This is a genomic window from Dinghuibacter silviterrae (assembly GCF_004366355.1).
GTDB classification, from domain to species: Bacteria; Bacteroidota; Bacteroidia; order Chitinophagales; family Chitinophagaceae; genus Dinghuibacter; species Dinghuibacter silviterrae.
In genome coordinates this window covers 1,434,942-1,549,893 of the sequence record NZ_SODV01000001.1, presented here as the reverse complement: position 1 = coordinate 1,549,893, position 114,952 = coordinate 1,434,942, and the positions used below count along the sequence as shown (strand labels likewise).

100 protein-coding genes, 1 tRNA gene and 1 pseudogene (1 of these 102 running past the window's edge) are annotated in these 114,952 nt (G+C 56.7%); 47 read left to right on the top strand and 55 right to left on the bottom strand.

What is annotated here, in order from left to right; all coding sequences use genetic code 11:
- Positions 1 to 1,936: the 5' portion of a DNA/RNA non-specific endonuclease gene (locus tag EDB95_RS06900; RefSeq protein ID WP_162852500.1), read on the bottom strand. 245 nt of this gene lie to the left of the window's left edge; only the first 1,936 of its 2,181 coding nucleotides appear in the window; the start codon lies at positions 1,934 to 1,936; its stop codon lies off the left edge, out of view.
- Positions 1,937 to 2,039: 103 nt separating this feature from the next.
- On the opposite strand from EDB95_RS06900, the gene EDB95_RS06895 reads away from it, so the two are divergent.
- The 5 genes from EDB95_RS06895 (at position 2,040) to EDB95_RS06875 (ending at position 5,905) form a co-directional block, all read left to right on the top strand.
- Positions 2,040 to 2,846 (top strand): class I SAM-dependent methyltransferase, encoded by an 807-nt coding sequence (locus EDB95_RS06895; protein ID WP_133991942.1) that lies wholly within the window; start codon positions 2,040 to 2,042, stop codon positions 2,844 to 2,846.
- An 8-nt stretch (positions 2,847 to 2,854) separates the two neighbouring features.
- A complete protein-coding gene (locus EDB95_RS06890; protein ID WP_133991939.1) occupies positions 2,855 to 3,451 on the top strand; it encodes a Crp/Fnr family transcriptional regulator in 597 nt (198 codons plus the stop codon).
- A gap of 51 nt (positions 3,452 to 3,502) precedes the next feature.
- A complete protein-coding gene (locus tag EDB95_RS06885; protein WP_133991937.1) occupies positions 3,503 to 4,270 on the top strand; it encodes an AraC family transcriptional regulator in 768 nt (255 codons plus the stop codon).
- 30 nt (positions 4,271 to 4,300) lie between these two features.
- Positions 4,301 to 5,242 (top strand): nitrilase family protein, encoded by a 942-nt coding sequence (locus tag EDB95_RS06880; RefSeq protein WP_133991935.1) that lies wholly within the window; start codon positions 4,301 to 4,303, stop codon positions 5,240 to 5,242.
- Between the two features lie 75 nt (positions 5,243 to 5,317).
- Positions 5,318 to 5,905 (top strand): porin family protein, encoded by a 588-nt coding sequence (locus EDB95_RS06875; protein WP_133991933.1) that lies wholly within the window; start codon positions 5,318 to 5,320, stop codon positions 5,903 to 5,905.
- Here the strand turns inward: EDB95_RS06875 and EDB95_RS06870 are convergent.
- Positions 5,902 to 6,324: an acyl-CoA thioesterase gene (locus tag EDB95_RS06870; RefSeq protein ID WP_133991931.1), complete on the bottom strand. Its 423-nt coding sequence runs from the start codon at positions 6,322 to 6,324 to the stop codon at positions 5,902 to 5,904. The two genes, EDB95_RS06875 and EDB95_RS06870, sit on opposite strands and share 4 nt — an antisense overlap.
- Before the next feature lie 65 nt (positions 6,325 to 6,389).
- Here EDB95_RS06870 and EDB95_RS06865 point away from each other — a divergent pair, with 65 nt between their 5' ends.
- Together EDB95_RS06865 and EDB95_RS06860 are read left to right on the top strand one after the other, a co-directional pair.
- Positions 6,390 to 6,683, top strand: a complete 294-nt coding sequence (locus tag EDB95_RS06865) for a nucleotide exchange factor GrpE (RefSeq protein ID WP_133991929.1) — start codon at positions 6,390 to 6,392, stop codon at positions 6,681 to 6,683.
- Positions 6,684 to 6,686: 3 nt separating this feature from the next.
- A complete protein-coding gene (locus tag EDB95_RS06860; RefSeq protein WP_133991923.1) occupies positions 6,687 to 9,173 on the top strand; it encodes an Hsp70 family protein in 2,487 nt (828 codons plus the stop codon).
- 2 nt (positions 9,174 to 9,175) lie between these two features.
- Here the strand turns inward: EDB95_RS06860 and EDB95_RS06855 are convergent, their stop codons facing one another.
- Positions 9,176 to 10,198 carry a hypothetical protein gene (locus EDB95_RS06855; RefSeq protein ID WP_133991920.1) on the bottom strand — a complete coding sequence of 341 codons (1,023 nt, stop codon included), beginning with the start codon at positions 10,196 to 10,198 and terminating at the stop codon, positions 9,176 to 9,178.
- Between the two features lie 80 nt (positions 10,199 to 10,278).
- Between EDB95_RS06855 and EDB95_RS06850 the strand changes: the two genes are divergently transcribed.
- Positions 10,279 to 10,710, top strand: a complete 432-nt coding sequence (locus EDB95_RS06850; protein WP_133991917.1) for a hypothetical protein — start codon at positions 10,279 to 10,281, stop codon at positions 10,708 to 10,710.
- Between the two features lie 6 nt (positions 10,711 to 10,716).
- On the opposite strand, the gene EDB95_RS06845 is transcribed toward EDB95_RS06850, so the two are convergent.
- Positions 10,717 to 13,884, bottom strand: a complete 3,168-nt coding sequence (locus EDB95_RS06845) for a TonB-dependent receptor (RefSeq protein ID WP_133991915.1) — start codon at positions 13,882 to 13,884, stop codon at positions 10,717 to 10,719.
- Positions 13,885 to 14,030: 146 nt separating this feature from the next.
- Here EDB95_RS06845 and EDB95_RS06840 point away from each other — a divergent pair, with 146 nt between their 5' ends.
- The 3 genes from EDB95_RS06840 to EDB95_RS06830 are packed head-to-tail and all read left to right on the top strand — an operon-like array spanning position 14,031 to position 17,003.
- Positions 14,031 to 14,480, top strand: coding sequence for a hypothetical protein (locus EDB95_RS06840; RefSeq protein WP_133991913.1), 450 nt, complete (start codon positions 14,031 to 14,033; stop codon positions 14,478 to 14,480).
- A 10-nt stretch (positions 14,481 to 14,490) separates the two neighbouring features.
- The gene (locus tag EDB95_RS06835; RefSeq protein WP_133991910.1) at positions 14,491 to 16,062 is read left to right on the top strand and encodes a glycoside hydrolase family 43 protein; all 1,572 of its coding nucleotides are present in this window, start codon (positions 14,491 to 14,493) and stop codon (positions 16,060 to 16,062) included.
- The gene (locus EDB95_RS06830) at positions 16,059 to 17,003 is read left to right on the top strand and encodes a hypothetical protein (RefSeq protein ID WP_133991907.1); all 945 of its coding nucleotides are present in this window, start codon (positions 16,059 to 16,061) and stop codon (positions 17,001 to 17,003) included. The genes EDB95_RS06835 and EDB95_RS06830 overlap by 4 nt, the downstream gene beginning before the upstream one ends.
- Here EDB95_RS06830 and EDB95_RS06825 read toward each other — a convergent pair.
- Complete coding sequence (locus tag EDB95_RS06825) at positions 17,000 to 17,398, bottom strand: winged helix-turn-helix transcriptional regulator (RefSeq protein ID WP_133991904.1); 399 nt, start codon at positions 17,396 to 17,398, stop codon at positions 17,000 to 17,002. The genes EDB95_RS06830 and EDB95_RS06825 overlap by 4 nt on opposite strands.
- A 76-nt stretch (positions 17,399 to 17,474) precedes the next feature.
- Between EDB95_RS06825 and EDB95_RS06820 the strand changes: the two genes are divergently transcribed.
- Positions 17,475 to 18,368, top strand: a complete 894-nt coding sequence (locus tag EDB95_RS06820) for an NAD(P)H-binding protein (RefSeq protein ID WP_162852499.1) — start codon at positions 17,475 to 17,477, stop codon at positions 18,366 to 18,368.
- Between the two features lie 135 nt (positions 18,369 to 18,503).
- Here EDB95_RS06820 and EDB95_RS06815 read toward each other — a convergent pair whose 3' ends face one another.
- A complete protein-coding gene (locus EDB95_RS06815; protein WP_133991899.1) occupies positions 18,504 to 18,701 on the bottom strand; it encodes a hypothetical protein in 198 nt (65 codons plus the stop codon).
- Between the two features lie 44 nt (positions 18,702 to 18,745).
- On the opposite strand from EDB95_RS06815, the gene EDB95_RS06810 reads away from it, so the two are divergent.
- Complete coding sequence (locus tag EDB95_RS06810) at positions 18,746 to 19,084, top strand: c-type cytochrome (RefSeq protein ID WP_133991896.1); 339 nt, start codon at positions 18,746 to 18,748, stop codon at positions 19,082 to 19,084.
- Between the two features lie 99 nt (positions 19,085 to 19,183).
- Positions 19,184 to 20,719 (top strand): S10 family peptidase, encoded by a 1,536-nt coding sequence (locus tag EDB95_RS06805; RefSeq protein WP_133991893.1) that lies wholly within the window; start codon positions 19,184 to 19,186, stop codon positions 20,717 to 20,719.
- Positions 20,720 to 20,728: 9 nt separating this feature from the next.
- On the opposite strand, the gene EDB95_RS06800 is transcribed toward EDB95_RS06805, so the two are convergent.
- Entirely contained in the window at positions 20,729 to 21,154 is a 426-nt protein-coding gene (locus EDB95_RS06800; RefSeq protein WP_133991890.1) for a VOC family protein, read from the bottom strand.
- Between the two features lie 39 nt (positions 21,155 to 21,193).
- Complete coding sequence (locus EDB95_RS06795) at positions 21,194 to 22,027, bottom strand: helix-turn-helix domain-containing protein (RefSeq protein WP_162852498.1); 834 nt, start codon at positions 22,025 to 22,027, stop codon at positions 21,194 to 21,196.
- Between the two features lie 43 nt (positions 22,028 to 22,070).
- Between EDB95_RS06795 and EDB95_RS06790 the strand changes: the two are divergent.
- The 5 genes and pseudogenes from EDB95_RS06790 to EDB95_RS06770 form a co-directional block, all read left to right on the top strand.
- A pseudogene (locus EDB95_RS06790) lies at positions 22,071 to 22,550 on the top strand (MFS transporter); the annotation flags it as partial.
- Positions 22,551 to 22,738: 188 nt separating this feature from the next.
- Positions 22,739 to 22,936, top strand: a complete 198-nt coding sequence (locus EDB95_RS06785) for a hypothetical protein (RefSeq protein ID WP_133991881.1) — start codon at positions 22,739 to 22,741, stop codon at positions 22,934 to 22,936.
- Positions 22,933 to 23,799 (top strand): creatininase family protein, encoded by an 867-nt coding sequence (locus EDB95_RS06780; protein WP_133991878.1) that lies wholly within the window; start codon positions 22,933 to 22,935, stop codon positions 23,797 to 23,799. Before EDB95_RS06785 ends, EDB95_RS06780 begins: the two co-directional genes overlap by 4 nt.
- 21 nt (positions 23,800 to 23,820) lie before the next feature.
- A complete protein-coding gene (locus tag EDB95_RS06775) occupies positions 23,821 to 24,588 on the top strand; it encodes a 3-keto-disaccharide hydrolase (protein ID WP_133991875.1) in 768 nt (255 codons plus the stop codon).
- Positions 24,570 to 26,150 carry a M1 family metallopeptidase gene (locus tag EDB95_RS06770; RefSeq protein WP_133991872.1) on the top strand — a complete coding sequence of 527 codons (1,581 nt, stop codon included), beginning with the start codon at positions 24,570 to 24,572 and terminating at the stop codon, positions 26,148 to 26,150. The genes EDB95_RS06775 and EDB95_RS06770 overlap by 19 nt, the downstream gene beginning before the upstream one ends.
- Here EDB95_RS06770 and EDB95_RS06765 read toward each other — a convergent pair.
- Entirely contained in the window at positions 26,137 to 26,745 is a 609-nt protein-coding gene (locus EDB95_RS06765; RefSeq protein ID WP_133991869.1) for a TMEM175 family protein, read from the bottom strand. The genes EDB95_RS06770 and EDB95_RS06765 overlap by 14 nt on opposite strands.
- Positions 26,742 to 27,803 carry a Gfo/Idh/MocA family protein gene (locus EDB95_RS06760; RefSeq protein WP_133991866.1) on the bottom strand — a complete coding sequence of 354 codons (1,062 nt, stop codon included), beginning with the start codon at positions 27,801 to 27,803 and terminating at the stop codon, positions 26,742 to 26,744. Before EDB95_RS06760 ends, EDB95_RS06765 begins: the two co-directional genes overlap by 4 nt.
- A gap of 93 nt (positions 27,804 to 27,896) precedes the next feature.
- Here EDB95_RS06760 and EDB95_RS06755 point away from each other — a divergent pair, with 93 nt between their 5' ends.
- Both EDB95_RS06755 and EDB95_RS06750 read left to right on the top strand, forming a co-directional pair.
- Positions 27,897 to 29,384 (top strand): TolB family protein, encoded by a 1,488-nt coding sequence (locus EDB95_RS06755; protein ID WP_133991863.1) that lies wholly within the window; start codon positions 27,897 to 27,899, stop codon positions 29,382 to 29,384.
- An 86-nt stretch (positions 29,385 to 29,470) separates the two neighbouring features.
- Positions 29,471 to 29,545: transfer RNA gene (locus EDB95_RS06750), tRNA-Pro, on the top strand.
- Positions 29,546 to 29,639: 94 nt separating this feature from the next.
- Here EDB95_RS06750 and EDB95_RS06745 read toward each other — a convergent pair.
- The 4 genes from EDB95_RS06745 to EDB95_RS06730 all read right to left on the bottom strand — a co-directional run bounded on the left by EDB95_RS06745 (position 29,640) and on the right by EDB95_RS06730 (position 32,395).
- The gene (locus EDB95_RS06745) at positions 29,640 to 30,323 is read right to left on the bottom strand and encodes a hypothetical protein (RefSeq protein ID WP_133991860.1); all 684 of its coding nucleotides are present in this window, start codon (positions 30,321 to 30,323) and stop codon (positions 29,640 to 29,642) included.
- A 3-nt stretch (positions 30,324 to 30,326) separates the two neighbouring features.
- Complete coding sequence (locus EDB95_RS06740) at positions 30,327 to 30,686, bottom strand: helix-turn-helix domain-containing protein (RefSeq protein ID WP_133991858.1); 360 nt, start codon at positions 30,684 to 30,686, stop codon at positions 30,327 to 30,329.
- Positions 30,664 to 30,981: a type II toxin-antitoxin system HigB family toxin gene (locus tag EDB95_RS06735; RefSeq protein ID WP_133991856.1), complete on the bottom strand. Its 318-nt coding sequence runs from the start codon at positions 30,979 to 30,981 to the stop codon at positions 30,664 to 30,666. Before EDB95_RS06735 ends, EDB95_RS06740 begins: the two co-directional genes overlap by 23 nt.
- Positions 30,982 to 31,177: 196 nt before the next feature.
- On the bottom strand, positions 31,178 to 32,395 hold the full coding sequence (locus EDB95_RS06730; RefSeq protein WP_133991853.1) for a putative glycoside hydrolase: 1,218 nt from the start codon (positions 32,393 to 32,395) through the stop codon (positions 31,178 to 31,180).
- 147 nt (positions 32,396 to 32,542) lie between these two features.
- Between EDB95_RS06730 and EDB95_RS06725 the strand changes: the two genes are divergently transcribed.
- Positions 32,543 to 33,430 carry a hypothetical protein gene (locus EDB95_RS06725; protein WP_133991850.1) on the top strand — a complete coding sequence of 296 codons (888 nt, stop codon included), beginning with the start codon at positions 32,543 to 32,545 and terminating at the stop codon, positions 33,428 to 33,430.
- A gap of 23 nt (positions 33,431 to 33,453) precedes the next feature.
- Here the strand turns inward: EDB95_RS06725 and EDB95_RS06720 are convergent, their stop codons facing one another.
- Both EDB95_RS06720 and EDB95_RS06710 read right to left on the bottom strand, forming a co-directional pair.
- On the bottom strand, positions 33,454 to 33,819 hold the full coding sequence (locus EDB95_RS06720; RefSeq protein WP_133991847.1) for a helix-turn-helix domain-containing protein: 366 nt from the start codon (positions 33,817 to 33,819) through the stop codon (positions 33,454 to 33,456).
- Positions 33,820 to 34,127: 308 nt separating this feature from the next.
- Positions 34,128 to 35,888 carry a hypothetical protein gene (locus EDB95_RS06710; protein ID WP_133991841.1) on the bottom strand — a complete coding sequence of 587 codons (1,761 nt, stop codon included), beginning with the start codon at positions 35,886 to 35,888 and terminating at the stop codon, positions 34,128 to 34,130.
- Positions 35,889 to 35,990: 102 nt separating this feature from the next.
- Between EDB95_RS06710 and EDB95_RS06705 the strand changes: the two genes are divergently transcribed.
- Complete coding sequence (locus EDB95_RS06705) at positions 35,991 to 37,790, top strand: alginate lyase family protein (protein ID WP_133991838.1); 1,800 nt, start codon at positions 35,991 to 35,993, stop codon at positions 37,788 to 37,790.
- Here EDB95_RS06705 and EDB95_RS06700 read toward each other — a convergent pair.
- Both EDB95_RS06700 and EDB95_RS06695 read right to left on the bottom strand, forming a co-directional pair.
- Positions 37,759 to 38,364: a short chain dehydrogenase gene (locus EDB95_RS06700; protein ID WP_133991835.1), complete on the bottom strand. Its 606-nt coding sequence runs from the start codon at positions 38,362 to 38,364 to the stop codon at positions 37,759 to 37,761. The two genes, EDB95_RS06705 and EDB95_RS06700, sit on opposite strands and share 32 nt — an antisense overlap.
- A gap of 47 nt (positions 38,365 to 38,411) precedes the next feature.
- The gene (locus EDB95_RS06695) at positions 38,412 to 39,266 is read right to left on the bottom strand and encodes a helix-turn-helix transcriptional regulator (RefSeq protein WP_133991832.1); all 855 of its coding nucleotides are present in this window, start codon (positions 39,264 to 39,266) and stop codon (positions 38,412 to 38,414) included.
- Positions 39,267 to 39,295: 29 nt separating this feature from the next.
- Here EDB95_RS06695 and EDB95_RS06690 point away from each other — a divergent pair, with 29 nt between their 5' ends.
- The 3 genes from EDB95_RS06690 to EDB95_RS06675 are packed head-to-tail and all read left to right on the top strand — an operon-like array spanning position 39,296 to position 43,104.
- A complete protein-coding gene (locus EDB95_RS06690; protein WP_133991829.1) occupies positions 39,296 to 39,871 on the top strand; it encodes a Crp/Fnr family transcriptional regulator in 576 nt (191 codons plus the stop codon).
- Positions 39,872 to 39,928: 57 nt separating this feature from the next.
- Complete coding sequence (locus EDB95_RS27700; protein ID WP_246073550.1) at positions 39,929 to 40,792, top strand: DoxX family protein; 864 nt, start codon at positions 39,929 to 39,931, stop codon at positions 40,790 to 40,792.
- A gap of 23 nt (positions 40,793 to 40,815) precedes the next feature.
- Positions 40,816 to 43,104 (top strand): right-handed parallel beta-helix repeat-containing protein, encoded by a 2,289-nt coding sequence (locus EDB95_RS06675; RefSeq protein WP_133991826.1) that lies wholly within the window; start codon positions 40,816 to 40,818, stop codon positions 43,102 to 43,104.
- A 42-nt stretch (positions 43,105 to 43,146) separates the two neighbouring features.
- Here the strand turns inward: EDB95_RS06675 and EDB95_RS06670 are convergent, their stop codons facing one another.
- The 8 genes from EDB95_RS06670 to EDB95_RS06635 all read right to left on the bottom strand — a co-directional run bounded on the left by EDB95_RS06670 (position 43,147) and on the right by EDB95_RS06635 (position 55,547).
- Positions 43,147 to 45,267: a hypothetical protein gene (locus EDB95_RS06670; protein WP_133991823.1), complete on the bottom strand. Its 2,121-nt coding sequence runs from the start codon at positions 45,265 to 45,267 to the stop codon at positions 43,147 to 43,149.
- A gap of 11 nt (positions 45,268 to 45,278) precedes the next feature.
- Positions 45,279 to 46,019, bottom strand: coding sequence for a DUF3823 domain-containing protein (locus EDB95_RS06665; RefSeq protein ID WP_133991820.1), 741 nt, complete (start codon positions 46,017 to 46,019; stop codon positions 45,279 to 45,281).
- 11 nt (positions 46,020 to 46,030) lie between these two features.
- Positions 46,031 to 47,950: a RagB/SusD family nutrient uptake outer membrane protein gene (locus EDB95_RS06660; RefSeq protein WP_211352055.1), complete on the bottom strand. Its 1,920-nt coding sequence runs from the start codon at positions 47,948 to 47,950 to the stop codon at positions 46,031 to 46,033.
- A gap of 4 nt (positions 47,951 to 47,954) precedes the next feature.
- Positions 47,955 to 51,116 carry a SusC/RagA family TonB-linked outer membrane protein gene (locus EDB95_RS06655; protein ID WP_133991814.1) on the bottom strand — a complete coding sequence of 1,054 codons (3,162 nt, stop codon included), beginning with the start codon at positions 51,114 to 51,116 and terminating at the stop codon, positions 47,955 to 47,957.
- An 86-nt stretch (positions 51,117 to 51,202) separates the two neighbouring features.
- On the bottom strand, positions 51,203 to 53,656 hold the full coding sequence (locus tag EDB95_RS06650) for a hypothetical protein (RefSeq protein ID WP_133991812.1): 2,454 nt from the start codon (positions 53,654 to 53,656) through the stop codon (positions 51,203 to 51,205).
- Between the two features lie 83 nt (positions 53,657 to 53,739).
- Complete coding sequence (locus EDB95_RS06645; RefSeq protein ID WP_133991809.1) at positions 53,740 to 54,306, bottom strand: pentapeptide repeat-containing protein; 567 nt, start codon at positions 54,304 to 54,306, stop codon at positions 53,740 to 53,742.
- Positions 54,307 to 54,310: 4 nt separating this feature from the next.
- Entirely contained in the window at positions 54,311 to 54,754 is a 444-nt protein-coding gene (locus EDB95_RS06640) for a hypothetical protein (protein ID WP_133991806.1), read from the bottom strand.
- 13 nt (positions 54,755 to 54,767) lie between these two features.
- Complete coding sequence (locus EDB95_RS06635; protein ID WP_133991802.1) at positions 54,768 to 55,547, bottom strand: helix-turn-helix transcriptional regulator; 780 nt, start codon at positions 55,545 to 55,547, stop codon at positions 54,768 to 54,770.
- Between the two features lie 282 nt (positions 55,548 to 55,829).
- Here EDB95_RS06635 and EDB95_RS06630 point away from each other — a divergent pair, with 282 nt between their 5' ends.
- Positions 55,830 to 56,732 (top strand): lysophospholipid acyltransferase family protein, encoded by a 903-nt coding sequence (locus EDB95_RS06630; RefSeq protein ID WP_133991800.1) that lies wholly within the window; start codon positions 55,830 to 55,832, stop codon positions 56,730 to 56,732.
- 34 nt (positions 56,733 to 56,766) lie between these two features.
- Complete coding sequence (locus EDB95_RS06625; RefSeq protein ID WP_133991797.1) at positions 56,767 to 57,783, top strand: fatty acid desaturase family protein; 1,017 nt, start codon at positions 56,767 to 56,769, stop codon at positions 57,781 to 57,783.
- On the opposite strand, the gene EDB95_RS06620 is transcribed toward EDB95_RS06625, so the two are convergent.
- A complete protein-coding gene (locus tag EDB95_RS06620) occupies positions 57,780 to 58,163 on the bottom strand; it encodes a VOC family protein (protein WP_133991794.1) in 384 nt (127 codons plus the stop codon). The genes EDB95_RS06625 and EDB95_RS06620 overlap by 4 nt on opposite strands.
- A 33-nt stretch (positions 58,164 to 58,196) precedes the next feature.
- Here EDB95_RS06620 and EDB95_RS06615 point away from each other — a divergent pair, with 33 nt between their 5' ends.
- The 8 genes from EDB95_RS06615 to EDB95_RS06580 all read left to right on the top strand — a co-directional run bounded on the left by EDB95_RS06615 (position 58,197) and on the right by EDB95_RS06580 (position 69,383).
- Positions 58,197 to 59,000, top strand: a complete 804-nt coding sequence (locus EDB95_RS06615) for a M23 family metallopeptidase (RefSeq protein WP_133991791.1) — start codon at positions 58,197 to 58,199, stop codon at positions 58,998 to 59,000.
- Positions 58,997 to 59,812: a DUF4846 domain-containing protein gene (locus tag EDB95_RS06610; protein WP_133991788.1), complete on the top strand. Its 816-nt coding sequence runs from the start codon at positions 58,997 to 58,999 to the stop codon at positions 59,810 to 59,812. The genes EDB95_RS06615 and EDB95_RS06610 overlap by 4 nt, the downstream gene beginning before the upstream one ends.
- 70 nt (positions 59,813 to 59,882) lie before the next feature.
- The gene (locus EDB95_RS06605; protein ID WP_133991785.1) at positions 59,883 to 60,908 is read left to right on the top strand and encodes a hypothetical protein; all 1,026 of its coding nucleotides are present in this window, start codon (positions 59,883 to 59,885) and stop codon (positions 60,906 to 60,908) included.
- Between the two features lie 100 nt (positions 60,909 to 61,008).
- A complete protein-coding gene (locus EDB95_RS06600) occupies positions 61,009 to 61,725 on the top strand; it encodes a hypothetical protein (protein ID WP_133991782.1) in 717 nt (238 codons plus the stop codon).
- Positions 61,715 to 64,516: a TonB-dependent receptor gene (locus EDB95_RS06595; protein ID WP_133991779.1), complete on the top strand. Its 2,802-nt coding sequence runs from the start codon at positions 61,715 to 61,717 to the stop codon at positions 64,514 to 64,516. The genes EDB95_RS06600 and EDB95_RS06595 overlap by 11 nt, the downstream gene beginning before the upstream one ends.
- Positions 64,517 to 64,518: 2 nt before the next feature.
- Positions 64,519 to 65,688 carry a DUF4249 domain-containing protein gene (locus tag EDB95_RS06590; protein ID WP_133991776.1) on the top strand — a complete coding sequence of 390 codons (1,170 nt, stop codon included), beginning with the start codon at positions 64,519 to 64,521 and terminating at the stop codon, positions 65,686 to 65,688.
- A 12-nt stretch (positions 65,689 to 65,700) separates the two neighbouring features.
- Positions 65,701 to 68,046, top strand: coding sequence for a hypothetical protein (locus EDB95_RS06585; protein WP_133991773.1), 2,346 nt, complete (start codon positions 65,701 to 65,703; stop codon positions 68,044 to 68,046).
- A 38-nt stretch (positions 68,047 to 68,084) separates the two neighbouring features.
- Positions 68,085 to 69,383 carry a hypothetical protein gene (locus tag EDB95_RS06580; protein WP_133991770.1) on the top strand — a complete coding sequence of 433 codons (1,299 nt, stop codon included), beginning with the start codon at positions 68,085 to 68,087 and terminating at the stop codon, positions 69,381 to 69,383.
- A 27-nt stretch (positions 69,384 to 69,410) separates the two neighbouring features.
- On the opposite strand, the gene EDB95_RS06575 is transcribed toward EDB95_RS06580, so the two are convergent.
- The 6 genes from EDB95_RS06575 to EDB95_RS06550 form a co-directional block, all read right to left on the bottom strand.
- On the bottom strand, positions 69,411 to 69,992 hold the full coding sequence (locus tag EDB95_RS06575; RefSeq protein WP_133991767.1) for a thioredoxin domain-containing protein: 582 nt from the start codon (positions 69,990 to 69,992) through the stop codon (positions 69,411 to 69,413).
- The gene (locus EDB95_RS06570; RefSeq protein WP_133991764.1) at positions 69,989 to 71,281 is read right to left on the bottom strand and encodes a cytochrome c; all 1,293 of its coding nucleotides are present in this window, start codon (positions 71,279 to 71,281) and stop codon (positions 69,989 to 69,991) included. Before EDB95_RS06570 ends, EDB95_RS06575 begins: the two co-directional genes overlap by 4 nt.
- Before the next feature lie 11 nt (positions 71,282 to 71,292).
- Complete coding sequence (locus EDB95_RS06565) at positions 71,293 to 72,975, bottom strand: SusD/RagB family nutrient-binding outer membrane lipoprotein (protein ID WP_162852496.1); 1,683 nt, start codon at positions 72,973 to 72,975, stop codon at positions 71,293 to 71,295.
- 12 nt (positions 72,976 to 72,987) lie between these two features.
- Positions 72,988 to 76,635, bottom strand: coding sequence for a SusC/RagA family TonB-linked outer membrane protein (locus EDB95_RS06560; protein WP_162852495.1), 3,648 nt, complete (start codon positions 76,633 to 76,635; stop codon positions 72,988 to 72,990).
- A 181-nt stretch (positions 76,636 to 76,816) separates the two neighbouring features.
- Positions 76,817 to 77,890 (bottom strand): FecR family protein, encoded by a 1,074-nt coding sequence (locus EDB95_RS06555; protein WP_133991757.1) that lies wholly within the window; start codon positions 77,888 to 77,890, stop codon positions 76,817 to 76,819.
- Positions 77,891 to 77,962: 72 nt separating this feature from the next.
- Positions 77,963 to 78,580, bottom strand: a complete 618-nt coding sequence (locus EDB95_RS06550; RefSeq protein WP_133991754.1) for an RNA polymerase sigma factor — start codon at positions 78,578 to 78,580, stop codon at positions 77,963 to 77,965.
- Between the two features lie 77 nt (positions 78,581 to 78,657).
- Between EDB95_RS06550 and EDB95_RS06545 the strand changes: the two genes are divergently transcribed.
- The 3 genes from EDB95_RS06545 to EDB95_RS06535 all read left to right on the top strand — a co-directional run bounded on the left by EDB95_RS06545 (position 78,658) and on the right by EDB95_RS06535 (position 80,465).
- Positions 78,658 to 79,473: an alpha/beta hydrolase gene (locus EDB95_RS06545; RefSeq protein WP_133991751.1), complete on the top strand. Its 816-nt coding sequence runs from the start codon at positions 78,658 to 78,660 to the stop codon at positions 79,471 to 79,473.
- Positions 79,466 to 80,005 (top strand): Crp/Fnr family transcriptional regulator, encoded by a 540-nt coding sequence (locus EDB95_RS06540; protein ID WP_133991749.1) that lies wholly within the window; start codon positions 79,466 to 79,468, stop codon positions 80,003 to 80,005. Before EDB95_RS06545 ends, EDB95_RS06540 begins: the two co-directional genes overlap by 8 nt.
- Positions 80,006 to 80,066: 61 nt before the next feature.
- The gene (locus EDB95_RS06535) at positions 80,067 to 80,465 is read left to right on the top strand and encodes an ester cyclase (RefSeq protein WP_133991746.1); all 399 of its coding nucleotides are present in this window, start codon (positions 80,067 to 80,069) and stop codon (positions 80,463 to 80,465) included.
- Positions 80,466 to 80,495: 30 nt separating this feature from the next.
- On the opposite strand, the gene EDB95_RS06530 is transcribed toward EDB95_RS06535, so the two are convergent.
- The 5 genes from EDB95_RS06530 to EDB95_RS06510 all read right to left on the bottom strand — a co-directional run bounded on the left by EDB95_RS06530 (position 80,496) and on the right by EDB95_RS06510 (position 85,446).
- Positions 80,496 to 80,927: a GNAT family N-acetyltransferase gene (locus EDB95_RS06530; RefSeq protein WP_133991744.1), complete on the bottom strand. Its 432-nt coding sequence runs from the start codon at positions 80,925 to 80,927 to the stop codon at positions 80,496 to 80,498.
- 28 nt (positions 80,928 to 80,955) lie between these two features.
- Complete coding sequence (locus tag EDB95_RS06525; protein ID WP_133991742.1) at positions 80,956 to 81,657, bottom strand: 2OG-Fe(II) oxygenase; 702 nt, start codon at positions 81,655 to 81,657, stop codon at positions 80,956 to 80,958.
- Positions 81,658 to 81,664: 7 nt separating this feature from the next.
- Entirely contained in the window at positions 81,665 to 82,522 is an 858-nt protein-coding gene (locus tag EDB95_RS06520) for a methylated-DNA--[protein]-cysteine S-methyltransferase (RefSeq protein ID WP_133991740.1), read from the bottom strand.
- A gap of 72 nt (positions 82,523 to 82,594) precedes the next feature.
- Positions 82,595 to 83,665, bottom strand: coding sequence for a winged helix DNA-binding domain-containing protein (locus EDB95_RS06515; RefSeq protein WP_133991737.1), 1,071 nt, complete (start codon positions 83,663 to 83,665; stop codon positions 82,595 to 82,597).
- Between the two features lie 47 nt (positions 83,666 to 83,712).
- Positions 83,713 to 85,446: an alpha-L-arabinofuranosidase gene (locus tag EDB95_RS06510; RefSeq protein ID WP_133991735.1), complete on the bottom strand. Its 1,734-nt coding sequence runs from the start codon at positions 85,444 to 85,446 to the stop codon at positions 83,713 to 83,715.
- A gap of 153 nt (positions 85,447 to 85,599) precedes the next feature.
- Between EDB95_RS06510 and EDB95_RS06505 the strand changes: the two genes are divergently transcribed.
- Positions 85,600 to 85,806 carry a hypothetical protein gene (locus EDB95_RS06505; protein WP_133991733.1) on the top strand — a complete coding sequence of 69 codons (207 nt, stop codon included), beginning with the start codon at positions 85,600 to 85,602 and terminating at the stop codon, positions 85,804 to 85,806.
- On the opposite strand, the gene EDB95_RS06500 is transcribed toward EDB95_RS06505, so the two are convergent.
- Complete coding sequence (locus EDB95_RS06500; protein WP_133991730.1) at positions 85,807 to 87,285, bottom strand: hypothetical protein; 1,479 nt, start codon at positions 87,283 to 87,285, stop codon at positions 85,807 to 85,809.
- Between the two features lie 56 nt (positions 87,286 to 87,341).
- Here EDB95_RS06500 and EDB95_RS06495 point away from each other — a divergent pair, with 56 nt between their 5' ends.
- A complete protein-coding gene (locus EDB95_RS06495; RefSeq protein ID WP_133991728.1) occupies positions 87,342 to 87,791 on the top strand; it encodes a DoxX family membrane protein in 450 nt (149 codons plus the stop codon).
- On the opposite strand, the gene EDB95_RS06490 is transcribed toward EDB95_RS06495, so the two are convergent.
- From EDB95_RS06490 to dnaA, 12 genes are all read right to left on the bottom strand, one after another.
- Positions 87,677 to 88,738 (bottom strand): RNA polymerase sigma factor, encoded by a 1,062-nt coding sequence (locus EDB95_RS06490; RefSeq protein WP_246073548.1) that lies wholly within the window; start codon positions 88,736 to 88,738, stop codon positions 87,677 to 87,679. The genes EDB95_RS06495 and EDB95_RS06490 overlap by 115 nt on opposite strands.
- Positions 88,735 to 88,953: a YciI family protein gene (locus EDB95_RS06485; protein WP_133991725.1), complete on the bottom strand. Its 219-nt coding sequence runs from the start codon at positions 88,951 to 88,953 to the stop codon at positions 88,735 to 88,737. The genes EDB95_RS06490 and EDB95_RS06485 overlap by 4 nt, the downstream gene beginning before the upstream one ends.
- Positions 88,954 to 89,011: 58 nt before the next feature.
- Positions 89,012 to 90,562: a M1 family metallopeptidase gene (locus EDB95_RS06480; RefSeq protein ID WP_133991723.1), complete on the bottom strand. Its 1,551-nt coding sequence runs from the start codon at positions 90,560 to 90,562 to the stop codon at positions 89,012 to 89,014.
- Positions 90,563 to 90,583: 21 nt separating this feature from the next.
- Complete coding sequence (locus EDB95_RS06475; protein ID WP_133991721.1) at positions 90,584 to 91,216, bottom strand: hypothetical protein; 633 nt, start codon at positions 91,214 to 91,216, stop codon at positions 90,584 to 90,586.
- 9 nt (positions 91,217 to 91,225) lie between these two features.
- Positions 91,226 to 91,732 (bottom strand): peroxiredoxin, encoded by a 507-nt coding sequence (locus tag EDB95_RS06470; protein ID WP_246073546.1) that lies wholly within the window; start codon positions 91,730 to 91,732, stop codon positions 91,226 to 91,228.
- A gap of 92 nt (positions 91,733 to 91,824) precedes the next feature.
- On the bottom strand, positions 91,825 to 92,757 hold the full coding sequence (locus tag EDB95_RS06465) for an endo-beta-N-acetylglucosaminidase H (RefSeq protein WP_133991719.1): 933 nt from the start codon (positions 92,755 to 92,757) through the stop codon (positions 91,825 to 91,827).
- 51 nt (positions 92,758 to 92,808) lie between these two features.
- Positions 92,809 to 94,251, bottom strand: a complete 1,443-nt coding sequence (locus tag EDB95_RS06460; protein ID WP_211352054.1) for an RICIN domain-containing protein — start codon at positions 94,249 to 94,251, stop codon at positions 92,809 to 92,811.
- 76 nt (positions 94,252 to 94,327) lie between these two features.
- Positions 94,328 to 95,947: a RagB/SusD family nutrient uptake outer membrane protein gene (locus tag EDB95_RS06455; RefSeq protein ID WP_133991717.1), complete on the bottom strand. Its 1,620-nt coding sequence runs from the start codon at positions 95,945 to 95,947 to the stop codon at positions 94,328 to 94,330.
- An 11-nt stretch (positions 95,948 to 95,958) separates the two neighbouring features.
- Positions 95,959 to 99,264, bottom strand: coding sequence for a SusC/RagA family TonB-linked outer membrane protein (locus EDB95_RS06450; RefSeq protein ID WP_162852494.1), 3,306 nt, complete (start codon positions 99,262 to 99,264; stop codon positions 95,959 to 95,961).
- A gap of 205 nt (positions 99,265 to 99,469) precedes the next feature.
- The gene (locus EDB95_RS06445; RefSeq protein WP_133991711.1) at positions 99,470 to 100,621 is read right to left on the bottom strand and encodes a FecR family protein; all 1,152 of its coding nucleotides are present in this window, start codon (positions 100,619 to 100,621) and stop codon (positions 99,470 to 99,472) included.
- A 51-nt stretch (positions 100,622 to 100,672) separates the two neighbouring features.
- On the bottom strand, positions 100,673 to 101,260 hold the full coding sequence (locus tag EDB95_RS06440; protein ID WP_133991709.1) for an RNA polymerase sigma factor: 588 nt from the start codon (positions 101,258 to 101,260) through the stop codon (positions 100,673 to 100,675).
- Between the two features lie 33 nt (positions 101,261 to 101,293).
- Entirely contained in the window at positions 101,294 to 102,727 is a 1,434-nt protein-coding gene (gene dnaA / locus EDB95_RS06435; RefSeq protein WP_133991707.1) for a chromosomal replication initiator protein DnaA, read from the bottom strand.
- A 578-nt stretch (positions 102,728 to 103,305) separates the two neighbouring features.
- Between dnaA and EDB95_RS06430 the strand changes: the two genes are divergently transcribed.
- Genes EDB95_RS06430 through EDB95_RS06415 form a run of 4 tightly spaced genes read left to right on the top strand, consistent with a single transcriptional unit; the run spans position 103,306 to position 107,538 of the window.
- Positions 103,306 to 103,698 (top strand): DUF3127 domain-containing protein, encoded by a 393-nt coding sequence (locus EDB95_RS06430; RefSeq protein WP_133991705.1) that lies wholly within the window; start codon positions 103,306 to 103,308, stop codon positions 103,696 to 103,698.
- A 2-nt stretch (positions 103,699 to 103,700) separates the two neighbouring features.
- Complete coding sequence (locus EDB95_RS06425) at positions 103,701 to 105,266, top strand: NAD(P)/FAD-dependent oxidoreductase (protein WP_133991704.1); 1,566 nt, start codon at positions 103,701 to 103,703, stop codon at positions 105,264 to 105,266.
- Between the two features lie 56 nt (positions 105,267 to 105,322).
- The gene (locus EDB95_RS06420) at positions 105,323 to 106,261 is read left to right on the top strand and encodes an ABC transporter ATP-binding protein (RefSeq protein WP_133991703.1); all 939 of its coding nucleotides are present in this window, start codon (positions 105,323 to 105,325) and stop codon (positions 106,259 to 106,261) included.
- On the top strand, positions 106,258 to 107,538 hold the full coding sequence (locus tag EDB95_RS06415) for an ABC transporter permease (protein ID WP_133991702.1): 1,281 nt from the start codon (positions 106,258 to 106,260) through the stop codon (positions 107,536 to 107,538). The genes EDB95_RS06420 and EDB95_RS06415 overlap by 4 nt, the downstream gene beginning before the upstream one ends.
- 75 nt (positions 107,539 to 107,613) lie before the next feature.
- Here the strand turns inward: EDB95_RS06415 and EDB95_RS06410 are convergent, their stop codons facing one another.
- From EDB95_RS06410 to EDB95_RS06400, 3 genes are read right to left on the bottom strand one after another with little or no spacing between them, the layout of a single operon-like run.
- Complete coding sequence (locus EDB95_RS06410; RefSeq protein WP_133991701.1) at positions 107,614 to 108,024, bottom strand: carboxypeptidase-like regulatory domain-containing protein; 411 nt, start codon at positions 108,022 to 108,024, stop codon at positions 107,614 to 107,616.
- Between the two features lie 23 nt (positions 108,025 to 108,047).
- Entirely contained in the window at positions 108,048 to 108,989 is a 942-nt protein-coding gene (locus EDB95_RS06405; RefSeq protein ID WP_133991700.1) for an NAD(P)H-dependent flavin oxidoreductase, read from the bottom strand.
- Positions 108,986 to 109,981 carry a sugar phosphate nucleotidyltransferase gene (locus tag EDB95_RS06400; protein WP_133991698.1) on the bottom strand — a complete coding sequence of 332 codons (996 nt, stop codon included), beginning with the start codon at positions 109,979 to 109,981 and terminating at the stop codon, positions 108,986 to 108,988. Before EDB95_RS06400 ends, EDB95_RS06405 begins: the two co-directional genes overlap by 4 nt.
- 100 nt (positions 109,982 to 110,081) lie before the next feature.
- Between EDB95_RS06400 and EDB95_RS06395 the strand changes: the two genes are divergently transcribed.
- Complete coding sequence (locus EDB95_RS06395) at positions 110,082 to 111,362, top strand: serine hydroxymethyltransferase (protein WP_133991697.1); 1,281 nt, start codon at positions 110,082 to 110,084, stop codon at positions 111,360 to 111,362.
- Between the two features lie 104 nt (positions 111,363 to 111,466).
- Complete coding sequence (locus tag EDB95_RS06390) at positions 111,467 to 111,895, top strand: DUF4293 domain-containing protein (RefSeq protein ID WP_133991696.1); 429 nt, start codon at positions 111,467 to 111,469, stop codon at positions 111,893 to 111,895.
- Positions 111,896 to 112,096: 201 nt separating this feature from the next.
- Here EDB95_RS06390 and uvrA read toward each other — a convergent pair whose 3' ends face one another.
- Entirely contained in the window at positions 112,097 to 114,880 is a 2,784-nt protein-coding gene (gene uvrA, locus EDB95_RS06385) for an excinuclease ABC subunit UvrA (RefSeq protein WP_133991695.1), read from the bottom strand.
- Between the last annotated feature and the right edge of the window lie 72 nt (positions 114,881 to 114,952).

Sequence of the window (114,952 nt, the reverse complement as noted above, 5' to 3'; positions counted from 1 at the left end):
CCCGATCGTAAGCGCCGGTCAATAGTTCTATTTTCGACCAGAATCCACTACGGTAGCCATCCGAGGCTCTCGGGGGGATGAAGAACGAGATGTCACCGGACACGCTTCGGGGGTACTTGCCGGTTTTGTAACCCGTGGACCATCCGAGCTGATAGACCCTGTCGGCGGATTCGATGGCATCCAGTTTGCCTTGAAGGAAGTCCTTCTCCCTTCGGGTCTGTTCCAATTCTTTTTGTATCCTTTGGTGTTCCGACAGGCTGACGGTCGGCTGGTAGCTTGATTCACCCTTCTCATAGCCGCGGTTCCACTGTTCCTCGCTGTTGGGTGACAAGGGGGGGAAGTCGTACGGCCGCTGCTGTTTGAACCGGCCCGATTGGAGCCCGTGCTGGTAGGACAGTTGCCGGGCTTTTTCTTTGTACACGTCCCGCTCCTTTTTCGCCTCTTCCAGCGCCGCTCCTGTTTGCTTGAACAATTCTATAACGCGGCTGAGTTGTTGTTCGAGTTCGGCGTCCACGATACCCGACTTTTCTTTGTCGGTATCGTTCTCCCGGATGATCGCTATCAGGTTCTCCCTCAGCTTTTGGTGCATCTGTTCGTTGGCCTCAATTAACAATTCCAGCCTGTTGATCTCACCGACACCCTGATTCAGCAGCGAATCTTTGGACGTCGACTCTTCTTTAAGCCGGGCCAGCTCGTCCCTCATATCTTTGATCGGCATGGACAGCAATGCAAAAGACACGTATTCCAGCTTTATCTGCTTGGCATCCCCCAGGGTGATATCGTATACTGGATCAACCGCGGTCTTGGCCTTTTCCCCAAGCGTCGTATTGGTCACGGCCTTGGACTGCGGCTCACGGGGCGTGGTGTCGCTGTAAAGCACGTCGGAAGTAGGGTGAACCACATACCCGGTACCCGATGAATAGGCGGTAGGACTGTTGATCGGCAGGTCGTGGGTAAAATGGTCCTTCAGGTGGGCGGTCGAGACGGGCTTGCTGAAGTCCGTGTCGCTCCGGTATGTGCCGTATTCGGAATGCAGACTGCTGGCGTACCATTGATCTTCTGGCCTTAACTTATTGCCCGTCACGTTGGTATCTTGCGAATAAGTAACCTCCACCTCGTAAAAGACGATCTCGTGGTCTGAGTTTACCCTTTTTTTAACCTCCTGCTCTATCTTGTTCGACTGCTCCGAATTGACATCCTTGGGCAGCGCCGTTATATTCCGCAGCTCGTCGCCGGGGCCACCCAGGTGATCATTGAGGAGGTGACCTGCGATGTATTCATTATCAGTGAAGGTAGTCAGCCTGCCGGACTTCACGTTGGCGGCCCCGGAGGGCGTCGACCCCAGCAGGTGATCCGGTGCCAGGATGTGCGCCGTCATTTTCTTCCCTTCCTTGGCATTGCCATCGATCGGGGCCCAGCTGACGGACGTCTTTACATTCGTATTCGTCGTGGTTTTCGCGCCGTCTCCGACAGTGGTCCCGGCCTGGGTATCACCTCCTGATACCTGGGGCCGGTAGAGCTCCCAGGAGGCCTTGTTCTCCAGCAGGTCGATGGCGGACATAAACAATCCGGTACGATAAAGGTTGTCCAGGGTGATGTTATTAAAACCCGTCGACAGTTGCTCGTTGTAAAAGGTGGTTTGGTTCTGGCTGCTCGTAGCGGCCCCTTCGAGGGCGCCTTGATTCAGCATCCCCACGGCGTTTGCGTTCGTCAGGAATTTAATATGGTCGGAGATGTCCGATTTGGCTTTTGAACGCCCGGACGTTCTCCAGATGGCAACGACCATCTGCCACTTTACCTGGTCGACCAGGACGCTCTCCTTGGTTCGAACCCTTTGTACGACCCTTGCAGACTTGCTGAAGGAGGACGACGAACGGTGCGCGGCCGCCCGGGATAAGGTGCTGGCGTCGGCAGAGGCGCTTTTCGACTTTTGCATATTGAAATTTAAGCAAAAAAGACGCCTTGCCCAAAACTTGTCATAGGACAACCCCCATCCGCCCATTTCTTGCTTTTTTTGCGTATAATTTCAATCTTTCATCATGGAACGCAATCCAATGAAATTTGATGGTTCTATTGCAAAAAGCTATGACCACCACCTGGGCGCCTTTCTTTTTGAGCCCTACGCAACAGATTTGGTCGGCAGGATCGGTGTTACCGGCGTCTCCAATATATTGGAGCTCGCCTGCGGCACGGGCATTGTCACCCGACACCTGATCGATCGCTTGTTCTTGACAGTCGAACTAACCGCCACTGATATTAATGAGGAGATGCTCGCTATAGCCCAGGGCAAAATATTAGCCCCCAATATTTCCTGGGACGCGATCGATATGTCTGCCATTCCTTATGACGACGACCTGTTCGACGTCGTCGTTTGCCAATTCGGGCTGATGTTCGTGCCGGATAAAATTAAAGCCGTCAAGGAAATGCACAGGGTGCTGAAAAAGGGAGGAAAGTTGCTTTTCAATGTCTGGGGAAATATCGCAGACAACCCCATTTGGAGGATATATAGCACGGTCATAAAAGATTTCTTCCCCAACGCAGCACAACTGACTGGGCCCGGTCCTTTTTCGATGTCGGACGAAAAAAAGGTTTTGGCATTGCTAAACGAAGCGGGATTTACCGACCATACAGTTGACGCTGTGCAAAAAACAGGGGTTTGCGAGACCGCGGCCGGCGCCGCGGAAGGGTTTGTCCTGGGCACTCCCCTCTACCATTTCATTATAAAGACCGATCCTTTGTTGCTGGAAAAGTTTCAGAATACTTTGGAAAAGGCGATCATTTCCGAATTAGGCGACCTCCCTGCTCGCTCCCCACTTCATGCATGGGTGTTCAGCGCCAAAAAATAACCACTGCCATGAGCAAGGATGCAATCAAAACTTTTATCCGGGACACACTCTCGATTTCCCGTCTCTCCATTTCGGGGGAAAGGCTGGATGAAATTGTCAGCCTGTATGAACCCCACAGCTTCGCCCGGAATGACCTCTTCATAAAGGAGGGAAAGATTGCAACGCATCATTACTTTTTGACAAACGGATTTATGCGGGCGTTTACCCACAACCTCGATGGAGAGGAGGTAACCACTGATTTTTTCCATAGTAATATACCTGTCGGCGAACCTACTTCTTTGTTTACCGGCGCAAAGGCCATGGAAAATATACAGGCGCTGACCGACTGTGAGGGCTTCCTGATCTCTTTTGAGCACTCGAACAGGCTTTTTCATACGATACCGGAGTTTCGCGAGTTCGGGCGTACGATGCTGGTAAAGGACTTCGCTGCTTTTAAGAAAAGGACCTTGTCCCTGATCAATCAAACCGCCGAGGAGAGATACGCGGACCTCATCAATACCAATAAGGAGGTCTTTCAATACGCGCAGTTGAAATACATCGCGTCTTATCTCGGGATTACGGATTCATCCCTTAGCCGGATCCGGAAGGAATATTCAAAAAAATAACTACCCGACTTCAATATTATTTGAGAAATTTTCTTTCGTACATTGCCTTACATGCAAGTCCTGCCAGCTCCCATATTAAGGCGCTTCATACGGCACTATTTGTTCCTCGACTGCCCTGAGGCATGGGGAAGCCCCCTATGCTTTTTCCCCGATGGGCACCCGGCGGTCGTCTTTTCAATGGAGAGCCCTCTCTACCAGGACCAGGCAAAAATGCATCCCTTCCCACGGACTTTTGCTTATGGCGCCATCACTACCCCTAGGTATATATATGCCGGAGAACGATTGACCCTGGCGATCGCCGTATTCCATCCTCACGGCCTAAGCGCCTTTTTCAACATCCCCGCCAGCGACCTGGTGGACCAGTTTGCCCCGTGGCCGGAAGTAAAAGGCAACCCGTTCGATGTAAATACGCTGAATGCGTATTTTATCAGCCGGATGCGCGGTAATGTCAATAGCCTCGTTGAACAGGCAGTCGACTTTATCGCCAACAACAAGGGTACGAACAGCGTAGCGCAACTGATGCGCCACACCGGCCTCTCCCAAAGACAAATCGAGCGTCAATTCCACGAAACCATCGGGCTTGGCCCCAAACGACTGGGGAACATCGTACGGGTGAGTGCGTTTCTGAAAAACCTAAAGCAGGCGCCAAATGACACGCTGACCTCCCTCGCCCTTGACAGCGGCTTCTTCGACCAGGCCCACCTGATCAGGGAGTTTAAAAAAACCACCGGGATAACCCCTTTGCACTATAAGCGGGATGCCAGGCCGTTGGCGCTAAACCTGATCAGGCTGTCGGGTTCGTACAATTTCCCCGCCTGAAAGCGTTCTAGTTTTACGCTCAAAAACAACATGGACGATATTAAAGTGGCGACCGCCCAGTTCGAGCACAAAAGCGCCGATAAGGCGTATAACCTGTCTGTCATCGATGCGTTGTCGCACAAGGCCGCAAAAAATGGGGCAAAAATGGTTGTCTTCCACGAATGCTCCATCACAGGGTACACCTTTGCCAGAAAGCTTTCCAGGGAACAAATGTTGGACCTTGCGGAACACATTCCGGAAGGACCGTCGATACGGAAGCTCACACAGATCGCCTCCGGAAGAAACATCATCGTTTGCGCGGGACTTTTCGAAAAAGATGATGCCGGAAATCTGTACAAGGCTTACGTATGCGTGGACCACACGGGAGTGCTCGCCAACTACAGGAAATTACACCCCTTTATCAACCCCTATCTGACACCGGGTGATGCCTATTGTGTATTCGATGTACATGGCTGGAAAATCGGGATCCTGATCTGCTACGACAACAACATTATCGAAAATGTGCGGGCGACAAAACTGCTGGGCGCCGATATATTGCTCATGCCGCATGTCACCATGTGCACGCCATCCCCCCGGCCGGGGGCGGGTTTTGTCGATCCGGAGCTGTGGTACAATAAGGATAAAAACAAGTTACAAGAAGAATTCAATGGCCTCAAAGGCAGGCAGTGGCTAATGAAATGGTTGCCCGCACGGGCTTACGACAACGCGCTTTATTGTATTTTTTCCAACCCTATCGGGATGGATGACGACCAGCTAAGGAATGGCTGTTCCATGATATTGGATCCTTTTGGCGATGTCCTGGCCGAATGTACCGAGTTGGGGAACGATGTTGTCACAGCGACATTGACGGGGGAAAAATTGCAACAGGCCGGGGGTACCCGTTATTTAAAAGCAAGAAGACCAAGCTTATACAAAGACATCATCGGGGCGGATCACGCCTCAGTACAGGCGGTGTCGTGGATGTCGCTTTAACCCGCTCTTTGTCCGTCTCGCCGCAAAACCGCTTCCGATGCCCGTTGCCGCGCATCAACTTTGTCATAAAAAATTATGAGAACGTGCATCCTTGCGGCATTACTGCTTGTATCCGCCAACGGCTTCAGCCAAAGCTTCGTCAAACAAATCGCCAGCCACCTGGAATTCGGCCTGAAAGCCGGCGGCAATTACAGCAATTTCTACAACGCTAATTTCTCCACCGATCCGATCTACGGTTTTCATGCGGGCGCAACGATGGCCTTTAAAATCACGAAAAACTTCCTGATACAAGAGGACATCCTGTTCTCGACCGAGGGCGCAAAGGGCACGAGCGGCACGAATGGCACGAGCGGAAACATTAACCTCTACTATATGTCCGTCCCCATCCTTTTAAAAGTACGCACCAATACGGGTTTCTATATCGAGGCGGGCGCGCAATCCAACTATAAGGTAAAGGAAGACGTACCGGGCTGGGACAAAAGCGCCGGGGACTACGCCCAAAAGCTGGACTTTGGCGCAGTGGGCGGTATCGGTTACCAGTCCCCGATGGGCCTGGGCATAGGGGTCCGGTATGTCTATGGGCTGTCAAATGTCAGCAATAATACCGTCAACGGCAGTTTCAAAAACCAGGTCGCCCAGGCCAGTATCTTCTACGTCTTTTAAAGCTCCCCGTCCCATTCCGGGGCATCGGCCAGTTTCAAAACAAGCTCCTCCGGCAGGAATGGCCGCCCACCGGTCGCCCGCACACACGTCCCCGAAAAAACCGCCTTCACCACTACCTTGTTGTTGAGGAGGATGGTTTGCCTGAAGTGGAGAACGGCCTTGTTGGTCTTGTCCCGAAGGGGGCTGCAGGTGACCTGGAAGGTATCCCCGGACCTCAAAGACCGGACGAAACGGATCCGGTATTCGGACAACACCATATTGTTACCGGCGCGTGCCTCGGCTTCAAAATCAAAGCCGAGGGCTTCGCGTATATAGTCATGGCGGCAGTATTCGAGGTAGAATGGATAATAGAGGCCGTCCATGATGTTTTGGACATCGATGTGTTCTTCCTTTACGGTGTAGGTCTTTACGTATTCCATAGAGCGTAAATTTCCCTATTATTGTTGAACAAACCCTCCCGATGTCACAAAACCTTTGGGCCCGCATGGCCACCCTTGTCTTCGAACTCGAAAAAAAACTGGCGGCTGCGGAGTCTCCGGGCATAAAACGGCACCTTGACCGGATGAAGTCCGTACTGGACGAGGCGGGCATCCTGATGCTCAACCCGCTGGGGGAGCCTTACCAGGAAACCCGGACGGACCTGGAAGCAAGCATCCTGCCGGACGCCCGGGGGTCGCTCGCGGTCGTGGATGTAATCAAACCTGTCTTGTACGCGCAGGAAGAGGGTAAACGGACGCTTTTGCAAAGGGGCGTTGTCATTGTGGGTAGTAAGGCATAAGACATGGCAAGGACGATCGATTTTGCAATAGACCTGGGCACGACGAATTCTTTGATTGCTAAGAGCAACAAGGGGGTGATCGACATTTTCAAGAATCCGGCAGGGATGAAGACGACGCTGCCGAGCGTGGTGGCGTTTCGGAAGGATCGCATACTGGTGGGGGATAAGGCCCGGGAATACATCGAAAAGGACCCGTCGAACGTGTTTGGCGCGTTCAAAAGGAAAATGGGGACGAGTGAGACCTTCCTGGTGCCGAATACGGGGGGCTTCAAAACGCCGATCGAGCTGAGTACGATCATCCTGCAGGAGCTGAAGCACTTTATTTTCACGGGAGAAACGCCGGAGAGCGTGGTGATCACGATCCCGGCGAGCTTTGACACCATCCAGAGCAACGCGACGAAGGAAGCGGGGTATGCGGCGGGTTTTAAGGAAGTTTTGCTGTTGCAGGAGCCGATCGCCGCCAGCCTGGCGTTTGCCAACCGGGACGGGAAGGAGGGCATGAAGGGGTCGTGGCTGGTATATGACCTGGGGGGCGGTACGTTTGACGTGGCGTTGGTCCGGATCGAGGAGGAGGAGATGAAGGTGGTCGACCACGAGGGGGACAATTATTTTGGCGGCGTCGACTTCGACAACCTGTTGTTGTCGGACGTGGTGGTACCCTACCTGGAACAGAAGTACCAAATCGAAGGGCTGAGCACGAAGATGCGCAGCTCGGGCGGGCGGTACAACAAATTATACTATCAACTCCTGTACAAGGCGGAGGAGGCAAAGATCGCGCTGAGCGCCTACCCCTCGGCGGTGCTCGAATTTGACTTCACGGACGAAAAGGACGAAACCCACGAAGAATACCTGGAGATCACCCGGGAACAATTCGAAAAAAGCATCCGGAGCCGTGTGAAGGCGTCCATCGACTTTATCCGGCTATTGCTCGAAAGAAACAGGCTGGCGCCTTCGAACATCACCGAGGTTGTATTGGTGGGGGGTAGCACATATATTCCGCTGGTCCGGAACCTCCTGGCCCGGGAGTTGGGGATCGCGGTCAATACCGCCATCGATCCGACCACCGCGGTGGTCGAGGGGGCGGCGTATTATGCAGGCAGCAGGGCCAGCCGGTGGGAACCGGCGGAAACAAAAACCACCCGGAAAACCGAGGTGGACATCAAGATGGCCTACGCCCGTAACAGCAGGAGCGATGAAGAATATTTTGCCGCCATCGTCCGGCAAGCCCCCGCGGGCAGTCAATACCGCATCCGGCGTTCGGACGGTGGTTTTGACAGCGGGTTGAAGCCGCTGGGCGAGCGCATATCCGAAATGCTGGTGTTGTTGCCCGGGTCGCTGAACGTCTTCCGGCTGCAGTTTTTTGACGCCAGCGGGGCGCTGATAGAAACGGACGTGCCGGAGATCAGCATCGTGCAGGGGAAATTTTCCATCCATGGACAACCCCTCCCGCATGACATCTGTCTGGAAGTGGACGACACGTATGACCGGTCTACCCACCTGGAGGTGATCTTTGAACGGGGTGGCATCCTTCCCCTCAAAAAAACAATTACCAAGACGCTGAGCCGGTCTATTCTCAAAGGCAGCAACGACCAGTTGCTCATCAATGTTCTGGAAGGCAGCCGCTACGGTTCTCCGCAAACGAACCTGCCCATCGGCGTGGTGGGGATTGAAGGCCGGAACCTGAGCGCGGACCTCATCAAGGGATGCGACATAGACCTGACCTTCGAGATCAGCGAAAGCCGCGACATTACGGTGACCGCCTTTATCAGCATGATCGATGCGGAATACCGGGAAGTGTTTAGTCCCTCCACCCGGGCCATCAACCTGGCCCGGCTTGGACAGGAGATCGATTATTTGAAGCGTACCGCCGCCGGCCAGCTGAAAAAGTTCCTGGCCCAGGAATTGTACAAGGAGGGCGCGATCCTCCAGGGGTGTATACAGGAACTGGAGGACATGCAAAAACCGCTTCGGAACCTGACGGACAAAGATGTCACGGATACCAAGTTTCAGTTGGACGACCAGAAACGGAAGATTGCGCAGACGCTGGAATCCGTATCCAGGGAAGAGACGCACCTCCAGCTCCGGGAACAATACTTTGACAAAAAAGAATACTACCTGGAACTGATCACCCACGCCAACCGGCCGGACCTGCTCCGGAAATTCGAGCAGATGGGCAAGGAGGAGGCCGAGTGGATCAATACGGCCAGTACCCAGTTCATCCGTTCGAAGATGCGCGAAATGGACCGCCTGGCCTGGGACGTCCGCCGGAACAACCTCGACCACGTGATCGGCATTTACACCAGTTACGCCCTAAGGCCACCCGAGGCCTACAGCAACCCCAAGGAATTCAAACAGCTCCGGGCCAGGGGTGACGAGGCGTTGGGCCGCAAAAACATCGAAGAGATCTGGAGCATCATCCAGCGTATGTACGACCTGCTCATTGACAAAAACAGAAACGAAGAGATCAAGGGCACCGGTTTGAGGGAATAACCTTAGCGGGGGGTGTGTGCCTTGTACAGAAGGGTATCCGGAGGCGTCGAATCGTGTTTCACGATAAAGGGTGGCTTCTTCAGGACAGCGTTCATCACCGCGGTGTCCACGTGAATTTCCTCCGATGGCGCGTATTTCGGAGACGTATCCGTACCCGTCGTATACGCCAACGCACGGATGATCACAATCACCACCCATAACGCGAAAAAGGACAAACGATACGTTCTTTTCCGTTGAAGTTTTTGAAGTTCCGCGAGTTTGGCCGCCACCTGCGCACGGATATGCGACGAAACGGCAAGTTCGTGGGCGTCCTGTACCCATGCCTCCGCAACGGACCGGTTGGACGTCTGTTGGTTGAACATGGCGATGGCGGGGTGCTGCATGGCAAACGCATACTCGTCCTTGACCTGTGCGAAATGGTCGTCGGGCAGCGCCCGGATGACCTGGACGTAGGCGTGCCCTAAAAAAGGCGTCACCTGGTCAAAAGGAAGACGCGGCCCGGTGCTTTTGCCGGCGTTGCCGTGGTATCGCCTGAACAGTTCGATGTTCTTGTACAAGCCGGCCGCGATACGGCGGTAGGCGCGGTCCTGGTCCTCCCTGGTCATCAGGGGCGGGGTCGCCATCAGGGTATACATCCCATACTCGTTCCAGTGTTGAAAACAATCCGCCGCAAAATCGATGAAACTGGTAAAGTAAAAGGGGCTAAGCCAGGCCACAAACGCCGGATCGTCATACAAAGGGTTGGACGCAAAGCGGATCTCCAACCCCTCCCCCTGCAAAAACGCCAGTAACGGCGGGTCCGCCTCCACCGCGGCGTGATAGTCCGCCACGGCCGGGTTTTCCAACTCGTCGAAATACGCCAGTATGTCGTTCCGGGAAAAATGCCGCCCTTTGATCGTAAGTCCTTCCTCTTCCGACAACTCCAATTCCGCAAGAAGCTTCTTCTTTTCCCGTTGCAGTACCTTTCGGTCGTAGGGAGCGGATAAGGCTTCTTGGGTGAGTTGGGATGGGCTTATATAGCGCATACGGCAAAATAGCCAAAGATTTTCACGCAACCTCGTTTCCCGGCCCCCCGTTTTTACAATAAGCAATCAACCCCACCGCCATGAACACTAGATATCTTTGGATCCCGCTCATCCTTGCCGCCTGTCATAAAGGGCCAGGCACACCCCCACACGGCTTCGTCGGAAAATGGAACCTCATTGCTGTCCATGTCGCCGCCTACGACTCGACCGGCGTCGAGACCTCCAGCTATACCTATACGACGCCCCCCGGCAGCTATTTCGAGTTCGACGCGCAGGGCAGATGGGTGGAATCCTTGTATCCCGTGGCAGATACATCCCTCGGGCTCAGCGGGACCTGGTCGAAGGTTACCGACAGCACCTTCGTGTTGACCAACCCCATGGCATCCAGTTCGGTCGTGTGTTCCATCGATACCCTGAACTCGTCGACGTTTGCTTTCAGCGAGACCCGTCCGGCGCTTTTCAACGGGACCAGGCACGGGTACATCGGGTATACTTTCGAGCTGATTCAATAAAAACCTTTAGAACGAATACCTTGCCCCAAACTGCACCGAATAATAATTCGCCGTCTTTTGGATGGTCCCCGCGTTCTGGTTCACGCTGTAGGTAAAAGACTGGCTCGGCTGGTCGAAGCCGGTCACGTTATACAGGTTGGTGTTGATGATTTGTTTGTAGCCACCCCAACGGTAGTTCACGAGGTTCAGAACGTTGAAGATGTCCGCCCGGAGCGTGAGCTTGTGGGTCCCCGTCAGCTTGAAGTCGTAAGCGGCACTGAGGTTCCACTGGGTGCGCCAGGGCATGATCCCCCCGTTGTAGGGCGCAAACTTCCCATAGTTGTTTTGGAGGAATTTCCGGAATTGGGGGCTGGTCTTGGCCAGCAGGGTGTTCATCCCGGTGCGGATGCCCGCCGGGGTGTTCGGGTTGTTGGGATCGTAAACATACGCCAGGTCCGTTCCGTCGTTGCCTTCCCCGATGATGTCCCGGTTGACATACACGGAGTAGCGGGCGTTCTGATAAGCCTGGAAGGAAGAGCTGACGCTAAACCCATGGAAGGTGGGGCTCAGGAAAAGCGCAACAAGCTTGTTGGGCTGGTCGCCATCGCTTCTCCAGTTTTTGCCATAAGAGGAATAGGTCCAGTAGGAGGAACCTACGCTAAAGTTTGCGTTCCGCGGGTCGCCGTTATCGTAGGGCGGTGTGCCGGTGGCCTTGCCTTTGGCGTAGCTCACGCTAAACGTCCCGTCCTTACCGATCTGGACAGCGGCCTCCACCATGGCGCCCCAGTATTTGGAGGACCAGGAAGTATTCGTAAAGTAACGGACCTGGTTAAAGTCGGGTGCGATCCGCGAGTTGGCCAGGACCGGCAGGTAACTCGTCGACGACGTATTGCTGAGGGTGCTCGCCGGGACATAGATCTGGCGGCCTTCGTTGGTCACGAATTCCGGTGTGCGTTTCAGGTTCAGGTCATAGAGGTAAAAGTTATCCCACGTATTGTCGAAATAGACGTTGGCGCCCATCCGGAACCAGGTATTGAAATAATGATAGTAGCTGGCGCTTGTCTTAAAGGTAAGCGGGTTCTTGAGGTGTTTGTCCAGCGCCAGGACCGTCGCCGGCTGCTTGGTGGTGAGACTGTTGTAATACGCCCCCCCCGGGACGGCGTTGAAATCCTTTTGGTACAGGGCCCACTGCGCGGGGGGCACGTTCTGCAGGATGTTCACCTGGCGGAAATCGACCCCGTTGTCGATGTGGGCAAAGGTTATCGGCTGTGTCGTCAGCTCCGATGCGAAAAGACCGGCCCCGACCTTGACAATGTCCCGGCCGTTCCCGTGGACGTCCCAGATCAGGTTGGCCCGGGGCTGTATATTCTTGGCGTCAAAGGGTACGACATGGGTATTGACCCCCAGTTCCTGCTCCAGGAGCGGGTTGTACGTAGGAGGGCTGCCGATGATCTGGCCGTCCCAGCGAATACCGACGGTCAGGTTCAGGTTGGGTTTCAGGTTGGTCTCCATTTGCGCAAACAGGCCCAGCTCGATCAGGGGTATGCTGACCATCGGGTTGGTGCCGTTCAGCGGAATCTTCCGGTTAAACCGGTACGGGTTGTTGTTTTGGAGGTCGGTGATGCTCGCATAATAAAACTGACCCTGCTGGTCATGCGACAACCGGTCCGTGATGTGGTTGATGTTGTTGTCCGTACCAAAAACAAAATGGAGGTTCCCCGTATTGTAGCGGAGGTTGTCGATGATCTGGACCACGTCGGAGGCGTCCCGCTCCGGTACCCAGTTCTGGTCCCCAAAGGCAACGGTGATGTTTCCCGTGCTGCCGTCGCTAAAGGTCGAGGTCACGTTGACAAAACCTTCCGGTACGTGGTTGTTGAGAAAAGTAAGGAATTTCCGGTACGTGCTGAAGTTGAGCTTCAGGTCGTTCGTCAACCGGGGATTGAATTCCGTGCGGAGCCCCAGCATGGCCGCGTTGTCGATTTCAATACCGGTATACTCGGTGGTCAGCAGCCCCGCGGACTTGAGCTTGTTCGGGTCCACAAAGTGGAGGTAGTTGTACTTAAACGTCAGCAGGTTTTTCTTGTTGATGTTCCAGTCGATCTTGGCAAAAGCATTTTGCGTCCTTTGCGTGATGCTGATGGTGCCAAACTGCTGGCTGGCAGGAAAACCAAAGGTCGGGCTCTCCAGGATATTGACGATCTGCTGCAGGTTGGCCTCCGTGATACCCAGGTTCTTTTCCGCCTGGGCCTGGGTAGGGCCGGAAAAATTAAAATCGTAGGCCCGGAACGGAATGGTATTGTTGTACTGGTCGTAGGCGACCAGGAAGTGCACCTTGTCCTTGACCAGGGGCCCGCTAAACAACCCGCCAAACTGGCCGGTCTTGTAGTTGTTGGTCAGGTGGTTCCCATAGACGTCCTTGTCCGCCGCCAGCGAGCTCGCCCCGTAGTAACCCCAGGCTGCACCGGACAGCTTGTTGGTCCCCGACTTGGTGATCGCTTTGACCACCCCGCCCGAACCCCGGCCGTTGGTGACGTCATACGCATTCGTAGATACTTCAAATTCACGGATCGTCTCGGAAGAAATGGAGAAAGCCGCGTCCGAGATCCCCCCGAAGTCCGCGCGCCGGTTACTCACGCCGTCCAGCATGTACCCCGTACCACCCGCCTTGGCACCCGCCAGGGATGCCCCGTTGGCCAGGGGAGACAAGACCATGAGGTCGGTATAGTTGCGCGAAACCAACGGTATCTTCTGGATGGCGCGCCCTGTAACTGCCGTACCCGTACCCAAACGGTCGACGCTGTTGTTAAAGCTGTTCGAGTGAATGGTCACTTCCGACAGCTCCTTGGCGCTACGGCTTAGTGTGATTTTATGAAGGACAAGCCGGTCCCCCAGGTTGAGCACGTTGCCCTTGAAAAGGGTCGTCTGTGTTCCGACGGCCGACACTTCGATATCGTAGGTCCCCACCGGGAGATCCCTCAGTTCAAAGTACCCTTTTTTGTCGGTCACGGTTGTCGTCGAAAAACCCGTCGTCGTATTCCGGGTAGCGATCGTCGCCCCCTCTATCGGCTTACTGCCGTCATCATACACAAAGCCGCTGATGGTCGAGCCGGCGGACTGGGCATACATCGCCCGGGGAAGGATAAGGCATAGGAAAGCAGCCACCAGTAATCTGGCCGCAAGGTTGAAGCAGTTCATCTAATTCGATTTTGCTGCTGCAAATCTATCGGGTAATCGATTGCACGCCGATCGAAAACGATGAACTTAACCTTAAGGTAAAAGAATGTTTACATAAAAAAAATGGGGTGGAGCAGGGGGGTAATTTATTTGTACTTTAGGAAACAATGTATAAAACCCTCCTTTTGCCGTTATTGTTCGGTATCCTCGGGTGCTCGGCACAGCCGCCGTTAGTAAAACACAAGATCCCCGGCACCTCCTTCACGATTTCCATACCGGCCGGTTATCGATTATTACAAAACAATGGACCCGATTTTACGGTGTATTATTTTGCGCCCGGCGATACCACGGCGCCGTTTTCCTTTTCGGGCGGGTTCTACTTTGGGAACTTCCCTCACAGGTTTGGTCCTGACAGCGGTTGTACCACCCGGACGCTGCACAGGCCTCTTCTGGGCACCCCGGCGGAGTGGACCGTTTACGACTGCGATAGCATCCATTCCCTGCAAACGATCATCTACAATCCCCACAGCAATGTTTTCCGCATATACGAGACACTCGCGTGGACCCCGAAAATCGCGCAACCGGTTGTCCACGGAAAGCCGCGGCAAAAGCCTTAAGTTGGCGCTTATGAAACGATATGCGCTGCTGATGTTGCTGACATTCCCCTGCGTTGCGCTTTTTGCACAACACGTCTATACCCCGGACAACGGGGACGGCACCTTTACGAATCCCCTGTTGTGGGGTGACTGGCCTGACCCGGATGTCATCCGGGTGGGGGACGACTTCTATTTGATCTCCACGAGCATGCACTATGTGCCGGGAAGCCCCGTCCTCCATTCAAAGGACCTGGTGAATTGGGAAATGGCAGGGTATGCCGTGGCGCGCTATGACGAGGATCCCCGCTATGATATGAAGGGTGGAACGATGTATCTGAACGGCTCCTGGGCGAATACGATCCGTTACCACAACGGTAAATTCTACGTCGGTTTTTGTACGCCTTCCGGGATAGGCGCCCAGGGACATTTCTCGATGTGCGTGGCCGATAGCGTTCAGGGACCCTGGAAACGCACCATTTTCCCGGAATACCTCTATGATCCGGGGCTTTTTTTCGACGACGACGGCAAGGTGTATGTTGTCCATGGCCAGGGGACCCTATACCTGACGGAGCTCAACAGCGATGCGCTGTCCGTAAAATCGCCCCGCGTGAAGATCTGGAGCACGGGCTTTGATAGGGACGGTGTACCCGGTCATCATTTTGGCCTGGAGGGATCGCACGTATACAAAATCAATGGCCTGTACTACATCACCTGCCCCGCGGGTGGCACCGAAGGCTGGCAAGTCTGTCTGCGCAGCAAAAACATATACGGTCCTTATGAATACCGGACCATCGTCCATGACGACGGTTCCTATCCACCCAACGGCCTGCACCAGGGTGGTCTCGTGCAATTAAAGAACGGCGACTGGTGGTTTATCATTATGCAGGACAGGGGCCCCCTCGGTCGCGTACCCCACCTGGAACCCGTCGTCTGGAAAGACGGGTGGCCGATGATCGGCCGGGAAGCGAAGGGCGTGGTTACCTGGACAAAACCGGACGTCGGCAGCACCTACCCCGTGTGCGTCCCCACCACCTCCGATGCGTTTGACAACCCCGTGTTGGGTTTGCAGTGGCAGTGGAACCACAACCCCGACAACAGCAAATGGTCCCTGACCGAACACCCCGGGTACCTGCGGCTACACGGCGCTTTTGCAACGGGGCTTATGGAAGCGCGTAATTCCCTGACCCAACGGGTACAGGGGCCACAATCGACCGGCGTGGCCGAAGTCGACTTGGAAGGTATGGCTGATGGTGACCTGACCGGCCTTGCCGTATTCCAAAAACCTTACGCGTTTATTGGCGTGGAACAAAGAAACGGGTACCGGCGCCTGGTAATGGCCGACGACGGTAAAATCATCGATAGCACCGGTCTGGGTGGGCAATCGACCGTTTGGTTCAGGGCCTCCGCCACGGATAAAGGTTTTGTAGTTACCTTTTCCTATAGCTTGGACGGCGTGCACTTTCAACCCCTGGGCAGCCGGTTTGTCATGCAGTTGGGGCTTGACTGGACGGCCAACCGGTTTATGCTGTTTGATTTCAACGATATTCCGGGAGCGGCGCCGGGCTTTGCGGACTTTAATAATTTTTACATATTGGGGGAATGAAAGCGCTTGCCCCCCTCCTGTTCGTTGGGTTGCTCTCCGCAGGCAACCCTCACCCCCTCTTTTCTTTTCACAGCGGGTTTTGGATTAACCTGCACCATTTCCTGTATGAACAGGCCTTTTTGCAAAAACCGGGCAGGCGCCCGAGGGGCATACCGGAGCGGGACTCCGCCTTGCTGGCCGGTTTGAGCGGTAAGGACAAAGACGACTGGACGGCGGCCGTTGCCTACTATGCGCAGCATTTTTCCGGGAAGGACCTGTTGTTTGACACCGGGATGGTCCGGATCAAAAATATCCTCGAAGACCAGGACTCCACTGCGCAGCTACACGACCTGTTCCTTCCTGCCGGCATGGCATCCGTGGTCAATGCCGTAGCTCAAAGTTATCGTGAACGCTTCTGGCCGGCCGAAGACGCCGCCAACCATCGCTGGATCGACAGGACTTCCCACTTAGTGGCGACCGATGGCGAGCGCGTCGCCGGGGACCTGGCGCAACTTTACAAGACCCCCTGGCCCGGGGAACCGATCCGCGTGGACGTGACCAATTACGCCAGTTGGAGCGGGGCTTATACCACGATCGACCCCACGCGGATCACGGTCTCTTCCACGGACACGGCCAACCAGCAACTGGCCGGCCTTGAGGTCGTTTTTCACGAGGCCTCCCACGCGTTGATCGATTCCATTGCAGCGGCCATCGATGAAGCCTGTCACCGGCAACAAAAGACCCTGCCCAATCCTTCCCTTTGGCACGCGGTCTTGTTTTTTACCACGGGAGAGGTCATACGCCGGTATCATCCCGGGTACGTTCCCTATGCTTACAAAAATGGGCTGTGGAAAAGGGCGTGGCCCATGTATGTCGGGCCGCTGGAGAGGGAATGGCTGCCGTATATCAACGGCGAAACGTCCCTGGACACCGCCGTGGCGCGGCTGGTGCGGGCGGTTTAGCGCCCCGGAAATTCCTTCAGGTTCCTCCGGAACACCCGCCCGTTCTCCTTGCTGTCCCCCGCTGCCCAGACCGCCATCGCGTACAACACCGGTTCCAGCTTGCGCCCGGAAGGCGTGAGGCTATACGTGACGTGGGGTGGAACCACGGGCATGGCCTTGCGAACAAGCAAACCATCGGTTTCGAGCTGCTTCAATTGCTGGATCAGCACTTTCTCCGTAATGGCAGGGATGGATTTCCGGAGGTCGCTGTATCGCTTGGTTCCGGCGAGCAGGTTGAACAGGATGACGGGTTTCCAATAGCCGCCGATCTTTTCCATCACGTGTGTGATCGGGCATTCGGCGAAGGCCGCCTTTTTGTTGGCCTGGATGGTGGAGCTTTCTTTTACCTGGGACATAGACACATACTTTTGGGTAAGTACTTGTACAAAAGTAAGTACTCTTCTAGTTTTGTGTGCACAAAAAACAAGAACGATGCACATGACTATTACAGGCTCGCTGGGCAACATTGGCAGGGAGCTCGCCGCCCGATTGATCGCAAAAGGACACCAGGTGACCGTCATCAGCCACGACCCCAACCGGGCCGAAGCCATCCGCACCATAGGCGCACAGCCCGCCATCGGTTCCGTAGAAGACGCGGATTTCCTGACCCGGGCGTTCACCGGGGCCGATGCGGTGTACCTCATGATCCCGCCCCGCTTTGATGCTACGAACACGCGCGTATATATGACCACCGTAGCGGGCGCATACGCAAATGCCCTCACACAGGCGGGCGTGCGGTACGCCGTCAACCTGAGCAGCGTCGGCGCGCATTTACCCGACGGCCCCGGACCCACCGGCACGAATTACCACATCGAAGCAATGCTCGACGCACTCGCAGACGTCCATGTCCTCCACTTGCGCCCGGGGTTGTTTTATACCAATTTTTACGGGAGTATTCCGGTGATCCGGCACCAGCATGTCCTCGGGAACAATTTTGACGCCGCAGTCCCCATGCTGCTCACGGATCCCCGGGACATCGCGGAGGAGGCGGCCCGGGCAATGGACATACTCGACTTCAAGGGCAAGAGCGCCCGTTACGTAGTGAGCGATGAGAAAGACGGGGGCGAGGTGGCCGCCCTGTTGGGTCAGGCCATCGGGCAGACCGGCCTGCCGTGGATCCAACTGTCCGACAAGGACCTGCTGGGCGGCCTGGTTGCGGGAGGATTCAGCCCCGACGCGGCGTCCGTATACGTGGTGGGCATCGGCGCGGGTCTCCGGGAAGGGGTCCTTTTTGAGGACTACCGGCGCCAACCGAAAACGACGACGGACAGGATCCGTTTCGAGGCGTTCGCCCGCGAATTCGGTGAGGTGTACAGGAACAGTTAATCCAGCGTAGCCTTGCCCCTGAAGTCGATGTCCGTCCTTTTATCGAACACGAAATCGACGAACCGGGCCGTATTGGCCTTACCCTTTACGTGTACAGTGATGCGTCCGTACTCAAGACCGTCTGCTGTAAAGACTTTATGCGTTGGACACAACCAATTGGTTGCTGAACGTCTTTTGTACCCCCTTGGCGACGCCGGAGGCAAATTCCGACCCGGCCTGGCCAACGGCCTCACCGGTGCCATGTACGGCGTCTTTGGAACGTTCCTTTACCCAATGGCAGGAGGCGGTAAGTAAAGACAGGGTTAGAATCCAGAGGAAATGATTAACTTTCATAACTGATACGCCGCCCGTGTAAAACCGGTGCGTATCGTAAATGTATGAAAAAGATCTACATCCTCGTATCGCTCACGCTACTCGCCGCCTGTAGCGCGAAGCTGATCCAGCCTACCCAGTCAGACGTCGACCGGGTGTCCCCTACGTACCCGGGCTATACCCTGGCGGACCTGAACCAGGGCAAGGTCCTTTTCGGACAAACCTGTAACCGTTGTCATCCCCTGAAAAACCCCACCGGTCATACGGCTGATCAGTGGAAGGATATCGTGCCGAAGATGATCGGCCGTCTCAAAAAGAAAAAAGGGGAGGACGTGATCAGCGACCAACAGCAGGAGCTGATTTTACGGTACCTGGTTACGATGAGCGGCGCGTCGAAACACTGAGCCGATGCGGCCGTCATGCGTAAAATTACGGTGGGACGGGACTTTCGGGCTACGGGTATTGTTTTTTGCCTATCTTAAGGGGACTTTTACAAAAGACACATGAGAACGAGAACCTTTCTGACAGGAGCCCTGACCTCCTTGCTTTGCGCTGCGCTGAACCCCGCTTTTGCTCAAAGGGGTGACCAACCCGTTCATGACACGACCGGGACGGACCGGCGGGATACTGCCGTGGCCCGGCCGGTGGTGACCCATCACCAGATCACCGTGGAGGGCAAAACCATCGACTATACGGCGACCACCGGGTATATGCTGATGCATGACGAAACCGGGGAGAAACCCCTGGCCAAAATCTTTTATGTTGCCTACACGGCGGAAGGAGCCCCCAGGGCCAAACGGCCGGTCACCTTTGTCTTCAACGGGGGACCGGGTTCGGCCTCGATCTGGCTGCACATGGGATCGTTTAGTCCCGTGCGCGTCAAATTCGCCAACGACAAGGGGGACGCGCCCGCTCCACCTTATGAGTACGAGGACAATCCGTATACCTGGCTGGGTTTTACCGACCTGGTATTCATAGACCCCGTGTCCACGGGTTACAGCCGCCCGGCTAAAGGGGTTCAGGCCGGCGACTTCCACGGCTACAGCGAAGACCTGGCGTCGGTCGGGGACTTTATCCGGTTGTATGTGACCCAGAACCAGCGTTGGGGCAGCCCCAAATTCATCGCGGGCGAGAGTTATGGCACGACCCGCGCAGCGGGGTTATCAGGGTACCTCATGAGCCGGTATGGCATGAATATGAACGGCATCACCCTTATTTCGTCGGTCCTGAACTTCCAGCTCATCGACTTTAGCCATGGGAACGAGATGCCCTATATATTTTTCCTCCCTACTTATGCCGCCACCGCCCGGTATCACCACAAGCTCTCGCCGGAGCTGGAGAGCCTGAGCCCGGAGGAGCTGACACAAAAGGCGGAGGCTTTTGCAGGAGGGCCGTATGCGTCTTTCCTGATGGAAGGGGATAACGCCTCCGCGGGCGAGACCGACCGGATGGTGGATTCCCTTCACTACTATACGGGTTTGTCGGCCACCTATATCCGGCAGACGCGGGAGCGCGTCAATGCGTTCCGCTTTTTCAAGGAAGTATTGCGGGACGAAGGCAAGACGGTGGGCCGCTACGACAGCCGGTTTACCGGGGAAGACATGGACGACGCGGGTGAGCGCTCGACTTATGACGCGAGCGACAACAACCTCACCGGCCTTTTTGTCGCCACCTTTAACAATTACGTCCGTAAGGACCTTGGTTTTAAAAGCGACCTGCCTTACGAGTCCACGGCCAACGTGCGTCCGTGGGACTACAAACCCGCCGAGAACGAATACCTGGACGTCTCCGAGACACTGAGGGCCGCCATGACGCAGAACCCGCACCTGCACGTGGACGTGGTCTGCGGATACTACGACCTGGCGACCCCGGTCTACAACGCGGAGTATATGGTCAGCCACATGGGGCTTCGCCCGGATGTACGGAAGAACATCATCCTGACCTATTACGAGGCGGGGCACATGGTCTACGTGTCCAAGGACACGGACGCCAAGCTGCTGAAGGATGAAAAGGCGTTTTACGAAAGCGCGCTCAAGTAGCGCGCCGCCTCAGCGCGGTTCCTCGAAATTGACGTTCCAGTGCATGCCATACCGGTCGGTGAGCCCGCCATGCCAGTCGCCCCAGAATTGTTTGGCGAAGGCCATGCCGGCTTTGCCGCCCGTGGCCAGGAGGTCATAGGCCTTTTTGGCTTTTTCCAGGTCACCCGTAAAGACCACGGATATGGAAATGTCGCCGCTGGTCTTGTGCACGGGTTTCCCCGGAAAGGCGTCGCTGCCGTACAGGACGATCACCCCGTCTATCAACAGGCGGGCGTGCAGGACCTTGTTCTTATAATTTTCGGGCGCGTTCATATTCGGGTTGTCGTAACGGCTTTGGACCACCACTTCGCCGCCCAGGGCGGTCTGGTAGAAATGAAGCGCCTCTTCGCAATCGCCCTCGAACATGAAATAGGGAATGACCTTGACGGTGTGCATACGCGTGTATTTTGACGTGAAGTTCCGATAACGGCGCAGTCAAAAATTGTACAGTTTGGACAACCGCTCCGCCAGGGCCGGCTGGATCACCTGTACGATGGTAAATTGTTCCTTCAGAAAGGCCAGGGGCGCATACCCGGTCAGGTACCTGAAGTCCCGGATAAAGTGGGCCTGGTCGTAGTATCCGCAGGCATGCCCCACGCTCGTCAGGGAGGCGTGACGCCCCGAATACATCGCGTGTACGGCGTTGTTGAACCGGTGGATCCGGACCAGCTCGGTGGGGGAAAGCCCCAGCACCCGGTGAAACCGCCGCTCCAGCGTTTTATACGTGACACCCGCGTCGGAAAGGACCCGGGCGACACCACCGCCTTTCAAAAGACCGGACACACACCGGCGGACAAACGTGTGCTCTTCCATGCCTGTCCCCAGCCGTTCCAGCAGGTACCGGTCCGTGATCCGGACGCGGTCGTCGTTGTCCACCGCCTCGAATAGCTTTTCCTCCAATTCCCCTACCCAGGTCCCCACCACATCCCGCATATCGTAAAACCCATGGGCGAACAAATGGGCGGGGACGCCAAACAAAGCAAAGGGCCCGCCGGCCCGGAAGCGGATGCAAAAAAAGTCCTGCCGCGTCGTCTGGGAAATGATCAGGGACCGTTTGCGGATACCGATGATGTGGGCCCCCTTTACCGTGGCCGGTACGTCGCCTTGTAGCTGGTGATAGGGATCACCGAAGTTGAACATGAATTCCGTGGTGCCGTCCGGGATGAGGCTTTCCCTTTCCCGGAATGGGGGGCTGTCTGCCAGGGCCGACCAATAGCAAACAATGTAGGCATCCAGCAGGGGATGCGGTTTGTATTCCCGGTATTCCATCGACACTGTCAATGTAGTGCTTTTATCGCATAAGTTTGTACCCATGACGACTACCCCCGCCCTGGCCGGCCGCCGGGAATGGGTAGGCCTGGCGATCCTGGCGCTGCCCACCCTGCTCATTTCCATGGACACGACGGTGTTGTTCCTGGCCATCCCGGCCATCAGCGCCAGCCTGGAGCCGAACAGCACGCAGTTGTTGTGGATCTCGGACATCTATGGCTTTATGCAGGCGGGTCTGCTGATCATCATGGGGACGATCGGGGACCGGATCGGGCAGCGGAAATTGCTCCTTATGGGCGCTTCGGCCTTCACCGGGGCGTCTGTCATGGCGGCCTTTTCCCCGAACGCGCCCCTGCTGATCCTGTCCAGGGGTTTGCTGGGGGTAGCGGGGGCGACCTTGTTACCCACGGTGGTGTCGCTGATCCGGAATATGTTTTACGATGAGCAGCAACGCACTTTTGCGCTGGGGTGCTGGACAACCTGTTTTTCGGCCGGCACCATGTTGGGGCCCCTGGTGGGCGGCGGCGGCCTGTATCACGGCGCCCGTCCTGAGAAGGCATTTCAGGTAGTTATACGCTTGTTCCGCTAGTTAAAACCCGCCAACTTTGTTTTTAGCCCCTTTTGGTGACAGGCAATCTATGAGGAACACCTATATTCCTCTCGAAGGTCCGGCCTGAAGTTTGTATCTTATAGCGTAAACAACCCTCCGCTATGGGAAACCGGGATAAAAGCATCATTTACGCTTTACTGGGTATCTACGCCCTGATGGTCAGCTGGTATTACAACCACAACATCATATTGCTCATCATCCATTGGATATTCTGGCCGATCTACCTGGTCTATGAACTACTGATCGGGCACCTGTCCCACGACATGTGGAAGATAATACCGCAATCCTATTTCAAATGAGGCTGTTCCTCTGTCTGCTGCTGAGCACCTGGACCTTGCTGGCCACGGCCCAGACCCTCCCTGCACGCTGGGACGAACTCACCGCCAGCGACTGGCCTTTGGCGCTGGCAAAGTCGTCCCGGACCTGTATCCTGCCTATCGGGATCCTGGAAAAACACGGGCCCCACGTACCCATTGGTTCCGACCTGATCCATGCCCGGGAATGGGCGGCAAGGGCGGTCAGGCAGGAATACGCGGTGGTTTTCCCGGATTATTTTTACGGCCAGATCAACGAGGCCCGGCACCAATACGGCACCTTTGCCCTCCCCAGCCACCTGGTCCTCGAATTGCTGGACTCCACGTGCAGCGAGATCGCCCGGAACGGCTTCGACAAAATCGTCATCATCAACGGGCACGGCGGTAACGTCGCCCTGCTTCAATATTTTGTCCAGACACAGCTGGAGCGGCGGCGGAACTATGCGGTTTATTTTTTCCAACCCCAACAGGATTCTGCTTACCGGGCCGCCTACAACAAACTGCATAAGTCCGATAATGCCGGGGACCTCCACGCAGGGGAGCGGGAGACGTCGGTGTTGATGTACCTGCGCCCCGACCTGGTGCACGTCGACCGGGCCACCCGGGAATCCGGGCGTAAACAGGACCGGTTAATGGTGCCCCCTGCCGCCTACACCGCCATCTGGTGGTACGCCGGTTTTCCCAACCACTATGCCGGGGAGGGAGACAAAGCCACGCCGGAGCTGGGCAGGCTGGTGGTGGATTTCGAAGTGTCGAACCTGGTGAAGGCGCTCAAGATCATCAAGACGGATACCACGACGCTGCGGTTGCAGAATGAATTTTTTGACCGGGTGGATTCCCTTAAATAAATTGCGCGGAAAGCGTTCCATATGAATAAATCCTTTTGCCTGGTCCTGGCGATGGCTTTGCCCGCCACCCAGTTGTTTGCGCAAGCCAAACCCGAAGACACCGAGTACTATACCCCCGTTCCCGCCGTGGTGACGCCCGGGGCAACCAATAGCATGCCGCCCTCCGACGCCGTCGTCCTTTTCGACGGTTCGAACCTCGATCAGTGGGAATCCGCAAACGATACGACCCAGGCCGCGGGGTGGAACGTCCACGACGGCATCATGACCGTCAGCAAGACCGCCGGTAACATCCGGACGAAGCAATCCTTTTCCAACTATCAATTGCACATCGAATACCGAATCCCGGCGGACATCACCGGCTCCGGGCAGGCCCGCGGAAACAGCGGCGTTTTCCTCGCGTCCACCGGCTCAGGGGATTCCGGCTACGAGCTCCAGGTCCTCGACAACTACAACAACAAGACGTATGTCAACGGTCAGGCCGGCAGCATTTACAAACAATCCCCTCCCCTTGTCAATGCGTGCAAAAAACCCGGCGAGTGGCAGAGCTACGACGTGATCTGGACCGCGCCCCTTTTTAACGCAGACGGCAGCCTGCAATCGCCCGCACGGGTCACCGTACTCCATAACGGGGTATTGGTTCAAAATAATTTCGCCCTCCTCGGCCCCACGCTGTATATCGGGAAACCAGCGTACACCCACGCACACGGCCCCAGCCCCATCAAGCTCCAGGCCCACGGGGATAAGAGCGAACCCATCAGCTATAGAAATATATGGGTAAGGCCGTTATAAGGCGTTTTTGGTTCCTGCTGTTCGCAGTGACCGGCGTCCACGCCCAGCAGCACCTGACGTCCGGGGGCAAGCTCAAACCGGAGCAGGCCATCATGGACATACGGCACTACACGATTGCCCTCAAGGTCGACATCGCCGGGCGGAGCATCGACGGGTATACCGACGTGGACATGATCCTGTCGCAAACCACGCCGGTTCTTCTGCTCGACTTGCTGGACTCCTTTCAGGTGCGTTCGGTTGCGGTGGACGGCTTTCCCGCCCCCTTTGTTTACGCAGCCAATTTGATCCGCATCACGCCCGCTGCCCTGGTGCGCCCCGGCCGTCATACGGTCCGCGTCGTCTATGGCGGGAAGCCTCACGTGGCCGTACACCCGCCCTGGGACGATGGTTTTACCTGGACAAAGGACTCCTCGGGCAATCCCTGGGTGGCCATCACCGCGGAGGGTACGGGAGGAAAACTCTATTTTCCTTGCAAAGATCATCCCAGCGACGAACCCGATGAAGGGGTCGATATGTATATAACGGTGCCGGACAGCCTCGTGGTCGCCGGCCCCGGGTTGCTGCAATCTTCGAAAGGCGGCACTTATCACTGGAAGACAAACTATACCATCAACAACTACAGCATCGTCTTCAACGTCGGCCAATACCGCGTTGTTCAAAAAGACTATACAACGGTGGCCGGTCACCACGTCCCCATGGTTTTCTACGTCCTGGAAGAACACGCCGCCAAGGCCCCGCACCACCTGGAGGTCCTGGAGCGCATCGTCCACGAACAGGAAAAATATTTTGGAGAGTATCCATGGGTGAAGGAAAAAATAGGCATTGTCGAAACACCCCACCTGGGTATGGAACACCAAACGATGAATGCCTACGGGAACCATTTCCGCTACACCAAGGTCGGCGGGGAAGACTATGACGACCTCATGCACCACGAATTCGGCCACGAATGGTGGGGGAACAGGGTCACCGCCAAAGACTGGGCGGACTACTGGATCCACGAAGGGATCAACACATACGGAGACGGGCTCTACGTCCTGGATAAGGAAGGCGAAAAAGCTTATGATCAATTTTTCCGCCGGATGGCCGCCGGTATCTCCAACCAGGCGCCCATCGTCCTGGGCAAAGACATAGACGAAGAAGCCGCCTACCAGGGCGACATCTATCCCAAGGGGGCGTTCTTTATGCACACGCTAAGGTGGGTGTTGGGCGACAGTACATTTTTCCCTATCCTGAAGAGTCTTGCGTCGGCCGACACGCTCGTCGATTCCGACGATGTAGAAGCCTATTTCAGCAGCCGGGTAGGGGCCGACCTGAAACCGTTGTTTGATCTGTACCTGCGGACCACCAATAAGCTCGATATCCGCGTTCGGGCCCTCGGCGGCGGACGTTATGGGATCCATCTGGAAAACATGCGTCCAACGTTTACGATTCCGCTGGAGGTCGTCACCGACAAGGGCACCATCGTGCTCCCATTACAACCGGATGAGGTCACGTTCTCCAGCGCGACCAAGCCGGGGGTCGATCCAAGGATGTGCTACCTGGCAACGGTCACTTTTCAGTAGGCCTTCTCTTCGTCAGGAAGTAAACCACGACGATGTAAAAGAAAAGCGCGACCACGATAAAGCAAAAGCTCGCCAACGGACAAAACCCGCTGCAAATCGCCGCCAGGAGGTAACAAAGCGGCCCTACCCCGGCAACGGCAAGGGTCCAGCGGTTTTCCCCCGGGTTATAGGAGGGTTCCCGCAGCCATGCATGGCGGTGTATGTATAGTAGGAAAATATAGTGCTCCGACGCGCACAGGAAAAGTACCCCGCAATACAGGACGATCGCCGAGGGGAACAACGGATGCATCGCCAGGACGGCCGCCGGGAACGGCATGATGGCGATCGACATCAGGTAGAAGATGTTCGCCCACAGGATAAAATGATTGACATACCGGAGGTAGGCGAAAATGCGCTGGTGGGCGACCCAGAAGACGCCTACGACAAGAAACGAAAAAATGTAGGTCAGTTCGTTGGGCCAGGAATTCCGGATCGCTTTTACCAGATCCGCGTTGGTTTTCGCTTCCGTACCCGGTATATGAATATTCAACACCAGGAGCGTCACGGAAATCGCGAACACCCCGTCAGAAAATGATTCCAGCCTGGCTTTGGTCATAGTTCGATTCGTTTGCCCTCCTTCGCCGAGCGCTTCGCCGCCTCCAGGATCCGGACGACGATGAGGTTGTTCGGCAACCCGGAGAGGTCGTTATCCGGGTTGATCTTTCCGCTCAGGACGTCCGCAAGATAGGTCAGGTTGTCGACCGTATACGCCGGTACGTCCTGGTCTTTATAGCCCCCATCCCCTTTCCGCTCCTGAAGTTCGTGGTTGTTCATCGCGTGCAGATACCCCTTGTCCCCAAACACCTCCCAATCCTTGATGCTAAACGGCCAGTTCCAAGACCCTTCGATCAGCCCCACGGCCCCCGGCCATTCCACCATGATCGTCGCGTCGTCGTCCACCTTCGGGTATACGTCCGGTTTATAGTGTTTGAGCACCGCCGTGACCGCCAGCGGTTTTTGATTCCCCATCATCCACGTCATCAGGTTCGCCCCATAGCAGCCAAAGTCCACGACCGCTCCGCCCCCGTTCTTGACAGGGTCCGTCAGCCACTTCAGAAAATCCTGGCTGCAACCAATTTCTTTCGGCCCCTGGTGCCCGTCATGCGCCACCATCTTTCGCACCTGCCCGACTTCCCCGTTTTTGGCCAGGGTATACACCTGCTGGTTCGTCGGGTACCACGTCGTTTCATAATTCACCAACACATGAATATGATATTGTTTGACGAGCGACTCTATTTTGTCCGCCTGGGCCACGCTGACCGCCAACGGTTTTTCCACCATGACCGACACCCCCTGCGGTGCACACGCTTCCACCACCGACAGGTGTTCTTCTATCGGGTTGTAGGCCAATACCGCATCCGGTTTGACGTTCGCCAGCATCGTTGCCACACTGGGGTAGAACAAGTTATCCGCCAATCCATACCGCCGTTTCCATTTGCCGGCCAGGGCGGTATCCGGCTCCGCAATCCCCACGATGATGACCTTTCCCTTTTTGTACTGTTCCATCAACCCGTACACATGGTCGTGGTTGAGGCCGGCGACGCCGACCCTTAACTGGGCATGCGCTGTTGTTATGAACAACGCCACAAGGAGAAATGCTACGGTATGCTTCATAACCCGAATGTAAGATACCTCGTCAATATTGTACTTTGCTCATTTTTTGGTTAGCGTTTTTATTTGGCTGTGCGTTTTGCTAAATTCAGGTTTATGAAAACATTGCTTGTCGTCCTGCTGTCGCTTTTGTACGGCGCTGTCTGCGCCCAGTCTATCGGTTTATTCCCGTCTAATGGAGACGTGGGCCCCGTACTACACCCCGGAAGCGCCGTCTACGATTCCTCCGCCCAAACCTACCTCGTCAGCGGCTCCGGGTCCAACATCTGGTTCACCCGCGACGAGTTTCAGTACGTATATACCCGGCTCAAAGGTGACTTCATCCTCCAGGCCCGCGGACGCTTCGTCAGCAAAGGCGCGACCGCCCACCGCAAATTCGGCTGGATGGTCCGCACCGGTCTCGACACCGGCTCCGCCATGGTCACCGCCGCCGTCCACGCCGACGGCCTCACCTCCCTCCAATACCGCAAACAGACCGGCGCCAACGTCGAGGAAAACCGCTCCACCCTCACCGCCGCCGACGTCATCCAACTCGAACGGCAGGGCAATCGCTATATCATGTCCGTCGCCCGGGACGGCGGCCCCTTCGTCATCAACGACGTCACCGACCTCCCCCTCGGCGACGAAGTCTACGTCGGTCTTTTTGTCTGCTCCCACAACAAAGACGTCACCGAACGCGTCCTTTTCGACAACGTCCGCCTCATCAAACCCGCGCCCGCCGGGTGGGTGCCGTATAAGGATTATCTCGGCAGCCATATCGAGGTGCTCGACCTCGGTTCGGGCCGGCGCTCCGTCGTCTATTCGGCGCCTGTTTCCCTCCAGGCGCCCAACTGGACGCTTGACGGGCGGGCGCTGTTATATAATTCTTCCGGCTTTATTTATCGGCTCGATCTTTCTTCGCGTACTGCTTCGGTTTTGAACACCGGCTCCGTCCACTCCAACAACAACGACCACGTCCTGTCCTTCGACGGCAAGATGCTTGTCCTCTCCAGTGCCGGTGCGGGCGGCGCCTCTGTCGTATATAAAGTCCCCTCTACCGGCGGAGACCCCGTCCAGCTCACCCCCACCGGGCCTTCCTACGGTCACGGGTGGTCTCCCGACGGCCGCTATATAGTCTTCACCGGGCAGCGCAACGGCGACTTCGACATCTACCGTATCCCCGCCACCGGGGGGGCGGAAGTCCGGCTCACCACTACCCCCGGTCTCGACGATGGGCCCGAATACAGTCCCGACGGGCAGTATATCTACTTCAACTCCGTTCGTTCCGGCTCCATGCAGATCTGGCGCATGCGGCCTGACGGGAGTCAGCCCGAGCAACTTACGGCTGACACCTGCAATAACTGGTTTCCCCATGTGTCTCCTGACGGGAAGTGGGTTGTTTTTATCTCCTTTTGGCCTTCTGAGACGAGGCCTGATGACCATCCTTTTTACCGGCATGTGTACCTGCGGGTGATGCCGGCTTCTGGGGGCAAGCCCCGCGTGATTGCTTATGTTTATGGGGGGCAGGGGACGATCAATACGCCGTCTTGGGCGCCCGACAGCAAGCGGATTGCTTTCGTATCCAATTCTGGGGCGATTCCATAGATCCCGCTTTCACAGAAAGAATTCCCGCTTTTTCTGCGGTACATTCGCTATATTTGCACCCTTCCGGCGCGCTTTTGTGCGCCCTTCGGGATGTAGCGTAGTCCGGTCATCGCGCCTGGTTTGGGACCAGGAGGTCGCAAGTTCGAATCTTGCCATCCCGACAGAGCAAATAGCTCATTGCTTAAAGCCCTTGCGCATGCGAGGGCTTTTTATATGCCGGAGCGGCAACGGCCGAGCTTGCACGGATGTCAAAGATTATCGACTAATTACATGGTCCACCCATTGCCTTGCGAGTGCCTCCACATAGTCTGTAAAATTTTCAACCCCATTGATATAGTGGAATGTATACCTCGGTTGGTTGGGAACAAAAGTGACGTAGTCAAAGCTATGGTCATGTGAGAACAGATAGACCTGCTTCGTGTCAAGGTCGTAGAGGGTTTCAGCCCCATTAGCTTCACTTACAAAGGATACCATATTATCCACAGGCATTGGAATACTCTTCAAATCTTCACACATATCAAGATAGTAATCTGTCCAGTAACCATGCCCTCTTTTGCACCCGGATTTAAGGAACAGGAAATTTTGATTATTGGTAAAAGCCCCTTGAGGCTGATTAAAGCTTTCTATTATTCCACCGGTATTTTCAAGCAATAAATGATGTTCGGGCAACAATGTAATGTTTGATATGTTCCAAGGCTCAAATTTGCAAAGCCAGCCACAAGAAGAGCCATCTTTTGATGTCCAAGATATTAATTTAAATGGCTTATCATTAATTGTCACATTCAGCACACGGGCGGACAGTATCAGTCTATTTAATACGGGGAAAGCTGCGGAAAATTCATCATTTGTTTGGGTTTCTCCCTCCACTACATCCACCTTATCGGTCTGTTTTAAAAACCAACTTATACGAAGCCTAAACTGTTCAAAGTCATTATACATTTGTTAGTATGCCTGTATAAGTATGTCAGCGGGAATGTGAAGGACCTCGTTCAACTTCCGAATCATAGCAAGACTAAGCTTACGCCTTCCGGAAAAAATCTCGGACTTACGCGATCGATAACCGAGAATATTTGACAGTTCAGCTTCTGACATGCCCATCTGTTCCAACCTGAATTTGATGGCGTCCAACGGAGACGGCTTCGGAACAGGATAGTGGTCTATTTCATACTCTTTAACCAGAATAGAAAGCACTTCCAGTTCATCAGATTCCTTAGACTCGGGCTTAAGCTCAGTTTGCATCAGTTCATATACCCTGGCGAGAGCATCCTCGTATTGAACATCATTTTTTATCGGCTTTAACATAACTTACCTTATTAGCGTCTATTTTGTCATACTGCTTGTGGGTGCCAAACCAAACGACAAAAACAATTTTTAAGCGGTATTCTATATCTACTATTAACCTAAAAGTATTACCATGAATATTGAAGACCACTCGCTTGTCCGTCAGGATTGAAGCATTTCGATATTGTAGTTTCAACTCCTGGGGGTTGTTCCATTGAGCGTTCTCCGCTTCCTCATACCAAGCTAATAAGGACTGTTCTGCCTGGGGGTATGCAATCCATTGCTCCCTTAACGTTTTTACGGCAATAACCCTCATATGCAAAATTAGGAAAAATGTTACCAATTTGGTAACGTTTATTGCGGACATCCGAAGTCCACAGGTCTGCTATCAACAAATAATTGATTAATAATTAATTACATCGACTTTGGCCCGCCAAAAGTGTCACATCGAAGGATTATAACTGGCGGTAACCCTATTAAAAATGGTACTTAGCGCTAAATATAAACCTACGCTAAGGCGTCAACACGAGAAATATATCCCCATCCCCCGCCGCCACCGTAAACTCCTTCCCCACCGTTTGCGTCGCCACACTCTTCCGCTCTTCGGAGAACCGAACCACCACCGCCCTATTATCAGCAGGATTAAAAACAACCTCCCCCTTCTCATAATTCCGCGTATACGCCCCATGCAGATCCGGACGACGGACGTTGCCCAACGGCCCCACCGGCTTCCCCAACGACCGATCCCAAAACGGATACCAGTAATGGAGGTGATCCGGCGTCGGCAGGGAATTAGGATCCGAAAAAAGACAATACCCATTGGAAAACACAAGGGACAAGGTCGTAACATTGCGCATCAATGCCACATCATTCCGCCCCGTCGTACTCCACCATTCTTCCAGCGCAGTGATCGCCGGCTTGCGCAGGTGGCTTTCTCCCCAAAGGAGGTTCTCCGCGGCAGTCCGCCAGTCGGGGAAAAAATTTGAGTTTAACCCTTCCATATACATCCCGTTCAGATAAGGCGCTGTCAGCGAGGGCAGTTTGCCGTTGACGTTCCCGATGATGATGGCCTTTTCACCGATGGCGGCCCGGATCTTCCGGATCAGGTCCATCCGGGCAGGGGTCCGGTCTGTGTCGTGCCACCAGTCGAGCATGATGCCGTCGTACACACCGGTCCGGACGAGGGCGCCGCAAAGCTGGGCGATCCTATCCTGGAATTCCGGGTTGGTAAAATCGATCATGGACGATTTGTATTCGGTGTTGTTCTGTTCAAATTGAGCGCCCCGGGCGTTGTGCAGCCACCAGGGGGAATCGGGTGGCAGGTAGCTTGCCTGCGCGGAAAAATAATTCACGCTGACCAGGATGATGACGTGGGGATTCATAGCGAGGAGGGCGGCGCGGTTTCGCAAGGCGGTGGCGATACTTTCGGGGGTAAACTCGGGCGTGAGCACCGCGTATTTTTGGCCGGCGGCCAGCCGGAGTCCCATTCTTTGCCATACGTTGAAAAACAGGTCGTGGCGGGCCACGGTGGCAAACGGCGGCTCCAGCGTTGACAAAGGGACCGGGTTATCCTTGTACAGGGCATCCGCCGAAGTCCAGGCAATAAAAATCGAGGGGTAGTCGCGGTCGTGGATGCGGCTTTCGATCGACGCCGCGACGCTGTCCGGAATGCCTTGTCCAAAGGCTACTACAGGGGCGGCCAGGAGGGCCAGGCCAAAGATCAATTTCATGCAATACGGGTTATGAAGGGTCGCATCAAAATATCTTATTTTTCTAAACAAAAGTAGCGTCTTGGTACCCCCGGTTGAATCTTCTGACCGGCGGCAGGTATTTTAACGCTTTCCACAGTCCCCCAAAATGGTTATATTAACAGTACCATGCGCGAATACGCTTCAAAAAATGCTGACCGTTCTCCGGCGGCCGAGGTCGAAGGACGGAAGGGAAAAGCCGTCGCACCTGGTAATGTCGTACAACGGAAGATTCTGTATAAAGGCACTCAGTACAATAGGGCGGAGCTGTTCGACAAAACTAACGCTAAGATATTCGACGAGATATTGGCCTTAGGCAAAATCGCCGGCTACAATATGGGCGGTGTGAGCAAAATGGCAAACGACGGCAAAGTGTACGACGCGGAAAATAACTTTGTCGAAGCAGACGTCGCCCTTGAAAAGACGCCGCAGGAGCGCCGGATAGAGGCCAGCCTGCCACACGCAAAAGAAGTCACGCTGGAAAAAAGAACCAGAGACTATCCGGATGTCAAGACGCTTTTTGCGCCGATCGATAAGGCGATCATCGTCATCAACGACGGTCATTACCAGTTTGTAGGCACCAGCGGGCTCATCAACTGTGTGGAGGTCATGATCGAATACCATACGGAAACCGACAAGGGGTACCTGGTGGCGCACGTCAACGGGGGAATCGAGGACGACGAAGCCGAGATCAGGCGTCAGCTTACCCTCATGCTGGAGACCCTTGGCCAACACCTGCGCAAGGAGATCAACTGGGCCGAATTCGAGGAGGATTCTCCGACAAAAAAGATCACCCTGGTCCGCAGCGCCAAGCTAAAAGAGCAGAACATGATCGTCAATATGCGCAACATCCTGGCGGAAAGCGGGGCGCACATGCAACTGGTCAACAGCAATTCGGCGTCGATGGAGATCACGGCGGACGGCGCCCGTTATTACGACAATATGCCGGATAAGCCGAACGTAAGTCCACCTGAGACGGATTTTCGCAAAACGGAGGGCTATCCGTTTAAAGAATAGGAAGGTCATAGACCATAGTCCGCTCATGCTTTTTCCAAAATAAAATTCCCGTCAATCCCCAATTTTTCATGCACCGCTTTCAAAAAGGAAACGTCAGGCTTCCTTTTCCCACTGAGTATTTGTGAAAGCTTTGACGTGGCAATACCAAACATGGCCGCCAGCTGTACCTGCGTGATATTCAGCTCCTCAATCTTATCCTGCACGATGGTTGCCACTGTTACGGGCAAGGGCATTATTTTCAACACATGATCTTCATAGTATTCAATAGCCTTCGACAATAATTCTATTTCCGCAGCTTCAGCTTCAGAAATATGTACATCCCCTTTATTCATGAGACTATATACCTTGTGGACAGCTTCTTTGTACGCTTTGTTACTCTTTATTTCCATCTTCTATAATTTGTTGTAGGTGACATTGGCCGCACCAGTGCGCCTATTTAGCTTATCGTATTCGGCGTGATTGAACGTCTTTTTCATATCCGAAATGCTGGCCCATTCCTCACTTTTTGTAATCAAATACCAAGTGTTAAGGGGCTCAGCGACAATAGGATGTTTCCGGGCAAATCTTTCAATCGTCGATTTCGCAATAATCACCACATTGCAAAAATACAAATAATTTCTATTTTAGAAACATTTCACTATTTGAAATAAAAAAGCCGGGGTCTCCCCCGGCTGTACAATGATGTAGAATCAAGCGCTCAATAATGCCTCATCCCCGTATTCTTCCCCGGTGCCGGCACAGGCAACGGCTGCAATTTCCTAAACACGTGGCTCAACCTGCTGGGATCCAGCGATTGGTGACAGGTAAAACAGGTCGTGGTATCCGACTGGAAATAGGTCTCCATGGTGCTGTTTGCAATCAGGCTGGTCCCGATGGCGCCCCCGGAAGTGGAATCGGCGGGATAGATGGCGCCGTTGGGGGGCGTTCCGCCGAAGGTCCAGGTGGCGCCGATGAGCAGGTAATTTTTCCGGACGTCACCGACGGGAATCATATCGCGGATCGAATTGTTGATGGAAATGATTTCCGTATTGGACGCGGAGGCGCTGGTGTCTTGCTGGTTGGGTACGGTATGCATGGCAGTGCCCCATGGATATTCCTGCAGGGTATTGCTGGGGCTGATGGTTTGACCGGCGTTTGCTATTATGGTATCACCGTTCGCGATCATGTGAGAGATGTTGAACGTCGACGCCGGTGCGGAAGCATTCCCGTTAAACAGCCAGCCGGTACCGGTATCCGCGGGGACCGTCTGTACCTGACTATTTTTGTCGATGTATTGATAAGCGGCGTTGGGGGTATTGCTTTCGTGCTCAAAGGTCGCCCAGATCATTTCGGGGTGGCCGGCCACACTGCCCACCACGTGTATGCCCGTCAACGCCAGCCTGACCTTCTTTTCGCTCTTTGGTACCCAGAGGGTGCTGGACACCTTATCGTAGGTGGGGACGATGGCATCGATGATGACATACCGGCTCGTATCGGTAAGACTGTCGGCGATGACCCAGGAGGTTTTTATTTCCATGGCGAGTGCGTTCGTGTCGGCCGTTATGGGATATCCGTTTATACGGGCAAAAGCAATGATGCTGTCCATCTCGGGTATGGTCGTGGGGAACTGGTTGCCCGCCATGTAATGATATTTCTTGTTGACGGCAGTCAGGAAATACGCGTACATATTATTGACCATGGTGATGTAATAGACCAGCGACCCATTTTGCGACATCAACACATCGCCGGTGGCCTGTCCTGCTTCCGAATCTACCTGGCGGCCGTTGGCGTCTACAAAAACAGGGCCGTTGGCCGTTTGGAATTCCTGGAGCACTTCCGCGGGGTTCCTGAGGCCGAGGAGGGGCTTGGGTTGTTCGACCGGCTTACCCGTCTTGTCCCTAAACAAAACGATGCCGTTTGCCCCTTTCTCCACGGAACCGAGTTCCACGGCTTTGCCCAGTTGATTTTTCACCATGACCTTTTCACCGGGTTTGTGAACGACCACCTCGTACAGCCGGCCATTTTTGGCTCTAAACAAAGGCAGCCTGTCGGGACCATCTTTTTGGAGGTTGCTGGTCGCACGGAGAAGCTGACCGGGCTCGTGCTTGATCAGATGCCTGGCCCCGGTGCTATCGGGTGGTGACACGGTATAAAACACCGGCGATTGCATCACCGTACCGCTGGTTCCGGAATCCGGCGAGGTGATCCAAAGGAACATCCGCTCCGACCATTGGTAGAACTCGCAGTTGTCGAGGTGACCAAAGGTGTCGCTGCCCGCCGGGGTGACGAAGCCGTTTTTTGCGACTTTGCCGTCCCTGAACCAGGTTTTAAAGGAATCCAAAGGAACGGTACAGGTGGGCAAGGCGTCCGCCGGCAGGTGGACATAAGAATAGGCCGCGGAAGGGGCCGATGGCGGGTTGCTACAGGCATACAGTAGCAGGACGACGCCAGCAATCGTGAGGTGGTTATGGGCTTTCATGGCGCTAAACTAATCGCCGGCCGGAGCCGCACAAGCGTGAAAACACGTGATTCCTAATAATATTCCCGTTGGGAATGCGAAAGATCGTTTGTACCTTGATTTATGCGCAAATGCTTATCGCTCATCCTATTTTTGGCCGCCGTCTGCCCGGTGGCCGCACAAGACAGGATCGCCCGGACATACAAAAAAGGGGACGCCTACCGTTATAAGCTGACCTGTACCAGCTGGCAAAACAAAAATTGGACGTCGACCACCGTTTCCATCTGTTTGCTGACCGTTGTGTATGACAGCCTTGGCACGCCCTACGACGAGGTCCGGTGGGAGTCATCCGTCAGCACCACGCAAAAGGACACCGTCACCCACGCGGTGGACCGGGTACAGCCTTACCGCATCTCCCTGGCACCCGGTGGCAGCATCCCCCTACCCCCTTTGACGGTACCCGATATGACGGAACCGATCACGGATTTTAATACTTTTTTTGTGGCCATATCACCCCAGGCAGGTGTGAACCACCTTTCCAGGGTCGGCGACAGTTTTGCCATGCCGTCCCCGGTCATCGGCCGTTTTGGCAACGGGGTGAACATCCTGAAAGGGGAGGACTGCATACAGACGACCCTGTATTTGTCCGGCAGCGACAAGGACAAAAATTCCGTGCTGGCCACCTTCATGCCCCCGGCAAAACCTGGTTTGACCTACTTCACCAGCGACATGAATACGCCCGTGGTCAAGGATACCCCAAATAATTTCCAGATGGTCATGCCGGCCGGTGGGGGCAAGTTCCACCTTCAATACGGGCGGGAATATTTCGTCATACAATCGGTCATCCGGAAAACGGACGGCAAGCTGCTCGGCGGCGATATGTACAACGCCCTGACGCTTTCGCTACACGTAAACTGCGACAGTGCGTACCAACACTGCCAGGCGACGCTCCCCATGGCCATCGAGCGGAAGCTGACGGTGGAATTGCTGCAAGCACCCCAGGCCTGCCCGGTCTTTACACCCATGATGTACCTTTCCCAGGCGCCCATTTATTCGGACGCGCGCTCGTCCATCCCCGACACCGCTGCCGAAAGGAAAAACAGGGAGGAAATGGCGGACCTGGGGCATTTCCTGACGTCCATAGAAAAAGCGCTGGACGGGCAAAGTGATACTGCTGCCATAACCTGCGCCTGGTCGGCCTTCCAGTCATGGGCCGACGCCGGTGCGCTGACACAGCAACCACAGCACTACAACCTTCAGGGCACAGTCGCCGTGGGAGAAAACCTGATCGGTATAAATATGCTGGCCCTCAAATTCAAAGCACAGGGATACACGCTGCCTGGCGGTGTGCTCCGCTGGCTGCATACCCTCAATGACCAAAACATGGATTACTACCAACGCGCTACCAACCGGGGGAACCTCTATGTCTGGTCCGGAGCAGCAGCGGCCTTGATGGCCCTCATCGATCGGTACCCCAAGGCGCTCCAATACCAGGATCTGGTATGGCGGGACGCCATGTCCAAGATCAAGGACGACGGTACGATCGACGGGGAGATGGTCCGCGAGCAGCGGGCGCTGATCTACCACCTATTTTCCTTTTCAGCAACTTTAATCCTCCGGTCGGCCCGGGAAGCGCTGGGCTATGCCCCCGAAGACACCCGGGTAAGGTTGCTGGCGGACATGATCGGGAAAACCCTATGCGACCCCGGTACCATGGCGATCACCGCCAAGGCTACCCAGGAGACTCCGGGGGATTGGGCATACAGGGTGCCTATCGGTTTCGGGCAGGGCCTGTTGAGTCAGGACTGGACCCGTTGCGGTATTGCGGCTAAAAACCTGGTCGATCCGGGAACAGGTGGGGACACGCGGCGCAGCGCGGCGACCCTTCAAGCTATTCATACACCTTCAGGATCTTCCCATTAACCGCCCCCTCCACACTCAGGATATAGGCATTCACCAATTTGTCCATCGGCACCAGGTTATATCCCGGAAAAAAAGCCCCATAACGCTCCGCGCTGTCTTCCACCAACCCCGGGCTGACGGCGTTGACCCTTCTGCCATCGGTCATTTCCTGGGCGGCCCCGAGTACAAAACTATTGAGCGCGCCGTTGATCAGCGCGACACAAGTGCCGTTGCGTGCGGGAAGCTCAGCCGCAATACCCGTGGTGAGCGTGAAAGACCCCCCGGGCCGGACAAAAGGTTTGCCCGCGACCACGAGGTTCACCTGCCCCAGCAGTTTGCCTTGTATACCCGGCAGCATCAGCGCGGGCGTCATGTCGTCAAACGGCCCATAGTACCCCGTCCCTGCCGCACAAATGACCGCGTCCAGGACACCCGCTTGCCGGTACATAGCATCAATGGATTCCGGCGATGCGATGTCCACCTGGATCGAGCCGCTGTTCCTGCCGGCAATGATGATGTCGTGACCGCGTGTCTGAAAGGCGGCGGTGATGCACCGCCCGATGGTTCCGTTCCCCCCTACCAATAATATTTTCATTGCGCAAAGATCGCGCGCAGACCCGCGGGCTTGTTAGCCTAAACGGCTCAAACAATAGTCGCTTTGATTCTTCCGGCGGCAGGCGTGTACCCGTATTCCTTTTTAAACAACCGGATAAAGTGAGAGGTGCTTTCGAAACCGCATTCCAGCGCCACCGCTCCCACTTGTTGATTCGTATGCTGCAACAGCATGGAAGCGTGCGACAGCCGCTGGGTCGTGATCCAGGCGTGGGGCGAACATTGATGGCGTTGTTGAAAATCCCGTTTGAATTTCGCCAGGCTACAGTTCGCCAGCCCGGCAAGATCCGCTATGGTGACCGGCTGGAACAAATAGCTGCGGACGATAAAGTCGATGTCCGACGGTTCCGATCCCACCGCTGAACGTATAAACCGCCTCACCTTGTCCCGCTCGCTCCCGGAAAGCAACAACAAAAGTATTTCCTGCTGTTTCAGCGGCAGCAAACTTTCTACCTCGGAAGGCCGGTCTTCAAAGTATCGCCGGAAGCCTTCTTTAAAACCATTGATGGCTGGTGGTGAAGGGAAAACAAGAAATTGCTCGTGGCTGGCTCCTTTCTCCCCATGCACCGCCATCGACTGCAACAGCCTCCCGGGCAAGAACAACATCAGTGCCTCAAAGTCCAGGCCGTCCTCCACATACTCCGCCATGACATAGATACCCTTCCGCAGCAAGACGACCGACCCTGGCGTCGCCTTGACCGTTTCCTCCGGGAAGTGAAGCAGCTTCGTCCCCTTCAGCACAAAAATCAACGTATGCTCCGTCATCAGCACCGTGCGCTGCCCCATCTTCGATTCGATCTTTAGTTTGGCAAAGGTTTCCTTCTTTCCTGTAAGAAAAGACGCATCCGTAGCCTCCGCGGGCGCGGGTGGAAAGCGTGATAACATGCACGCAAGGTACGTATCTTTAACGGCAAATGGACGCCCCCACCGCCATACGCGAAGCCTTCGCCCGCATCCTCCCCCTCCCCGACGACGAGTGGCAGGCGTTCGTTCCACTGCTCGACGTCCGGCACCATCGCAAGGGCGACTTCCTCATCCGCGAGGGACAGGTCGCGGGCCACATCTATTTTTTATACAATGGCGCTACCCGGAACTATTTCTTAAAGGATGGAAAAGAATACACGGTGGATTTTCATTTCAAGGGCGACTTCGTTGCCGCCTACCTGTCGTTTATTACAAGGGAACCCAGCCCGGTCTTTATCGAGTGCCTGGAAGACACCGAAACCGTCGCCATCGCTTATGACCCCCTGCAGGAATTTTATCGCCACTCCCACCAGGGCGAACGGATCGGGCGACTCATGGCCGAACACCAATATGTGCGGCGCCTGAGACGCGAAATGGACATCCTCGCCCTCACGGCCGAGGAACGCTACAAACAGCTCCTCGACAAACACCCAGGTCTCATCAGCGCACTCTCCGTCAAGCACTTATCCTCCTATCTCGGTATCCAGCCCGAAAGCCTCAGCCGTATCCGCAAGACCCGAAACTAACATACATCATTCCGGACACCGGTACGCAACAGGATATTTGAGGAAAAATAAGTGTTTATGAAGCCACTCTTCATATTAGTACTCACCTTCCTGCTGTCGCTCACGTTCCGCAGTGTGACGACGGCCGGCAACATCGCGATGTGCGTCATGCTCTGCTTCACCGCGCTGGGTCACTTCAAATTCACAAAAGGAATGACCCTGATGGTGCCCGGTTTTATCCCCTTCAAAAAGGAAATGGTCTACGCCACCGGCGTCGCCGAGGTCCTCCTCGGCTTCGGGTTGCTCGTCCCTTCTCTCCGGTTATCTTTGGGTCTCGTCCTGATCGCGCTTTTTGTGCTGATGCTACCCGCCAACATCCGCGCCGCGGTGCACCACATCAATTACGAGACCGGGACCACCGACGGGAAGGGCGTCGGGTATTTGTGGTTCCGCGTACCGTTGCAGGCGTTCTTTATCGTGTGGGTGGTGTACTTTTGCCTCATGTCCACCCCCACGGAAAAACTCGCCTTCAAAACCGCCGCCAAGGCGCATGCCGAAAGTGTATTGCGCGAGCGCATGGCCGCGGCCCAGCAGGCCATGGATATGGCCCAGGAGTCGGCCAATAGTGAGGAAAAAAGCTCCGCGGGAGACAAATATGAAACCGGGCGGGCGATGGGGCATCTGCAAAAGGATATGCATGCCCGTCAGCTCGCGGAGTCGGTGAAGGAGCTGGCGGCGTTGCACGCGGTCGCCGGGACGATGGTGGTAACGGAGGCAATGGCCTTTTTTATCGGGGCCGGGCTGGGCAGGCAAACGTTGGAAGGCTGGGAGGTTATTTTCCTTTCCCCCCAGGCACCCCTCGCCCAGGTGTTGCAGGGCAAAAAGATAGGAGACCCTATCGTTTTTAATAAAATAACGACGGTAATCCGGGATATTTTTTGATATTTAGGGCAAACCCCGACGCCATGAAAGCCCACCTGATCGCCGCCCTGGCGCTGCTGCCGGTCGTACATGTCCGTGCGCAAAACAATCCCGTCTGGCAACTCCGGAAAGATCCGCCCAACTGCCAGACGGCATTCACGATCCCTTTTACAACGCCGAAAGGCGACCGCGTGTTGAGCGCCGATAGCCGCAAAAGCACCGCCGAGTGGAATTCCTGCCTGATCATACCGGCGGGGCTGATGAAGGCGGGCAAGGAATATACGATCACGATCGACTACGAGGTGGTGGATCGAAGCGGACCGGACAACTACTTCTACGTCTTTGTGCGCTGCGACCGGCTGGGCATCGGCGCGGATCAATGGCGCCGCTGGAATGACGACCCGGGGACCGTGGGTACGACAAAGCTCCGGGTGTCCGCCCTACAGACCTCGGACTTTTACATCGTGATGGGAATCCACCGGCAGGCGGCCGTCCGGATCAGGGATATGCGGGTGGAGCAGGGGAATGGGTGGGTCTCCGTGCCCCTAACGGGGGCTTCGCCCAGCGCGGGCGCGGCACCGCCGCCGCTGCCCACGGGCGCCCAAGACTTCAAAGTCGACCCGCCCAAAAATCCAACGGGCCCGGTCCTGAACCTCGCCGACTTTGGCGCCGTGGCCGACGGCAATGCCCCGCCGGCAGCGGGCCCCGACCGGAACCTGGCCGCCTTCAAGGCGGCGCTGCAAAAGTGCCGCGAAGTAAAGGCCTCCAAACTGATCGTGCCCAAGGGCGTGTACCGGATCACGTCGGGGCAGACCATCCACTTTGACTCCTTACAGGATTTTGTGTTTGACGGGGGTGGGGCTACTTTTCTTTTCCATCTGATCAAAGGGGGGCATGGGATGGTAATCAACCATTGCCACCGGGTAGTGATGAGCCATTTCAATATGGACTGGGACTGGTCGATCGATCCGCTGGCATCGGTGGGGCGGGTGACGAAGGTGGACAGTAAGGGCGCTTTTTTCGAGATGCGGTTTGACAGCGCGGCGCCGCTGGATCCGAAACGCTGGCTGTCGATGAATCCACTGGATGAAAAATTGCGCGTTCCGGGACCGGGGCAGGAGTTTGGGGATTTCGGACCCAAAAAGATCGACAAGCTGGACGACCGGACGGTCCGCGTCTGGCCGAACTGGCCGGTGCCGGCAAAGGCGGGGCAACTGTACCTGCTGCGGCATTACAACTATGACAAGATGGCGATCATCCTGGGGAGCAATACGCAATTGTCGCTGCAGGGCGTGAACATATTTTCTTTTCCGGGCGAAGGGTTTGTGGGTGGGGGTGATATGGACCACGTGGAGCTCTTGCGGTGCAACATTACTTTTCCCCCGGGTCAAAGAAGGCCCATTACAACGACGGCGGATGGGTTTCACATCGACCAGTCGCAGGGGTTTATCCGGCTGGAGGGGTGCGACTTTGGGTATATGGGGGACGACTGTGTGAATATCCACGACAACGTGCATTCGGGGGTGCAGCGCGTGGACGCGCATACGCTGATCGCGGTGAACCTGGTACCCTGGCGGTGTCCGTTTACGCCGGGGGACCGGGTCGAGATCCGGAATGCGGATTACTCGCCGACGGGTTTTACGGGGAAGCTGACGGCCGTGACGCCGGACTATAAAAAAAGCACCGTGACCCTTGTCTTTAGCGATCCGCTGCCGGCGCACATCGTGTCGGACGCGATCCTGTTCAACCACCGGTATGGGTCGAACAATGTCATCATCCGGAACTGTTACTTTCACGAAAACCGCGCCCGGGGCGTCCTTTGCAATACGGCGGACTGGCTGGTGGAGGGGAACCGTTTTTACCATAACCAGCACTCGGCCATGCTGCTGATTGCGGACGTGGGATCGAGCTGGAGCGAGGGCTTTGGTGCGAGGAACGTCATCATCCGCAACAACCGCTTCGACTCGTCGAATTGCATCGGCGCGGGCGACGGGGCGGCAGTATCGATCGGCGCGGATTGTAACGGGAGCCCGACCTATTATCCGTTCCTCAGCGGCATCCTTTTCGACAACAATATTTTCCAGGAAATGACGGGGCCGGCGGTCGAGGCAGCGGCGTTTACCAACCTTGTCTTCCGTGGGAACCAGGTCATCAACAAAGAAAAGGCGCCCACCATCGAAAAGATGAGGGGCGCCATCAAAGTGGAACACGGTAACGGGGTATGGATCAACAACAATGTGTGGACAACCCAGCGAGGGATCGAAGCGCCGGGGCTTTATGTGGACCCGGGGACCACGCAGCTGATTGTCAGCGGGGGGAACCGGCTGCAATAGCGGCGGGCAATGCCGCGCCGCACTGCGCTCGGGGCACGCCGCTCACCAGCGCAGGCGCACCTGCACGCCCTCCGGGCTATTCCCAAATCCCAGGAACAACGTATGCGACACCTCATTCCAGGAGGACGACACATCGGGCACCGGCGCCCCATTCACGTCGGTCACCGAGACCGAAACCGGCCGGGACGGTAACCACACCCTGCTGGCATCGATCGTTGCGGCCGGACTTTTAGCGACAAAAGCAAAACTGCGGCCGGAGACCCGCGCGGAATATATCCGCGACGCCGAAGCCAGCACGGACGGCCCCGCCGGCGCACGGCGAAGGTCATACAGCAACGCTTGTTCCCCGGGCAGAACGGTCTTCGAGGCCAGCACCGGAAGCATAGGATCGAACAGGTCGATCACCGGTCCGTGCACCACATAAGCCGCGGTATCGGGATTTTCGTCGAGGACCGAAACGATGTCATACGGCCCGCGTTCGAGGTAGAAATTGTTTTTAACGGAGAGGGCGCCGTAGGCCTGGCGAACGGTCCGGACATACGCGGTGTCGCCGGAAGCCTGTAGAACAAACTCTTTCGGGTCTTGCCGGATCACATAGACCACACCTTTACCGACGGGAAAGCGACCGGCCCCTTCTACCCCAAGCAGTTTGAACAGGTGCTGGGAGGGAGCAGTAAAAGAATTCCCTTTCGTATCCCACCACTCCATCACGTTCTGATAAGGATCGTCGTCACGGCCGCAATAGATCAGCGTCCCGCCCTTCCGGACCCAGTCCGCGATATACCGGTGTACGGAAGGGGACATGGGTTTCATGTTGGAATAGCTCATCACAAGGACCTTGATGTGGCTGAGGGTGGCGGGATACTGCAAGTTCTCCATATGTACGGTTTGTACGGGAATCCCCCGTTTGATGAGGGGCAGGGTTTGGCCGTAAAAATTGGAGAATTGGGGATCGTCGTACCCGTTGTGGGTCGGGAAACGCTGAAACATCAGCGAATTGCCCATCAACACGCCGATGCCGGAAGAGCCGGAAATGCGCCGGACAGACCGCGGCATCGCATTCAGCACATTGATCATAACCTGCATCTGGGTGGAGTAGTACTTCGGGATCAGCACCGCGGAGTCGCTATTCGCCAGCTTGTAGGGACGGGTGTAGATGCGCTCGGGCCAGGGCATGACTTCGTAGTTGTCAACGCCGGGATACAGGATTTCGGCGGTAAAGGTCGCCTGGTAGTTCTTTTTGTAATCGGCCCAGTCTCTCGGCCGGTCTTCGATGGGATCGGTTAAAAAGAAAAGCTTCCGGCCGGTGGGGGCGGTCATCGATACCATCGACCCGTATTCCAGGTAGGCGTTTTCAAACACCCGCTCCTTTCTCAACCCGTCGAAATAGGTCGGTTCCCGGGAAGTTCCCGTCCATACCTGGGCAATGTAGCCGTCTATACCGGGCAGCGAGGCGAGGCTGGCTTCGGGGCTGACGATTTGCCAGGAGGAATAATTAACAAGAGAGTGGGTGGCGATGTACACCTTTACGGTTGCACCTTTCGACAAAGCATAGGCCTTTGCATAGTCCGACACTTCTTTGATCGCATGATAGTACAAATGGTACTTGAGCTTGTTGGACAAGTAGGTGTTTTCGGGGGAAGCGTCCTGCGGCCTCCAAGGGAAGCCATAATACTTTTGCCACTCCTCCTTAAACGGCTGGCTATACCCCGCGCGCGCCCAGAACTCGGGCTCCTCCAGAAAAACCGTGTGGATACCGGCGTCGATCACGCGTTTGACCACCGCGGTTTTCATATAGTCGATAAACGATTGGACGGGGACGACGTATGGCATGTTGTGGCCGTGCCAGATGGTATCCCCATTTTGCTGGACCTGTCCTACGCCCAGGTGGTTTTTTCCATCCCAGGCACCAAGAAAATAATCAAAATACCCGCCCCAGGCGATCCCGGTCATAAACGCGAGCTGGTAGCCGCGGTCGCGCCAGGACCGCACCCTTTGTTCAAACGTGAGGTGTAGCCGGTCGCTGACGCCATACACGATGGCCATGTCGGAACGGACGTCGATCTGGGGGATCCAGGGGCTGCTCGTCTGGAACGCGGTTTTCTGCTGCGCAAAGCCTGTCAATGAAAAGCCCAAAGCAAGACAAAGAAGGGAATATTTCATGTACACTAAAATTACGGATACGTCACCGACACCGGCGCATTATAGTTATACTCATCAAGCCCCGCATTGATGCGCGCCCCCACCCGGAAGTACACATCCTGCGCGGGCAGCGCCCCGCCGATGGTCGTGAGGGTGATGACCTGCCCCAGGAGGGCGGTGCCGGTGGAACCGGAATAGGAGTTGAGCTTGGAGTAGCGGGGATCGTAGTTGTAGTTACCGTCGTACTGGGTGTTGCTGACATACAGGTTGATGTCGGTGATGTCCTGTTGGTAGTTGGGGTTGTTGGTTCCCCGGGTGACGATGAACTGTACGGTTACCGTGGTATCGGGGTTGAGGACCGGTTGTCCCACCCAGGTGATCCGCAGGTAGGGCTGGACGCGGAAGTGAAGGCTGTCAATGCTCTTCAGGACGATGTTCTGGCTGGAATCGGAGGTCACGTTGCCATTGGCATCGGTTTGGACGAGGGGCACGAAGGGGCCTTCGACCGATACATTATAGGTCGCCGCAAAAATCTTGGTATCGTTAAAGACGCCGCTTTGCATGGACTGGAAGTATTGGGGGACCGGGTTGCTGCTGTAGCTGGTCTCCAGGAGCTTTACCCGGGTGCCGCCCCCGCCGGCTTCGGTTTGTACGGTTTGGCCGGTGACCTCGTCGATAGTGCTCCCGGCGATGGTGCAGGAGGGCGCGGGATAGTTGTCGATCTTGTTGCAGGCGGCACAAAAGAGCAGAGCAACGATATAGTAGCGTTTCATTGTCAGAAGTTTTAATAACCTGGATTTTGAATAACATTCGTACTCTTCGAAATAGCCCCCCCGGGCAATTGCTCATAGTACCACCGGGGATCGTAGGTGTAGACGTCGTTCCGTTCATCGGTACGGGCGTCGAAAAAGTACTTACCCGCGGTGGAGGAATAAAAGGGCATCAGGATCCGGTAGATGGTCCCGTTTTGCTCTTTGGCGAAAATCCGCCAGCGTTTGAGGTCCCAGTAGGTCTTGTTCTCAAAGGCAAGTTCCTTGCGGCGTTCGTAACGGACGGTGTCCATGGGAGTGGTCCCCACCGTGGTCCAGGTAGTGGCCCCGGCGCGGGCGCGGATGAGGTTGACGTCGTTCATGGCGTCAGTGAGGTAGTTCGCACCGCCCTGGGCGTTGTACAGTTCCATCGCGGCCTCGGCGCGGTTGAGCAGTACCTCTGCATACCGCATTTCAATCCAGGTCTGGGTCTCGTTGTTTTCGAGGACCTGGGCAGTGGGCAGGTTGGGGTTGAGCCATTTCCGGACGGAAAAACCGGAAATCGCGCACGTCTGGTCGCCGGTGAAAATACCGCTTAACCCGGCGGGGTTCATGAGCGTGCTGTTGGGCAATGAATAGGGCGTCTGGGTGGCCGTGGACGAGGTGACGAGCTGGGCGGTGGGGTATTGCGCCCTTGACCCGGCGGGCAGGAGCGGGGGGATACCCCCGGCCGACGAACCGGTATAGATCCCGCGGCGGATCTCGATGTTTTGGCCTTTGAACTGGTCTCCTGGAAGGATAACGGTGCCCCTTAACCGGGGTTCGGCGGTGGCGAAGAGGTCCATCGTGTTGTTGTAAAGCAGGTAGTGCCCCGAGGCATCCAGGGTTTGCAGGGTTCCGTCCGGGTTTTTGGGAAGCCCGCCGAACATCTCCACGAAGTTCAGGGTGGGGTTGACTTCGGCCGAGTACCCGTTGGGGCCGATGAGTTGCCGGGGAACGTTATACGCGTCATAGCCATGGACGGAATTGGGGTACTGGTATTCCCGGACAAAAATATTTTCCTTGCTGGTGGCGTCGGAAAAAAGATTGACGAAGTTCTGGTACTGGGCGTTGGGGTCGGTGGCGGACCAGGACGTCAGGTAGAGGCTGTAGACCCCGTCGAGCGTTTGGGCGGCGGCGTAGGCTTTTTGAAAATACGGCGCCGCGTCGGTGGCGGGCATGCCGCAGAGCTGGTTGTGGGCATTGTCAAAAAGCGTGACCGTATTGTATTCCGCGGTGGAACCGGCGTACAGCATGGCCCTGGATTCGAAGGCTTCGGCTACGTATTTGTTCGCCCGGCTGCCGTCGGCGTCGTCGCTGTTGACGGCGGGCAGGTTGTTGATGGCATACGTAAAGTCCGCGTCAACCTGGTCCCAGCAGGCTTTTTCGGAGGACCGGGGGATTTGCAGGCTGTCGGTGCTTTCACCCGGTACGTAGCTGAGCACCTTGTTGACCAGGGGTATGCCGCCAAAACGCTTGACCAGCCCGAAATACGTCATCCCCCGGATAAAGTACGCCTCGCCCAGCCACTGGCTGACCTGGGCGGAGGAAAAGTTACTGGCATAAGTGGGCAGGGTCTGGATGAAATAGTCACAATCCCGGATGGTGGTATAGGAGCCGCCCCAGATGTCCCAGTTCCAGCCCCCGAAATTTTCCTGCATGGCACCCGTCTGGTCACGGCTCAGGGCCTCACCCGTGGTGGCCGGCGTAGGGCTGATGATCCAAAAGAAGTTGATCCCCCGGGCGGGCGAATAGCGAAAGTCCTCCATGGGGAGCTCGCTGTACAAACGGGCCATATAGGCCTGGATGCCCTGGCTGGAGGTAAAGATGTCGCTGTCCTGGATGATGTTGATGGGAGGGATATCCAGTTTCCGGCAGGCGGTTAAAAGAAAAACGACTATAAGAATTTTTTTCATTGCGTTAGAATTTGACATTAAGACCGACGTTGTACAGTTTGTCCAGCGGGTAGAGATACCCGTAAGTGCCCGAGGGATGCTCGGGATCGACATACTTGACCTTGGTGATGGTCAGCAGGTTGTATCCGCTCAGGAAGACCCGTACGCCCTTGATCCCTACGTGTTGCAACAGCTTTGGCGACAGGGAATACCCCAGCTCTGCGCTTTTGAGTCGCAGGTAGGCCGCATTTTGAAAGTTGGCGGTGGAGTTGGTCGCGGCGGTGGTGCCGGTATACGGATACTGACCCGATACCCAAACCGTGTTGGGGTTGTAGGGGTTGGCCGTCGGATCTGCGGGGTGCCAGTCGTTCATAAACTGGGAAAGGGCGCTGCCGCCTCCCCAGAGGGGTATGTTGAGTTGTTCGATGTACGAGACATTGTAGATCCCGCTCCCCTGGAACAGGAGGGACACGTCGAATCCGTCGTATGAACCGCCCAGTGTAAAGCCGTAGGTGATCAGCGGGAGGATGGGCGTACCGTTGGGATTGCCGCCATAGGCGATCGGGTGGACCTGGTTGCCGTCGATCACCCCGGTGCCATTCCAGTCCTGGTATTCGTAATCGCCCACGACCGTGCCCCGGCTGACAAAGATCGGGCTGTTGAGGATCTGGCCGTAGTTCTGGTACTGCCCGCTTACGCCGTAGCCCCACTGGATCCCCTGGTTCCGGTAGGCCTGATTGTACAACCAGTCCAGGTATGAGTTCCCTTGTTTGGCTTCGGCGTAGGTGGTGTTCATCGTCCGGGCATAAGAGAACGTCGCTTTGACGAAGTAGTTGAATTTGCCGACATGATTCCGGTGGGTGACCTCGAAGTCAAAGCCCCGGGTCCTGTCCCCGTTGAGGTTTTGTTCCGGCAGCGATGCCCCCAGCACCTCGGGGACCTGGAGGATGGACGTAGCCAGGAGACCCGAACGGTTGCGCACAAAATAATCCACAGACACGCCCAGCATGCCGTCCCAGGCGTCAAAATCCAACCCGGCGTCCAGGGTATGCGCGGTGGCCCACGTCACTTTGGGGTTGGGGATACCGGTGCTTTGGACGGCATTGATAAACGAACCGTTAAACACCGACCCGCTGGGAAGCTGGTTGTTGTTGCCCGAAGCGGGATAGTTGTACCCCGACAGGAACTGGTAGTAGAGCTGCCCGTCGTCCCCCAGCACCCCGTAGGTGGCGCGAAGTTTTAGGTTGTTGATGAAGGAGAGGGCCGACATTTTTTTCCAAAAATTTTCTTCCGATACCCTCCAGCCCAACTGACCGGATGGGAAAAAACCCCATCCCTGCCCGGGGGCGAACTTCGAGGACTTATCGTCCCTGAAGCTGAATTCCGCCAGGTACCGGTTTTTGAAATTATACGTCACCCGGCCCACAAGGGAGTTGGTGGCATAGTTGTACAGGGCCGTATTTCCTCCGTCCTGGGTGGCGTTTTGCAGGGCGCTGTTCCCGGCGACGATCTGGTCGACCGGTATAGACAACTGGCGGTAGGCGGCGAAGTTGTCCGCGCTTTGGGCATTGCCTTCCAGCAGGAGCAGCGCCCCCACGTTGTGCGCCCCGGCAAAAGTGCGGTTGTACGAGAGCGACAACTGATCCGTATTTTGCGGATACTCGTAAAACTGCCGCTGGACATAGTTGGGCGAATTGTTCAGGGTGGCGTTGTAGGTGCTGTTCGCCGCGTTGTAGGTATACAGGTTAAAGGATTTTTGGAAAAGTTTGTTGTCCTGTACCTGGTAGTTGTAGCTGAAAAATCCGCGAAAGGTCAGGCCGTCGATGTAGGGGATGCGGTAGTCGAGGCTGATGGCCCCGTTGAAAAACTTGTTGTTCAGCGTGCTGTACCCGTTGACCGAAGAATTCATAAAGGCCACGGGGTTGCCCCCGTCGACGATCCCGTTGGTCAGGTATTGCGGGTTATTGTTGGCATAGATGGTCTGGACCGGCAACTCCCGCCAGGTTTCCCGGACCGTCCACCAAAAGGACTCTGCCGGCGCGTCCTTCTGGTCCATAATAGCACTCAGGTTCAGGTTGACCGTGATCCTTTTGCCGATTTTGCTGGTGATGTTCGAACGGACGTTGTAGCGTTTGTAGCTCAGGTCGTTGCTTTGCAAAAAGCCGTCCTGGTCCATGTACCCGGCGCTCAACAGGTAGGTCATGTTCTCCGAGCCCCCCGTGGCGGTCAGGTTGTGCTGTTGCTGGGCCGCCGACTTTTTGAACACCGCGTCGTACCAGTCGGTGCTTTTATCGGTCCCGTTTTCATAAGCGGCAAAATCGGCCGCGGTATAGACGGGGATCCCCCCGTTCGCATTGTGCAACGCCAGTTGGTTGACCAGGGTCATGTATTGAATCGCGTTCACCGGTTTGGGCAGACCGGAGGGCACCTGAAGACCGTAGGTCCCGGAATAACTCAGTTGCAGGGTCCCCGCGTGCCCCCTTTTGGTGGTAATCAGGATGACCCCGTTGGCGGCCTTGACCCCGTACACGGAAGCGCTGGCGTCCTTGAGCACTGACACGCTTTCGATGTCGTTCGGGTCTAGCCGTGTCAGGATGTTGCTGGAACCCACGCTGTTGTCCCCGTTGTTACCGGTCACCGTAAAATCCGGCATTTCGACCCCGTCGACGACGATCAGTGGATTCCCCATCCCCCGGATCGAAATATTGTTGGCAAAATCACCGGGCTCCGCCGTGTTCTGGACCACCTGCAACCCGGCGACCTTACCGGTGAGCATGTTTTCCACGTTTTCGTTTTTGGTGGTCACGATGTCCGCGGCATTGATCGAGGACACCGCCCCGGTGAGGGACCCCTTCCGCTGGGTGCCATACCCCACCACGACGACGTCATTAAGGCTGGCACCCACCGGCGACAGGCTCAGGTCGATCGTTTTCCCGTCGCCCACGGCGATTTCCCGGGTCCCGTAATGGACGTAGCTGAATACCAGGACCGCCCCCCTGGCGGCCTGGATGGTGTACTTACCGCGGGCGTCGGTGACCGTGCCCTCCTTGGTCCCCTTGATCAACACGGAAACCCCCACGAGCGGGGCTCCTGTTTCGTCAAGGACCGTCCCGCTCCTGGGGACGGTTTGTGCAAAAACGGTTAAGCTGAATAAGAGGATGCTGGCAAGCATCGTACATTTCTTCATAAGAACTAGTTTGATGGTTTGGTCAGGTGCCAATGATACCCCCGGGGGTATTAAAAAAGGGGTTAAAAAGGGGGTTAACGGGGGATTTAATTGGTTAACCCCTCGAAGCTGACATGGTAGGCAACACCCAGCGACCGCTTATAGTCCTCCGTAAACTGGTCGTAGGCCTTTTTGGAATAGTCCAGCCCCTTCAGTCGTTTATAGACCTTGAGCTGGTACCGCAGCGCCTCCTCGTTAAAGGCGTCCATGGACAGGATCAACCGGGCGACCCCCAGGGCCCGTTTCAGATCCCTGGCTTCGTACAATTTCCGGAGTTCGGGGGTCAGGAACGCCATCAATCGTTCCTCGTAGTCGGATATATAGTGATCCAGGAGGGATTCCGGTAAGTCTTTCAAAAGGGGACCGCGCGCCATCAGGGGGAAGGGGTCCTGCCCCTTGCCGTCCTGGTGTCGGAGGACATCGTCAACCAAGGTGTAGTCGCAAAAAAAAGGCTCGTTTATCCGAAAGGTATACGTATCGCTCAAAAACGACAGCTCGATCCCATCGATGTCGCCGATGATGTTCCGGAGGTGATTAAAGGTGACCCCCCGGATGTTTTTGGTCTTGGCCGGGTCCTTTTCGGGCCAGAGTTTGGCCGAAATCTTTTTGGAGGAAATGCCCTTCCCTTCCTTACTGTGGAGCAGGATCAACACAAACAACTGCTTGATCTTCGGGCTGAAAAGGTGTGTGATGTCCTTCCCTTCCCGGTCAAAAACGGCAAATTCGCCCAACATATAGACCGCGTTCCGGTCGCGTTCCACCGGAGCGGGAGCCGGGGGCTGCAACGCCAGGGGAGGCTTTTTGAAACGCCGCACCAACAGCCAACCCAGCGACGTGGCGAGCCCGAGCGCCAACCCCCAAATCAGTATCCCCCACCGCCGGACAGGGGGATGGAGCGACCGCAGGTAGGTACTGGTGACGACCGGCGGGGCTGCCAGGGTGTACAAGCGGATGACCGAGCTCCGGCGGTCGTTAAACTCCTGGATCGCGCACAGGAATTCATCGGTCTCGCGGCTGTAAAAGAGGTTGATGTCGCTTTCGATCCGCATGGACGTCACCGGGATGGGCGCGCTGACCGTTTCGTAGGCGCCATCCGCGATCGAAAACCGGTACAGCCTCAGTTCGGTTTTAGCCACCTCGTGGGGATAGCAAAGCGCATAGAAATACTTTTTGTCCGCCGACAACACCAGGTTATTGGCGGGTACGAAAACATCCTTGCCCGGGGCCGACAGGGTCCAGCACCGTTTGACGGTATGCGTGCGTAAGTTGATCCGGTAGAGGTCGTAGTATTGCTTCCCTCCAACCACCTGGCTGCCCGATTCGTTCCCATAGCCCCCAAAAAGCAACAGTTCCTCCGGCCGGTCAGAGGGACCCGTGGCCGCAAAAAAACGCGGGCTGATGGTATCCCCCGTAAAGGGGACCTTTTGCCAGCCGGAGTCGCCATACCGCAGGAAATCATTGTGATAGCTATAGGTCCCATAGCCTCCGAAGAGGTAGATGCTGTCCTCGCGCGCATCATAAAACACGTTGTGGTGGTGCAACTGGCCGGGCAGGGTTGCCTTTCCGACGGTCTCCCACGTCAGATGGTTGCTGTCCAAGGTCAGGGAAGCCATGCTGGGCATCCCTTTTGCTACATCGAAGAGTTCGTAGACATAGCACTTGTTCCGGGGGATATTAACGATGCTTTTGCCCAGGACCAGGGGAACCGGCAACGGGTTCGTATAGGTCTGGGATGACAGTCTTTGCGTCCCGGGCCGGTAGCGGATCAGGGAATCCTTTGTAAAAATAAACAGGTCCTGCTCCAGGGGATTGTAATTCAACCCCGCCACCTCCCTGAAGGCCTGGGTAAAAACCGGCTTCCAGAAATAAGAGGCGTTGATCAGCCAGACCGGGTTTTCCACAAAGCCCCGGACGTCGCCCTTGCTGTCGTGGATGCTGGTGCCGCTCCACTCATCCAGGGGAAAAAAATACCGGCGACGGTCATCGGCGACCTCCAGGTTCCGGATGGCCATATTGGGGACCTCCGTATAGTATTGATTCTTGCCAAAAACAAGGTTGGCCGTCATTTCTCCTTTAAAACCCAGCTTATCCGCCCGGTACACGGTGCTGTCCAGGCGGATGGTCACCCGGTCCCCGGTGAGGTCCAGGTCGATCCTGCAGGTCAGCCAGTGTTTTTTTTTGAGCTGGGCACCCGACAGCGGGATCACGATCTTATTGCATTTCCGGTCGATGTTAAAGTTCAGCGTACCCTTGCCGTTCATATACAGGTAGCTCAGGCTGTACGAATTGTCGTTGTCCGAAAGGTTGAAAATATACCCCAGGTGCGAGTTGTCCCAAAGGGAAAGATCAAAATCGATCAAAAGATGGTCCCTGAAGAGGGGAGGCTCGGGGCCAAAAACGTGCAGGGATGTCCTTTGGGTGAGCAGGCTGTCCTCGGAAGCAAATTGCAGACCTTGTGCGCAGGCGTCTAGTACTGGATAAGATAAACATAGGACAATCAATAATATGGGCCTACATATTTTCACAAGCGCTCGATTAGGTGTAGGAACCACCAGGGGTGCCTCCGGCGCTAATTTAGACAATTTTAGGAATCCACGACGATCCCATACCGCTGCAAAAGTCCTGCCAGCCCCTTTGCCGAAAAACGGGCTTTTGCCACCTTGTTGTACTCCGGGTCGATGACAAAATCAAAGGCGTACCGCAGGTCGGCCTTCGTGAGAAGGGTGTCGTGAAAATTAGCCTTTGTCAACGTACAGTTGTCAAAAACAGCCTCCGTCAGGTCTGCTTCCGAGAAGTCCACTTCGTGGAGCTGCGTGTCTTTGAAAAGCGTGCCCTTTAGTTTGGTGCCAAAAAAAGACGAATGGTTGAGGCTGCAATCCTCAAAGCTGAAGGAGGTACCGAACTTGACACAGTGATGGAACAAAAGTCCCCACATCCGGCACCGTTTAAACGCCACATCCCGGAACGCCGTGTTGGTCAGCACGGCCAGGCTAAGGTTGCAGCCGTCGAAGACGCACTCCGAAAACTTCCGGCTGGACAGGTCCGGGAACACACAGCGGTCAAACCGGCATTGCTCAAAATGCCCGGTCTCCAGGTTTGTTTGTCCGAAGTCCACCTGATCAAACACCTTGTCTGCGGTATACCCTTCCATACCGCTAAAGATACGCCTTAAAGTACCAGCGTGCACCCCAGGCGACGGGTGCGCCGATGGCGACGATCAGGATCACCAGGTTGATCACCTTTAACCATAGCGGCATAGGCCTGGGTGGCGTCTTCGACAGCGGGATGACCACCAGATTCATGATGACCCAGACGACCGTGCCATAGCTAACGGCAGCGCCTGCCGGGTGTTGTAACGGCCAGGACCAAAGGGTACAAAGACCAAAATAGGCTGCTGTAAATGCCAAGGCAATGACCATGTGGAGCGCTACCCCCGTCGGCACCATGTAGCGCCCGTTAAACGCCCTCGGTCCGTACAGGCCGCTGGCCACAAACCGGAATACCGCGGCCGGTGGCCGTTTGGCAAGCGTCCAGGCAAGAAGTGAAGCGGCCGCCCCATCCAGAATGCCGGCCAAAAGCCCGATGAAAAAAATACCCATACCTTTTTGGAGATCAAAAGTATTGCCCCCTGCTGATCCCGGTTTTGTAAAAACGCGACAATTCCGAGGGCAGGATGCCCGCATACCGCTTGAATTCATTGGTGAGGTGGGCGTGGTCGTGATAGCCCAGGTCATACGCCATCCTAAGGAGGCTTTCCTCCCCTGCGCTCTTAAGGTGCCTTAGCACTTCCTGGAAGCGGGCGATCCGGATATATTGTTTGGGAGCGATCCCCACATTCCGTTTAAAGATCCGTTCCAGGGTCCGGGGGCTGACGTGGCAGCGGCAGGCCAGATCGGCCACCGGCTGCGGTTCACCGCAAAGCATATCGTAAATCCCCGGAAAGTCATAGCGGGTTTTCCGTATCCGCCCCTCCAGGTAGGCATCCAAACGAGTATTCCTGTCCGGAATAAGTTCCATCAGGGGGCGCAACACCGGATCGGAAAATTCGACAAGGCCGTCCACTGCCGTTTCCATGTATACCCGGTATAGGGTATAAAGCCCGCCCGGCTTGAAGCGTATGCCTGTTAGTACCGTGTCAGGAGCGGTCTGCAACAGCCCGTATTCCGTCATCGTGCCGCCCAGGAACAACCTACCCGGCTGCAATGCAATAGCCTTGTCTGTATTGGCTTTGGGGGCGAAATAGGCCATAGATGCCCCCAGGTTCACCATGAGGTCTGCGCAACCGTCTGCATACACCCGCCGTGTCCCCGGCCGGCCCGTGCTTAACCGCAACCAATACGCATCCACAAAAGGTTTTAGCGGCTCCGACGGCGGATATTCGGCGTACGACATGACGCCAAGGTAACCATTATGTTAAAACTCTGTGAGGATCCCGCTTTAACATTGCCCTTAACAGAGTTCGCCTTACCTTTGACTTATCAAATTAAGCAAGCAGTCAATTTTCTCATAAGCAGTTAGTTTTGGTGAAGCGGCCCCTGTTTCCACAGGGGCTTTTTCTTTTACGGATCGGCAATATTTCCTTATCTTTCCAGCCACCCCACCTATACCCATACCGCGACCTGTGCCCATTGTCCCCAGGATGATGGGAGGACTTTTTAACAGCGTATTCAACCCATGACCGGTAACAAACGGTTGCAGTCTTTATCCTATTACTGTCTCTACGGCTCGCTGTACGGGCTGTCCCTATTGCCATTCCCGGTGCTTTACCTGTTGAGCGACGGGGTCTGTTTTGTCCTTTTCCGGGTCATCGGCTACCGGAAGCACGTGGTTTTCAAAAACCTTCGCCGTTCTTTCCCGGACAAGTCCGACGCGGAGATCCGCCAGCTGGCCGGTAGCTTCTACCGGTACCTGTGCGACCTTTTCCTGGAAATGTTCAAAACGCTGAGCATTTCCAAGGCCGCTATGTTGCGTCACTGTTCCATGGATCCCGAAGCCCTGGAGATCTTCCGGGACCTCGCCAAAAACGGCCAAAGCGTGATCCTCGTCCTGGGCCACTACGGCAATTGGGAATGGGCGGGTAATACGTTTAGCCTCCTTTGTCCCCAACCTTTATCGGTCATCTACCACCCGTTGACAAGCCCGGCGTTCGACCGGCTGATGTATACCATGAGAACCCGTTTTGGAACCGGCCTCATCGAGATGGAACAAACCTTTAGGGAAATGGTCAAACAAAAAGGCAAGGTGACCGCCACCGCCTTTATTGCCGATCAGACCCCCCAGCCCCAGCGGGCCCATTGGATGACCTTCCTGAACCAGGATACCCCCGTTTTTATGGGGGCGGAAACGATCGCCCGGAAGTTGAACTACCCGATCGTTTATGCCACCGTCAAACGCCAGCGGCGCGGGTATTACCGCATCTATGCCGAGCGCCTGGTCGAGGCCCCGGCCGCGTCCGGCGAGGGGGTGATCTCCGAGTTGCACACCCGCCGCCTGGAAAGAGACATCCGCGACCAGCCTGAAATATGGCTTTGGTCCCACAAGCGCTGGAAACATAGCCGCCCGCTGCCCGTCACGTAAATCCAATATTCTACAACCCATACCATTTCAACACATGTTACAAGGCAAAGAGCTGATCCTCTCTACTAAAAAATATGCCCTGGAAGACCCGCGGAGCAGTTGGATCCAGACCGTATCCACCCTGCTGCTGTTGCTGGCCGCCCAGTGGAGCAGTCTTTTGGCGCCCCTGCTGATCCTCAGGGTCGCCGGCAGCGTGGCCACCGGTCTGCTGATCATCCGCTTTTTTATCATTTTCCACGATTACCAGCACCACACCATCCTGCACAACAGCAGGGCGGCCAAAGTGGTGATGACCTTTTTCGGCCTTTACATCCTGACGCCGCCCAGCATCTGGAAAAGGTCGCACGACCATCATCATCAGCACAATTCCAAACTCTTTAGCGCCGATATCGGGTCCTACCCGATCGTCACCAAAACGCGGTTCCTGGCCATGAGCACCCGGGAACGGATGGGCTACCTGGCCATCCGGCACCCGCTGACGATTCTTTTGGGATACTTCACCATGTTCATCTGGGGCATGTGTCTGCGGTCCTTTATTTCCAGCCCGAAAAAACACACCGATTCCGTCGTTGCCCTCGTCCTCCACGGGACGATCTCCGCGGCCATCTGGTATTTCTTTGGTTTCGAGGGATGGCTGCTGGGTGTATTCCTCCCCTTTTTCCTTGGCCAGGCCATCGGTGCTTACCTGTTTTATGCACAGCACAACTTCCCCGGCGTCGTTTTTAAAGATCGCTGTGGATGGACGTATGAAGGCGCCGCCCTGGAGTCCTCCAGCTATATGCAGATGAGTCCCTTTATGCAATGGTGCACGGGGAACATCGGCTTTCATCACATCCATCACCTCAATTGCCGGATTCCCTTTTATCGCCTGCCCCGGGTGATGAAAGAGATCCCCGAACTGCAAACGGCCAAAACCACTTCCCTTCACCCGCGGGATGTGCGGGATTGTCTCCGCCTAAAGGTGTGGGACCCCGAGCGGCAACAGATGATCGGGTTCCGGGAGATCTACGCGGATTTTCAGGGCAGCCCCGGTCTTGCGCAAAAAAGCTAGATCACTTTTTCGATCAACCACCGGTGCCCCAGGGGATCTTCAAACTCCCCCTGCCGGTAACCGTATTCATAGTCCTTTGCCGCGTGCACTTCCCGCGCCCCCGCCGCCAGCGCCCTGGCCATCACGGCGTCCACGTCGTCCACCATCAGACCGATGATCGTCGTAACGCCCTGGTGCGTCCCCGGCGGAAACGTCTTCCCGTTGGCGGCTTCCTCGTGAAAATGAAAAAGGGTCCCGTCGATCGACATCTCTGATACGTGGATCGACCCGTCGTCGTCGCTAAAACGCCGGAGCTCCACGGCACCCAGGCCCTGGATGTAAAAATCCAGGTTCATGGTGCCGGAGGGAATGATGAGTTGGGGTGTGAATGTCGTAGGCATACCTCCAAAGTACAAAAAATCGTATTTTCCCCTATGCGCTATCTACTTTTGGCCCTCCCGCTTTTCCTCGTACGCGATCTTAACGCCCAAGATCTTGTGGCCTCCTGCCGGAGGATGGATTCGCTCAATACGGCGATTCTTCTGCAGAAGATTCCGCGTGCCGCCGCGGCGGCGCGGTTCCGTCAGTTGATGGGCGAGATTGCGGTGGAGGCGCCGCGCGCTGTGGCGGCGGCCGCCGGATCAGCGCGCCCCGCAGCGGCACCACCCGCCGGAGCATCCCGCCCCGCGGCAGCCGCGCCCCACCCGGCGGCATCCCCCGCCGCGCCCATCTGGGACTTCCCCCTCCGGGGCTACACCTACCGCGCCATCGGCGGTACTAACGGTAACGGCTACTCGGATAAAGGCTACCGCTACCTCGACGGCAATGCCCACCTCGCCCACCCGGCCCACGACATTTTTATCACCGACAAGGACCAGGATCAAATGGACGACCGGACCGGCAAGCCTGTTGACGTGCTCGCCGTCGAAGACGGGGTAGTCATCGCCTGCTGCGATACCTGGGACGTGCACAGCCCGCTCCGCGGTGGCAGGTACATCTGGTTGTACCACCCGAAGTCGGGTTTGCTCACCTACTACGCCCATAACCGCATGATCCTGGTGGCCCCCGGTGGCGTGGTCCGCCAGGGTCAGAAGATCGCAGAGGTCGGGCGCACAGGGTTTAACGCCTATCCCCACCGTTCGCCGACTCACTTGCATTTCTCCAGCTTCCGGTTGGTGGATGGATTGCCGGTGCCTTTTAACGGATACGACCTGCTCAAAAAAGCGAAGACAATATGAAGCCGCTTTTCTTTTTCGCCGCATGGCTGTTGTGCGCGGCGCCCGTGGGGCGACCAGGCTCGCCGCATCGGCTAGTTGCCGACGCGCGATCGGCGCGCCCCGCGGACCGCGTCGCCGATCGTTTCCCTGCGCCCCCCGGTTACCGCCTGTCGGCGGAAGCACAGGGCAGTTTCGGCGATTGGCTAACCCGCCTCCCCTTAAAACCCGCCGGCACCCCCACCCGCACCTATCGCGGCGACATCGCCGCCACCAACGCCTACACGGCCGCCGTGCTCGACGTCAGCGTCGGTCACCAGGACCTGCAACAGTGCGCCGATGCCGTGATGCGGCTGAGGGGTGAATACCTGTACGGACAAAAAAGGTACAAAGACATCGTCTTCACCTTTACCGGTGGGTTCCGCTGCGACTATATACATTATGCAGAAGGGTATCGTTATAGCGGGGGACATTGGGTGCTCAAAAAAACCAAAGACTATTCCTACGCGACGTTCCTTCATTATATGGACCTCGTCTTTACCTATTGCGGTACTTTATCGCTGGAGAAAGAATTAAAACCCATACAAGGCCCGCTAAAGGCGGGCGACATCTTTATACACGGAGGCTCGCCGGGGCATTGTTTTATTATACTGGAAACAGCGGTCAACGGCCAGGGACAACCGGCCTTTATTATAGCCCAGAGTTTTATGCCGGCCCAGGATATACAGGTATTGCAGGCGGGCGGTTCACCGTGGTTTAGCCTCGATACACCCGCCAGCCTCCCCTACAGGGAGCTGATCAGCCTTCATTACGCCAAGAGGTTCAATGACTTGTAATTATTTTTAACAGAGCATTTAAACCATCCATCCCATTTACCATCTTATTTCTACAAAAAGACGGTAAATTATGAAAACTACTTTCCTTACCCGCTGCGTTATGGCTCTGATGATCGCAGGCGTAGGTTTTTACTCTTGCACAAAAAGCAACACGGGCAACAACTCCAGCTCTGGTGCTACTTCCACCACCGGCCTTCAAGTCGCCGCAGATGATCAATCCCAGGTTTCTTATGAATCGGATGCTGTATCGGATGACGCCAATACGGCGCTCAACGGTGAGACCACTGTATCCGGCAGCATCACGGAACACGGGACCGGAACCATCACTACGATGGGGATCAATCAAGAAGATTCGGTTGGTGCCGGCGGGGGGGTTATTGTCAATAACAACATCATCTGCGACGCATCCGTTTCTTATGCCGATACCAACGGCGCCCGGACCATTACCATCACGTACAACGGGGCGAACTGTGCCGGCAACCGTACCCGTACCGGCCAGGTCATCATCTCCATCCCCAACGGGGTGTATTGGAAAGACCCCGCCGCCGCCGTCACCGTTCGGGTCGTGAACCTGACGATCACGCGTATCCGCGACGGTAAGGTCATCGTCATCAACGGCACGAAGACCTATACCAACGTCACCGGCGGGCTCCTGGTTGACCTGCCCAACACCGACTCGATCGTGCACACCATCACAGGTTCCATGGAGATCACGTTTGGCAACGGAAACGTCCGCAGTTGGAGTGTATCCAAACGCAGGGTCTTCACCTACAACAACGGCATCTACCTGTCCACCACCGGTACGCACAGCGACAGCCTGAACCACACCGATGTGGCAGAATGGGGCGTGAACCGCTTTGGGGTGTCCTTCGAATCCCTCATCACCGAACCGAAAACGATCGCGCAAAGCTGCGAATTCCGGTTGACCGGCGGACAAAACGAAGTCCTTCGTTCTGACGGATGGACCTCGACGATCACCTATGGCCTTGATGCCAGCGGGGATGCCACCGGCTGCCCCGGTACTGGTACCTACTATTATAAGTTGGTGGTTACCCGGCCCAATGGATTAACCTACACCTACATCCTTCCTTATTAAAAACGCTTTTTTTTCGTACACTATCTGAGGGTGTCTCTTCTTTGAGACACCCTCCGTTTTTTTTGTTATATTCGTCAGACATGTTTGCCCTTTAACAGCCATGAAAAAACTAACGCTTGTTCTTTGGCTTTTGCCTTTCCACCGGGCGGCCGCTCAAACCGACAGCGCCGCCTTTGGCGTAGCGGTGGCACAGTTCCACCGATTGCTCGCTCCCGAAAACAATTTATACAATGGCGGAGAATACGTAGACTACGCCAGCAATCTAAAAAGCGGTATTCCTTATTTTGGCTCGAAGGAGTCTTATGACGGCAGCGTCCTGTACGACGGCATCCGGTATGACCACCTGAAGCTGTGGTACGACCTGGTGTACGACGAGGTCGTGACGGTAGGCTCCGACGGGGGATTCCGGCTGACGTTGAACAGTCCCCGTGTCGCTTCCTTTACGCTGGGCGACCGGCGATTTTTACGGATCACCAAAGACGACACCCATCCCGTCCATACCGGCTTTTACGAACTGCTGTATGACGGACGCGTCCGGCTGCTGAGGCGAACGACCAAAGATATCCAGGAGCTCACGACAACGGAAGCGGTGGAGCGGTATGTCGAAACCGACAGCAGCTATTACCTGGTCAAAGAAGGGCAATACGATCCACTGTATAAAAAGAAATCCGTCCTGGCTGCCCTGGCCGATAAGAAAAAAGAGATACAGGTTTTTATCCGGAAGAATAAAATCGACCTGAAGAAGGACAAAGATGCCGCGTTCATTCAGATCATCACCTACTACGACGGACTGCCCCATGAAGAACATGCACGCTAAACTGCTGCTGGCGGTGTTGATCGCCGCTGTTTTCGCCCCGCGGCAGGCGAAAGCCCAGGCCCGGCGTCCGGTGACCATCACCCTGGACTCGGCCCGGTTCGATACGCTGGTGCAGGTGGTCGAACACCAGACGGGGGTTCATTTTTTCTACGATGCCACCCAGACCGACAGCCTGGTCCTCACCCTGTCGGCCGTGAACGAATCCCTGGAAAAGGTATTGACGCTTGCCCTGAATAAGACGGGCCTGTTTTTTAGCATCGACGCATCCGGAAATGTCTTCATCACCAAGGGATACGCGCTGGAGCTAGGGCCGCCGGCCTTCCAACCCATGGACACCGCGGCTTTTGCGGCAGCAGGAAAAGGCGCGGCCAAACCGCATCGCGTGCAGGAGCCGTTTACCGAACCCACCAGTAACGAAGAACAAGACGCCACGCTCCGGGAAGCTGTGATCCAGGCCAAGCTGTTTGTGGTGGGGGAAAAATCGGAAAATCCCAGGCCGGGTACCGTCACCCTGGCGGGTTACGTACGCGATGCCAAAACGGAGGAACCCGTCATCGGGGCGTCCATTGTCGTCGATCACAGCCAAACCGGCGTGGCCACCGATCAATACGGATACTATTCCCTGAGCCTGCCCAGGGGCCGGCACGTCTTGTATATCCAAAGCATAGGGATGCGGGACACCCGCCGCCAGGTACAGGTCAACGGCGAGGGCCGGTTCAATATAGAAATGCAATCCCAGGTCATTGCGCTCCGGAACGTCGTGATTTCCTCCGAAAAGGCCAGCAACATCCGCAGCCTGACCATGGGCTTGCAACGGCTGGACATCAAGGCGATCAAACAGGTGCCCGTGGTTTTTGGCGAGGCCGATATCCTCCGCGTCGTACAAACCCTGCCGGGGGTAAAGACCGTCGGCGAGGCGTCCACCGGGCTGAACGTCCGGGGCGGATCCGCAGACCAGAACCTGATCTTGCTCAACGACGCCACCATCTATAACCCTGCACACTTTTTCGGTTTGTTTTCGTCCTTCAACCCGGAGCTCGTCAAGGACGTAGAGCTTTACAAAAGCAGCATTCCCGCCCAGTACGGCGGCCGTCTTTCCTCCGTACTGGACGTCAGCACCCGGGAAGGCGACAAAAAAGAATACGCCGGTTCGGCGGGCATCGGCGTGCTGACCAGCCGGCTCAACCTGGAGGGTCCGCTCGTGAAGGACAAGTCGTCGTTTATCGTGGGGGCCCGGACCACGTATGCCAATTGGCTGCTCAACCTCCTACCCGCCCAGTACAAAAACAGCCGCGCTTCCTTTTACGACATCAACCTGGGCATCACGCACGAGATCAACAAGCGCAACACCCTCTTCCTGACGGGCTACCTGAGCCAGGACCGGTTTAACCTCAACAGCGACACCACCTACAGTTACGGAAACCGCAACGTGTCGCTCAAATGGAAACACATTTTCTCCAACAAGCTCAACATGGAGGCGGCCACCGGGTTTGACCGCTACCAGTACCGTATCGACGCGGTCAACAACCCGGTGACGGCTTCCCGCCTTGCTTTCGACGTCAACCAATATTACCTGAAGGACCAATTCAAGTACTACCTGAGTGCCAAACATACCCTGGCCTTCGGGTTCCAGTCGATCCATTACAAACTCCATCCCGGGACGTATACGCCGGTCGGGTCCGAATCCCTTACGGTCGCGGATACCCTGCAAACCGAACGGGCCTTGGAAAGCGCCCTTTTTGTCAGCGATGACTTTAAAGTAACAAGCGCCTTTTCGATAGAAGCCGGTATCCGGTATTCGATGTTCAACTTCCTCGGCCCTTCCGCGGTCAACGATTATGCGCCGGGCCAGCCCCTGACGGTGGGCAATATGACGGGCACCACCCCTTATCCATCCGGGAAGTTCATCAAGACCTATTCCGGGCCGGAGTACCGGGTATCCGCCCGCTACAGCCTGGGAGAAAATACATCGATAAAAGCCTCTTTCAATACCGGCCGTCAGTACATCCACATGCTGTCCAACACGACCGCTATGGCGCCCACGGATATATGGAAGCTAAGCGACACCCACATCCAGCCCACTACCGGGGAGCAGTATTCGCTGGGGCTTTACCAGAATTTTGCCTCCAATACCATCGAGACGTCGGTGGAGGTCTACTACCGGACCATGGATGACTACCTGGACTACAAGGACGGGGCGGTATTGGTGATGAACCACCACATTGAGACCGACGTCATGAGTACCAAAGGCCGGGCTTATGGGGTCGAGTTCCTGGTCCGCAAACAAACGGGCAAGCTCAACGGCTGGCTCGCCTATACCTATTCAAGGACCCAGCTCCGGATGAACGATCCCCTGGCCGGGGAAGTGATCAACGGGGGGAACTGGTATCCCGCGAGCTATGACGAACCCCACGACGTCAACCTCGTGGGCAACTATAAGGTCAACCACCGCTTTAGCGTGTCCCTGAATACGGTGTACAACACGGGGCGGCCGATCACGCTGCCGATCGGCGTGTTCTACTATGCAGGGGCCGAACGGGCGTTGTATTCGGACAGGAACGCGTATCGCATCCCCGACTATTTCCGGATGGACCTCGCCATGAACATCGAAGGGAACCATAAGATTCATCAGAAAACCCACAACTCCTGGACCATCGGCGTATACAACCTGACGGGACGGCAGAATCCTTATTCGGTCTACTTCGTTTCCCAGAATGGGGTCGTCAACGGGTATAAGCTGTCCATCTTCGGAAGCGCCATCCCTTACATCAACTTTAATATCCGCTTTTAGCCATGAAACGTTTTTGGATCATAAGCGCTATTTTCCTGGCGGCCTGCGTAAAGCCCTACAGCCCCAAACTAAACAACCCGGCCACGGGTTACCTGGTGGTCGAGGGCAACATCAACGCCGGGACCGGGCCGTCCATGCTCGTCCTGAGCCGGACGGTCGCGCTCACCGACACCACGGTGGAAGTGTTTGAGCCGGGCGCCACCGTCGCGCTGGAAGGCTCCGACGGGTCCAGCTACGCCGCTACGGCCGGCACGAACGGCACCTATGCCTTTGGCGCCCTCCCGTTGGATACCACCAAAACCTACCGCCTCGACATCAAAACAACCGAAGGATCGGAATACCAGTCGGACTACGTCCACGTCATCCCCAATGTACCCATAGACAGCGTCACCTTCGTCCCTAAAGGCGGCGACGGCATGTACGTCCAGGTCAACACCCACAACCCCAGGAACGACACCCGCTACTACCAATGGTCCTACGATGAAACCTGGGAATACCATTCCGCCGAATTCAGTTCCCTGAGGTTCGACAGCACGCTGGACACGGTGGTCGCCCGTCTCCCGTCGCAGCAGATCTATACCTGCTGGAGAACAGACAGCTCCTCCAATATCCTTATCTACAGTACGACCAAGCTTTCCCAGGACGTCGTTTCCGGGTTCCCGCTCACCTTTATCCCCCAGGGCGACCAACGGCTGGGCATACGGTATAGCATCAACGTGCACCAATATGCCCTCAGCGCAGACTGCTACAACTACCTCCTGCTGATGCAATCCAATACCGAAAACCTCGGGTCCATTTTCGATCCCCTGCCGTCCAACCTGAAGGGCAACCTGCATTGTCTCAACAACCCTTCGGAACCCGTGATCGGTTTTGTCAATGTCAGCAGCGATCAACCGCTCCGGACCTTTACGGGCCCGCCCTCTTTCTGGCAATATCAGTTCGTATGCATAGCCCAGGACACCATGGTCCCCTTCCAACCCGCCTGGATGTATCTCTGGTATTTTAAAGGCATACGCCCCAATCCCTACCCCCGGAACTACACCGACCCGCCGTCGGGCATTTATATACCGATCGCTTTCGGTCCGGGGGACACCTGGACCGCCAATCATGACTATTGCATCGACTGCCGTCTGCAAGGCGGCACGACGACCCAACCCTGGTTTTGGCAATAAACGCTATTCCGCATGAAATGTGTCTGTCTTCTGCTCGCCCTTATATTCCTCCAAGGTTCGCTCATGGCCCAGGACGACCTCGTGCGTCCCTGGAACGACTACCGGCAAAGCCACCTGTACGAAAAGGTATACGTCCAAACCGACAAAGACTACTACCTCTGCGGCGAGCTTTGCTGGTTCAAGTGCTATGACGTGTCCGCGGCCAACCTGCGCCCCCTGTCGCTTAGCCGGGTGGCCTATGTCGAGGTACTGGACGGGCGCAGCAAACCCGTCCTTCAGGCCAAGATCGCGCTCGATTCGGGGAGCGGGAACGGTGCCCTTTACCTCCCTTTTACGCTTGCTTCCGGTTCCTATACCCTCCGGGCCTATACCCGCTGGATGAAAAATGAGCCCGCCACTTACTTCTTTGAAAAACCGCTGACGATCCTCAACACCCACCAGGCGCCGCCCACACCCGGGCGAATAACCCCGGCGGCGCACCTTGCGTTTTTCCCCGAAGGCGGTAACCTCGTGTCCGGTCTTACCTCCACTGTGGCTTTTCAGGGAACGGATGCGTATGGGGAACCCATCGGGTTTACCGGGGTTCTCAGGGACGACCGGGGGGATACCGTTTTGCATTTTCAGCCCCAGGCCCAGGGCATGGGGCGGTTCGCCTTCACCCCCGCCGCCGGCCGGCACTACACCGCCACCGTCTGGCCGGTGGCCGGAGGCGTCCTGAATATTGATTTACCCCGGGTATATGACCGGGGTTTTGTCATGCATCTCGATACCGCCGCGGGTGGTTCGCTTCGGGTAAGCGTCCAATCGACCGAATCCGGCCGCGTATTCCTGCTCGTCCATTCCAATGCCCGTATGGACATCGCCGAAGCGGCCCCCCTTACCAACGGCCGCGCCGTCTTCCCCATCGACACCGGCAGGCTGGAAGCGGGGATTGCACACCTCACCATTTTCAACGACGACCGCCAGCCGGTCTGCGAACGTCTCCTCTTCAAATCGCCTGCCGGCGACAATTTATTAGGACTCCAAACCGACAAAAACCACTACATCCCCCGCTCCGGTGTGAGCATACACATCAAAGCCCCCGAAGGCATCACGGGGACGGACCTGTCCGTCACCGCTTACCGGCTGGATTCCCTCCAGGGTATACCCGAACAAAACATCGTCAATTATCTCTGGCTGACCTCGGACCTGAGCGGCCCCGTGGCACACCCGGCGTTCTTTTTCGATCACCCCTGGGCCCTGGACAACCTCCTGCTGACCCAGGGCTGGAGACGCTTCCGCTGGGAAGACGTATTAAAAGACACCACCCCGGTCTTTACGTATGCACCGGAGTACAAAGGACACCTCATCACCGGCCGCGTCGTCGACACCCGCACCGGCGCCCCTGGTAACCGCATCCTGGCGTTCTGCTCCGCCCCGGGTAACCGGACCCAGTTTGCCACCGCCACCAGCGATTCCACCGGCCGCCTCGCCTTCGACATGCCGGCCATGTACGGATCCTCCCAGGTCGTCGTCCAAACCGACCTCTCCACGGCCGACAGCGTGTACCGGGTAGACGTTGACGATCCGTTCTCCGAGGTATATCCCGGCCACCCGGTAACGCGTTTCGACATGCCGCTCGACAACCCCGTAACGCTGACGGAACGCAGCCTGTCGATGCAGGTGCAGAACGCCTACGCGGCCATGCGGATGCAAACTCCCTACCTCCCCGCGGCGGCAGACACCACCGCCTTTTACCTACACCCCGACCTGACCTATATGCTCGACGACTATGTCCGCTTTACGACCATGGAGGAAGTGCTCCGGGAATACGTACAACTCGTCAATGTGTACAGGAAAGGAAGTCACTTCCACCTGTGGAACTACAATACCCCCAGAAACGAACCCTTTGACGAAGACCCCTTCATCCTCCTTGACGGCGTTCCCATTTTCAACACCGACCAGCTCATGGCCTACAATCCCCTCAAGATCCGCCGGCTTGAAGTCCTTACCCGGCGGTATTTCCTGGGAGGGGTGTCCTTTACCGGTCTGCTCAACTGGACGACCTATCACGGCGACCTGAGCGGGTACCAGCTCGATCCCCACGCCACCGCCCTCGACTACGAAGGGCTCCAGGCCAGGCGGACCTTTTATAGCCCCATTTATGTCACCGACGCGCAAAAGGCCTCCCGTCTGCCCGACTACCGGAACGTGTTGTACTGGGACCCGCGCACGTCGCTGCCCGGCGGAGGCGAGGGTGTGGTGCGCTTTTTCACCTCCGACCTACCGGGGAAGTATGCCGTGATCGTCCAGGGCGTAAGTGCGCAGGGCGTGCCGCTATATGGCGAGACCACCCTGGAGGTGAACGCCGCGGAATAGGCTTTGACCACGGTTCAACCTTTATTATCTTAGGGAAGATGAATCATCATGTTGACCACTCCCGAAAAAGCGATCCTTCGCAGGCTGCCGCCAACCACGTGCCCAGCATGAAGGCGCGGCCGGCTGTGCAAAAGAAAAGCGCCGGTGGCCGGGGCGTCGTTCAATTGCATCTTGCCAATGATCTCCACGACAAAAAGTTTAAGGTGGCGATTGCCGGTGAGATCCACGATGATATCCCGGTGGAACAGGAGAAAAACGAATGGAAGGACGTGGGCATCGACCTCCATCACGAGGCGGCTGAAATCCCGCTAAAGGGTGGAGGGAAAAAGGTGACCCCCGATCCGATTGAATTGCGACTGGGGAATGGATATACTCTTTTAATGGGAGGAGTGGGCCGTTACCTGATAGAGGCTGCATCACCGGGTGATGGCGCCGGCCTGTCGGGTGAAAAAGATATCACAGACGTGTTCAATTATATATTGCCCACGCTGATCGCGGATTTGAAAGCCTTACCAGGGGCCCGGCCGGAGAAAGTGACGCCTATAGTTGCCGCTTTGGGTGAGCTCGTGAATTTGTTAAAGGACAACGGTCTGGTCAAGGCAAAAGCTCTTGAAGTGAACAGGCGTCGCCTGGCCGAAACAGCACTGAATAATCTGGATCTGGCCGGTCAATTTATCCACGAACTACACGGCGCATCGGCCTTTAGAGGTGTCAAATTCGAGAGCCAACCGCTCCAGGACGCCCGAAGCTACCAGATGCTTACGCGGATCGATGAGGCATCGGCAGCGCTGGAAAACACCATCTATAAAGTCGGCAACGAGCACGTGGTGGACATACGCCGGGAAAAATGGACGCCCAAAACGAAAGTGGCCGTCCTGGATAAGGATGAATATCTCCGGGAATACAAGACGATTCCCAAAAAGAAGGCGGCGGTACCAGTTCCCTCCGCCAGGCCTGCGTCGGCCCTGTTGCCGGCCGCCGGCATCGTTGTTCCGGGGCCGGCGCCGGATTCGAAGAAAGCGGCGAAGAGAAAGCCAAAAGCGGCGAAGCCGAAAGCCGAAATTCCAAAACCGGCAAAGAGCGAGGCCGACCAACAGATAGAGCAAATAAGACTCATCATGGACGGCGCATCGGCAGAAGTAAAGAAGGCGAAGGGATACAAGGCGCTTGAAACGGCACTGGGGCTCAGGGATAAGACGACTGCCGAGAACATCATAAACGAGGTCAGGCGGATTATCAAAGAGCGCAATGACCGCTCGTCAATTGTCAAAAAGCTTTTCCGGGCAACAGATACCCAACAGCTATACGATAATATAGCCACGGTCATCGGAGGCTAGGGCGCCCCATGATGTGCGCCCCGCGATTTACCGGTCATCGATCAAACACCCCACCGGCTCCGTATGGGGCACCCCCACCGGACGAGCCGCCAGGACGTCGTCCAACGCCATCTTGAGCCACGAATGAAGCGCCTGCGGGCGGCTGTTCCCCAGGGAAACGGCCTTGTCGTCAATGGCGCCGCGATACAGCTGGCGGTGACGGGCGTCCAAAAGAAAAACCTCCGGAGTAACGGTGGCGTGTAACCGCCGAGCGAGGGCCAGGTTTGGATCTCGCTGCAACGAAAACGCGACACGGTATTTATCCCGGAAGGCCAGGATGTCCGCGTCGGGATCGGCCTTCCCGGCAAAAACACCGACGAAGGATACCGACCCCGCATATTGCGCGGCCAGTGCATTCAGGGCGACGGTATACCGCTGGCTCAGCGGACAAGAAGGGGACAAGTAGACAATGACGACATACGGCGTGTGGACGTCTGCCCAGGAAAATTGAGCCCCCGGCAGGGCTGCCAAAGCAGGCAAGGGCGCCAAAGCGGGCTGGGGCGCCCCCGCGAAAGGGGTTTGCGCCCGCGCCACCCCCACCATCAACAAACAAACCAACAACGTCTTCATAACACAATCTTTTCATCCCCCTCTTCCGCCCCCACATAAATCAGCATCAGCGTCATCATTTCATCCCGCGAGGTCATGTTCCCCGTGGAAAGGACCAGACGGGGCGGGCTGGAGGGGTTAAAGGGATTATCCGCCGTATTGTCGTAGACCCCGGTGACGTGCACCACGGAACCCGCGGGGAGCCGGACGGGGTGTTTGAACCGGTACAGCTCCTGCCAGCGGAAGTCCCAGCGGGGGATGTGAACCAGGGGGATGGTATCCCCCGACGGGGTCTCGGCCCAGGCGGTAAACTCTTTGCCAAGATAGTGCATGTGGGGCCATACATACAAGAGCGACTGGTCCTCCTGGGTCTTCACCTGTAGCCGGAACGTATCCACCCGGCCCGCGAGGAGGAGCAGGGGGGGCGTGATCAATTCTTCTCCTACGCCACCCGAGCCCAGGCTGATGATCTTGACCTCCCGGTGGATGGGTTTCGGCGTAAAAAACAGGTTGACGCCCACGATGGAATGTTCATCGGCGCCCAAAGCCGTGTAGTGCACCGTCAGCAGGACCACACCCCGGCGGGGTAGCGTCCACCCGAAACCAGGGGGATAGCTTTCGGCGGAGGCCCCGGGGATCCACCCCGTATAGTAGGTAAAGTTCCGTTTGAGGACGTCGTATTCCCGTTGCTGTGACCCGGGCCGGTCGCCGTCGATGTAGGGGCTGCCGCCAAAGATGGACACGGCAGTATCGGGTACGGCATAAAACCCGTAGTTGATGTGGTGGATGATCTTCCGGTTGTTACAGTACAACTCCACGGCCTCGACGTTCCGGTCGGCAGGGAGCTCGTAGGGTAGCTTAAAGACAATAAACCGTTCGGCGTCGTCCCCGGGGACGAGGTAGGGGGAATCGATCTTGAGGGTGAGGTCCGGGGGGCGGGTGTAGGCGGTGCCGGGGAAAAAGGGCGCCACGCCGCCGGGCGATGCGGCCGCAGGCGCCCCCGCATCCACCCACCGCAGGATGGCCTCGCGCTCCTCAGGCGCGAGCGCCCTGTCATTGGCAAACGCCCTATAATGGTCATCCGCCTTCCAGGGCGGCATATACCCCTCCGAAATCACCTTCTTGATAAAACCGGCGCGTCGCGCGATGTCTTCATAGGTCAGCAACGAAAACGGCGCCGCCTCCCCCGGCCGGTGGCAGGGGGCGCAACGCAAAAGGACGATCCGCTGCACCGAAAGGAAAGAAGGGGCCTGCGCAGCGGCAGGCCCCAAGGTTACAAAGGTGAGTATGACAAAAAAACACAACCGCATAAGCGAGACGATTATTGATCCCACCAAACTTTCCCCGTAATGTCATTGGCCGCCCCATACCCCGGCTGCTGCAACTCCGTGTTGATGGCGCTCACCGCGTTATTATAGTTCAGGTCGCCCAGCAACGGGAACTGGGGCACATACCGCCGCGGCATGACCACGGGGGACCCGCCTGAGGTCAGGGTTTCCAGCGGCATAATAGCGCCCGTCGGGCTGGGGTAGCCGGTGCGCTTGATGAGCGCCCAGGCCTCGTTGGGGTTCATATACAGGTTCAGGTATTCCTGGTCAAGCACCTGCTCCAGTGCGGTGGATGCCTGGTAGGCGACACCGGTCTGGGTCAGGTAAGTGGCAATCTCCGAAGAACCCAGCGGGGTATAATTGGGCGTCACCGCCTTTTGCGCCCAGGCGTCGAAGTCCGTGATGGAGGCGGCGACCCCGGCGTTGTAGAGCGCCTGCGGGCTGGCATTGTCGTTGGACAGCCCTCTCAGGATGAGCTCCGCGCGCATAAAACAAACGTCCGCGTAGGTGATGACGGGCATCGCGTTGACCCCCAGACCGGAATTGTAAGGGGCATACAGGATATAGGGGTTGATGATCGACGGATAGTTCACCTGCATTTTATTGCCCTGGTAGGAAAAGGTCAGGGTATGGAAAAGATAGCTTTGGGTGCCGACCTTGGCCTGGTCGGGGCTGGCGTATTGCCCGCGGTAGGTCAGGCCGTCCCAGGTGACCCCGGCCGGTATCTGGCCCTGGGCCTGGGCGGAGTCGAAGATGTCCTGGGTATTGATGCCCGACGGCTGAAGGAGGGCGCGGATACGGGGATCCCCGGTCCGGTTCATAAAATCCACGACGTTTTTCTCCATGCATTGGTTCCCGGAATACCCGAGGGGGTTAAAGTTGCCGCCCTCGAAGTTCTGCCCGGTGATAAAGACCCATTCGTCCGCCGCGTTGTCGATCGGGCCGACCTTGTCGGCCAGTACGTCGTTGGCAATGGAGGTAGTCTGGGAAGGGCTTTGCTTCATCAGACGCAGGGCGATCCGGAGCCGGAGGCTGTTCGCGGCCATGATCCACTTATTGACGTTGCCCTGGAAGATGATGTCGTTGTTGCCACCGGTGTTCTGGGTGACGGACTGGGTGGATTCCAGGGTCGTGACATAAGACTTCAGCCGGGCATCCAGGGTGTCAAAAAGGGCTTGCTGGGCGTCCCATACCGGGGTGAGGTTGCCGGTGTAGCGGGCCTCGAATGCCTGTGTGAACGGCATGCTCCCGTTGGGGTCGGCACAATAAAAGGCGGCCTGCGCGAGGGTGATGCCCGTTATGGCATTCAGGTAAACGTATTGCGCGGCCTTTGCCGCCGGCAGCAGGGCGATGAGGTGTTGCACATCGACCAGGGGGGGCCCGATCCTTGAATAAAAGATCCCCCAGCGCTGGTTGCCGTTGGCGACGTTGATAAAAGCCCCGGTACCCGTATTTCCTCCGGCGCTGACCCACAATTGGGTCCATGGACGGATATACTGGTAGTAGTCGTAAAATGCCTCGAAATCGTTTGTATAATTGGCCATCTGGCCGGTGGTCAGTTCATACTCCGGTGCCACGGAGAGGACGGCGTCCGGGTTGGTGTTGAGGGACGCGTACTTGGACCGGCTGCACGCACCTAAGAGGAGAACGGCGATATAAAGAAAAGATCTCTTCATGATTGACATTGTTTAGAAGCCTGCATTCAAGGAAAAGCCATAGGACCGTACATAGGGGATACCGCCCCGTTCGAACGCGGCCCCGGAACCGGAGTCGTTGAGGTTGTCCGGATTGATGTGGTCCGGGGCGCTGTTGTACAGGTAGAATGGATTCCTTACACTCAATACGGCGCGAAGGTTGTTCATCCGCATCTTGGAGGCCCAGCCGGTAGGTAGGTCATATCCCAGGGAGATTTGCCGGACGGCAACCCAGGAGGATTTGAACACCCCGGCTTCCCGGATACCGTATCCCCAGGAGTAGGTGGCGATGTAATAATCCGGTGCGTCCACGGGCTGCACGTAACCCGCCTTGAGCGCGGCATCGTAGGTCATCCCACTGACGTCCCGGGACTTGCCGTCCTGGCCGGTGGCCATCGTCCCCGATGCAAACACCCCATGAAGGCCGATCCCGTCCTGTCGGGGCGCCGTACCCTGGCCGAAAAAGGAGGCAGAGTTGGGCTGGGGCGTATAAGCAATCCCACCCGAGGCCGCGGTCCGTCCAAAAAGGGTATTCTTCAGGTTCCCGTTCTGGGAGCCATAATAGTAGGTGGTCGAGTACTCCAAGCCGCCAAACTTCGCATCTAAGAAGACGTTGAGCGAAAACCGCTTGTAGTTGAACGTGTTGATCCAGCTCCCGAGGAACTTGGGCAGCGTGGAGCCGATCACCGGTTCCTGGGAGGTGGGATCGGTTCCATAGTTCTGAGCACGCTGGTAAATGGGAAAGGTGCCCCCGGCGCCGTCGATCATGGTGATGACGTGCTGGCCGTTGAGCGGACTGCCGACATTGTTGCCGCTCCCGTCCTTGGCCTGGTAGCGGGCATACCCGTACCGGGCAACCAACAGGGCGTAGTCGCCGCCCTTGACGGCCACCGTCCGGATCCCGTCCTCATCCTCCAGGTCCAGGTAGTTGGTCCCCAGGGGCAGGCTGATCACCTTGTTCCTGTTCAGGGTATAGTTAAACCGCGTCACCCAGGAGAAGTCCTTGGTCAGGATGGGCGTACCGAAAAGGGTGAGTTCGATCCCCTTGTTGCGCACCGTACCCGCATTGATCAGGACATTGGAAACCCCGGACGCCAGCGGCGCGGTAAAGGGGATGATCTGGGATTTGGTGTCCTGGGTATACACGGTCGCGTCGCCGCCCAACCGCTCGTGGAACATCTTGAACTCCACGCCGGCTTCAAACTTGTCGCTGCGCTCGGGGACCAGGTGCTGGTTGGGCAGCGTGTTGGACTGATACCCATAGTAGTTCACGGTAGTGCCGTTGGCGCCTATATACGGCGTTTGGGCGATATAGTTCCCCGTGTTGGTCACGTAGGTGGCATCGCCGTTCCCGCTGGAGTTATAGGACAGGCGCAGCTTGCCGTAGTCAAACCATTTCGGAAGGTGGAGGGCATCCGTAAAAACCCAGGCCAGGTCGACCCCGGGGTAGAAATAGGAATAGTCACCATGGCCGTCGTTATACACCAGGGTAGAGTTCCAGTCGTTGCGGCCGTAATAATTGAGGAAGTAGGTGTTTTTATACTGGAAGCTGCCCTGGAAAAAGAGCGACGCCAGTTGAGACGTATTGGGGGCCGCCTCCGTAATCGTCGGGGCCTTTTGGGAGTTCGACAACCGGTAGATGTCGGGGAGGATGGTCCCGTTGGTGCTGGCGGAAGAACCCCGGCTTTCCCACGTAAACAGCTCACCACCCCCCTGGAGGGTCAACAGCCAGTCTTTACTGACGTTCTTGTGCAGGTAAAAGCTTGCGTTGTACCGGAACTGGTCAAGGATGTTGACGTTCTCGGAATAGGAAGCCCCGGCAAAGCCTGTACCGGTCCCCCGGGTGTTCTGGTATTCGTTCCGGTTATAAATGTTCACGCTCTCGGTTGACAACAGGTCCAGCCAGGGTGTGACGTTGGCGGTGAGCTGCGCACTCCCCCTGAAGTTGTTTTCGACCAGGTAGTCGTTGTTCTCGTACAAGGGATAAAGGATGCCCTGGACCACGCCCAGGACGTCGTTGGTATTGACACCGCCATGGACGGAATCGATGTAGTGCGAGGCCCAGTAGGGCATGTTATAGTTCCGGGCCACGTCATACGCCAGGGCATATAAAGGGCTGTTCCCGCCTTGCAGGCCGGGGTTCCAGGTACCGGTCTGGACATAGTCCACCGTGACGTCGGCCAGGATTTTCGACGCCACCTTATGGGTCACGCGCATGTCCACGCTGTTGCGCTTCAGCTCATTGTTCGGGCTGATCCCGTTGGAGGTGAGGTGGGAATAGGACAGCCGGAAGGTGTTGTTGTCGGTGGCCGATGATAAGGAAATATTTGTGTTGTCCGTCACCCCGTTCCGGAAAAGACCGAGGGGATTGGTCCCGACATTGTTCATCAGGGTCCCGCTGACGTCCATGACCTTCTGACCGGTCATCCGGGGTCCGAAGCTGATCCCGTACGTGCTGGGGTCTATGGACAACTGGCCGTTGGCCGCCGTGTCAAAGTCGTTCAGACCGACACCCGATCCGTATGTGTTCTGGTAGTCTACGGTCTTATAAGGATGATCGATAAAATCGCTGTGGGTTAAGGAAATGCCGATCCCCTTCTGGTGATACCCTTTGCGGGTCTTGATCAGGATCACGCCATTGTTGGCGCGGCTTCCGTACAGGGCGACCACCGCGCCTCCTTTCAGGACGCTGAGGGATTCGATGTCGTCCGGGTTGATGTCCTTGAGGATGTTCCCGAAGTCCGTATTGCTTCCGTACTGGCCGCTTTCGTTGGGGAGTACCGAGGACTGGTCCAGGATCACGCCGTCCACCACGATGAGCGGTGTATTCTGGTAAGGGTCGAGCGAAGAGCTGCCCCGGATCTGGAAACGAGGGGTGGCCGACGGTCCGCTCAACCCCGGTTGTACCTGAAGCCCCGTGACCATGCCTTGTATGGCCGTGATGGGGTCCACGGTATTCGCCGACCGGATCTGGTCCCCGCTCACCTGGGTCACCGAATAGCCCAGGCTTCTTTTGGCACGGGTTTCACCCAAACCCGTGACGACGACCTCATCCATGGCCGTGTTCGAACGGGCCAGGTGGATGGCGATCACACCCGCTTTCTCTACCACAACCTCCTTGGTGACATAACCGATATAAGAGATCAAAAGCGTGGTATGCGCGGGTACGTGAAGGGAAAATATTCCGTCCGGGTCGGTCGTCGTTCCAGTTTGCTGTCCCTTGACCTTGATGCTAACACCGACCAGGGGTTGTCCCTGTTCGTCACTGACCCGGCCCCGGACGTCCACGTCTTCTATAACGACGCGGGCCACGCTGTCCGCGATGGGACCGGTGGCCGCCGGCGGACCCGTCCGCCGGGTGACCACGATGGTCTTGTTTTCAATAAAATAGTCCAGGGGCTGGTTGGAGAAACAAAGTTTGAGCACTTGTTCCAAGGATGCGTTCCGGACATCCAGGCTCACAGGATGCGCCTCCCGGAGGAGGTCATAGTTGTAAAAAAAGGTGTACCCCGTCTGGTGTTTGATTTCCGAGAATACTTTCTTGAGGGGGATGTTTTGTCCGGTAATATGCAAGCTTTGGGCATTTCCACCCGCGTGAGCCTCAATAAGCGCCACCGTCAACAGCAGTGTAGTCAGTCTCATGGCGATCCACATTTGATGAAGGCCGGGTACCCGGCCCCAATCCGTTTTTTTCATACTTTCACAGTTGATTTGGTTAATTAAAAAAATCCGGCAAGGGTTTATTTACAGCGACCAAATTCCGGCCAGGGGCGGTTCCGACGCTTCTGGCTTTTTTTTGGATCGCGGGATAGGGTTAAGACCGTCAGGGCAGCACGGTCAGCGTTCTGCCCTGCAGGCGAAAGTGCACCTGGCTTTTTTCCAACAGTTTTAATACCTGTACCAGGCTAAGGTCTCTTTCTATATCTCCTCCGAAGATGGCCGTGGGCGGCGCTCCCTCGTAATGAACAGTCACGTCATACCAGCGGGATATCTGCCGCATCACCGTCCGTATATCGTCTTCCTCGAAACTGAAATAACCATTTCTCCAGGCCATTGCTACGTCCACCACGTCCGGGTCGCGGACGGTCTTCAGGGTCCCGTCCGGTTGCAAACGCGCCTGCTCTCCCGGTTGGAGGAGCGCCCGCGTCTTGTCCTGTACGATCCGGACAGAACCCGACAAAAGGGTGGTACGGATGCTGGATTCATCGGCATACGCATTGACGTTGAAGTGGGTCCCCAACACCTGTACCTGCATGCCGCGGGCGTTGACCCTAAAGTCCATGCGGGCGTTGGGGGCGACCTCGAAATAGGCCTCTCCGTCCAGCGTCACTTCCCGGGAGCGGCCCCGGAATTCCGTCGGAAAACGCAGGGAGGACGCGGCATTCAGCCAAATCTTAGTACCGTCTTCAAGGACGAACGGGAACTGACCGCCCGGCGGGGCGGTAATGGTATTATAGACCGGCTCCGCATCCCCCACACCGGGGTGGAAGATCCAGGCGCCCGCGCCTCTGCGTTGCAGACGGGCACCTCCCTGCAGCGCTACAGAGGCTCCGCTGTCCAGGTCGATCACCTTACCGCCGGCCATGGTCAGGACCGCATGGTTCCGCCCCGGAGCGACGTCATTCCCAAAACGGCTTTCGTGGGCCAGAACCGGTTTGGACGGGACCCGGTGCCCATACCACCAGCCGGTTACCAAAAGCACGCCCACCAGGGAGGCAGCCACCGCCAGCCACCTGCCTCGATGCGAACGGGCCGGGGTCACGCCAAGGGCGCGATCCAGGTGGGATTTGAGCTCCCCTTTCTTCAACAGGTCGAAAAACACCTCCAGTTCCTCATCCGACGCCTGGTTGTCCAGGTATCGCCTCACCAATGTATCGTAGTGCTGCTTTTTCCGCATAGTTTATATGATTAATGACAAATAAAAGGCCCCCCCAGGGTACCGGGGTGCTTACTTTTTCCTCAAAAAAAATTACAAAATGGAAAACGAGGCGACGGTTGCCAATACCACCGCGGCCTCCAGCGTGACTCCCAGGTCGCGCTCGGCGGCGTCCTTGAGGGTCCGGATGGCGGTCATCATGTGTTTTTTAACGGCGTTCCGGGAAATCCCCATCTCGCGGCCGACCTCTTCGTAGGTCATCCCCTGCTCCCGGCATTTGTGGAAGATCTCCCGCGAACGGGCGGGGATGGCGTGGAGGGCGTGGTCGATAAACCGGCGGTAGTCTTTGCTCAGGGCCTCGTCGTCAACGCGCTGCTCCCGGAAGTAACGGACCAGGTCGTTCAGGGCGTGGGTAGAGCGTGCCACCGATTGCAGTACATTCAGGGTATGGTTTCGGGCCACGGTGTATAAATACCCTGGGAAATGGTGGACCCCCGGCAGTTGCTGACGGGCTTCCCATATTTTCAAAAAGATGTCCTGGAGCACGTCCTCGGCCAGGGCGGGTATCTTGACCAGCCGAAGCACAAAACGGTAAAGGTCGTCCTGGTAGTGATAGTAGACGGCGGAAAATGCCTGAACGTCCCCGGCGGCAATGGAAATCAGGAGCCGGTCTTCTTCGTATGGTGAAGGCGCAGTCAAGGAATGGTGCAATCTCTACCGAAAAGTAAGCTAAAACCTTTAAATCACCAAAGGGCCCCGTTGTAACCTAAGAATTCGTACACTTGTATATGCGCTTTCTTTTTCTCCTGGCCTTTATGGGCGGCGCGCTCTTCACCCACGCCGCCCGGGTCGACACGGTAAACGTTTTCAGCCCGTCCATGCACAAGACCGTCCGGACCGTCGTGATCACCCCCTCGGGCTACGAAAAGGGCAAAAATTACCCGGTCGTCTACCTCCTTCACGGCTACAGCGGCAACTACGCGGACTACATCCGGAACATCCCCGGTATCGCCTCGGACGCCGATACCTACGGTCTGATCATCGTTTGCCCCGACGGGCGGTACAACAGTTGGTACTTCGACAGCCCGGTGGACAGCAGCGCCCGGTACGAGACGTTTGTCTCTACCGAGCTGGTGCAATGGGTGGACGGGCACTACGCCACCGTCCGCGACCGGTCGGGCCGGGCCATTGCGGGTCTGAGCATGGGTGGCCACGGCGCCCTTTTTCTCAGCTTCCGGCATCAGGATATCTTTGGCGCGGCGGGGAGCATGAGCGGAGGGGTGGACCTCCGGCCCTTCCCCGACAACTGGGACCTGGCCGCCCAACTGGGCCCCTACGCGCAAAATCCGGACCGTTGGGAAAACCACAGCGTCATTAATCTCGTATACCTGTTGCATCCCAAAACGCAACCCCTCGCGCTGATCATCGATTGCGGGACGGAGGATTTTTTCTATACCGTGAATATGAACCTTCACCACCTGCTCCTGGAACGCAACATCCCGCACGACTTCATCACCCGGCCCGGGGCCCACAACTGGAATTATTGGAGCAATTCGGTCCGGTATCAACTTTTATTTTTTCACCGCTTTTTTCAACATGGCTGAACAACTGTCCGCTGACGCCCGGTTCCTGCTCACGGAAGCCGGCGACACCCGCACCTGGGAAAAGGGAGCCTTCCTCCTCCGGGAGGGTTCGGTTTGCCGCCACGTCCATGGCATCTGGAAGGGTTCCGTCCGTATGTTCCAGCTCCAGGACGGAAAAGAGGTCAACCTCCGTTTCTTTTTTGTCAACGGTTTCGCCACCGACTTCAAAAGCCTCCGGTTGGGCGAACCGTCCGGGTGCTTCCTCCAGGCCATGGAGTCGACCACGACCCTGACCATCGACGCCGCCGCCCTGCGGGCCCTCTATGACCGTTCCCCCGAACTGGAACGCTGGGGACGGGGTCTCCTGGAAAACCTCGTGATCAAGGAACAGGAACACGCCGACTTCTTTAAGTTATTTTCCCCCGAAGAACGGTACGACTGGCTGCTCCGGCACGACCCCGAAGTCATCAGGAAGGTATCCGGCACCCGGCTGGCTTCCTACATCGGCGTCAGCAGGGAAAGCCTGAGCAGGATCCGGAGCCGGATGCGCTAGTTTTTGTGACGATCGTCACAGGTGCGCCTTTTCTTGAGCGGCTAGTTTTGTGGGAAAAAATATGACCTATCCTATCGTCTCCCGCTTTATCCAACAGGCCTGGAACCGGGGCGGCATCCCCGAGCTGCATCCTTCTTTTGTCGACCATTCCCTACCGCCGGGCGTCGCCACTACCCGCGACTGGATCGCCCTCACCTCTTTATCGTTCGAACACCAAACCATTATTGAAGACCACGTCGCCGAAGGGGACAAGTGCGTTGTCCGTATAACCTTCCGCGTGCGGCATATCGGGGAGTGGAGGGGGATTCCGGCTACTTTCCTGGAGGCGGAAACCCGCGGGTATCGCATGTTCCGGGTTCAGGATGGGAAGATCATTGAGCACTGGGCGCTCCTCGACGGGCAGGCGCTGGAGAATCAGCTGCGCGGGGCCGCTTCGGGGTGCGCCGCGCCGCGGGGATAACGCCATCGCGCGCCTGACGGCGGCACGTTATCACAGGACGAGATCGCAATTGATCTCGGTATCGTCAATCGACGCGCCGATCTTCCGGTAGAGCGCCTGGGCGGGTTCATTCCAGCGGGACACCTGCCAGCGGACCTTTTTGCAACCCGCCGTCCGCGCGAGCGCTATGATCGCGTCCAGGAGCCGGCTGCCCAGGCCGTTGCCCCGCGCCGCCGGCTGGACGTAAAGATCGTCCAGGTAAAGCGCTTTCCCGGACCAGGAATAATAGGAGAAAAAATAGGTGGCGAAACCCACGATCGCCCCGCCTTCTTCCGCGACCAGACCACGGAACAGGTCCTGCTGCGCCACCATCTCTTCCAGCGTGATCAGCATCTTTTCCGGGGTCTTCTGGAAAATGGAGAACTCGCGCAGGAGCGCATGAATTGACGGGAAGTCGTTGACGGTGGCGGGTCTGATGTGCATGGTCTAAAGTTACGACACCGCGTCGGCCTCAGGTCACCGCGTCGTGAAAAATGATCCCAAGGGTATGTCGCGCCCCACTATGTAGGGGGCTCACCCCGTGTTTGACGTTCACCCGGTAATACCCCCGGCTGCCTTGCACCGGCCGGAAATGCGTGGTGAAGACAAGCATGTCGCCCCGGCGGGGCTTCAACACGATGGCTTTCGATTGGGCACGCGGCACCTGCTCGGTGAGCACAAACTCGCCGCCTTCATAGTCTTCTCCCGGTTCGTTGAGAAAAAGTACCGCCTGCAGGGGAAAATACACTTCCCCGTAGAGGTCCTGGTGAAGGGTATTGAATCCACCCGCTCCATACTTTAAGATGAGCACCGTGGGCAGGTGTTGCCCCGCGGCCCGGCAGGCCGTCAAAAGGTCCGCGTGTACCGCCGGGAATCGTGTCTGCTCGTGGAGTGCCGCCATCCATTGGTTGGCCGTCACCGCCAGGTGCGGATATATGTTCGTGCGGATGTCCTCGATCAGCGGCGGTAAGGGATAGCGAAAATATTTGTATTCCCCCACGCCAAACCGGTGGCGTTCCATCTTGATCGTTTTCCGGTACGCGTCCGGTTGGTCATACCCGTCGATCAGCGCTGCGCACTGCGCGGGTGTAAGGACGTGGGGCAGGAGCGCAAAGCCCTGGCGGTGCAGGTCGGTTTGCACCCTGATCCAGTCAGATTCTTGTATGGTTGTCATGGCTTTTTTAGTTGTCGTTCGCACCGTTCACCCGGGCGGCTTCCCACCCGATCATGGCCGCCTTACGGCCGGGACCCCAATGGTACTGTCCAAAGGCGCCCGTGGATTTGATGACGCGGTGACAGGGGATCAAAAAGGCGACGGGGTTGTCCGCCACAGCGGACCCCACGGCCCTTGCCGCTTTGGGTTGTCCCAGGGTATCCGCGATACCGGCGTAGGTCGTCAGGCCGCCCAGCGGGATCGTCAGCAGCGTTTCCCAGACCTTGAGCTGGAAGGGTGTTCCCTTTAGGTGTAGCTTGATTTCATGGAGCTTCCGCCAGTCCTGGGTAAAAATAAACAAGGCTTCCTGTTGGTGGGCGTCCATGAATTGGCGGTAAGCGGCGCGGGGGAATTTTGACTGTAGCTCTGTCAGCGCCGCCTCCTGTCCTTCGTCCGCAAAAGCTATATGACAAATGCCTTTGCCCGTTGAGGCGACGATAACGGGCCCAAAGGGGCTTTCCGCAAAGCCGTAAGAGATGGTCAGCCCCGAGCCCCCGTTTTTGTATTCCCCCGGTGTCATCCCTTCTACTTTGATAAAAAGGTCGTGGAGCCGTCCCGTCCCCGACAACCCCGTGTCAAAGGCCGTGTCAAACAGCGTCGCCCCCGGCTCCTGGAGAAGCGTCTTGGCGTGCTCCAGGCTGATGTATCCGAGGAACTGCTTCGGCGTAACCCCCGCCCACTCGCGAAACATCCGCTGAAAGTGATAAGGACTGACGTGTACCTGCGCCGCCACCGCGTCCAGGGAGGGCTGTTCTTTAAAATGCGCCTGGTAGTATTCGATAGCGTCCGCTATGCGTTGATAGTCGATGTCTTTTTGCGTGTCCATACATGCTCGTTTTTGACACTACAAATGTAGCACCGCCTGTAGGGGCCGGAAACCCGTTTCTTGCGCAGTGCGCTACATCACGGCCAGCGCTCCCAACTCTTTTTGCGCAAACCGCGCATACCTTCCCGCGGCCGCGTCCAACAGCTGCCGCGCCGCCTTCCCCAAGGCTTCCAGGGGGTGCACTTCCAGCCCGACCTGTTTTTTATCCTCCGTGCGCTTCCAGGTCCCCGCCACCCGGCCGTTGACCAGCAGCACGGGCTTAAGCCCGTAACTGGTCGGCGCCATGGCCTCCGGCGCGAGAATGTCCGCCCGGTCCCTGTAAGCTACGGTGTATTCGTCAAAAGCAGGGAGTAAATACACCGAGGGACGGATCCGCGCGGCATCGAGCCCCAAGGGGAACCAATACGCCTGCCCCCGCACGATGGCGTGGTCCAGTTTTCGCCGGTTCATTTCCAACCCCCTTTGCGCCTGGGAAATCGTCAGCCCGCTCCACCACGCAAAATCATAGACCGTGGCCGGGCCCCTGCTGGTGAAATAGCGCGCCGCCAGCTCGCCGATGGCCGCGTCCTTATCGAGCACCGGTGCCTGTGCAACCCGTTCTTCAAGAAGGGCGTAGGTAAACTGTTTGCCCTCCCGTCCCCCGCTGCAAATAAGGCCGTCCACCTCCGCATCCATCAGGTGAAACCCCAGCCGGATATCATCCGTATTGATCCTGGCCTTGCGCAGGTGGGCCGAGAGCTCCGTACGGGTGAGCCGTTGGCCCCCCGCCAGCGCCTTGCCGATCGCCGTTTTGCTCCTTCTTAAGACCGCCTCGTCGATGTCCAGCTTGCGGTGCAGCCCCTTGCTAAGGGCCTTTATTTTCGGCGCCGACAGCTTGAGCAGCCAGCGGATATCTTTTGGCGAAACAAAGTGCCAGGTGGGCCTGAGGACGTGCGTCCGTAGGATCGCCCCCTCCTGGAAAGCACGGTCCATATCCGCTTCCGTCGCTCCCGGAATCCTTTCCGCGAGCGCCCATTTGGCCCCGGCAAAGTCCTGGGCCTGGACACACCCCATCCGCCGGACCAGGTCCTCCGGGCCGCGGGCCTCTGCGTGAATAATTTGCTGGCTTTCCAGCCGGAGCTGGGCGATTTGTCGGCTTGTCATGGGGTAAAGGTAGGCGGGGCCCGTGACAACAGTATGTCAGTTATAGTCTAACTCTTCTTATCCGCCACCAGGTATACCACAGCCCGCGCCGGCACACTAAGGTAGATGGTCCCGGTAAGGGGCGCCGTATAGGCCTTGATGCTGGCATAGCTACTGGCGGGTCCGCCTTCGGCGTTATTGGGGCCGGTACCGTTGACAACGACCTGCCCGGAAAATTGGGCCACATCCGTGCCGCCGGTGAGGACGTACCAATAGTAGTGGCTGCCGGCGGCAAAGTTTTTGAAGTCGATCGCCAGGGTGTGGGCGGTGGTGCCGGAATTGACGACGATGGTGCCTGCCTGACCGGAAGTAAAAGAGGAGGAATACGTCGTGAGGTCGCTGCTGGTAGATTGGAGGGTGTCGCTCACCATGCGGTCTCCAAAGAACTTCTGGAAATAGTAGAGATAGAAAAAGACGGGACGGGGATTCCATAGGGGAACATTGGGCTCACCGCCTTCGCTGAACATCCCCATGTCGTTGCCGCCGTTCCAGCCGTTGGCAAGGTCCCAGCGGCTGGCTTCGCCGAAGTGGTTTTTGATGATGGAGCCGAGGGCTTTGACGGCGTGGACCCCGGCGATATAGGACACGTCTTGTTTGGAATTCACGGCCTGGATGTTCCATTCGGTCAGGGCGATAGGTTTGGGTGTGACTCCGTATTGGGCCATCTGCTGGTTGAGGTAGGTCATCGCGTTGGTGGGAACGGTCGTGGCGGAGGCCAGGATGTTGGCTTCGGAGGTATTGTCGTTGTAGGGCGTGAAATAATCATGCACCTCGAAAAAATCGACCAGGTTGCCGGCCTCGGTGAGTACGCCCTGGTTCCAGGTGAGCAGGGACTGGTAGGCGCCGGTATAGGGCGCGGCGTCGAGAAGGGTGGCGCCGATATAGATGGTGCTGCCTACTTCCTGGGCGGCGGCGCGCATGGAGTCGACAAATACTTTGACGTGTTGGCCGTAGAGGTCGCCGGTGACGAACTGGGGCTGGTTGTCGTGGTTGAGGGACTGGTCGATCTGGTAGCCGGCTTCCCAGTTGCCATAGGTCTCGTTGCCGATTTCCCAGAACTTGCTTTTGCCCTTGTCATAACGCACCCAATCCGCGGCCAGGTGGGCGGCGGCGGCAACGGGGTCGGCGCTGGTGCCATAGCGGGCGTAGCCGTAGTTGACGGTGATGATGCCACCGGAGCTGGTAGCGGCCTGGAGCGCATAATAGTTGCTCAGCGACAACGTCCAGGACTGGGTATTGCCGCCGTACCAATAGCCGGCGGTGTCTTCCGTCCCATTGGAATAGAGCAGGACGGGCGCGTCCGAGGGAGGGGCAGAGGCCTGGTTCCAGAAATAAATATCGCTGTTGCTCCCGGCCGGGGCGCGGAGGATGTTTGGGGAAAGGTCTTTGATATAGCCCACCAGGTTCGACTGGGTAACGATCTGTCCCATCCACAGGTTGGTATTGTTGCCATAGACGTAGGGCGACACCTTGGTGAGCACCTTGCTGATGTCGATGGTCAGCTCGTCGGTGTACGAGGTGCTGCCGACCGTTCCCGCGGTCGTGGAGGGAACGGTAAAGGTTTTGGGGGTCCAGTCATTGAGGAAAAAACCCACGGTGGCGGAAACGGCGGGGTCAGTGGGTGGGGTGATCACGGTATCTGTCGTGCTGCCACTACCCGAATTCGAAGTACCCGCATGTTTAGCGCAGGCGGCAAAAACGCAAATAGCCACTAAGGCAGCAAAAAGGGTGGGTTTCATCATATTGTAATATTACGGGTATGGAACGCGGAGGACTAGTATTTATTTAACAAAGCTGCGGCATTATTTGTGTGGCGGCGGCGGCTGCTCAAAAAAAAGTGGTCCTGTCTTTATGGAAAATCCAAGGGTACGGCATCTTTATGCAAATGCTTTCTTATGCACCACACCACGCACATTTTAACCACCGGCATCCTTTTTTTGCTGATCGCGCTGACCCTGCGCGTCGTTTTCACCCAAAAGACCGGGAACCCGTCCACCGGCTGGCGCGGTCTGGCCAGGCAGCAGTTGCGCCGGGCGGGTGGGGTCCTGTGCTCGTTTTTCCTGTATTCGGGGCTCTTCCTGTTGTTGCTTGCGGTCCTATAGTTATTCGTATTCGGCCGGGAAGAACGAGGTCCGGATCTTGGTACCAAAGAACTTCATTTCCCAGACGTAGTTGGCGACGAGGCCATCCTTTAGCCAGAAGGTATACATCGGGTGACTGACGGATCCCTTGGCCCAGGAACTTTTCCGCAGCTTTTTCTTGTCGAAGGCGCCGGTTTGGAGGTCGATGGTATAGGCGTATTCGGTAAAGGTGGCCGCTCCACTCAGCTCCGTGGTAATGGCGTACAGCTTGTCGCCGTCCAGGTGGATATTGATGCCGGGATAGGACGCTATGTAGGTGTCCAGGCTTTTGTCGATGGTGATGGAGTGCAGGAGGTTCATCTGCCGGTCATACACCGACAGGATAGCCGCCTCGCAGAGATAGTGGACGATGGTGGTGTTCATGCCGCCCCCCGTCGAGGTCGTGGTGTATATCCGCTGGATCTCTTTACAGACCGCCACATAGTCCTGGGTTTCGACGATGGATACCGGCACCAGGTTTTCGATAAACCGCACGTTGGAAGAATGCACCTTGGCGACCTGGGTGGTGTCGGCTTTGAGGGCCCTGTAATAGTCCTTGTCCAGCACGTCTTCCTGGGCGGTATATACTTTGTCCGCGGCAAAGTCGAAGCGGTATGCGGTTTCCGCTGCGGTCCGCCGGGTCTTGGAATAGTGCACGGCCAGGGTGAGGGCCTCCCCGGTCAAGCCGTCCAGGTGGGCGACGAAATCCTCGGAGTCATTGTCGTGCACCAGGAAGGTCTCCGACAACTTCCGGGGTGTCGTTTCCCCGGGATTGTATTTTTCGGCGACGATGGTCCCCACGGCGCCGGTCACCGTGAACAGCTCCCCGGCCCCGTTCATCCTTGCCGCCAGAAATTTCCCGGTGGTCGCCTGGGTCGTCAGGTTAACGAGGTGGGTCTCCAGGGTAGGCGACAGGGTCGTCAGGCTCAGGGCGGTGGACAAATCGTAATCGCGCTGCTTCCGGCTGTTTAAGAAGTCGACATCTTCTTTTTTGGATTTGAGGGCGGACGTCCGTGCCAGGAGCCCCTGGAACTGCTCGTCCTTGTCCCGCTCCACGTGGAAGTCGGTGGTATAGGGGGTAGATACGGAATATACGGTTTTGTCCTCCCCGGTTTTTCCATGGACAAGGTCGACCTGTATGACCCGGACCTCCCGGTTTTCACCTTTCAACGCCGGCTGATAAAAGGCCAACAGTTCCCCATGGAAAAGGGCGATCCCGAATACATTCTTTGGAAGGGGGATCTCCGGGCCGGTTTCCACACCTTTGGTGTCGATGATGGCGATGGAGTGTTCGTTCTTGTCCCCCTCTTTCCCGTTACCGGTCAGGTATACGGCCACGGAATCGTGGATATTGATCATGGCCTCCGGCAGCCATCGATGGGCCGGGGGTTCTGCGTCTTTTTGAGCAAAAATAAAGTTCGGGGATAATAGCGTGAGGGCTAAGGCGAGATACGTTTTCATGATGGACGGATTGGATTTTAGTCGTCCCAAAATACGCTTTCTTCCTAAATTAGGTAATGAAAATCATACAACTCTACCTACGCCTTGCCTTAGGCATCGGTTTCCTCGTTCCCGGGCTGGACCGGCTCGGTTGCTGGGGTCCCCACGGCGGCGCCCAGATCAGTTGGGGAGATTGGGCCCATTTTCAGACATACGCCCGCGAGGTCATGTCGTTTCTGCCCACGGGTCTCGCGGACAAGCTGGCCGTGGTCGCCACCGCGGCCGAGCTTACGTTTGGCGTGCTCCTGGTGCTGGGTCTATGGACGCGCTGGGCGGCTTTGGGGAGCGGGCTTTTGCTGCTGGGGTTTGCCATCAGCATGGCGGTCTCCTTTGGGATCGTCTCTCCCCTGAGTTATTCGGTATTTACAGCAAGCGCCGGCGCCTTTTTGCTTTCGGGGGTGAAGGTGTATCCGTTCAGTCTGGACGCCCTGCTCACGAAGCGAGCCGCGCCATCTTCGCGGCGATGACGTTCTTGTCGGCATCGGTTTTGGCCAGGTCCAACGCCCGGGCATAGTACCCCCGTGCCCGCTGCGGGTCTTCTCCGGCGAAGAGCTCCCCCATCAGCGTGCAGAAGTAGTGATTGCCCCAAAGACCCAGCTTTTCCGCCTCGGGAATCGCTTCGGCCCTGCCCCTGGCTTTGTAGAGGGCATACGTCCGGTTGAGGGCCACCATCGGGGAATAGTTCACGAGCAGGAGCTGGTTGTATAGCCGCAGGATGCGCTCCCACTTGTCCGCGCCGTCGCCGGGCCGGTGTGCTTCCTTCCAGCCGCGCGTGGAAGCGGGAGGCGTGGTAACAGATCAGCGCGATCAGGGCGTGGGTACGGGGCTCGTTGGTCGGGCCATAGCCTGTCAGCATCACCGCCAGCCGGAGCGCCTCAACACAAAGGTCTTTGCGCAGCACCTGGTTGTGGGTCGTGGACGCATAGCCTTCGTTAAAAAGGAGGTAGATGATGTGCAGCACGTTTCCCAGGCGGACGGGGATATCGGAAATAAAAGGAAAATCCAGTGTTCCCTCTGCGCGAAGGCGCTCCCTGGCCCGGAACAACCGTTTTTGGATGGTTTCCCGGCCCACTAAAAATGCTTCCGCGATTTCTTCTATGCTAAACCCGCAAAGGGTCCGCAGCGCCAGGCCGATCTGGGCTTCCGACGCGATGGACGGATGACATACCGCAAACAGCATCCGGAGCTGGCTGTCCTGGATGTTGCCGGAGCTGAACAAATCGTCGGTGGCGCTTTCAGCAAGCGCAATGACCGGGAGGCCCTTTTTGGCCCAAGTCTCCGTAGCAATCAGGAAGGTTTCGCTGACGACGTCCTCCGCCATATCGATGTGCCGGAGGCCAAAAAGCCGGCTCATGACAGCCACCATCGTCCCGAATTCCTTCCTGAACAGCTGGGGTAAAGGGTCTGTGGTCATCGCATGGCGTCGATGGGTCTGATCTCCACCGTCCCCTGGTTCAGCAGGATGGGACAACCATGCGCAAGCGTGGTGGCTTCCTCCAGGTCGGCCGCCTTGACGACGATATAGCCGCCCATCCAGTGTTCCCATACGGGACTTACGGCGGCCAATTGTTCGGGTGTAGGCAGGGGGGCGTCCGTCGATTGCCGGAAAACGAGCATAAATTCTTGCATAAAAAAATGGTTTTATAACAAGGATGAATGAGCGGACCGGAACTGGACAGCGCGGGGTTTATTTTTTTTCCGGCGGCACCACCTGTATGTCCGCCAGCAGGTCGACGTCCGGGTCGACCCGGACCTGCTCCGGCAAAACCCCGTCGGGCAGGCGCACCCCGGAAACCCGGTCCTTTACCCCAAGGGTGTGCACCACCCCGTCTATCGAATACTCCAAGGTAAAGACAAATGGTTGCTCCTGCAATTGTTCCACCTGCAGGGTCCAACCCCCGTCTGCCGATGCCCAACTGCACCGCAGCCGGGGTACACCCGGGGTATACAGCCATTGGGTAAAAAATGGCCCCAGGTCGCGCGCACAAACCGTTTCCATGACCAACCGGAAGGAGTCCGTGGACGCATTACGCCCGTCATAGGTGGCGAAATAACGCCGTATGCCCGCCCAGAAAAGACTGTCGCCCACCGACCGCCGGAGCATGTGCAGCACCCAGCCGCCTTTTTGGTAGCTGTTGGCGTTTAGCAGTTGCATATACCCTCCGTGCCGCCCGGTGTCCACGACGGGGATCGTTTGCCGGCGCGCAAAAACCAGGACCGTTTTCCTGTCCGCCGCCATCCCCTTGCGGAGGGTATCGGGTCCATACCGGTCTTCCATATACAGGTGGGTCATGTACGTGGCAAAGCCTTCGCTCAGCCACAGGTGCCGGTAGTCCGTTTCGGTGACGGCGTCGCCAAACCACTGGTGGGCGATCTCGTGGGCCATCAGCTCTTCGACACCCCGCGAACCCACGGAGGTTTCCGAATAAAAAATGGCGCTGGCGTTTTCCATACCTCCAAAAATGGTCTTGGACTGGACATTGGCCAGTTTCTCGTAGGCGTAGGGGCCTACCTTGCGGATATAAAAAGGCAGGATGCTGTCGGCCCAGGCATAGTCCCGAAAACCGCGCTCGCGATTTTGGGGGAACACGTAGGCGTTGACGGGAATGCCCTGGATAAACACCTGCGGCGAAATCGCAAACTCCGCCACCCCGATCACCATGACCTTGGTGGGTACGGGTACTTTTTCCACCCAGTGCGTCCGGCGCAGGTGCTCGCTCAACAGTACGTCTTCCGTTTTTATACCCGGGGCGATGACCCGGTAGTGGTCGGGCGCGGTGACGATAAAATCCAGGCCGGCTTTGTCCCCCGGCCGGTCCACACAGGGCAGCCACTGGTGTGCCCTGTCCGGCCAGTTGTCTCCAAAAAACGTACGGGATCCGTATTTGTTGGTGCTGATGATCAGCCCGTCGGAAGGTGTGCCGGCATAGACGATGCGATAGGTATGCCGGGACCTTTTCCTGGCCTTAACCCTGAGCGACAATGCCCCGGCGTCCTGCAAAAAGGGTACTTTTTTCCTCCCCTCCCGGACGGAAGATACCCGCATACGTCCCGCCAGGTCCAGCCGGAACCATGTGCGGGCGCTGTTAAAACGGACCGTGACGGCGGCTACGCCATGGATGCGGTTGGTGGTGTCGCTTAGGGTGAGGGCAAAAGTATAGTGCTGCATATCCTGGGCCGCACCGCGCAGGGCCGCGCCAAAAAGAAAAGCCGCCAAAAAAAATGTCTTACACGTCATGGGGTCAAGGTTGGGATCGGATCAATTCTGTGGCATCGGGCTGAGCATGGCGCCCGGCGGCAGCGTGAATATAGCCGGATCCAAAGGGCCCGGTTTGACCAGCACGGCCGTCCCTTCCATGACCAGTTGGTCGTTGTCGATCACGTATTTCAGGGGAAGCGCATTCGACTTTGACACAAAGGCATAATAGTTCCCAAACCGGTGCCGGATGAACAACCGGCTGTCGACGCCCAGCTTCGGGGAGAAGAAGTACCGCTGCACCCCCGACTTGCACGCCAGGATGACCTCGTCGCAGGAATAGCCGAGGATCGTCGCGGCGTTAAACACCAGGCTGGCGTTGTAAACGGTATCCTGGTTGGTCGCGGCGTCTATCCACAGGACCGCGTTTGCCTTGGCCATCTTGTTGTAGATCCGGTTCTCGTCGTGGCGGTACAACTGCCACTGGAAAATGGTCCCGTTGCACACATTCTTGTAGTTACCGTTTTGGACATAGTATTCGCTCCTGTCCCCCATGGCGTTGGTCAGCCGGTCGTTGGAAACATTGGGAAGCTTGCTTTGGAAGGTGACCTGGTAGACGATTTCACCCTCGAAAGACTGGGCGTAAAAGGGCAGGGGCGCCAATAAGGCGGCCAGCAGGAGGTAGAATGGTTTCATATCCGTAAATTAAGGGTTCCCCGGGATATGTGCCAGGGCTTCTTCCTCGTGTTTGGTTCCCTTGAGCATGGAACTGAAGGTGTAGACAATCTTCCCGCCCAGGTCCACCACGAACGTTTCGCGGCCGGTCAGGCCAAAGCTGCCCTTGACGCCAAATAGTTTCAGGACCTTGTTCGCGGAGTCGCTCAGAAGAATAAAGGGCAGTTGGTGGTTTTGCTGAAAGGCGTGATGGCTGCTCACCGAGCCCCCGTTGATTCCGATGACCATCGCCCCCTTTTTTGTAAAGGCGTCGTAGTTGTCGCGGAAAGAACAAGCCTCTTTTGTACAAACGGGGCTTTCGTCCTTCGGGTAGAAATAAATGACCAGGTATTTTTTCCCGATATAGTCGTGCAACGCAAAGGGTTGGCCGTTTTGATCGGGGAGGGTGAAGTCGGGGACCTTGTCGCCCGTTTTCAGGCTTTGGGCGCTGCCGCAGGCGCACCAGGCGACGGCCGCCATGATCAACAATGTACGCATACGGTAAGGTACGAAAAAAAGGCGCGGGGCGTTGCTTGCCCCGCGCCATGCGCTTCTTAGGAGTTGCGGCCCCCTGCGGGGGCCCCGGCGCCCTACGGTTGCAGACAGCCAGACGGCACCGTCACGCCCGACCCATACAATGCCTTGGACGTCCCCGAGAGATAACTGGTCTCACTGGTCTGCGTCAACCCATAAAACATCATGACCCCATACCCCCCGGACACCGTTTGCTTCGCAAACGACGTCGAAGTACTGGAGGAGGTGCTGCCAAAATCGACCGCGGCGGGTGACAACTGGCTCTTGGACATACCGGTGATCGACGGGGCTGAGAAGGTCCCGTAGTATGGATTCCAGGCGTAGTTCAGAAGACTGCCCATGGATTGTCCCTGGTAGGACCCGGTCCCGGTATAGGCGGGCCCGATGGCATAGAAGGTCAGGAGCTTTGTCGGCAATTGCTTCCGCAGCTCGCTGAGCAACAGGACAAATGAGCTGTCGTTGGCCGGGGGGAGCGAACCGTGTTCTCCATATTCGGCGTATTCGTCGTCGAAGTCGACGCCGTCCAGGCCGTAGGCATTCACCGTGTCCGCGACCTGGGTGGCAAAATCCTTGGCCGCCGCCCGGCTGGTGAAATTGGCAATGCCGTCCCCGGTGTGGTTGCCCAGGATGTCGTAGAGCACCTTGATCCCCTTGGCCTGGAGTGGCTGGATATACGTCTTGTAATTCACCAGGACGTTTTCCACATTGGCGTTGTTGTACAACACCGCCTTGTTGAGGGTAGCGTCGTAGTTGATATTGGCCGCGAAAATGATGTCCATATCAAAGAACTGCGCGCCCCCGGTCGTCAGGGTATAACAACCCGGGTTGAGGAGGTTGTCGTTATTCACTTCGATATAGACGACGCTGAGGGGGCCTTTTTTGGTGGCCGCCGAGGCGTCTGTGGCCGTACCTGCGGGCAGGACGGGATTGGAAGATTTGCCGCAGGATACCGCGGCGAAAAGAACGAGAAGAAGAATGGTTTGTTTCATATAGCTCGCATTTGGTGTATTGTGTTGCGGCGCCTGTGGCGCCCTTTTAGATTATTCCTGTACAAACTTCCATTGCTGGGCCACGGTGCCGTTCGAAGTCCATATCTGGATCTTATTCCCATTGGCGGTCCCCTGGGCATTGTCGTCCAAGTCGGAGGCCGGGGCGCAGGCCGGGCTCATGCTGTAGTAGCCCCCTCCTAAGCTGGTGATCAGCCAGCGCTGTGCGTTGGTCCCGTTGTCGGTATAAATCTGGACCTGGGTACCGTCGGCCGTACCGGAGTTGCTCACGTCCATCATCTTACCCGGTGCGCAGGCGGGCTCCAGTTTGTAATAACCGCCCCCCAGGCTGGTGATCTGCCAGCGCTGTGCGTTGGTCCCGTTGTCGGTGTAGAGCTGGACCTTGGTGCCGTTGGCGGTGCCGGATGAGGTTACGTCCAGGACGCTGCTGTTGTTGACGGCCGACACGATCTTGTAGGTCGCTCCGGACACGAGACCGGTGGTATCGGTGGCGGCGGGGTTCATGATCTGGATGGCCTGCCGGCTGTAGGTGAATGAGGGTACGTCGTTGTAGTCCCGGCTCATCCGGTAAGCGCCGACACCACAACCGCTGTTGCTCACGACCCACCCGGCATAGCTCAACAGGTCGTTCCCGACGGTCGCATCCGAAGGACTAAAGCTGTCCCCGTTGACCAGGAAGATGAGCTTGCTCAGGCCGTAGGTGCTGACCAGCGGTCCGAAGCTGGCCGTACCGCTCCCGCTCCAGTAGTGGCTGCCAGTGGTATAGGCCTGAAACAAGACATAGTCATAGTTGCCCGAATAGCTGGTGTAATAGGTCCCGTCGACCCCTCCGCCGACGCTGCCGTCGGTGTCGAAAAAGAAGACCGGTTTTTTGCCCATCACGGTCAACGCCGACGTGGAGTTTGGCCCGAAATACCTGGCCACGGAGATGAGCAGGCTTTGCAGGTTGGTGGCATTGGGCACCTCGCCGCCCAGCGTACCGGTCTCGATATCGAGGTCGATCCCGTCCAGGGAATCCTGTACGATGTGCTGCTGGTACATCGCCGCGGCCCAGTGATCATACGTGCTGGTGGCGGTGGGGGTGGTACTCGTCCCGGGGTTGGAAGGGTCGTTGGAGGCCCCGTCAAAATAAGCGTCGGAAACAAAGTGACAGACTACGATCCGGGTCCCTTTGGCCTGTGCGATCCTCCAGTCGTTACGAACCGTGTCCCGGCCCGCGAAGAACTCCAGGAAGTCTACGCTGTCCGGGGCATTTGCCGGGTTGACGGATGCGGCGGGGTCGTTGCCGTCAGCCACGAGGTAACCGACAAAGGGATGATGGGCGCTGTTTTTGTAGGCGATCAGGCCGCCGTTGGAGGTGGAAGCATCGGACGTAATGCCCGGGGAAATGGACTGGACCAGGGGTTTCTGACACGCAGTTTGCAGCATCAGGGTGAGGCACAGTGCGCCCTGTGCAAGCTTCGTTAGAGATGTCATGCATAAACGATTTAGTGAGTGTATAAAAATTGCGGCGGCAGACGGGGCGCACGCTGCCGCCGCAAGGTAGCTTCGTCTATTTCTTATCCCACCAGAGCTTCGTCCCCCCGTTATCCGGCCCGCTCAACAAAGAGACGGCCGCGGTCACGGCGGCGTTGTCGTTTTGGTACTCCACCTGGGGGAAGGGTAACCTCCTTATCTGTATCTGAGTGCTGATCGTGCCCTGGCTGTAATTAATAAGTACGGGCCAAACTTTTGGATAACCCGTGCGCCGGAACTCCGCCCAGGCTTCTTCGCCGTTCGGGAACACGGCCAGCCATTTCTGGGTGATGATGCGTTCGAGGTTGTGTTCGAAGGTATCCCCGCTGTTCCAGGCGATGGTGATGGTGCTCAGGTCGGGTGAACCGGCGGCTTCGTTGTTGGTGGCGTCCACGGGATCGGTATAGGGCGCGGCGGTGCTGGTGGTATTCGTGATATAGCTGGCCGCGCTGCCGACACCGTAATAGCTAAAGGACAACTGGATCCCGCCTTCATAAAAGGACTGGGCGGTTCCGCCCATGTTCCAGCCCCTTAGGGCACCTTCCGCCCTCAGGAAGTCGACTTCCGCGGCGGTCATCCATTGTATGGGGGAATTCTGGTTGAGGTTCATACTGGAAAAACCTTCGCGGGCGGTACGATCGGCCGAGGTGAGGATGCTGATGCCGCTCCGGATACCGATGTACTGGCCCGGATAGGTCGTCGACGCCGTCATGATGGCCGGAAGACGGGGGTCGCCGTACCCGTTCAGGAAAGACCCCAGGACGGCTCCGGCGCGGATATCCCCGTAGTTGTAGTCGATGACCCAAACCGGGTTGTAGATGGTGATCCCGTTGGCGGACCCGACGAACGCATTGTCCGTATTGGCCGTCATGACCCCGTACGTATTGTTGACCGCGGCCTCGGCTTCCTGCTGGGCCAGGGTGGGGTTGGCGTACACGATGCGCATCGCCAGCCGCAGCTTCAGCGAGTTGGCGAATTTGATCCATTCCACGTATTTACCGCCGAACACGAGGTCATAGTTGGCCAGCGGCGTAGCGCCGGGGTTGGCGGCGACGTAAGCGCTCAGGGTGGTGATGGCCGAGTCCAGCTCGGAGAAGAACGCGTTGTAGATGACATCCTGCCCGTTATAGGGGACGGAGTAACCCCCGCCGCCATAACCGGTATAGGGAAGGGGGCCGTAGACGTCCGTGATCCGGTGCATGGCCGCCACCTTCAGGATATTGGCCACGGCATAAAAGTCGGGGTTGGAGGCCGCTGCCCGCAAACGGATCTGGTACCAGTTGGGCATGACGGTGTTATACCCTACGTTAAAGGGCGCGTTGTCCCAACCCGAGTTGAGGGCATACGTGGAATTGTTCTGCCCACCGCCAAAGGCCGTGGGGGTGCCCATATACCCGGAGAAAAGATCCGCGTTCAGGTTGACGGCGACCTGGTAGACCGACCCGTCCCCGGTGTTGGCCGCGACGGGGATCACGTTTTTCTCGATCACAGGGAAGAAGGCGCCCAGACCTGCGTGGTCCAGTTGCAGCATGGAGTCGGTCAACCCGTTGGGGTTGGTATTCATGCTGGCGAAATTCTTGGTACAGCCCGTAAGGACCGACAGATAAAACGCCGCGGCCACGGGGAGGCTATATTTTATATTTCTGGTTAATGACATGGTTCAGTTTTTTAGAAGGACACGTTTAGGTTGATGCCAATGTTCCGGAGGCTGGGCTGGTTGAAATAGTCATAGCTCTGGTAGAAGGTCCCGGTGGACGCCACGGATTCAGGATCATAGGGGGCCTTGTTGTAGATCATCCAAAGGTTCCGGGCTACGACGGACAGCTTGAGCCTTTCCACCTTGCCTGAAAACCACTTTCCGGGGAACGTATACCCGAAGGAGACCTCCCTGAGCCGGACGTTGGTGGCATCATAGGCATACAACGCCATGGCACCGGTTGATCCGCCCGAAGCACCGGCCACCGCCTTGTAATAGGATTCGGCGGTCAGCAGTTTGCCGTTGAACATGACGCCACCCGCATTCCTTGCGTCGGCGGTGGCCTTGGACACGCCATAGAAGTCCAGGATCGACTGGGTCGCGGAAACCACTTTACCCCCCACGCGGGTATCGATCAGGAAACTCAGGCTGAAATTCTTGTAGGCAAACACGTTGTTGAAGCCCAGGTTGAAGTCCGGCGTGGCGCGTCCCACCTTGGTGAAGTGCGTGTTGTCCACGATCGGAAGACCATTGGCATCCGTGACGTACGTGCCGTTGGCATTTTTTTCCAGGCCGTTCGCATAGATGTCCTGGGTCGTCCCGCCCTTGGCGAGGACCATCTCGTAACCACCGGAGCTGGCAGCCACCAGGCTGTCCTCCGAAGTGAGCTTGCCGGTCACGGGATCGGTAAACGGCGGCAGCATCCGTAAGATCTTATTCCGGTTGAGGGAGAAGGCGATGCTGGGCGACCAGCTCAGGGCGCCGATCCTTCCACCGTACCAGCCCAGGGTGGCTTCCACGCCCTCGTTGCGCACCTTCCCGGCATTGACATAATAGCCGCTGAAACCGGTGGCCGCGGGCCAGCTCACGCCAAACAGTTGGTTGCTGGTGTTGGCGTTGTAATAGGTGGCGCTCAAACCAAACTGGTCATGGATGAAGTGGAGGTCGATTCCGGCTTCAAAGGAGGTGGTCAGCTCGGGTTTGAGGGTGGTAAAAGGTTCCGTCGTATAGGTTTGCAGGGTATTCCCGCTGATGGTATAGACAGGGTTGGAGAGGTAAGGCGAGGGCGCGTTGCCCACCTGGCTGAGCGAAGCCCTCAGCTTGGCAAAATTGATAAAGGACGGGAGCCGGACCTCATCCGACAGGATGTCCGACAAACCCACGGAAGGATAAAAGATGGACGCATGGTTGGTGAACGCCAGACCGGAGGACCAGTCGTTCCGGGCGGAAAGATCCAGGAAGAGGCGTTGCTTATAGCCCAGGGTACCGCTAAAAAATACCGCCTGGGTCTGGTTTTCCTGCTGCACGGTCTGCTTGATGGTCATGTTGGCCGGGCTGATGTTGACCAGGGAGAAAAAGTTGGGCACGGTCAGGAGCGGCCCCCCGATGGTGTCACCGCTGGTTTTGTTGTCCAGGATGCTGGTACCGACCGTCAGGTGCAGGTTAAAGTTGGAGAAATCGGTGGTATAGTTGGCCATGAGGTCCGCGTAGGTCTGCTTGCCGTTGTCATTCCCAATCGTATAGGAACCGTCGGGACCACCGGCTAGAAAACCCGAGGTGGACGCGTAGAGCTTTGCCGTATAGACGTCGTTCGAGTTGTCGTACTTGACCCGCCCAACGACATTCAACCCTTTGGCAATATTGTACCGCAAGGCCACGGTCCCCAGGAAACGCTCCCGTTTGGCGTCGAACTGTTCCCGGTTGATGATCCAATAGGGATTCTCCGCTTCAAAACCCAAGTCCCCGTAAGGCCAGTACTGGACTTTAAAGTTGCGGGTAGGATCGTAGCGCTCGTAGTTTTTGATGTTCGCCAGCGTATCGGAGGGGGGGAACAGGTAGATCGGAAGCAGCGGGTTGTTGTATTGCCCCTGGCCGGGAACATTCTGTTGATCCTGGGACAGGTACATCGCGGTTATGTCCAGGTTCAGCTTGTCGTTGAACAGGCTGCTCGTATTGCGGGCGGTAAAATTATACCGGTGGAAATCGTTGTTGGGTATGATCCCCCGGGCCTGGGCCGAAGCGGCGGAAAAATAGGTCTGGCTTTTCTCGGAGCCGGTAGAGACGTTGATCGCGTTGGTGAAATTATTCCCCGTCTGGAAAAAATCCTTGGGTTTGTACCCGGTGGACTGGGTGATCTTCGGGCCCCAGCTGTCGTAGGCCCCGGCCGCGTCCGCTCCGTAGGTATCCTGGAATTTGGGCAGCACAAGCGGGTTGTACACGGTAAACCCGGTGTTGAAGTTAACCCGGGTCTTCCCGGCGATCCCTTTTTTCGTGGTGATGAGGATCACGCCGTTAGCGGCCTGGCTTCCGTACAGGGCGGCCGAAGCGGCGCCCGTCAATACGGATATGCTTTCGATGTCGTCGGGGTTGAAGTTCGAAATACCGTCCCCGCCGTCTCCACCGCTAAAAAGCCCGCTGGGCTGACCGGTGAAAAGATTGGGCAGCGGGATCCCGTCCACGACATACAGGGCGTTGTTGTTCCCCGTCAGGGATTTCACACCCCTCAGGACGACGCGGGTCGATCCGCCGATACCGGACGCACTCCCGTTGATGGTCGCGCCGGCGACTTTACCCGCAAGGCTGTTGACAAAGCTGGGATCCTTCACGTCGTTGACCGAATTGGACCCTAGGGTCTGGACATTATAGGCGACCGAACGGGCCGAACGGCGGATACCCAGGGCCGTTACGACGACCGTATCCTTGAGCACGTTGTCTCCCGGTTTCAGCGCGATGGAGACCTCCACCGTATTACCATTAACGGTGATCAGCCGCGAATCGGTGATATATCCCACGTAAGACACCTCCAGCGTATACGCCCCCGGGGGAACATCTCCGATAACGAAGACCCCGTCCGTATTGGTCTGGGCGCCGTGGTTCCCGGGTTTCAGGTAGACCGTGGCGCCGACGAGGGGCTTGCCGCTTTCGTCGAGTACCGTGCCCCGTACGGTTTGTGCGGGCAGCGGTGGCGCATCCGGCACGGGGAGCGGCCCCTGCCGGACCGTGATGATCTTGTCTTCTATGACAAACGAAAGCGGTTGCCCTTGCAGACAAGTGTTGAGCACGTCCTCCACGGACGCGTTTTTGACGTGTACGGACACCTTTGGCACGCCCTTGAGGAGCTGCGCGTCATAGATAAACGAATAGCCGCTTTGCTGATGGATAAGGGTAAACAATTTGGACAAGGGGATGTTCCGTTCATGAAGGGAAAGTGTCTGGGACACCCCGGTGGCACTGACGTGTAATGCGGCTGTTAATAACAAAAATGCAGTCAGCTTCATGACAAGCATAATTTGCGAACAAAACGCCCGTGGCGCTTTGCCAAGTGCAAGCAGATTCATACCTTTAATAGGTTTGGGTTTAATGTAATAGACAGTCTGGTTAGATTTGCTATGGGTTACCCGAACGTCCTCCAGGGGTAGGTCGAAGTGCCCCTGGTTTTTTTTCGGTCCCCCCTCTTTTACGTTTGCATATTTATCATGTAGTTTATGGTGTCACCAAAAGTTTTTTGCCCTCTACCTTCACCTGCACACCGTTAATCTCCAGGACCTTTAAAACACTCGACAGGTTGGCGCTACGGGCCACCGTCCCCACGAACTCATACGTCTTTTCCTTATGGCCCTGGTAAACGACGTCCACGTCGTACCAACGCGACAACTGGCGCATGACCACGGGCAGGTCCACGCCGTCGAAGCGGAAATACCCGTTTTTCCAGGCCACGGCGCCTTCGAGGTCGGCCAGGCCTACCTGCAACTGGTGCGTACCGGCATCCAGCAAAGCCGCCTGTCCGGGCCGTACCAGGCTTCCGGTGCTTCCGCCCGACACCCGTACGGAACCCTCCAGCAGCGTTGTCGCCGTCCGGTCTTCATCGGCATAAGCCATGACGTCAAAATGAGTGCCCAACACGTCCACGGTCATATCCCCCGCCGTAACGCGGAAAGGTTGGCCGGCGCGGGGAGCGACCTCGAAATAGCCCTCCCCCGTCAGGACCACGCGGCGTTCCTTCCCCGTAAAAGTGGTGGGAAAACGAAGTGAACTCGATGCGTTAAGCCAGACATGCGTGCCGTCGGCCAAGACAACCTGGTATTGACCGCCCCGCGGTGTGGAAATAGTATTGTACAATGCACTCCCCGTTCCCAGGGCCGTGTAAGCCAACTGACCTGCTCCCGTCTTGACCACGCCTGCACCTCCTTGCCGGGTCAGCTGGCCTTCGGCCGCACGGTCCAGGACAATGGTCCGCCCGTCGCCGAGCGTAAGGGTGGCTTTGTTGCCACCGGGTCCGACATCCTGAACCGCGATGGGTTCTTTTGGCACCGTGGGCCGGGGACGCCGTTCATAACGGTTCCACGTATACGCCCCGACGCCCATGACGAGGACAGCGGCGGCCGCAGCGGTCCAGTACATCCTCAGCGGACGGCGGGCGCGCGTGCTTTGTTCCAGCCGCGCCCAGATGCGATCGCCGGCGGCCCCGGCGGGATGGGGCTCCTCCTGCCCCTTGTACTCCCGCTGTAACGCCTCCAGGAGGGGCTTCCGGCCGGCGTCCGACGCCAGCCATGCAAACAATTCCTCTCCTTCCTGCGCGGAACACGTTCCGTCCAGGTAGCGCTGTAAAAGATCTTGGTAGTAGTCAGGGGACATATCTGCTAATATCCCAAAACCGGGAAAGAGGGTACCCCGGTGGCAAAAAATTTAAGCCACCATCGCCAGGAGGAGCAAGACAAGGGTAACATCCCCATTGCGCAGCATAAAATCGTGGATGGACCGCATCGACAGGATCATGTGTTTTTTGACGGCGTTGCGGGAGATGCCTAAGATGGCCGCCGTTTCCTCGTAGGTCTTTCCTTCTTCCCGGCAAAGGCGGAAAACGTTCCGGCGCTGTTGGGGCAGAAGGGACAGGGCCTGGCCGAAAAGACGCTCGTATTCTTTGTTCTGGCCGATCCATTCGAGGGGCGGTTCTTCGCCCAGGTGCCGGAGGACGCGCGCCCTCAGCACCCTATCGGCGGCGATCCGTTGGATGGTTTTGTAGACATGGTTGCGGGCAATCCGGTAGAGGTATCCCCCAAAAGCCCCCGAGGGATCGATCCTTTCCCGGACCTCCCATATTTTTAGAAAGACGTCGTGGACCAGGTCTTCGGCGAGGTCGGGCAATTTGACAAAGCGCAGGATATAATGATATATACCGGCATGGTAACGCTGGTATATAGCCGCATACGCAGACCTGTCCCCAAGGACCATTTTCTGCAGGAGCTCCGACTCGGATGGTGCGCAATCGTTCATGACATTGCTCCCACAAGTTTATGCAAAAAATGGTTACATCGCGGCGAGCTGTATCTTTTGCTGGAGCTCCATAACGCTTTCACGATAAAGGAGGTCGGTATCCATGAGGTCCTTGACCGTCTGGAAGGAGTGGATGACCGTGGTATGGTCCCGGCCGCCGAAATGTTCCCCGATCGTCTTCAGGGAATTTTTCGTAAACATCTTGGCCAGGTACATGGTAATCTGGCGGGCCTGAACGACCTCCCGTTTCCGGGTTTTTTCGAGGAGTTTGTCGTAAGGGACGTTAAAGAAATCACACACCATCTTCTGGATGGTTTCTATGGTAATCTCTTTCGAGGAGGTCTTTACAAAATTACGAAGCACTTTTTTGGCCAGTTCCAGGTCGATCTCCCGTTTGTTGAGGGACGACTGGGCCAGCAAGGATATCAGCGCGCCTTCCAGCTCCCGGACGTTGCTGCTGATGTTATAGGCCAGGTACTTGACGACTTCCTTGGACATATCCAGGCCGTCGTTCTTCATTTTCCTTTCCAGGATCTCGATCCGCGTCTCGTAGTCGGGCACCTGCAAATCCGCGCTCAACCCCCAGCGGAAACGGCTCAGGAGGCGTTCCTGCACCCCGTCCAGGTCTTTGGGCGGTTTGTCGGACGTCAGAATCAGCTGCTTCCCGCTCTGGTGAAGGTGGTTGAAGATCGCGAAGAACGCATCCTGTGTCTTTTCCGCACGGCTGAAGAACTGGACGTCGTCTATAATCAATACGTCGATGAGCTGGTAAAAGTGGATAAAGTCATTGACCGCGTTGTTGCGGCTATGGTCCATGAACTGGTTGATGAACTTCTCCGAGCTGACGTACAGGACGACTTTGCCGGGATGCGTGTGCTTGACCTCGTTGCCGATGGATTGGGCGAGGTGGGTTTTCCCCAGCCCTACCCCACCATAGATGACCAGGGGATTAAAGGAAGTGGCACCGGGTTTTTCCGCGACCGTTTTGCCCGCGCGACGGGCGACCCGGTTGCAATCCCCCTCGATAAAGGCATCGAAGGTGTATACCGGGTTCAACTGGGAGTCGATCTGTACCTTTTTCAACCCCGGTATGACGAAGGGGTTCTTGACGGGGTTATTGATCACCAGCGGAAAATCCATTTCGTTGTTGGTATATGTTTTATACCCTTGTGCGGGCACATCCATGGTAATGGGCTTACTGGCCTGGTTCCCGCTGTCCATCATGATCCTGTATTCCAACCGGGCTTCCTTGCCCAGCTCCCGCTTTAGCGTTTTACCCAAAAGGCCTATATAATGTTCTTCGAGGTACTCGTAAAAAAACTGGCTGGGGACTTGTATCGTTAAAACGTTCTCCTTCAAATCAACCGGTGTAATGGGCTCGAACCAAGTCTTAAAATGCTGCCATTCTACGATATCCTTTATGATAGAGAGACAAGTATCCCAAACTTTATCGCAAGTTTTCGTCATTGTACCTTAAGCAATTTTTATAATAGAGTTAATAATATTTGGACCTTGAACTTATACATCATCTAGTGAGCCTTTTGAACGCGCTGTTTCGATAAAGTTTTTTTGAGCAGGACAGCGAATATCAAAAGAAAATGTTGAAAAAAAAATTTTTACTGCCTTCTTTTTTTCCCAATAAAGACAGAATCTGAATTCAACAAATTTTTTTCTTTGCTACAACGCCTACAACCTACACACCCAAGCGTCCATCTACCGCGATCAGTTTCCTGAAATGCTTACCTGGCTTGAGTTTCACGCACATCAAACGCATAGGTTTTTGCTGGACAAGGAATCGAAAATGCAAAAGGATTATGATAAACAAATTGTTACGGCAAACCGTTTTTCTGGTTTGCAAAAAGCGTGCTACTTCTGGACGTATAGGCGAAAATCATTGGACGGGATGCGTGGCAAAATTCCGGTAAGCAATCAACGGGTCGAGTGTTCTTGGAAAGTACAAAATTTTATGCTCGCGACAATCCTTGTGACAAGATATATTTTGCATGCCAGCTTTACGTACTTTCGCGGTTTAAATCATTCGTTACATGAGCTACGAGATCACTGGTAAATTAGTGGCCAAATATGACACCGTCCAGAGGACGGGCACCTTTAAAACGCGGGAATTCGTCATCGAAAAAACCGAAGACATCGGCGGCCGGTCCATCACCAACTACGTCAAGTTCCAAAGCGTGCAGGACAGGGTTACGCTGGTCGACCGCTTCAACATTGGTGACGAAGTCAAGGTCTCTTTTAATATAAAGGGAAGCCGTTGGGAAAAAGACGGCCGCGTCAACTACATCACCAACCTGGACGCCTGGAGACTTGAACAAGTTCAACTGGGCGCTTCGGCTTCATCCGGCGTTGATGCTATCCCCGATTACGGAGCCTCTTCCCCTTCTTCCGCACCGCCTGATTTTGTGGACGACCTGCCCTTCTAAGGATGCAGCAGGACCTCACCCTACGCATGACGCCTTCACAGGCGGACAACCGGGAAATCGTCATGCAACATATATCGGAAGCGACCGCAAGGCCGCTTTCATCGCTTACGGGCTTTTACCTCCAGAAGCGATCCATAGATGCGCGCGGTAAACAGCCCTGGGTCCAGCTTACGGTAAAGGCCTTCTTCGACGAACCCTTTACCGGCCGCCCGCCGAAAACGTTCCATTTCCAGGACGTGCACAATGCCGCGCGCCAGGTGCTCATCGTGGGCGCCGGTCCCGCCGGTATTTTTGCCGCCCTTCGTCTCCTCGAACTCGGCATCCGTCCCGTTCTCCTCGAAAGGGGCAAGGACGTCCGCGCAAGACGAAGGGACCTCGCGCTGCTCAACCGGGAAGGCATCGTCAACCCCGACAGCAACTACTGCTTCGGAGAGGGCGGCGCCGGCACCTATAGCGACGGCAAACTGTACACGCGCAGCAACAAAAGGGGCGATATTGACCGCATCCTCCACCTCTTTGTCCGTTTCGGGGCCGAGGACAAGATCTTATACGAAGCCCACCCCCACATCGGCACCAACAAGCTGCCGCAGATTATGACGGCGATGCGCGAGCACATCCTCGCGTGTGGGGGGCGGTTTCTTTTTGAGGAAAAAGTGAGCGGGCTGCTGTTCGCGGAGGACGGCGCGCGCATCCGCGGCGTCATCACCGCGGCCGGCCATCAGCATGAAGGCGACGCCGTCCTCCTCGCCACCGGCCACTCGGCCCGCGATGTATTCGAATTCTTACACGCCCAGGGCGTGGACATCCACTTCAAACCCTTTGCCCTCGGCGTCCGCATCGAACATCCCCAGGCCCTCATCGACAGCATTCAATACCACCGCACGGTGCGGGACGTTTTCCTGCCACCTGCTGCCTATAACCTCGTTGAGCAGGTCGACGGCCGCGGCGTCTTTTCGTTCTGCATGTGCCCCGGCGGCATCATCGCCCCTGCCTCCACCGCACCCGGTGAGGTTGTTGTCAACGGCTGGTCTCCGTCCAAGCGCGACAATGCCTTTGCGTGCAGCGGCATCGTCACCAGCATCGACGAACTCCAGGTCCTGCCCTTTGCGCGGTTTGGTCCCCTCGCCGGTGTCGCCTACCAACGCGCCGTGGAGCAAAAGGCCTTCGAGGCCGGTGGCGGGGCCCTCGTAGCGCCCGCCCAACGCATGGCCGACTTCGCCGCCGGCCGGCTATCATCCACCCTCCCCTCCTCTTCTTATATACCCGGTCTCCGGTCGGTACCCCTGGAAGAAGTATTGCCCCCGTTTGTCTACGAAGGTCTACAAAAGGCTTTTGTCGACTTCGGACGAAAAATGCCCGGCTATTTCACCAACGACGCCGTCGTTGTCGCGACCGAGTCCCGCACGTCCTCGCCTGTGCGGATCCCGCGGGATCCGGTGACGCTGGCGCATCCGCAGGTCGACAATTTGTACCCCTGCGGAGAGGGCGCCGGTTATGCAGGGGGCATCGTCAGCGCCGCTATGGACGGGGAGCGCGTCGCGGCGGCGATCGCGGCGCGCCTCCCGTAAAAAAAACACGTCAGGCGACGTAACATTCTTTACTTTTCCTCCACCAACAGTACCGTATGAGCCCAATACTGGAAGTACAACATCTAAAAAAGTACTACGCCACGCAAAAAGCGGTGGACGACATCAGCTTTTCCATCCCCTCCGGAAGCATCTTCGGTCTCCTGGGACCCAACGGGGCGGGAAAGACGACCCTGCTGCGGATGATTACGGGGATTTTTTTCCCCGACAGCGGACAAATCCTTTTTGATGGACGCCCCTTTCAACCGGAGACCGACCTGGTCCACATCGGGTACATGCCCGAGGAAAGAGGTCTGTACAAAAAAATGAAGATCGGCGACCAGGCCCTTTACCTGGCGAGGCTGAAGGGCCTCAGCAAACAGGAGGCCTCCGAAAAGATCCGGTACTGGTTTGGCAAACTGGATATGGACACGTGGTACAACAAAAAGACCCAGGACCTCTCCAAGGGCATGGGGCAAAAGCTACAGTTTGTCACGACCATCCTCCACCGGCCGAAGCTGATCATCCTCGACGAACCGTTTAGCGGTCTGGACCCGGTCAACGCTAATTTGATCAAGGACGAGATCTATGAGCTCGCCCGCGCCGGTTCGACCGTCATCTTCAGCACCCATCGCATGGAGCAGGTGGAGGAGATCTGCGACCGGATCGTCCTCGTCAACCAGGGCAAGAAAATCCTGGACGGGACCGTCGCGGGGGTGAAGCAGGACTTTAAAGAAAACCTCTATCGCCTCGACGTCGCGGGCGCCGCGGCTGCAAACGGCGCGCATCCCTCGTTCGACATCGTCCAGCAAAACGCAGGCAGCCTCGTGCTCCGCATCAACAACGGATACTCGTCGAACGACGTCCTTAGTTATTACATCGGCCAGGGCGCGCTTGTTTCCTCCTTCCAGGAGATCCTTCCGTCACTCAACGACATTTTTATAAAGCTGGTCGAGGGCACGCCCCTGGCCCGTCAATTTCAAAACGTACAGGCATGAACAAGACAGGACTCGTTTTTCAGCGGGAATACCTGACGCGGGTCAGGAAAAGATCCTTTTTGCTCGTCACCATCATCATTCCGCTGATCATCATCGGATTTTATGTAGCCATCATCTACGTATCGATCAGCGGGAATACCACCGAACAAAAGATCGCCGTCGTCGACCAGGAAGGTCTTTTCGCCGGGCAGGACCTCCACCAAAAGGAATTCACCTTTCAGTTGTTCCCCGTCGGCCAGGCGGAAGATATTGCGAACAATTACGACAAACAGGGCTTTGACGGGTACCTGCTGGTTCCTCTTAATACCATCGAAGACCCCGGTCTTTTGCAGTTCCACCGCAAGTCCGAAGCGGGCTCCGGCGCCCAGGGCGACCTGAACGCCATCCTGGAGGCCATGATCAGCCATCGCAGGATGCAGGCCGCGCATATAGACGCCGTCAAGATCAAGGAGCTTACCCCCGACATTGCCCTCGCGGCCACCATCGGCAACGAGGCGCGTAAAAGCGTGTCCGACGTCGCCAGGGGCGTGGGGTACATTGCGGGTTTTCTTATTTATTTCATCCTGCTGATTTATGGCACCACCGTCATGCGCGGCGTGATGGAGGAAAAAACAACGCGCATCGCGGAAGTCATCATCAGCTCCGTCCGGCCGTTCCAACTGATGTTGGGGAAAATTTTGGGCATTGGTGCGGTGGGACTTACCCAGTTTTTAATCTGGGGCGTGTTGATTTATGTCCTGCAGCTCATCATCCCGGTGGCCTTTCCCCAGATCGGCCAGTCCTTGCACAGCATGGGCGCGGGAAATATGCTGATGTCGCTGCTGGACCAGGCCCGGTCGCTGAACTTCGCCCTGATCATCGGTTGCCTTATTTTTTACTTCGTGGGTGGTTACCTGCTCTACGCCTCTCTTTTTGCCGCCGTCGGCAGCGCGGTGTCGGACGATGCCCAGGAAGCCCAGCAGATGGTCATGCCCATCACGCTGATGGTGGTCTTCAGCCTTGTCGTCATGATGAAGGCCACCGCAGACCCCAACAGCAGCCTCGCGGTTTTTGCCAGCATTTTCCCCCCCACCTCCCCCATTGTCATGATGGGACGGATTCCTTACGGGGTGCCGACGATACCCTTGTGGCAGTTGCTCGCGAGTATGGTGTTGCTCGTCGGTGGGTTTTTGTTTACCACGTGGTTTTGCGGGAAGATTTACCGGACCGGGATCCTGCTCTATGGGAAGAAGGTAACCTTTAAAGAAATGATTCGCTGGGGGATGAAAAAGGCCTAACGGGTCGCCGCGCGCACAAAAAAGCAGCCTCAACGGGCTGCTTTTTGTTATACATAATGTCTAACACGTAATGTCTTACTCGTAAATCTGCAATTGATTGGAAAAAGTCCCGTGGTCGGAATCGTTCCACATACAGTCGGGTTGCAACTGTACTTTGAGCTGGGTCTTTTTGTCGGGGGTTACGACGACCTTTTCGGTGGTGACCTTTTTGTACCCATTGGACTCGAACGTCAGCTTGTACACACAAGGCTCCAACTGGCCGATGAAAAAGTTTCCATTCTCATCCGTTTCAACCGCCTGGGGCTTTAACAGACAAGGCGAAGACACCACGACGGTGACCTGTTTGAGCGGCTTTGCGCAATCGGTCATGACCGTGCCCGTGATATTACTGTTCCCATTGCTCCCCGGTGCACCCGTTGTGTTGGTGGCGCCGGCGGCAAAGGCGGTAAGCATAAGACTGCAGAAGAAGAGGTAATGCTTGACCATTTTTAGCAATTTCGAGGACTAAACTACGTAAAATCTGTTGGATTTTGCAAGGCTTCCTGAAATTCCTTCCAAACCCTCCGGACAATGTCGCCGGCGGGGAGAATTTCGTGCAAAAGGGCGCTGACCTGTCCAATTTCAAGCTCCCCTTCGTCCAGGTCCCCTTCAAACATGCCTTTTTTGGCACGACCGTTTCCCAGCAAGGCTTGCAGTTCCTCCGGGTTGGCTCCCCGGGCCTCGGCGGCGCGGACGGCCTTGTAAAACGCATTGACGAGCAACCGGACAGGTGTTAACTGCTTCATCGTCAGAAAGGTATCTCCTTCCTTCGCGGCCAGCACGGCATTTTTGAAGGCGATATGGGAGGACGCTTCCTCGCTGGCGACGAACCGGCTGCCCATCTGTACGCCGGAGGCGCCTAAGACCATGGCGGCCAGCATACCCCGGCCGGTGGCAATGCCTCCGGCGGCGATGACGGGGATGGACACCGAGGCACAGACCTCGGGCACCAGGACGAGGGTGGTGGTTTCCTCCCGCCCGTTGTGGCCCCCGGCTTCAAAACCTTCAGCCACGACGGCGTCGCAACCGGCTTGTTCCGCCTTTCGGGCAAAAAGAGCGCTGCTGACCACGTGTACGACGGTGACGCCCTTTTCCTTTAGCATCCCGGTCCACGTTTTGGGGTTACCGGCGGAGGTAAAGACGATGGGGACCCGTTCCGCTAAAACGATGTCTATGTGTTTGTCTATATCCGGGTACAAAAGCGGAATATTGACGCCGTACGGCGCGTCCGTCGCCGCCTTGCATTTCCGAATGTGTTCTCTCAGAACGTCGGGGTACATACTACCGGCCCCGATGAGGCCGAGACCACCCGCGTTGCTCACGGCGCTGGCCAACCGCCAGCCGCTGGCCCAGACCATCCCCGCCTGGACGATGGGATAACGGGTACCGAAAAGGGTGGTGACCCGGTTCATCCCAGTGCGATTTCGGTATTGTCGCCGATATTCAGGCTGCGGCTTTCGCCCTTGATGGACGCGTCGCTCCCAATCAGGGATTCGGTCAACACGATCTCCGTAAGGTTGGAATAGGCGCCGATGATGGAATTGCGGATGATGCTGGAGTTGATCACCGTGCCGTCCCCGATGGCAACGTTGGGGCCGACGATGGAGTTCCGTATGTCACACCCCTCGGCGATGCTGACAGGCGGGATGAGGATAGAGTTGTCGAACTTATGGTTGGACGCGATGTTGCTCCCAAACTTCTTGAGCAGGATGGCGTTGGATTGCAGCAGCGTTTCCTTGCGGCCGCAATCGAACCAGTTCTGGACCTTGAAAGCGTGGAAAATACAACCCTGGCGGATCATACACTCCAGGGCGTCGGTCAGGTTGAAGTCGTAGGGCCGGCTGGGGTGGGGCTGATGGCTGACGGTGGACAGACAATCAAACATCACCCGCGTATCCCGGATCTTGTACAAACCGACGAGGGCCATGTTGGACTTGGGGATCTGGGGTTTTTCCACGACCTGGCTGATGAGACCGCTTTCTTCCACCTCCGCCACCCCGAAGTCCCGGGGGTCGTCGACGCGTTTTACGCCCAACAGGGAGTTCGGGTTCGCCAGCACCTCGCGCACGTCATACTCACAGATGGTGTCGCCCAATACGATAAATACCTCGTCCCCGTCGACGATGTCCTTGGTCAGGGAGATCGCGTGACCCGTGCCCTGACGCTCGTTTTGTTCTACGAAGTGGACCTGGAGGTACGGATATTTTTCCTTGACATAATCCCGGATCTTGTGACCGAGATAGCCGATGATAAAGATGAATTCCTGTATACCGGCGTCCTGGAGCTGGTCTACAATGATGCTGAGGATGGTTTTCCCTGCCAGGGGGATCAATGCCTTAGGCTGGGTGTAGGTATGTGGACGTAAGCGTGTCCCCGCACCGGCCACCGGTATAATTGCCTTCATTGTTAAAATCGTTTTAGCCTTTCGATTCCCGGGGCGTGAAAATAGTGATTTTCCGCAAGGGAATTTTAACCTTATTTTTGCGGCTTAAATATACTCCTTCATGCATAGAGACGAAATCGTATTTGACCTGATCCACAAAGAACTGGAACGTCAACGCCATGGCATCGAGCTGATCGCATCCGAAAACTTCGCCAGCCTGCAGGTGATTCAGGCCATGGGCAGCGTACTGACCAACAAATATGCGGAAGGTTACCCCGGCAGAAGGTACTACGGGGGTTGCGAAATCGTCGACCAGGTAGAACAGCTGGCCATAGACCGGGCAAAAGAAATGTTTGGCTGTGCTTACGCCAACGTCCAGCCGCACTCCGGCGCCCAGGCCAACTCGGCCCTGATGCAGGCCATTCTCCAACCCGGGGACAAGATCCTGGGGCTGGACCTGAGCATGGGTGGTCACCTGACCCATGGTTCTCCGGTTAATTTCTCGGGCAAACTCTACCACGCCCTTTCTTACGGCGTCGTCAAAGAGACCGGTCGCGTGGACTACGACCACCTCGAAAAAACCGCCCTCGCCGAAAAACCCAAGCTGATTATATGCGGGGCTTCCGCCTACAGCCGCGACTGGGACTACGCCCGCATCCGCAAGGTCGCCGACCAGATCGGGGCCTTTGTCATGGCGGACATCGCCCACCCGGCCGGTTTGATCGCCAAACAATTGCTGGCTTCTCCCTTCGACCATTGTCACTTTGTTACGACCACGACCCACAAGACCCTGCGCGGTCCCCGTGGCGGTCTCATCCTGATGAAGAACGACTTTGACAACCCGTTTGGGCTGAAAGACGTGAAAGGCAATACCCGCCTGATGAGCAACCTCATCGACCTCGCCGTTTTCCCCGGCACCCAGGGCGGCCCGCTCGAACACATCATTGCATCCAAGGCCATCGCCTTTGGCGAAGTGCTTAGCAACGAATTCACGAGCTATGCCAAACAAATCGTGTCCAACGCCCAGACCATGGCCAAGGCCTTTGTCGACCGGGGATACGAATTGATCTCCGGTGGTACGGACAACCACCTCATGCTGATCGACCTCCGCAACAAGAACATCAGCGGCAAAAAAGCGGAAGGCGTGCTGGGGAAGGCCGAGATTACGGTCAACAAAAACATGGTGCCTTTTGACGATAAATCCGCTTTTGTCACTTCCGGTATTCGTGTCGGGGTCCCCGCCATCACGTCCCGGGGCATGAAGGAAAGCCACATGGAGTTTGTCGTCAGCGCGATCGACAAGGCGCTTATGAACGCGGATGATGAGGCGGTGCTGGGCAAGCTGGCAGGTGAGGTGAAAGCGTTCATGGAGCAGTTCCCGCTCTACCCTGAACTCAAATAGGCGCCACAGGCGCCTAGCCCGAAGGGCAAATTATTAGCGGTGTTGCGGCGGCGGGCTAAATTGTCCGCTTAGCCCGCCGCCGCAACTCATAAACACCTCAACTTATGATTCAACGCATTCAAACCGTCTGGCTTCTTTTGTCCGGGCTTCTCACCTTAGCCGCCTTCGAGCTGGCCTTTTTCAAGGTCACCCTGAAGGACTCGACCAACCAATTATACTACGCCAATAATTCGAGCTTTCTCGTATACCTGGCAGTCGTGTTGCTCGCGGTGGTATGTTTTGGCACCATCTTCCTGTTCAAACAACGGCCGCTTCAGCTCCGGTTGTGCGTGCTGGGTATCGTCCTGGCGATCGCGTTGCTGGTACTGGAGAACCACCAGATCGACGTGGTAAAAGCTGCCGCGACCTATTCGGACGGGTCATTCCGGGCCGGGATCGCCCTCCCGATCCTTGTCATCATCGGGCTGATCCTCGCGATGCGCGGGATCCGTAAGGACCAGAAGCTGGTAAAGAGTTTGGACCGGCTGCGCTAGGCTTTGGCAATATCGCCAAGCCTGCCGCGTATGAAAGCGAAGGGGTATGTTTTTTTCTTTCTTTTCCGTAGGATTAAGGCGCGCAATGTGTATTTAAGTCCTACGGAAAAGAAAGAAAAAAACATACCCCTTCGCTGCGTTACGGCACGCCCGTGGAGGCTCGGCACCGGGCACACCGGCACCGGGCACGGGCCCGGCGCCTTACAGGAACTTCCCCGTAAGGCTGCCCGCCACTTTTTTGGCGCCCGCGGGTGGCCCCGCATATACGAGTGATCCGCCTTCGTCGCCGGCGCCAGGGCCAAGGTCGATGAGCCAGTCCGCGCTCCGGAGGACATCGGTATTGTGTTCGATGACGAGTATGCTATGCCCCTGCGCAATCAGCGCGTTAAAGGATGCCAGCAGCTTTTTAATATCGTGAAAGTGAAGCCCCGTCGTGGGCTCGTCAAAGATAAACAGGATGTGCCCCTGGGCGCGGCCCTTGCCTAGGAAGGACGCCAGCTTGACGCGCTGCGCCTCGCCCCCGGACAGGGTGTCGCTGGACTGACCCAGCTTGACATAACCCAGCCCTACGTCGCTCAGCGGGCTTATTTTAGCCACGACATCCGATTCATCCGCGAAAAACGAGATCGCCTCGTCCACACTCATTTCCAACACCTGGTAGATGCTCTTGCCCTTGTAGGTGACTTCGAGCACTTCTTCCTTAAAGCGCTTGCCACCGCAGACTTCGCAGGTCAGGTGTACATCGGCCAGGAACTGCATTTCCACGACCTGTTCCCCCTCCCCTTTACAGGCGTCACAGCGACCGCCATCCACGTTAAAGGAAAAATGCTTTGGCTGGAAGCCCCTTAGTTTGCTCAGGGGTTGACGGGCGTAAAGGTCCCGGATCTCGTCATACGCCTTGATATAGGTGACGGGATTGCTCCGGGAGGACTTGCCGATCGGGTGCTGGTCGACCATTTCCACCTGGGACAGGTAGTCCGCGTCTCCGCTGAGCCCCTGGAACAAACCGGGTTTATCGGTGAACTCTCCCTTGAGCTGTTGAAGCGCGGGGTAAAGAATTTGCTTGACCAGGGTGGTCTTGCCGCTTCCGCTCACGCCGCTGACGACGGTAAACACACCCAGCGGGAACTCGACGGTAATATCCTTCAGGTTGTTCTGGCGCGCGCCTTCGACCTTGATGGACCGGTTCCAGGTGCGGACCTTTGCGGGCGGGTCGATGGACAATTCCCCGCGGAGGTATTTGCCAGTCAGGCTTTCGGCGTTCCGGATGATGGCGTCATAGTCTCCTTCGGCAACGACCGTCCCGCCCTGGTAACTGGCCAGGGGGCCCATGTCGATGACATGGTCGGCCTGGCGCATCATGAGCTCGTCGTGCTCCACCACGACGACAGTGTTGCCTAAGTCGCGGAGCTCTTTCAGGACGCTGATCAGCCGCTCTGTATCCCGGGAGTGCAGCCCGATGGAGGGCTCGTCAAGGATGTACAAAGAGTCGGTGAGGTTACTCCCCAGGGAACGCGTGAGCTGGATCCGCTGGCTCTCGCCCCCACTCAGGGAATTCGCTAGACGGCTCAACGTCAGGTACCCCAAACCCACATCCATCAACGTTTTTAGCCTTTGGTGGATTTCGATGAGGATCCGGCTCGCAACGCCCTGTTCATGAGGAGTCAGGACGAGTTTGTCGAACCAGGCCTGGAGGTCCTTGACCGGCATCTCGCACAGCTCCCCGATATGCAGACCGCCGACCTTGACATACAGGGCCTCCTTTCTCAGGCGGTAGCCCTTACAGTCCGGGCAGGTAGTCCTTCCCCGGTAGCGCGACAACAAGACACGGTATTGGACCTTGTACAGGTTATCCTCGACTTCTTTAAAAAAGGCATTGATGCCGTAAAAGTGGGGCGACCCGTTCCAAAGCTCCTCGTATTGCGCTTTGGTCAGGTCCATGACGGGTTTATGGACGGGGAAATTGTTTTTCCGTGCGCCCTTGACAAACTGCTCCTTCCACAGGCCCAGCTTTTCCCCCTTCCAGGGGGCCACCGCGCCTTCGTAAACGCTGAGGCGTTTGTCGGGGATGACCAGGTTCTCATCAATCCCCAGGACCTGGCTAAACCCTTCGCAGGTCGGACAGGCCCCAAAGGGGTTATTGAAGGAAAAAAGATTCGGCGCCGGTTCCTCGAAGGTCATCCCGTCGAGCTCGAAACGGTTTGAGAAAGACAGGGTCGTCGTGCCGTTCACTTCCAGCAGGAGCGCGCCTTCGCCCTCGTAAAAGGCCGTGGAAACGGAGTCGGCGATGCGGTGCTCGTCGTCTTCGTCAAAGGGTTTGACGACCAGGCGGTCTACCAGGACAAACGTATTGGCCGCAGGCGTCAGCGATCCGGGGTCTTTCGCCTCCAGGGCTTCCTCCAGGCGGATGACGGTCCCGGCCTCGCCCTTTTTTACCGAAGGCACATATAACCGTGTAAACCCTTTCTGAAGAAGGATATTCATTTCTTCAGCGGGGTCGCGGCGCGCATGGTGCAGGAACGGTACAAGGATATGTACGCGGTCGCCTTCAGCCAGCGCCTTGATCGCATCCACGACATCCCGGACGTCGTCCTTTTTCACCTCCCGCCCGGAGACCGGCGAAATCGTCTTTCCGGCGCGGGCAAAAAGCAGCCTCAAATAGTCGTAGGCTTCCGTCATGCTCCCGACGGTAGACCGGGGCGTCCGGGTGATGACCTTTTGCTCGATGGCAATGGCCGGGCAAAGCCCCTTGATGTAATCCACATCCGGTTTATTCATCCGCATCAGGAACTGGCGCGCGTAGGCGCTCAGGCTTTCGGCGTACCGGCGCTGCCCCTCCGCATACAGGGTATCGATGGTCAGCGACGACTTACCGGAACCCGACACGCCGGTCACGACGACCAGCTTGTTACGGGGAATGGAAACGGAGATATTTTTTAGGTTATGGACCCGGGCGCCCTTTATGAAGATATCGTCCTTATTCATGATGGAGCAGCAAAGTTACCATTTACAACCACCCTTTTTGCGAAGGCGTTTAGTAATTTTACAAACCCGTGA

Excerpts from the sequence above, each read along its gene's own strand:
- EDB95_RS06895 (WP_133991942.1), top strand. The coding sequence starts at position 2,040 with ATGGAACGCAATCCAATGAAATTTGATGGTTCTATTGCAAAAAGCTAT.
- EDB95_RS06810 (WP_133991896.1), top strand. The coding sequence starts at position 18,746 with ATGAAAAAGATCTACATCCTCGTATCGCTCACGCTACTCGCCGCCTGT.
- EDB95_RS06425 (WP_133991704.1), top strand. The coding sequence starts at position 103,701 with ATGCAGCAGGACCTCACCCTACGCATGACGCCTTCACAGGCGGACAAC.
- EDB95_RS06495 (WP_133991728.1), top strand. The coding sequence starts at position 87,342 with ATGAAAATCATACAACTCTACCTACGCCTTGCCTTAGGCATCGGTTTC.
- EDB95_RS06410 (WP_133991701.1), bottom strand. The coding sequence starts at position 108,024 with ATGGTCAAGCATTACCTCTTCTTCTGCAGTCTTATGCTTACCGCCTTT.
- EDB95_RS27700 (WP_246073550.1), top strand. The coding sequence starts at position 39,929 with ATGAAGCCACTCTTCATATTAGTACTCACCTTCCTGCTGTCGCTCACG.
- EDB95_RS06745 (WP_133991860.1), bottom strand. The coding sequence starts at position 30,323 with ATGTATAATGACTTTGAACAGTTTAGGCTTCGTATAAGTTGGTTTTTA.
- EDB95_RS06800 (WP_133991890.1), bottom strand. The coding sequence starts at position 21,154 with ATGCACACCGTCAAGGTCATTCCCTATTTCATGTTCGAGGGCGATTGC.
- uvrA (WP_133991695.1), bottom strand. The coding sequence starts at position 114,880 with ATGAATAAGGACGATATCTTCATAAAGGGCGCCCGGGTCCATAACCTA.
- EDB95_RS06755 (WP_133991863.1), top strand. The coding sequence starts at position 27,897 with ATGAAAACATTGCTTGTCGTCCTGCTGTCGCTTTTGTACGGCGCTGTC.
- EDB95_RS06610 (WP_133991788.1), top strand. The coding sequence starts at position 58,997 with ATGAAGCCGCTTTTCTTTTTCGCCGCATGGCTGTTGTGCGCGGCGCCC.
- EDB95_RS06695 (WP_133991832.1), bottom strand. The coding sequence starts at position 39,266 with ATGTTATCACGCTTTCCACCCGCGCCCGCGGAGGCTACGGATGCGTCT.
- EDB95_RS06725 (WP_133991850.1), top strand. The coding sequence starts at position 32,543 with ATGCGCGAATACGCTTCAAAAAATGCTGACCGTTCTCCGGCGGCCGAG.
- EDB95_RS06490 (WP_246073548.1), bottom strand. The coding sequence starts at position 88,738 with ATGACCACAGACCCTTTACCCCAGCTGTTCAGGAAGGAATTCGGGACG.
- EDB95_RS06560 (WP_162852495.1), bottom strand. The coding sequence starts at position 76,635 with ATGAGACTGACTACACTGCTGTTGACGGTGGCGCTTATTGAGGCTCAC.
- EDB95_RS06735 (WP_133991856.1), bottom strand. The coding sequence starts at position 30,981 with ATGAGGGTTATTGCCGTAAAAACGTTAAGGGAGCAATGGATTGCATAC.
- EDB95_RS06635 (WP_133991802.1), bottom strand. The coding sequence starts at position 55,547 with ATGTCGTACGCCGAATATCCGCCGTCGGAGCCGCTAAAACCTTTTGTG.
- EDB95_RS06595 (WP_133991779.1), top strand. The coding sequence starts at position 61,715 with ATGCACGCTAAACTGCTGCTGGCGGTGTTGATCGCCGCTGTTTTCGCC.
- EDB95_RS06655 (WP_133991814.1), bottom strand. The coding sequence starts at position 51,116 with ATGAAGAAATGTACGATGCTTGCCAGCATCCTCTTATTCAGCTTAACC.
- EDB95_RS06515 (WP_133991737.1), bottom strand. The coding sequence starts at position 83,665 with ATGACAAGCCGACAAATCGCCCAGCTCCGGCTGGAAAGCCAGCAAATT.
- EDB95_RS06475 (WP_133991721.1), bottom strand. The coding sequence starts at position 91,216 with ATGAAACCATTCTACCTCCTGCTGGCCGCCTTATTGGCGCCCCTGCCC.
- EDB95_RS06535 (WP_133991746.1), top strand. The coding sequence starts at position 80,067 with ATGACCTATCCTATCGTCTCCCGCTTTATCCAACAGGCCTGGAACCGG.
- EDB95_RS06870 (WP_133991931.1), bottom strand. The coding sequence starts at position 6,324 with ATGGAATACGTAAAGACCTACACCGTAAAGGAAGAACACATCGATGTC.
- EDB95_RS06640 (WP_133991806.1), bottom strand. The coding sequence starts at position 54,754 with ATGGGTATTTTTTTCATCGGGCTTTTGGCCGGCATTCTGGATGGGGCG.
- EDB95_RS06780 (WP_133991878.1), top strand. The coding sequence starts at position 22,933 with ATGAGGCTGTTCCTCTGTCTGCTGCTGAGCACCTGGACCTTGCTGGCC.
- EDB95_RS06875 (WP_133991933.1), top strand. The coding sequence starts at position 5,318 with ATGAGAACGTGCATCCTTGCGGCATTACTGCTTGTATCCGCCAACGGC.
- EDB95_RS06530 (WP_133991744.1), bottom strand. The coding sequence starts at position 80,927 with ATGCACATCAGACCCGCCACCGTCAACGACTTCCCGTCAATTCATGCG.
- EDB95_RS06545 (WP_133991751.1), top strand. The coding sequence starts at position 78,658 with ATGCGCTTTCTTTTTCTCCTGGCCTTTATGGGCGGCGCGCTCTTCACC.
- EDB95_RS06775 (WP_133991875.1), top strand. The coding sequence starts at position 23,821 with ATGAATAAATCCTTTTGCCTGGTCCTGGCGATGGCTTTGCCCGCCACC.
- EDB95_RS06890 (WP_133991939.1), top strand. The coding sequence starts at position 2,855 with ATGAGCAAGGATGCAATCAAAACTTTTATCCGGGACACACTCTCGATT.
- EDB95_RS06395 (WP_133991697.1), top strand. The coding sequence starts at position 110,082 with ATGCATAGAGACGAAATCGTATTTGACCTGATCCACAAAGAACTGGAA.
- EDB95_RS06855 (WP_133991920.1), bottom strand. The coding sequence starts at position 10,198 with ATGCGCTATATAAGCCCATCCCAACTCACCCAAGAAGCCTTATCCGCT.
- EDB95_RS06705 (WP_133991838.1), top strand. The coding sequence starts at position 35,991 with ATGCGCAAATGCTTATCGCTCATCCTATTTTTGGCCGCCGTCTGCCCG.
- EDB95_RS06615 (WP_133991791.1), top strand. The coding sequence starts at position 58,197 with ATGCGCTATCTACTTTTGGCCCTCCCGCTTTTCCTCGTACGCGATCTT.
- EDB95_RS06450 (WP_162852494.1), bottom strand. The coding sequence starts at position 99,264 with ATGAAGCTGACTGCATTTTTGTTATTAACAGCCGCATTACACGTCAGT.
- EDB95_RS06660 (WP_211352055.1), bottom strand. The coding sequence starts at position 47,950 with ATGAAAAAAATTCTTATAGTCGTTTTTCTTTTAACCGCCTGCCGGAAA.
- EDB95_RS06415 (WP_133991702.1), top strand. The coding sequence starts at position 106,258 with ATGAACAAGACAGGACTCGTTTTTCAGCGGGAATACCTGACGCGGGTC.
- EDB95_RS06625 (WP_133991797.1), top strand. The coding sequence starts at position 56,767 with ATGTTACAAGGCAAAGAGCTGATCCTCTCTACTAAAAAATATGCCCTG.
- EDB95_RS06570 (WP_133991764.1), bottom strand. The coding sequence starts at position 71,281 with ATGCGGTTGTGTTTTTTTGTCATACTCACCTTTGTAACCTTGGGGCCT.
- EDB95_RS06460 (WP_211352054.1), bottom strand. The coding sequence starts at position 94,251 with ATGACATCTCTAACGAAGCTTGCACAGGGCGCACTGTGCCTCACCCTG.
- EDB95_RS06850 (WP_133991917.1), top strand. The coding sequence starts at position 10,279 with ATGAACACTAGATATCTTTGGATCCCGCTCATCCTTGCCGCCTGTCAT.
- EDB95_RS06815 (WP_133991899.1), bottom strand. The coding sequence starts at position 18,701 with ATGAAAGTTAATCATTTCCTCTGGATTCTAACCCTGTCTTTACTTACC.
- EDB95_RS06760 (WP_133991866.1), bottom strand. The coding sequence starts at position 27,803 with ATGAAGCATACCGTAGCATTTCTCCTTGTGGCGTTGTTCATAACAACA.
- EDB95_RS06400 (WP_133991698.1), bottom strand. The coding sequence starts at position 109,981 with ATGAAGGCAATTATACCGGTGGCCGGTGCGGGGACACGCTTACGTCCA.
- EDB95_RS06690 (WP_133991829.1), top strand. The coding sequence starts at position 39,296 with ATGGACGCCCCCACCGCCATACGCGAAGCCTTCGCCCGCATCCTCCCC.
- EDB95_RS06420 (WP_133991703.1), top strand. The coding sequence starts at position 105,323 with ATGAGCCCAATACTGGAAGTACAACATCTAAAAAAGTACTACGCCACG.
- EDB95_RS06600 (WP_133991782.1), top strand. The coding sequence starts at position 61,009 with ATGAAAAAACTAACGCTTGTTCTTTGGCTTTTGCCTTTCCACCGGGCG.
- EDB95_RS06520 (WP_133991740.1), bottom strand. The coding sequence starts at position 82,522 with ATGGACACGCAAAAAGACATCGACTATCAACGCATAGCGGACGCTATC.
- EDB95_RS06865 (WP_133991929.1), top strand. The coding sequence starts at position 6,390 with ATGGCCACCCTTGTCTTCGAACTCGAAAAAAAACTGGCGGCTGCGGAG.
- EDB95_RS06540 (WP_133991749.1), top strand. The coding sequence starts at position 79,466 with ATGGCTGAACAACTGTCCGCTGACGCCCGGTTCCTGCTCACGGAAGCC.
- EDB95_RS06590 (WP_133991776.1), top strand. The coding sequence starts at position 64,519 with ATGAAACGTTTTTGGATCATAAGCGCTATTTTCCTGGCGGCCTGCGTA.
- EDB95_RS06605 (WP_133991785.1), top strand. The coding sequence starts at position 59,883 with ATGAAAACTACTTTCCTTACCCGCTGCGTTATGGCTCTGATGATCGCA.
- EDB95_RS06455 (WP_133991717.1), bottom strand. The coding sequence starts at position 95,947 with ATGTCATTAACCAGAAATATAAAATATAGCCTCCCCGTGGCCGCGGCG.
- EDB95_RS06480 (WP_133991723.1), bottom strand. The coding sequence starts at position 90,562 with ATGACGTGTAAGACATTTTTTTTGGCGGCTTTTCTTTTTGGCGCGGCC.
- EDB95_RS06720 (WP_133991847.1), bottom strand. The coding sequence starts at position 33,819 with ATGGAAATAAAGAGTAACAAAGCGTACAAAGAAGCTGTCCACAAGGTA.
- EDB95_RS06795 (WP_162852498.1), bottom strand. The coding sequence starts at position 22,027 with ATGGAATACCGGGAATACAAACCGCATCCCCTGCTGGATGCCTACATT.
- EDB95_RS06825 (WP_133991904.1), bottom strand. The coding sequence starts at position 17,398 with ATGTCCCAGGTAAAAGAAAGCTCCACCATCCAGGCCAACAAAAAGGCG.
- EDB95_RS06770 (WP_133991872.1), top strand. The coding sequence starts at position 24,570 with ATGGGTAAGGCCGTTATAAGGCGTTTTTGGTTCCTGCTGTTCGCAGTG.
- EDB95_RS06730 (WP_133991853.1), bottom strand. The coding sequence starts at position 32,395 with ATGAAATTGATCTTTGGCCTGGCCCTCCTGGCCGCCCCTGTAGTAGCC.
- EDB95_RS06580 (WP_133991770.1), top strand. The coding sequence starts at position 68,085 with ATGAATCATCATGTTGACCACTCCCGAAAAAGCGATCCTTCGCAGGCT.
- EDB95_RS06785 (WP_133991881.1), top strand. The coding sequence starts at position 22,739 with ATGGGAAACCGGGATAAAAGCATCATTTACGCTTTACTGGGTATCTAC.
- EDB95_RS06840 (WP_133991913.1), top strand. The coding sequence starts at position 14,031 with ATGTATAAAACCCTCCTTTTGCCGTTATTGTTCGGTATCCTCGGGTGC.
- EDB95_RS06620 (WP_133991794.1), bottom strand. The coding sequence starts at position 58,163 with ATGCCTACGACATTCACACCCCAACTCATCATTCCCTCCGGCACCATG.
- EDB95_RS06630 (WP_133991800.1), top strand. The coding sequence starts at position 55,830 with ATGACCGGTAACAAACGGTTGCAGTCTTTATCCTATTACTGTCTCTAC.
- EDB95_RS06525 (WP_133991742.1), bottom strand. The coding sequence starts at position 81,657 with ATGACAACCATACAAGAATCTGACTGGATCAGGGTGCAAACCGACCTG.
- EDB95_RS06465 (WP_133991719.1), bottom strand. The coding sequence starts at position 92,757 with ATGAAACAAACCATTCTTCTTCTCGTTCTTTTCGCCGCGGTATCCTGC.
- EDB95_RS06505 (WP_133991733.1), top strand. The coding sequence starts at position 85,600 with ATGCACCACACCACGCACATTTTAACCACCGGCATCCTTTTTTTGCTG.
- EDB95_RS06445 (WP_133991711.1), bottom strand. The coding sequence starts at position 100,621 with ATGTCCCCTGACTACTACCAAGATCTTTTACAGCGCTACCTGGACGGA.
- EDB95_RS06820 (WP_162852499.1), top strand. The coding sequence starts at position 17,475 with ATGCACATGACTATTACAGGCTCGCTGGGCAACATTGGCAGGGAGCTC.
- EDB95_RS06485 (WP_133991725.1), bottom strand. The coding sequence starts at position 88,953 with ATGCAAGAATTTATGCTCGTTTTCCGGCAATCGACGGACGCCCCCCTG.
- EDB95_RS06740 (WP_133991858.1), bottom strand. The coding sequence starts at position 30,686 with ATGTTAAAGCCGATAAAAAATGATGTTCAATACGAGGATGCTCTCGCC.
- EDB95_RS06665 (WP_133991820.1), bottom strand. The coding sequence starts at position 46,019 with ATGAAACGCTACTATATCGTTGCTCTGCTCTTTTGTGCCGCCTGCAAC.
- EDB95_RS06645 (WP_133991809.1), bottom strand. The coding sequence starts at position 54,306 with ATGGAAGGGTATACCGCAGACAAGGTGTTTGATCAGGTGGACTTCGGA.
- EDB95_RS06390 (WP_133991696.1), top strand. The coding sequence starts at position 111,467 with ATGATTCAACGCATTCAAACCGTCTGGCTTCTTTTGTCCGGGCTTCTC.
- EDB95_RS06440 (WP_133991709.1), bottom strand. The coding sequence starts at position 101,260 with ATGAACGATTGCGCACCATCCGAGTCGGAGCTCCTGCAGAAAATGGTC.
- EDB95_RS06835 (WP_133991910.1), top strand. The coding sequence starts at position 14,491 with ATGAAACGATATGCGCTGCTGATGTTGCTGACATTCCCCTGCGTTGCG.
- EDB95_RS06565 (WP_162852496.1), bottom strand. The coding sequence starts at position 72,975 with ATGAAGAGATCTTTTCTTTATATCGCCGTTCTCCTCTTAGGTGCGTGC.
- dnaA (WP_133991707.1), bottom strand. The coding sequence starts at position 102,727 with ATGACGAAAACTTGCGATAAAGTTTGGGATACTTGTCTCTCTATCATA.
- EDB95_RS06845 (WP_133991915.1), bottom strand. The coding sequence starts at position 13,884 with ATGAACTGCTTCAACCTTGCGGCCAGATTACTGGTGGCTGCTTTCCTA.
- EDB95_RS06860 (WP_133991923.1), top strand. The coding sequence starts at position 6,687 with ATGGCAAGGACGATCGATTTTGCAATAGACCTGGGCACGACGAATTCT.
- EDB95_RS06880 (WP_133991935.1), top strand. The coding sequence starts at position 4,301 with ATGGACGATATTAAAGTGGCGACCGCCCAGTTCGAGCACAAAAGCGCC.
- EDB95_RS06710 (WP_133991841.1), bottom strand. The coding sequence starts at position 35,888 with ATGAAAGCCCATAACCACCTCACGATTGCTGGCGTCGTCCTGCTACTG.
- EDB95_RS06805 (WP_133991893.1), top strand. The coding sequence starts at position 19,184 with ATGAGAACGAGAACCTTTCTGACAGGAGCCCTGACCTCCTTGCTTTGC.
- EDB95_RS06500 (WP_133991730.1), bottom strand. The coding sequence starts at position 87,285 with ATGAAAACGTATCTCGCCTTAGCCCTCACGCTATTATCCCCGAACTTT.
- EDB95_RS06430 (WP_133991705.1), top strand. The coding sequence starts at position 103,306 with ATGAGCTACGAGATCACTGGTAAATTAGTGGCCAAATATGACACCGTC.
- EDB95_RS06700 (WP_133991835.1), bottom strand. The coding sequence starts at position 38,364 with ATGAAAATATTATTGGTAGGGGGGAACGGAACCATCGGGCGGTGCATC.
- EDB95_RS06575 (WP_133991767.1), bottom strand. The coding sequence starts at position 69,992 with ATGAAGACGTTGTTGGTTTGTTTGTTGATGGTGGGGGTGGCGCGGGCG.
- EDB95_RS06830 (WP_133991907.1), top strand. The coding sequence starts at position 16,059 with ATGAAAGCGCTTGCCCCCCTCCTGTTCGTTGGGTTGCTCTCCGCAGGC.
- EDB95_RS06555 (WP_133991757.1), bottom strand. The coding sequence starts at position 77,890 with ATGCGGAAAAAGCAGCACTACGATACATTGGTGAGGCGATACCTGGAC.
- EDB95_RS06470 (WP_246073546.1), bottom strand. The coding sequence starts at position 91,732 with ATGCGTACATTGTTGATCATGGCGGCCGTCGCCTGGTGCGCCTGCGGC.
- EDB95_RS06765 (WP_133991869.1), bottom strand. The coding sequence starts at position 26,745 with ATGACCAAAGCCAGGCTGGAATCATTTTCTGACGGGGTGTTCGCGATT.
- EDB95_RS06510 (WP_133991735.1), bottom strand. The coding sequence starts at position 85,446 with ATGATGAAACCCACCCTTTTTGCTGCCTTAGTGGCTATTTGCGTTTTT.
- EDB95_RS06405 (WP_133991700.1), bottom strand. The coding sequence starts at position 108,989 with ATGAACCGGGTCACCACCCTTTTCGGTACCCGTTATCCCATCGTCCAG.
- EDB95_RS06670 (WP_133991823.1), bottom strand. The coding sequence starts at position 45,267 with ATGAAATATTCCCTTCTTTGTCTTGCTTTGGGCTTTTCATTGACAGGC.
- EDB95_RS06885 (WP_133991937.1), top strand. The coding sequence starts at position 3,503 with ATGCAAGTCCTGCCAGCTCCCATATTAAGGCGCTTCATACGGCACTAT.
- EDB95_RS06675 (WP_133991826.1), top strand. The coding sequence starts at position 40,816 with ATGAAAGCCCACCTGATCGCCGCCCTGGCGCTGCTGCCGGTCGTACAT.
- EDB95_RS06585 (WP_133991773.1), top strand. The coding sequence starts at position 65,701 with ATGAAATGTGTCTGTCTTCTGCTCGCCCTTATATTCCTCCAAGGTTCG.